Source organism: Paraburkholderia sp. EG287B, assembly GCF_040965595.1.
Taxonomy (GTDB): Bacteria; Pseudomonadota; Gammaproteobacteria; order Burkholderiales; family Burkholderiaceae; genus Paraburkholderia.
The window spans coordinates 513,437-608,376 of record NZ_JBFRCG010000001.1 but is presented as its reverse complement, the minus strand read 5'-3'; the positions used below and the strand labels follow the sequence as shown (position 1 = coordinate 608,376).

The window sequence follows — 94,940 nt, the reverse complement described above, 5'->3', positions numbered from 1 at the left end:
AACAGGTGTGTTTCGCGATGATCGTTAGTGCTTCAGCACTTACGAGCATCCTGCTCCCGAAGGGAGTGACGCACGGTTGAGATCACGTGTTGTGCCTGAAACAACACAACCCCAATTCAGCAACACCCTCTTTACGCTTCTTCCCGATTGGCTGTGGCGCCAGGTTCACCAGAACCCGCGCGACGCAGCAACCCGTCATGCCTGATGACCATAGCGAGCTGGTCCCACCCCTTCCCATCCCGAACAGGACCGTGAAACAGCTCCACGCCGATGATAGTGCGGATTGCCCGTGTGAAAGTAGGTAATCGTCAGGCTCCTTATGCAGTACGTCCAGAACCCCGGTGGCTCCGAAAGAGCACCGGGGTTCTGGCGTTTGGGCGCTGGAAAATAAAAGGCTAGCTGCTCGTTCAATGAACGACGCAGCAAAACCACCTCACGGCCAGCTCGACTGGCCGTGGTGAGATTCAGGCAAGGGGCGCGCCGACGCGGTCCCGGCGCTGGGTTCAGTGCCTGCGGCGAACCCGGTCGAGCACGTGATGCTCGGCCAGCCAGTGATGCATCATGCCTTCGCCGTCGTGCTCTTTCCGGTAGGCGCGCGATTCGAAGATCGATAGCCCAAGCAGAACCAGCAGACCCACAGCAAGACCGATCAGACCCGCAATAGTTTCGGCATCCATGGCAGCCTCCTGTCGATTGCAGCCATGTTCGTATCTTAGAACAGTGTCGCTACGGAAAAAATAGCGACTTCAGCCGCTTCGCCAGCCGGCTGGAGCGCCGCTCGGATCACCATTCAGAAAGGATTTCAGGCGATGTACCGTGTTTATCTGGCCCTTGCAATGGCCGTATTGCTTTCGGCGTGTGCCGACAACGCAACGACTCACCGCCACGGCACCCCGCCGCAGGATCCACCCGACTACCATGGTGTGCCGACCGACGACCGGCCGCCGATGATGATCGACAACCCGCCGCCTGCAAAGTAAGAGCGCCGACGCCGGGCGCGAGCGCTGTCAGCGCAGCTGCACAGACACAGGTACGATCGCGCCGCTGATGCGCGGCAGCAAGGGCGAGAGCGTCAGGCCGCGCGCGGCCATGAAGACGAGCAGGGCGATCCACAACCCGTGATTGCCGAGCGGCCCGACCAGCGCCCATGACGCGCACAGAAACACAGCCAGCGACACCGCCATGGCTTGCATGAGTTCGCGCGTGCGCGTCGCGCCGATGAATACGCCGTCCAGCAAAAAGCCCCAAACGGAGATGAGCGGCGAAAGCGCGGCCCATGGGAGGAATGCCTGAGCGGCGGCACGCACCGACGGCTGGTCGGTTAGCTGCCTGATGATCCACGGTCCGCAGGCCCAATAAACCAGAGAAAAACTGAAGGCTCCCAGCGCTGCCCAGAACAGGTTGAACTTCACGGCCTGGCGAAACGCATTGCGATTACCTGCGCCGATCGCCGCGCCTACAAGCGCCTCGGCTGCATGGGCGAACCCGTCGAGACCGTAGGCCATGAAGGTCTGGAAGTTGAGGAGCAGGGCGTTCGCGGCAAGGATCGCGTCGCCTTGCTTCGCGCCCAGATGCGCGAACCATCCAAACGAGCCCAGCAGGCAAAGCGTCCGCAGAAAGATATCGCGATTGATCGCGACGAGTCGTTTGAGCGCCGCCGGTTCGAGCACAGTTTGCAACGCGAGCGGCGCGAGCCCGCGAGGACGAAGCCTCCACAGCACGCAGGCGCCGAAGACAAAACCAAGCGTATCGGCCGTAGCCGTCGCTGCGCCGATCCCGGCGATGCCCCACTGCAGCCCGTACACATAGGCGAGCACCGCAACGACGTTCGTCAGATTGATGAAGATCTGCGAAAGCAGAGCAATGCGCACGCGCTGGGTACCGAGCAGATATCCGAGCACGACGTAGTTCGCCAAAGCGAAAGGCGCAGAGCCGATACGCGCAAGGCAGTAGACCCCGGCGTTGCGCTGCACGTCTGCGCTGCCGCCAATGGCCGCGAGCGTGTAGTGGATCAAGGGCGATTGAATCAGCAGGATCGCGGCGCCGATCGCGAATGCCAGCAGCAGGGCGCGCACGACATTCGCGCGCAATGCGGGGAGGTTGCGGGCGCCGTAGGCCTGTGCGACGAGTCCCGTCGTCCCCATGCGCAGGAAGCCGAAACCCCAAAACACGAAGTTGAAGAACAGGCCGCCTAGTGCGACGCCGCCAAGATCGGCCGCGCTGCCGAGGTGGCCTGCCACAGCCGTATCGACGGCGCCAAGGATGGGCTGCGTGAGATTGGCGAGGACGATGGGAAACGCGAGCGTCAGCACGCGTCGATGCCAGCCTCGCTGCTCGGGCAGAGCCTCCGCGCCGCTCAAGCCCGTTCCTGCACGCACACCCAGGGCGAGACGACGACCGCCCACAACTCCGGCTTGCGCGCAGAGTAATCGGCTGCGGTTTCTGCCGGCATACGGCCGACGAGGCCCGAAGACAGCCATTGCATGACGACCGCACTGTCGTCGTTGGCGATGGCCTCCGCCACGCTGACGAGGTCGAGGTCGCGCGCCACGCTCAGCAACTTGCCTTGCGCGAAGAAACGTTCGAGATCCTGCCAGTCGATCTTGGCGGTTTCGCCGAGCAGCCTGGCGTACGTTGGACTGGGATTGGCGTCTTCGATAGTCATGGTGATTGGATTTTCGTTGCGGCCGATACTATAAACGATAGTCTGCCTGCAGACCGGCGGCCGATGGCGAACGCCGGATCCGCGGTATTAATCACATTAATAAGTCGATATCCAGGCTTGCGGCGCCAAAATACAGACAATAAGCCACATTAAATCAGCAAACATCTGAGCTAAGCACGCTGCGAATTGGTGTTTCAAATTTGTACACCACACCGGATAAATGCAATGTTGCGTGCGCTTGCACACTCAAGCCGGCCGCCTCGAAAATGCGAAAAATACCATGCTTTAAACCGACGATTCTGGCTTGCAAATCCCCTCGACAAAACCATGTTCTTTAGCCTGATCGGCCCGTCCAGCAAGCCTTTGCGCCGATTGATGACTTGTCGATGTGTGTCACTGAAGCGTCCGGTCTTATGGGCCGCAGCAGTTGATTCTGCGTCCTCATTCGTTGCTGAAAAGTGATGCGACACATAATCCGTGCGCCGTAGCACATTTTCGCGCTAATTAAGTGATTGCGCCGCAGGAAGCGCGTTGATAGATTGCGACTCGGCGCATGGTAAACCGGTCCTTTGCCGATATGCGCCAAACCCCCGTTAGCCCGGCGCCATGCCGGGCTTTTTTTCGTCCATTGATTTGGCAGGCCGCAGTGGCCCGTCTCAACGTGCGGGAAGTTCGCGAGTCGGATCGATCGAGCGTCCCTGGTATCGCAGCTCGAAATGCAGCATGACGCGATCGTTGTCGCTGCTGCCCATTTCCGCGATCTTCTGCCCGTGCGCGACGCTCTGGCCTTCCTTCACGAACAACGCCTGATTGTGCGCATAGGCCGTCAGGTAATCGCCGCTGTGCTTGATGATCAGCAAGTTACCGTAGCCGCGCAGACCATTGCCGGCATAGACCACGGTGCCGGGCGCCGCGGCGACGATGGGGGTGCCTGCCGCATTGGCGATGTCGATGCCCTTCGAGTTGCGGCCGTCAAAGTTGCGGATGACCTGGCCGCTGGTCGGCCAGACGAGCGAAATCGACGGGGCAGCCGCCGCCGAAGGTGCGGACGAAGGCGCGGATGCCGTATCGGTTGTGTCGGCGCTCTCGCGCGGGGCAGTCGCTGCGCTACGCGGCGCGGTGCGGGCGCTCGCGGTGCCGGCGGGCGGCTCTACGCGCAGGACCTGGCCGACTTCGATGGCGTCGGGGTTCGACAGATTGTTCCAGCGCACGATGTTCTGCACGGACTGGCGATTGCTGCGTGCGATCTTGTACAGGGTGTCGCCGCGTTCCACGCGATAAAAGCCGGGGCCGACCGGAGCCGATCCGCACGCCGCGAGCAGCGCAACGAGCGCCGCACATGCAATCCGTCTGATTCCTGGTGCCAACATTGAACCTCGCATGACCTTGCCTCGACGGACCACGGTCCGCCGCGCTGGCAAAACGCCTGATTTTAGCGGGTTTGCCAGCGCAACTGGGGTTTTGCCTGATGAATGCCTGACGCGGGCCCCAGCATCCAGACCGGCGCCGGCCCGGCACGGCGCCGGTGCGCGCGATCAGCCGCCGAGCGTCTCGACGCCGATACGCAGCGTCGCCGTCTCCGTTTGACCCGGTGCGAGCCAGCGCAGGCCGAGCCCGTTGTGGATCGCATCGGGCAGACCGAGCCAGGGTTCGACGCAGTAGAAGTCGGAGTCCGCGGCTTCCGTCCACGTCGTGACGGCGTACCAGGGAAGCGAGCCGGGCCGGTTCAGATCGATCGTCACTGCGCGGCCGAGTCCCGGCGCTACGAGGCGCACCGGCGAGGCGGGCGGTGTTGGCTCGAGCACATGGAAGCGGTCGATGATGCTTGCGTCGTCGAGCCTGTATTGCGCTTTGCCGGGTTCGGGCGCACTGATCGAACCGTCCGCGAGTTGATGACGGCGCTGGCTCGCCGGCAGGTCGAGCGTCGCCTGCGCGCGCTGGGCGTGGGGCAAGGCGAAGTAAAAATGATGGCCCGCGTACCAGGGAAGCGGATCCTGGCCGGTATTGGTCGCCGCGAGCGTCACGTCGAGCGTATGCGCGTCGGCCAGCCGGTAGACCGCCTCGAAGCGAAAGGAGAACGGGTAGCCAGCGCGGGTGGCGTCGGAGTCGACGAGCGTCATCTTCAGGCCGTGCCCATCGTCGTCGACCTGCGCCGCGAACGGCAGATCGCGCGCGAAGCCATGCATCGGCAGATCGCGAACCACGCCCTGGGCGTCGCGCCAGCGCCCGATCTGGCCGTCGACGCGATGGCGGCCAAGGAAGGGGAAGAGCAGCGGATTGCCGCCGCGCACGCGTGCCGGCTCGGCCCAGTTCGCATTTTCCGGCCACACGATGACCGGCTGGCCGCCGACGAGCCACGAGAGCAAACGGCCGCCGGCCCACGGCGCGAAGCGCAGCGTCGAGGCACCACGGGTGAGGGTGAGGATGTCCTGTTCTGGATGGGCGTTCATGGGCGGGCCTGGAGTGGGTGGAAGGAGCGTGGCGCGGATGCGCCGGGCAGAGGCGGATTTTGCGCCGCTTTCTCATGCGTGAAAACCCTCGTCGGGAAAGCGTGGGTGTCGTCGACGGAGGAGAGTCAGCATAATCCGCATGACCGTGCGGTAGCGCACAGAGCATTTTCGCAGGAGACCTCCCCATGGACCTCGCAATGGCAATGAGCATGGCTCTGTTCAGCCTCTTTGTCGGTAGCAGCGCGTATTTCTTCTACAAGATGGCGCGCTGATCACGCCACGTTCCGTCCCCCTAGTTTGATTCCCGCGAGCGCGACACGCGCGTTCGCGCCAGGATCCTTGCATTCGCAGCCAATTTTGTTGCGACGCAGTAACTTTTCTGACAAATCCATCTTCAAGCTTGGCGCTGCAATACGGCCCAGGCATAATCGGTGCGCTTTGCCGCACCGGCTCCGCAACGGTCCGGCCCCTTACACCACCATTACGAGGATCCGCGCGTGAGTCTCTGGTTTCTATTCTTCCTGAGCGTGTTGCAAGGCGTCACCGAACTGTTTCCCGTGAGCAGCCTCGGTCATACGCTGCTCGTACCGGCACTGTTCGGCATGCATATCGACAAGCACGCGCCGCAATTGCTGCCGTTCCTCGTCGCATTGCACCTGGGGACCGCAGTTGCGCTGCTCTGGTATTTCCGCGAGCGCTGGGTCGCACTGATCAGCGGCTTCTTTGCCTCGCTGGGCGGTCGCAAGAACGACGACGGGCACATGATGTGGGCGCTCATCATCGGTACGATTCCGACGGGTATCGTTGGCCTTGTGCTCGAAAAGCGCATCGAAGCCATCTTTCACGATCTGCGTATCGTCGCGGCGGCGTTGATGGTCAATGGCGTGCTGCTCTGGTTCGGCGATCGCATCCAGCGCGCGCGTGCACATCGTCCGCCCGAGAAACTCACGTTCCGCCAGGCGTTTCTCGTCGGCCTCGCGCAGATCGGCGCGCTCATTCCCGGCTTTTCGCGCAGCGGGCTCACGATGATCGCCGGCAATGCAGCGGGCCTCACGGCAGAAAAGGCGGCAGAGTTCTCGTTCCTGCTCGGCACGCCGATCATCTTCGCGGCTGGCGTGCTTGAACTGCCCAAGCTGTTTCACGCGCGAGATCAGTTGATGACTGCGGCCGTTGGCGGCGTGCTCACGGGTATTGCGGCCTGGCTGAGCGTGAAGTTCCTGATGAGCTACTTCGAGGGACGCGGGCGCCTCGCGTCGTTCGGTGCGTATTGCCTGATCGCCGGTGCGATTTTCCTCGGCTGGTTCGCGTTGCATCAGCAGCCGGTTTGATTCTGGCGCCAGGCGCCCTGGCAAGTGCGATGAGCGAGGCGCGACCGCGTGAGACGATCGCGGTATAATCCAGCCCCGTCTTGGCGAGGCCCGCTTGCGGCCTTGCCCACGTTCACGCGACAGTAGCTCAGCTGGATAGAGCATCGGCCTTCTAAGCCGAGGGTCGGGGGTTCGAGCCCCTCCTGTCGCGCCAGTAAAATCAAGCGCTTAGCCCGGTTTTTGTGACCGGGCTTTTTGCTATCTGGCGCCCGTGTAACCGCCATGTAACCCGATTTCGTCAACCCGGAGCCGCGCGCTGGACGTTGAGCACGTCCGGAGCCGGATAAACCGTTCCCAATGTGGTCATTACGGTACCATCCGAACCGGCGGGCCCGAGACGTAGTACCCGCCTCCGCCATGGCGAAAACGGGATGGGCTGCCGATGCTGGGTTTCCGGTTTCCCGACACAACAAAACCGGCCAGACACCGTTTCCTTGCTCGTTTTCGATGTGGCCGCAACACGTGTCGAAGTCTTTGCTCTGACCTGGCGTGCCAGAATCCGCGTGATAGAAGATTCGAGCCAAAACCCCTCAGGATAGCCCGCCATCCAGTTCGGCGGGTTCCCGGTCCCTCGCTACTTTGCCGGCCGCTGAGCCGAGGAAAGGATGGTGCTCAACGTGGTCCCGCCGATCGACTCGCACGTCACGGGCTTCGGATCGATCCACTGTACGGCGACTCCGCGCACGACCGGGCGGACCATACGCCACGGCCAAAAGCCAAAGCGTTGACTCCCCGTGTATTCAACGATTGCATCGGCGCCGTTCGACTGAGCGTATGCGGCCAACTTGGGCAGGATGTCTTGCACGCTTCCGTAGGTGCCCTTGCCGATCTTCAGTTTCCTGATGACCTTGTATTTCTGTTCGGAGGGCGGGAGATGCGAGAAGAAGCAGAAGTCGCCCAGGCTGCTAGCACGGTCAGTCGATGGGTTAGCGACTGCGCTCGCAAGATTCAATTCTTCCTCGGACGTGGGATCCGCCGGAGAGTCGGCCGCATACGCGGTACACGTTAGGACTCCCATAGCAATCAGTGCCGCGACTATCGGGCGCTTGAAGTGTTTTGGCCGTTTCATGGATGGTCTTGTCGTTGTATGCGCCGCGGGACCGGCGCGTTTTTATGAATTCGGAGGGTAAGCGAGCGGGGTGCAATTGGCAACTGGCTCTGTGCCTTCGCCATTGCAGCTACCTCTCGATAGTCGCGCTGTGCTCAGAAGCCGTACATCGGCCTTGGCGCCGCGTGCCACGGGCATGCGGCGAGTCACTTCTAAGCCGAGGCCGAGGGTCGGGGGTTCGAGCCCCTCCTGTCGTGTCAGGTCAAACAAAAAGCCCGGCGTTCACCGCCGGGCTTTTTGCTTTTTCCTTCACCACGAATCCACCCCGCCTCAAACCCCTCACGCCACGAGCCGCAACGGCACTGGCTCCTCAGCCGCCTGCGCGAGAAAAACCATGCGGCGAAACTCGTTCGGGTTCGAAATGCCGGGAATCGGCGTAGCGATCAGGCCCCCGCCGCCCACGACGAGCGCGCCATAGTCGAATATCCGGCCGATCAGGCTTTGCTCGATCCGCACGCTCTCGATCTTCGCGAGCGTCAACTCCACCGTGTGACGACGCACGGCACCGAACCTGGCCACCACGCGCTTGTTGGTCACGGCGAATTCCGTCGTCCACCAGGCGAGCAGCGACGCGCCGAACAGTCCCAGCCCTGCGGCAAAAAAACTCACCGCTGCGAGCGGCGAGGTCCCCATGGTGCCGATGAGCACGCCCCAAATCATGAGCAAAAGGCTCAGTGTGATACGCGGACCCATCGCCCAGAAGCAGGGGTGTCCCTCGCAGACGATCCTTTCGCCTGGTAGGAGAGTCGATTCGACGTATTTCACAATGACCTCCGTCAATATTTGTGCAGTAATTAATCTGTAAGGTAGTGCATCTTTCGGCGCAGGATCCGTGGTCAAACGTCGCGGCTCAGGGCTCCGCCGGCGCATGGCGCGTGCAAGGGGCGATGAATCCGCGGCGCAATAAAAAGGGCAGCCCGAGGGCTGCCCGCAAAACCGGATGAGCAACATCCGGCAATCGATGATCCGATGGCTTGTCGCGCGCTTAGAGCTTGACGTCGAGCGCGTTGGTCAGGTCGCCCATCGGCTGGGCGCCGTTGCTCTTGAGCGCGGCGTCGCGGCTCGCGAGTCCCGGCAGCGTGGGCAGCGAGAAGCGGCGCGTGATGAGGCGCAGGATCGAGGTCGTGTCGTACTGCGTGTGGTCGACGTAACCCTTCTTCGCGTACGGCGAGATGACGAGCGCCGGAATGCGCGAGCCCGGACCCCAGCGGTCGCCCTTGGGCGGCGCAACGTGATCCCAGAAGCCGCCGTTTTCGTCGTAGGTGATGACCACGACCATGTTGTTCCACTGCGGGCTCTTCTGCAGATGCGCGATGACGTCAGCGATGTGCTGGTCGCCGCTCGCCACGTCCGTGTAGCCTGCGTGCTCGTTCAGGTTGCCCTGCGGCTTGTAGAACGCCACGGCAGGCAGCGCACCGGCGTCGATCGCCTTGATGAACTCCGTGCCGTCCATGCCGCCGTCGAGCAGGTGCTTCGCGCGCGCGTCGGTGCCCGGCGCGTAGTTCGCGAAGTAGTTGAACGGCTGGTGGTGCGGCTGGAAGTTCGGCGCCGTCATGTTCGCGCCGTAGATCACGCCCGAGGTGCTGTTCTGCGCCGCGCTCACGGCCGCGCCCCAGGCACCGCCGTACCACGCCCACGTCACGCCCGCGTTCGAAAGCAGATCGCCGATGTTCTGGGCCGTTTGCGCGGGCAGCGTGGAGGCGTTCGACGGGTCGGCCAGGTTCGTGTCGCCGCCCGAAGCCGCTGCATTGCCGCTCGGCTGATACGGCGGCTGCATCGTGTTGACCGCGTAGAAGTCCGGCGTCAGGTTGCCCGACTTCACGAATTTCGGAACGCCATCGAGCGCCGACTTCGGCGAGTTCGATGCGAGCGTGAGCGAGACGCCATCGGCGTCCACGGTCGAGATCGTCGGCTTGGCCGGGTTCGTGTCCGCGTTCGCGTAGTACGGCGTGCACGCGCAGATCAGCCACTGGTGATTCAGGAACGAGCCACCGAACGCGCCCATGAAGAAGTTGTCGGCGAGCGTGTATTGCTGGGCGAGCTTCCAGAGCGGCAGCTTTTCGGCACTCGTCGTGTAGTGCCCCATCACGAGACCGCCGGAGTCGCCGTAGGCCGCGAACATGTCGTTCTTGCCGCCGTGGATCTGCATCTGGTTCTCGTAGAAGCGGTGATACAGGTCGCGCGTCGTGACCGAGAGCGGTACGTTGTAACCCTTCGCGTCGTCGATGGCGAACGGCGCATTCGGCATGTTCTCGGTCATCGCCGCGGTCACGACGGGCGTGACGCCCGTTTGCGTGAGACCGTTCCAGACGGTCGGCAGCGTGGCCAGCACGGAGCCGTCGCGATCGAGCTGCTGCGCGCTTTGCGCGCTCACGTTCTGCAGGCCATTGGCGTTCGGGAAGCTGCCGTACAGGTTGTCGAAGCTGCGGTTTTCCGCGTAGATCACGACGATGTTCTTCACCGACGAAAGGCCGGGCTTGCTGCTGTCGTTGCCGCCGCAAGCCGCGACGGCCAATACCGACGCCGCTACCGCGATCGGCGTGGCATAGAACCATTTTCTGTTGATCATTTTTCTCTCTCGCGTTGGGGGCCCGCATGGAGGCCGGCGCGAATGACACCGGTCTTCGGGCGAGGCGCAGTGTCGCAACGGATTTTGACAGCGATATGTAAAAAATTACATTTAGCTTTTCCACAGCCTTTGATTGCATGACATCTGTCTTACGTCATGTCATTGGAGCGTCATATCCCTGACATACGCTTTCGCGACTTCGATGCGCGGCTGAGCGCATCGGCATTCGCACTGCAGCGGCGCGCGGCCACGCGCGCGCCGCGCTCAAGCTTCGGGGACCAGGCATGTTGCGTAGATTGGCGCGTCGTTCGGCGCGAACGGATGGTGAGACGCGGGCTCGATCGCACGGCGGCGCGCGCCGCCACGCGGGGCGCTTCGTGATGGCGGCCGGGCTGTCGTTGCTGCTGGCGGCATGCGACGGCAGCACGTCCGCTTCCGCCGACGCCGATGCGACGACAGGTGCATCCGGCAGCGCCTCGCGCGCGCACGACGCCAATGCGAACGCACGCGCCGTACAGGGCGTGAAGCTCATGAAGATCGCCGCGCCGGCGCAAGGCGGGCAGACGCGTGCCGAGGTCTATGCGCAGGTGCGCCGCATGACGGCGCTCGGCAAGCAGATGTTCTTCGACCCGTCGCTCTCGGGCTCGGGCAAGATGGCATGCGCGTCGTGCCACAGCCCGGACCACGCGTTCACGCCGACGAACTCGCTCGACGTGCAGATCGGCGGCGCCGACATGCGACGCCAGGGCATGCGCGCCGTGCCGACGCTCAAGTATCTGCAGGCAGTGCCGGCGTTCGCCGAGCACTATCACGACTCCGATGACGAAGGCGATGAAAGCGTCGATGCCGGTCCGACCGGCGGCCTCACGTGGGACGGCCGCGTCGATCGGGGCTCGGAGCAGGCGCGCATTCCGTTGCTCTCGACGTTCGAGATGGCGAGTTCGCCGCGCAAGGTCGCCGAAGCCGTGCGCGCGGCGCCCTACGCAGGGGCGTTTCGCGAGGCCTTCGGCGCGCGCGTCCTCGCTGACGACGACGCGACTTTCAAGGCAGTACTGAAGTCACTGGAAACCTTCGAGCAGTCGCCTGAAGTGTTCTATCCGTACACGAGCAAGTACGACGCGTACCTGGCCGGCAGGGCCACGCTCAGCGCCGCCGAACTGCGCGGGCTGCATCTCTTCAACGACGAGAAGAAGGGCAATTGCGCGAGCTGCCATATCAGCCAGCGTGCAAAGGACGGCTCGCCTCCGCAGTTCAGCGATTTCGGTCTGATCGCCGTGGGTGTGCCGCGCAACCGCGCGCTCGCCGTGAATCACGACCGCAAGTTTTTCGATCTCGGCGCATGCGGCCCCGAGCGCACGGACCTCGATCACCGCGCGGAATTTTGCGGGCTCTTCCGTACGCCGACGCTGCGTAACGTTGCGCTCAAGAAGTCGTTCTTCCACAACGGCATCTATCACTCGCTCGAAGACGTGCTGCGTTTCTACGCGCGGCGCGACACGAATCCGGAGGAGTTCTATCCGGTGGTGAAGGGCCGGGTGCAGAAATTCGACGACCTGCCGAGTCGCTACCGGGTGAATCTCAACACGGATCCGCCGTTCGATCGCAAGCCCGGCGACGAGCCGGTGTTCAGCAACGCCGAAATCAAGGATGTGATTGCGTTTCTCGATACGCTTACCGACGGCTGGCAGCCGGGCCCGCATTGAGCATCAACTGAGTGTGAACTGGGCGCGCGGCGTCAGACGCCCGCGATCAGCAGGCAGGCACCGGTGAGTACGAGGAAGGACGCGAGCAAGCCGACCGTGCCGATGCGCACGGTGGCGTCCGGCCAGCGCGGTGGGCGCTCGGGACGGACTACGAAGTTCGGGCCGGGCGCCTGCGGTCGTGGCGCGAGCGTGTAGTGCGCGACGAACGCCATCAAGCCGATGCAGATGAGGGTCAGCAGAACTGCAAAGACCCTCAATGCGATGGCGTAGGTCATGTCAGGGATTGCCGATGGGCTGTAAGTGGGAGAGGGAGCCATCGTAGTGATCGGCCCTCTCCCTCACCATCGGATCAGTCTGAAAAGGACCCGGCGGCCCGCGCGCGTTCGGCCTTGCTGGGCGAGCCGAAAAAAGGGCGCGTGTTATGCTTTTCGTCGATTCGTTCAGTCCGCCGAGGAGAACACACAATGTCCAGCATGCCCCGAACCCGTCACACGCTGAGCGCCCTGGGCGCGGCGCTCCTTGTCGCCGTCGGCATGGGCAGCGCGCACGCCGCCAACCTGGGTTTCCTGAACAACACGCCCATGTCGTTTATGACCCAGGCCGACTACAACTCGCTCCAGAATGCCGTGCGCGATGCGGTCGAGCACAAGGCCGATGGCGAGAGCGCGTCATGGTCGAACGAAGGCTCGCGCAACGGCACGCGCATCACCTCGACCATCACGCCGTCGAATACGCAAAAGGAAGGCGAGAAGACCTGCCGCGATACCGAGGTCGTCATCAACGCGAAGGGCCAGTCGATGACACTGCGTCCGCACTTCTGCCGCACGGGCCAAGGCGCCTGGGTTTTCCAGAAGCAGCACTGAGCGCGCAGTGAACGGCAAGATCGTTTCGTGCGGCATCGTGCTGCTCGATCCTGAAGGCCGCGTGCTGCTCGCGCACGCAACCGGCACGAATCACTGGGACATTCCGAAGGGGCAGGGCGAGCTAGGCGAGAGCGAATCGCAGAGCGCGCGCCGCGAGATGGTCGAGGAGACCGGCATCGATGTCGCGGCGCCGCGCCTCGTCGATCTCGGTCGCTACGTGTACCGGCGCGACAAGGATCTGCATCTCTTTGCCGCGCGTGCGAGCGCCGATGAACTCGACCTCACGCGTTGCGTTTGCGTGTCGTTGTTTCCGCGCCGTGAGGACGGCGTGATGATTCCGGAAATGGACGCCTGGCGCTGGACCTTGCCCGGCGAAGTGGATCGCTACGCGAGCCGCAGTCTCGCGCGGCTCTTTAGCATGTCGCTCTCGCTCGCGGAACTGCATCGCAGACTGTGAGCCGGCGTTTCGATTGAGACGCGCCAGCCGCCAAAATGAAAAAAGCCCGCACGAATCCGTGCGGGCTTTTTGTTGCCGGCAAGCGCGGCGCGAGCCTTACTTGCCCCAGCTGTCGCGCAAACCGACGATGCGGTTGAATACCGGTGCACCCGGCTTCGAATCGTAGCGGTCGGCGACGAAGTAGCCATGGCGCTCGAATTGATAGCGGTCTTCCGGTGCGGCGTCGCGTGCGCCTGGTTCCAGATACGCTTGCACCACGCGCTTCGAATCCGGATTGAGCGCTTCGAGGAAGTCGCGGCCGCCCGCGTCGGGCTGCTCTTCGCGGAACAGGCGATCGTAGAGGCGCACTTCCGCCGGGCACGCATGCGGTGCGCTGACCCAGTGAATGTTGCCCTTGACCTTGTAGTTGTTCGCGCCTTCCGTGCCCGACTTGCTGTCCGGGAAGTAGTTGCAGTGCACGGCGATCACGTTGCCGTTCTCGTCCTTGTCCGCGCCCGTGCATTCGATCACGAAGCCATAGCGCAGACGCACCTTGTTGCCCGGGAACAGGCGGAAATAGCCCTTCGGCGGCGTCTCGTTGAAGTCTTCGCGCTCGATCCACAGCTCGCGCGAGATCGGGAACGTGCGCAGGCCGCGCTCCGGATGATGCGGATGCACGGGGGCCGTGCAGTCCTCGCTCTGGCCTTCGGGATAGTTGTCGATGATGAGCTTGAGCGGGTCGAGCACGGCGGCCGTGCGTGGCGCCTTGTCGTCGAGGTCGTCGCGCAGTGCACCTTCGAACACGCTCATGTCGATCCACGAATCGACCTTCGTCACGCCGATGCGCTCGCAGAAGAGCTGGATCGCTTCGGGCGTGAAGCCGCGGCGGCGCACGCCGACGATGGTCGGCATACGCGGGTCGTCCCAGCCTTCCACGTGGCCTTCGGTCACCAGTTGCAGCAGCTTGCGCTTGCTCGTGATCGCGTAGGTCAGGTTCAGGCGCGAAAACTCGATTTGCTGCGGCAGCGGGCGCGTGAACACGCCGGCGTCGGCCAGTTCGCTGAGCACCCAGTCATACAGCGGGCGATGGTCTTCGAACTCGAGCGTGCACAGCGAATGCGTGATGTTTTCCAGCGCGTCCGAGATGCAGTGCGTGTAGTCGTACATCGGGTACACGCACCACTTGTCGCCGGTGCGGTAGTGATGCGCGAAGCGGATGCGGTAGATCACCGGATCGCGCATGTTGAAGTTCGGCGACGCCATGTCGATCTTCGCGCGCAGCACATGGGCGCCTTCCTCGAATTCGCCCGCCTTCATGCGGCGGAAGAGGTCGAGGTTTTCGTCGACGGAGCGGTCGCGGAACGGCGAGTTCTTGCCGGCTTCGGTGGCCGAGCCGCGGTTCGCGCGCATCTCTTCCGGCGACTGGCTGTCCACGTAGGCCTTGCCGCGCTGGATCAGCAGTTCGGCGAACTCGTAGAGCTTGTCGTAGTAGTCGCTCGCGTAGAAGAGGTATTCCTGATCTTCCTTCTTCCACTCGAAGCCGAGCCATTCGACGGCGTCGATGATCGAGTTGACGTATTCGACATCTTCCTTCTCCGGGTTCGTGTCGTCGAAGCGCAGGTGGCACACGCCGCCGTAGCTTTTCGCGACGCCGAAGTTCAGGCAGATGCTCTTCGCGTGGCCGATGTGAAGGTAGCCATTCGGCTCCGGCGGGAAGCGCGTTTCGACGCGCTGCGCCCACTTGCCCGAGCGGTTGTCGTCGTCGATGATGTTGCGGATGAAATTGGATGCCGCAGGCGCGTCCGTGCGGTCGGCGTCTTTACGTTCGGTATTCATGCGAAAAGGGAGTCGTTCGAGGGCGCCCGTCAAAAGGATAAAAGCGCGTAACCGGGCACCCGATGGTGTCTTCCATTCTACCTGACGCGACCCGCCGTGCCAGTCCCGGTGCCGGATCGTCGCGCGGACCACAACAAGCGAGGGAAAAACGTGACGACGAGCGAAACGGCTGTGCTGGTGCTGCCGGGCTACATGGATTCGGGGCCGGGGCACTGGCAGACGCGCTGGGAAGCCGCGCACGCGGGCTTTGCACGGGTGCAGATGCCCGACTGGATGCACCCGGACTGCGAGGCGTGGTGCGCGACGCTGGAGGCTGCCGTACGACGCGCGCCGGCCGGCGTGCGCTTCGCCGCTCACAGCCTCGGCTGCCTGACCGTGGCGCACTGGGCCGCGCATCACGCGAGCGCGGCGACGCGCGCGAAGGTGGCCGGCGCGCTGCTGGTGGCGCTACCCGATCCGCACGGTCCCGAATTTCCGCGCGACGCGCGGGGCTTCGATCCGGTGCCGCTGGCGGCGCTCCCGTTTGCGAGCGTCGTCGTCGCCAGCAGCGACGATCCGTATGGCGGCGTGGCGTTTTCGCAGCGCTGCGCGCAGGCGTGGGGCAGCCGCTGGATCGAGATCGGCGCGCGCGGGCACATCAATGCCGACAGCGGGCTCGACGACTGGCCGCAGGGGCTGGCGTGGCTGATGTCGATGGAGAAACTGGGCGGCTGAGGCCAAGCGGCCGCCCCGGGGCCTTGCGGTTAGACCACGCCCTTGCTGCGCAACGCCGCCACTTGCTCATCGCCGTAGCCGAGCACTTCGCGCAGTACCGCATCGGTATGCTCGCCGAGCGTGGGCGGATGGCTCGCCACGCGCGGCGGCGTTTCGCTCATGCGGATGGGGTTGCCGACGAGCCGCGCCGTGCCGCCCGAAGGGTGGGGCACGTCCACCTGCAGCCCGCGCGCGATCACCTGCTCGTTCTCGAACACTTCCGCGAGGTTGTTGATCGGCCCGCACGGCACGCCCGCTGCTTCGAGCGCGCCGATCCAGTCGGCTTTCGTGCGCGTGCGGATCAGGTCGGCGACGATCGGCACGAGCGTGTCGCGATGGCGCACGCGCGCCGGATTGGTCGCGAAGCGCTCCTCGTCGGCAAGCCCGGGCTGGCCCGCCACCTCGACGAACTTGCGGAACTGCCCGTCGTTGCCGACGGCGAGGATGATCCAGCTGTCGCTCGTCTGGAACGCCTGATAGGGCACGATGTTGGGATGCGCGTTGCCCCAGCGCGCGGGCGGATTGCCGCTCGCCAGGTAGTTCGAATTCATGTTCGCGAGCATCGCCACCTGCACGTCGAGCAGCGCCATGTCGATGTACTGGCCCACGCCCGTGCGGTCGCGGTGCGCGAGCGCCGTCAGCACGGCAATGGTCGAATACATGCCGGTCATGAGGTCGGCGATCGCGACGCCGGCCTTCTGCGGGCCGCCGCCCGGCAGCGCGTCGCGCTCGCCGGTGATGCTCATGAAGCCGCCCATGCCCTGCACGATGAAGTCGTAGCCCGCGCGCGAGGCGTAGGGCCCGGTCTGGCCGAAGCCGGTGACCGAACAGTAAATGAGGTCGGGCTTTACCTCGCGCAGCGACTCATAGTCGAGGCCGTATCTCTTCAACTGGCCGGCCTTGTAGTTCTCCAGCACGACATCGCTTTGCGCAGCCAGCTCGCGCACGATGCGCTGCCCCTCGGGCGTGGCGATATCCACCGTCACCGAGCGCTTGTTGCGGTTCGCGGCGAGGTAGTAGGCGGCCTCGGCGGTGTCCGCGCCATCGGGCGTCTTCAGGTACGGAGGGCCCCAGTGGCGCGTGTCGTCGCCGGCGCCGGGGCGCTCCACCTTGATCACGTCGGCGCCGAAGTCGGCCAGGGTCTGTGCGCACCACGGTCCGGCGAGGACGCGGGTGAGATCGAGTACGCGGATATGGCTGAGAGCGCCCATGCTGTGTCTTCCAATGTCGTTCCAAGGCGGGCAGCGAGCGCGCGTGGTGCGCCGGCCGATGCCGCCCATGGTAAGCGAAAAGGCGCGGCATGGGCCAATATTCGGCACAAGGTTCCGCAGTGCGGAACAAAGCCACTCGGTCCGCCGTGTCGCCGCGCGCCCTGTCGCGCCCATGCAAACCACGCCGGACGCGCCGCCGCGAGCGCGCGACGATCCCGTATAATCGTTCGATTCAGCACCGGGGTTTTCGTGAGCAACGTGGGCCCCGAGCGCGACCACGACAAAGACTCAGCACCGTACGCCCCAGGAAGGACCCAACGCACGCCATGAAAGCCGCCGACATCCGCGAGAAATTCCTCAAGTTCTTCGAATCGAAGGGCCACACGATCGTGCGCTCGTCGAGCCTCGTGCCGGGCAACGACCCGACACTGCTCTTCACCAACTCGGGCATGGTGCAGTTCAAGGACGTGTTCCTCGGCACCGAAAAGCGTCCGTACTCGCGCGCCACGACCGCGCAGCGCAGCGTGCGCGCAGGCGGCAAGCACAACGACCTCGAGAACGTCGGCTACACGGCGCGTCACCACACGTTCTTCGAGATGCTCGGCAACTTCTCGTTCGGCGACTACTTCAAGCGCGACGCGATCCACTACTGCTGGGAACTGCTGACCAAGGTCTACGCGCTGCCGGCGGACAAGCTCACGGTCACCGTCTACCAGGAAGACGACGAAGCCTTCGACATCTGGGCGAAGGAAATCGGCGTGCCGGTGGAGCGCATTATCCGCATCGGCGACAACAAGGGCGCGCGCTACGCCTCAGACAACTTCTGGCAGATGGCCGACACCGGTCCCTGCGGCCCGTGCTCGGAAGTGTTCTACGACCACGGCCCGGAAATCTGGGGCGGCCCCCCGGGATCGCCTGAAGAAGACGGCGACCGCTTCATCGAGATCTGGAATCTCGTGTTCATGCAGTTCAACCGCGACGCCCAGGGCAACATGACGCCGCTGCCCAAGCAGTGCGTCGATACGGGCATGGGTCTCGAGCGTCTCGCCGCGGTGCTGCAGCACGTGCACAGCAACTACGAGATCGACCTGTTCCAGAACCTCATCAAGGCGGCATCGCGCGAAACGAACACGCCCGACCTCACGAACAACTCGCTGAAGGTCATCGCCGACCATATCCGCGCGTGCTCGTTCCTGATCGTCGACGGCGTGATTCCCGGCAACGAAGGCCGCGGCTACGTGCTGCGCCGTATCGTGCGCCGCGCGATCCGCCACGGCTACAAGCTCGGCCAGAAGAGCGCGTTCTTCCACAAGCTGGTGGCGGATCTCGTCGCGGAAATGGGCGCGGCTTACCCGGAACTCGCCGAAGCGCAGCAGCGCGTGACCGACGTCCTGCGCCAGGAAGAAGAGCGCTTCTTCGAGACCATCGAGCACGGCATGTCGATTCTCGAAGCCGAACTGGCCGACCTCGAAGCCAAGGGCGGCAAGACGCTCTCGGGCGAACTCGCGTTCAAGCTGCACGACACGTACGGCTTCCCGCTCGACCTCACGGCCGACGTTTGCCGCGAACGCAACGTCACGGTCGACGAGCCGGCGTTCGACGAAGCGATGGCGCGTCAGCGCGAGCAGGCACGCGCGGCAGGCAAGTTCAAGATGACGCAGGGCCTCGAATACTCGGGCGCCAAGACGACGTTCCACGGCTACGAGGAAATCGCGTTCGACGACGCGAAGGTCGTCGCGCTCTACGTGGACGGCGCTTCGGTTACCGAAGTGAAGACGGGCCAGGACGCCGTGGTCGTGCTCGACCACACGCCGTTCTACGCGGAATCGGGCGGCCAGGTGGGCGACCAGGGCGTGATCTCGAACGCGAGCATCCGTTTCGCCGTGGCCGACACGCTCAAGGTCCAGGCCGATGTGAGCGGCCACCACGGCACGCTCGAGCAGGGCACGCTCAAGGTGGGCGACGTCGTGAAGGCGGAAATCGACGCCATCCTGCGCGCCCGCACGGCGCGCAACCACTCGGCCACGCACCTGATGCACAAGGCGCTGCGTGAAGTGCTCGGTTCGCACGTGCAGCAGAAGGGCTCGCTCGTCGACGCGGATAAAACCCGCTTCGATTTCGCGCACAACGCGCCGATGACGGACGACGAGATCCGCCGCGTCGAGCAGATCGTCAACGCGGAAGTGCTCGCGAACGCGCCCGGCATCGTGCGCGTGATGTCCTATGACGACGCCGTGAAGGGCGGCGCGATGGCGCTGTTCGGCGAGAAGTACGGCGACGAAGTGCGCGTGCTCGACCTCGGCTTCTCGCGCGAGCTGTGCGGCGGCACGCACGTCACGCGCAGCGGCGACATCGGCTTCTTCAAGATCGTGATGGAAGGCGGCGTGGCCGCGGGCATCCGCCGCGTGGAAGCGATCACGGGCGACAACGCCGTGCGCTTCGTGCAGGAGCTCGATGCGCGCGTGAACGCGGCAGCGGCGGCGCTCAAGGCGCAGCCTTCGGAACTGACGCAGCGTATCGCGCAGGTGCAGGACCAGGTGAAGTCGCTCGAGAAGGAACTGGGCGCGCTCAAGTCGAAGCTCGCTTCGAGCCAGGGCGACGAACTCGTGGGGCAGGCCATCGAAGTGAACGGTGTGCATGTGCTGGCCGCGACGCTCGATGGTGCCGATTCGAAGACGCTGCGCGAGACCGTGGACAAGCTCAAGGACAAGCTCAAGAGCGCGGCGATCGTGCTGGCGGCTGTCGACGGCGGCAAGGTCAGCCTGATCGCGGGCGTGACCGCCGAGGCGAGCAAGAAGGTCAAGGCCGGCGAACTCGTGAACTTCGTCGCCCAGCAGGTCGGCGGCAAGGGCGGCGGCCGTCCCGACATGGCGCAGGCAGGCGGCACCGAGCCGGCCAACCTGCCGGCCGCGCTCGCCGGCGTGAAGGGCTGGGTCGAAGCGAAGCTGTAATACGACGCGTCGCGGCGTGAACGCCGCTTCGCGACGAAGAAGGGCTGTCCGTGAGGGCAGCCCTTTTTGTTTCCCGCGCGCCTTATAAGGCGTGAAGGCCTGCGGGCGTGGCTGCCGCGTCAGCCGCGAATCGCAATGCCGTGCTGCCCGTGCGTTGCGCATCCTCCAGCAGCGCTTCTTTCAACGCGCCGAGCGCAGGCGAATAGTGGCCACGCCGCCAGGCGAGCAGCGTGTCGATCTGACCGAGCTTGCCAAGCGAATGAATCGTGACGTCGTCGGCACTGCGTGGCAGTTCGAGCACCGAGCGCGGCGCGACGGCCACACCCGCGCCCGCCGCCACGCACGCAATGATCGCGTGATACGAGCCCAGTTCCAGCACGCGTGACGGCCGGATGCCATGCTCCACATACCAGCGCTCGACATAGGCGCGATACGCGCAGCTGCGTTCGAACGCGACGAGCGTGGAGAGCGCGATATCGCTGGGCTGTCGGATCGGCCGGTGGCCGCGCGGCGTGATCATCACCAGTTCTTCGCGATAGACCGGCGCGTGCTCGAATACCTCGGGGTCCGGCACCCCGGCGAGCGGCGTGGCGATCAGCGCCGCATCGATTGCGTATTCGCGCAGGCGCTCGATCATCGTGCCGGTCGTGCCCGTTTCCAGTTCGAGCGTGACCTCGGGCCACGTCTGGTGATAGTGCGCGAGCGGGCCGGGCAGACGGCTTGCTGCAGCGCTCTCCATGGTGCCCAGGCGCAGGCGTCCCGCCGGGCGCCCGGCCTTGAGCGCATGGCGCGCTTCGTCGGCGAGCGCGAGCAGACGCTCGGCGTAGGGCAGCAGGGTTTCGCCAGCGGGCGTGAGAATCAGGCGGCGGCCCTCGCGCGTGAAGAGCGGCGTGCCGAGCTGATCTTCGAGCTGCTTGATGCGCGTCGTCACGTTCGACTGCACGCGGTTGAGCTTGGCGGCGGCCCGCGTCACGCCGTTTTCCCGTACGACCGCCCGGAAAATCGCCAGTTCGGCGAGGTCCATAGTTCTCTCCTCGGGATGCATCGATTCATGATAATTCATTTTTAGTGAACGATGGAATCGCCTACGATGGTAGGCAGTTGCTTAATCCGCTGATCTCATGAACGACTACGTCCCCGGCACCGTCCACGTTTCCGAACCCCGCCCGCATGCCGGGCGACGTGCGGCGTTGGCCTGCATGGTGTCCCTTGCCGTTGCGCTGGGCGTCGGGCGCTTCGCCTTTACGCCGCTCCTGCCGCTGATGCTGCACGGCGGCGCGCTCGACCTGCGTCACGGCGGCTGGCTCGCCTCGCTGAACTACGCGGGCTACTTCGTGGGCGCGATCAGCTGCGCCGCGCTGCGCATGGCGCCCGCGAGGATCGTGCGTGCGGGCCTCGTGGTCACCGTGCTCCTCACGCTCGCGATGGGCCTCACGCAGCAGTTCTGGATCTGGGCCGTGGTGCGCTTCGTGGCGGGCGCGGTAAGCGCGTGGACCTTCGTGTTCGCCTCGCAGTGGGGCCTGCGGCGGCTCGCGCAGCTCGGCGCGAACGAGTGGGGCGGCGTGATCTACACCGGTCCCGGCGTCGGCATCATTGCGACCGGACTGTTCGTGAGCGCGGCCGGCGGTCTCGGCGCGCGCACGGGCTGGATCGGCTTCGGGCTGATCAGCGCGCTGCTCGCCGCCGTCGTCTGGTCGACGTTTGGCGAAGACACGCGCGCGCTCGCGCCGCGCCCCGCCGCGCGTGCTGCGGCAAACGCCGCGCACGCGGAGCGCGACGGCCGCCGCGCCGACGCCTTCTGGCTCGTGCTGCTCTACGGCGTGCCGGGTTTCGGCTACATCATCACGGCGACGTTCCTGCCCGTGATCGCACGCCATGCGCTGCCCGGCTCGGCGTGGCCCGACCTGTTCTGGCCGATGCTCGGTGCGGCGCTGATCGCCGGCGCGCTGCTGGCTGCGCGGCTTCCGCTGCATTGGGACAACCGCCTGATGCTGGCGGGCGCCTACGTGCTGCAGGCCGTGGGCATCGCGCTTGGCATCATCTGGCCCAACGCCGCGGGCTTCTCGTTCGGCAGCGTGTTGATCGGCCTGCCGTTCACGGCGATCACGCTCTTCGCGATGCGCGAGGCGCGTCTGCTGCGCGGCGAGCATGCCGCCGCGCTGATGGGCTATGCGACGGCCGCCTATGGCGTCGGGCAGATCGCGGGGCCGCTCGTGGCCGCGCCGCTCGCGGCGTCGACGGGCTCGTTCTCGCCTTCGCTGTGGCTCGCGGCGGGTGCGCTAGTGGCCGGCGCAATCGGGCTCGTCTGGCGGGCCTGGCATACGCGCGAGGCCGCACGCGGACGTTGATAGCACACTAGAATGGACGCTTTCGCGCAAGCCGCGAGCGTGTCCACCGGGCCGCGCGGCTGGTTCCCAGCGCCATCGACCCCTGCCTTTTCCCCCATGAGCGAATACCAGTTTTGCCCGCGCTGCGCCACGCGTCTGACCGAGCGCGCCGATCCCGCCCACGAAGGCGGCCGTGTGCGTCTCGCCTGCCCGGACCACGCCTGTGGCTACGTCCACTGGAACAATCCGCTGCCCGTCGTGGCGGCGATCGTCGAGTACGAGGGCCGCATTTTGCTGGCCCGTAACGCGGCCTGGCCCGAAGGCATGTTCGCGCTCATCACCGGCTTTCTCGAAAACGGCGAAACCCCAGAGGAGGGCATCGCGCGCGAGGTGCACGAGGAAACCGCGCTGCGCGCCGAGAGCGTCGAACTGATTGGTGTGTACGAGTTCATCCGCAAGAACGAACTCATCATCGCGTATCACGTGAAGGCGTCGGGCACGATCGCGCTCTCGCCGGAACTGCTCGAATACCGCCTCGTCGAGCCCGCGAAGCTGCGGCCGTGGCGCGCGGGCACGGGCCAGGCGCTCGGCGAATGGATGCGCCGGCGCGGCCTGCCGTTCGAGTTCGTCGAGCGTCCGGGCCAGTGATGGCCGCGCGCCGAGCGACGCTTTCCCGCTACGCCCTCCCTGGATCTCCTCGATGAACCGACCCGTCACCGTCGCCCGCTCCGGGTATCGTCATTTCCTGCCGATCGGCACGCGCTGGATGGACAACGATGTCTACGGCCACGTGAACAACGTCGTCTACTACAGCTACTTCGACACCGTGGTGAACGAGTATCTGATTCGCGCGGGCGCGCTCGACATCGAGCACGGCATGACCATCGGGCTCGTCGTCGAAACGCAGTGCAACTACTTCGCGCCGCTCGTGTTTCCGGAGCGCGTGGAGGCGGGGCTGCGCGTGGCTCGCCTCGGGTCGTCGAGCGTGCGCTACGAGGTCGGGCTCTTTCGCGAAGGCGAGGACGTGCCCGCGGCGCAGGGTCATTTCGTGCATGTCTACGTCGATCGGGCGACGCGCCGGCCCGTGAGCGCGTTGCCCGATGCGCTGTGCGCGGCGCTCGAGCCGCTCGTCGTCGGCTAGACGCGGTCGGCCAGACGCGGTCGGCCAGACGCGCCTCAGCGCCTCAACGCCTCAACGCGCCACGCTCACGCGTTCGAGCGCCGTCATCGGGCCGAGTTGCGCGAGCGTCTGCAACTGAGCCGCATTGCGCACGAAGAACGAGCCGGCAAAGCCGAGCGAGTTCACCGAAATCCCTTCGACACATTCCGTCGTGCGGGGCACCACCAGCATCCACTGGCGCGTGACGAGCAGGTTGTAGGGCGCGCCCTGATGCGCGACGCCGCCCACGTCGACAGCGGGCACGCCCGCCGCGTCCAGCAGCGCGCGATAGCAGCCGAGTGCGACATGCGCGGCATCTTCCGCCGTGCCGGCCTCGGGGCCGAGATCGAGACGCGCGAATGCATGGCGAAACGCGAGCCCCGGCACGATCGCGATGGGAGGCGCGCCGTGGACCGCCTGCGCACCGCCGAGCAGCGCTTCGAGCGGCGCCGCGTGAGGCGCATCGCCTGCGAGCGGCAGCGGCACCATCTGCAAATGCTTGTGCGGCTGGCTCGCGCCCGCGGCTGCGCCGCCGTTGTAGAACCCGAGTCCGTCGATCTCGCGCAGCACCGCGATCAGTGCGGCGAAGTCCGCCGCGTCGAGCAGCGCCTCCTGCGGCTCGTAGCGGCGCGTCACGATCAGCAGATGCCGGCCGATCACATTGAACTTGTTGAGCAGCGCAACGTGAGTGGGCGAGAGGTCGCCGACGAAAAGATCGGGCTCGTAAGGCAGGAACGGATCGCGCGGGGGCTGCGGAACAGACGCAGTCGAAGTCTGCGGCGTGAGCCGCGCCGCCTCCTTGCGCGCGAGATTCGCGGCCACGCGCACGGAGAAGCGCATGCCGCCATCGTCGATGAAGGTATGCGCCGTCTCGATGGGATGGAGCGCGCCGCAGGCGAGCGCGTGCGCCGTCTGCCGCTCGATTGCCGCGCCCAGCGTTCCCATCGGCGCTCAGGCCTTGTAGCCGATGGCGCGCAACAGGTCCTTGCGCCAGCGTACGTCGTCCTCGGCCTCGACGCCCAGCGGCGGCATGCCGTCCACCACGCCGACGATGCCGCGCCCCTGATCCGTCTCAGCGATCAGCACCTGCGTGGGGTTCGCGGTGGCGCAGAAGATGCGGCAGACCTCGGGCACGGCCTTGATCGTGTTGAGCACGTTGATGGGGAAGAAGCCGTCGCCGAGAAAGACGATGAAGCAGTGACCCGCCGCGATGCGCAACGCGTTTTGCGTCGCCATCTCGATGAGCGCGTCCTGGGTGCCGGAGCGCCGCACGAGCCGCTTGCCCGACGCCTCGCAGAACGCGAGGCCGAACTGGATGCCCGGCACCGTGCCGTAGAGCGCCTCGTGCAGATCCTCGACGGATTTGATGAAGTGGGTCTGGCCGAGGATGAAGTTGGTGGCTTCGGGTTTTTCGATCTCTACCGTGGACAGTTGCATGGCGAACCTCGTGCGCGGGCGTCTCGAAAGCGCCGCCTTGCGCCGGGCCGAAGGGGCTCGCTGGCGGGCCGGAGGCGGCGGCCAACCACAAGCCTAGTACGAAGTCGCGGCGAGGCAAAGCGTGTGCAGGCGCACAACGAAAACGGCCGGAGCCCCGAGGGGCGTCCGGCCGTTTTGCCGAGCGACGCGTGCGCCGCTGCGCTTATGCGGTTTTCTTCGCGCGCTTGCCTTCCACGTCGGGCAGCAGCACGGTGAGGACGCCGATGAGCGGCAGGAACGAGCAGACCTTGTAGACGAAGCCGATGCTGGTCGCGTCCGCCAACTGGCCGAGCACCGCTGCGCCGATGCCGCCGAGGCCGAACGCGAAGCCGAAGAAGAGACCCGCGACCATGCCCACCTTGCCGGGAATCAGCTCCTGCGCGTACACGAGGATGGCCGAGAACGCCGAGGCCAGCACCACGCCGATGATCACCGTGAGCACGCCGGTCCAGAACAGGTTGGCGTAAGGCAGCAGCAGCGTGAACGGCGCCACGCCGAGAATCGAGACCCAGATCACATACTTGCGGCCGATGCGGTCACCCACCGGGCCGCCGATGATCGTGCCGGCGGCAACCGCGGCGAGGAACACGAACAGATGGATCTGCGCGGCCTGCACGGAGAGGTGAAAGCGGTCGATCAGATAGAACGTGAAGTAGCTGTTGATGCTCGCGAGGTAGAAGTACTTCGAGAACACGAGCAGCACGAGCACGCCCATGGCGGTCGCCACCCGCTTGCGCGAGAGCGTGACGTGCGCCACCTCGGCGCGCTTTTTCTTCATCGCCGGATGGGCCTTGTACCAGCGGCCGATCTGCGTGAGCACGACCATGCCGACGAGCGCCGCCGCCGAAAACCACGCAATGCTGCGCTGGCCGTGCGGAATGACGATCACGGCGGCGAGCAGCGGCCCGAGCGACGTGCCCGCGTTGCCGCCCACCTGGAACAGCGACTGCGCGAGGCCGTGACGCCCGCCCGACGCCATGCGGGCCACGCGCGACGACTCGGGATGGAACACCGACGAACCGCAGCCCACCAGGGCGGCCGCCACGAGCAGCACGCCGAAAGTCGGCGCGACCGACATCAGCAGCAGGCCGCACAGCGTGAAACCCATGCCGACGGGCAGCGAGTACGGCAGCGGCCGCTTGTCGGTGAAGAAGCCCACCAGCGGCTGCAGCATCGACGCCGTGATCTGGTAGGTGAGGGTGATGAGGCCGATCTGCGTGAACGACAGCGAGAAGTTGTCCTTGAGCATCGGGTAGATGGCGAGGATCAGCGACTGGATCATGTCGTTGAGCAGGTGCGAGAAGCTGATCGCACCCAGCACCGAGTAGACGGTGCGTTGCACCGCGCCCGCGGCGGGGGCAGAAGCGGCCGCGGACGAACCCGCGGCGGCGCCCGGCAGGGCGCGCTTGTCGAGACTGGTTTCCATGTTGTCGGTAGCAGCAGAGAGTATTCAGCGGGCACCACGCCTGGCGGGCAGCGGCGACGGCATGAAAGGACATGTATAAGAGTTATGAGCGCAGTGTAATGTGTCTTGCTTGAACTGTACGGACAAGATTTGTCGAGAATCGGACATGGGCGACGCACCGTTGCCCTGCGGCCCTATGCCGCAAGGGCGGGAGCCAGTACACAAAATTCATGCGGGATTTTTGGCATCTCATTTTGGCCGTGTATAAACCGCCGATGTGCGCGCCCACGAGGCGTGCATTACGGGGCCGGAATACGAGCCGCAGCCGCGCGCGAAGGCGTTAAAGAATGCGCGGCGGTGTGCCGTAGACCGGGGTTGAGGCGTAGCGCAAATCAAGAACGATGGCGCTGAGCCTGACAACAATGCTGGAGACCAAAATGAAAGCAGTATCGCAAGGCGGCGGCCACGCAGGGTTTGCGCCGCAGGATCCGGCAAGCGGCGCGGCGAACGCGCAGCAACGCAAAACGGGACGGGCTGGCGCGGCGACGCGCAGCTCGCGGCTTTCCGTGAAGGCCACACTGCGCCTCGCCTTCGCGTTGGTGTTGATCGGCACGCTCGCCATCGGCGCGATTTCGCTCGCGCAAATCAGCCGTCTCAACGGCTCGACGCAATCGATCTACGAACAAGGCTACGTGGCGAGCCGTGCGGCCGAGGAAGCGCGCGGCCACGTGCTGCGCGCGAGCCGCGCGCAGAAAATGCTGCTCACCGCGACCACGGCGCGCGAGCGCGACGAACTGGGCCAGGACATCGACAAGGATCTCGGCGCGCTGGAGCGCGGCATGAGCCAGCTGCAGCAATACGCACAGGAGCAGGGCGGCGACGCGCTCGCCCTGCAAAAGAAGCTCGCCGATGCGACCACGGCGTGGAGCGGACACCTGCGCGAGTTTGTGACGCTCGTGAAGCAGCAGCCGCTCGATCTCTCGCAGATGAGCTGGCAGGTGGGCACGCAGGACGTCTCGCTGCTCGTGGAGACCGGCAAGCTCGAAACGCTCGTCAACGACCTCGTCGCGCAGCGCGGCACGGCCGCGAAGGCGACCCTCGCGAAGGCCGAGTTCATCTTCAAGTCGTCGTTCGTGATGATGGCCGTGGCGACGGTGGCCATGTTCGTGCTCGCCTTCTTCGTGAGCGAATGGGTCGTGCGCCGCATTGCGCGGCAACTCGGTGGCGAGCCCGCGCACGCCAAGGCCATCGCGGCACGTATCGCGGCCGGCGATCTCGCCCAGCCCGTCACGGTTCACGCCCGCGACGCGGCGAGCATGCTGGGCGCGCTGCGCGACATGCAGAAGGGTCTCTCGACCACGGTGGCCGAGATTGCGGCCAGCGCCGAGGCGATCGCCTCCGCCTCGGGCGAAATCTCGACCGGCAATCTCGATCTGTCGCGCCGCACCGAAGAACAGGCCATGGCGCTCGAGCGCACGGCGAGCAGCATGGAGCAGCTCACGTCCACGGTGCGCCTGAACGCCGAGAACGCGGAGCAGGCCAGCACGCTGGCGGGCAACGCCTCGGCAATCGCGGAGAAAGGCGGCTCGGTAGTGGGGCGCGTGGTCGCGACGATGCAGGAGATCAACGACAGCGCGAAGAGCATCGCGGACATCATCGGCGTCATCGAGGGCATTGCGTTCCAGACCAACATTCTCGCGCTCAATGCCGCCGTGGAAGCGGCGCGTGCGGGCGAGGACGGGCGCGGCTTCGCCGTGGTGGCGGGCGAGGTGCGCAGCCTCGCGCAGCGCAGCGCGGCGGCGGCCAAGGAGATCAAGGCGCTGATCGGCGCGTCGGTCGAGCGCGTATCGAATGGCTCGACGCTGGCGCAGGACGCGGGCTCGACGATGGACGAAGTCGTGAAGGCCGTGCGGCGCGTGAACGACATCATCGGCGAAATTTCGGCGGCTTCGCGCGAGCAACGCTCGGGCATCGAGGAAATCAGCCGCGCGGTCACGCAGATGGACGCCGGCACGCAGCAGAACGCGGCGCTCGTGGAAGAGGCGACCGCCGCGGCACAATCGCTCGACGATCAGGCGAAGGTGCTCAAGCGGCTGGTGGGGAAATTCCGGCTGGCTTGATGCCGTTGCCGTTCGTCGCTCGCTGCGGACACGATGAAAAGCGCCGCGTGGTTCTACACGCGGCGTTTTTTTATGGGCGCGTCACTTCGCGTCGCGCTCGATGATCCACTCGTGCGCCGGGTCGTTGTGGAAGTGCCATTCGCGCGTGGGGCCCGCCATCACGTTCAGGTAGTACGAGTCGTAGCCATACGGGACGACGACCGGGTGATAGCCGCGCGGCACCATCACGACGTCGTGATTTTCCACGGCCATCGTTTCGTCCAGATCGCGCGCGTCGGTGTACACGCGCTGGAACGCGAAACCCTGCTGCGGATTGAGCCGGTGATAGTAGGTTTCTTCGAGCGCGCTTTCGTGCGGCAAGCGGTCGGCGTCGTGCTTGTGCGGCGGGTAGCTCGACGAATGGCCCGACGGCGTGCGCACCTCGACCACGAGCAGCGATTCCGCGGGCGCGTCTTGCGGCAGGATATCGCAGACGTAGCGCGTATTCGCGCCCTTGCCGCGCGTGGAGCGCTTCATCTGCGCGGGCTCGATGAGGCGAACGGGCAGCGTGCCTTTGGCGGGCGCACTCGCCACGCCCACTTCGGCGTTGCGTCTGGCGTGCACGGTCGCTTTCACGCCGGGCGGCACATAAAGGGCATACGGCGCGGCGTCTTCGAAGACGCTGTCGCGCGAGCCGAGGCTCGACCAGCGCTCGCCGCCTGCCTCGATATCCACCGCTCCCGAAAGCACGACGATACAGCTCTCGCGATCGGGCTCACTCACGTAGACGAGTTCATCCGCTTCGAGCCGGTATGCGGCGAAGCCGACGTAGCGCCAGCCCGCGGTGTCGGGCGTGACGCGCGCGATCGTCTGGCCTTCGCGCGCGGCCTTGACCAGCAGAGTCATGCTGCCTCCTTCGATTGGGTGTCCGTCGCATCGACGAGCGTGCGCAGCTTACGGTAACCCTTTTGCGCATATTCGTACGACGGTGCGATCACCGGGTCCTGCTCGGCTTCGACGACGAGCCAGCCGCGATAGCCGTGACGCTTCAGGCGCGCGATGATCGCGGGAAAATCGACGGCGCCGTCGCCCGGCACGGTGAATGCGCCGGCGAGCACGGCGTCGAGAAAGCTCCAGTTGTGGTTGCGAGCGAGTTTCATGACGGCGGGGCGCACGTCCTTGCAGTGCACGTGGCATACGCGTGCAATGTGCTTGTCGAGTTCGGCGACGGGGTCGCCGCCTGCAAACGTCATATGGCCCGCGTCGAACAGCAGGCCCACGGCGTCGCTCGTGCGTGCCATCAGCTTGTCGACGTCGGCGGGCGTTTCGACATAGGCGCCCATGTGATGGTGGTACGCGAGCCGCACGCCGCGCGAGAGCGTATGGCGCGCGAAGGCGTCCACGCGCGCGGCGTAGTCGTCCCACTGCTTGTCGCTGAAAAAGCGCGGGCGCTGATAGAGCGGTCGCGGCGCGCCCTGGATCGAATCGGCGACTTCGCCGTAGACCATCACGGTCGCGCCGTTCTGCGCGAGCAGGTCCAGATGCTTCTCGACCGCGGCGATCTCTTCCTCGACGCTGCGCCGCGCGAGCATGCCCGAGTACCAGCCGGAGACGAGTGACAGATCGTATTGCGCGAGGAGCGCCTTGAGCGCCTGCGGCTCGCGCGGAAACTTGTTGCCTAGCTCGAAGCCCTCGTAGCCGATCTCGCGTCCCTCGGTCAGCGCCTGCGAGAGCGGTGTCTCGCCGCCGAGCGAGGGCAGGTCGTCGTTCATCCACGACAGCGGGTTGATGCCGATACGTACTTCAAATGCGCTCATGTGCGCTCCTCGATGTCTGTGTCGTCAGAGGCGTTATGCGTTGCCGGGTTCGTCGTCGCCGGCGGGCGCGTCTTCGCCGACTTGCGCGCGTCCGCTGCGCTGCGCGACCTGCTCTTCATAGCGCTCGCGCGCCTCGCGCACGGTGGCGCGCGTGGACACCTCGGGCACGGCGACCTCCCACCACCAGCCGCCTTCCTCCGTCGTGCGCGCGGGGTCGGTGTCGATGGAGACCACGTAAGTGCGCGACGAAGCGCGCGCGCGTTGCATCGCCGCTTCGAGTTCCGCGACGTTCGCCACGTGCTCGGCCTGCGCGCCGAGCGAGCGCGCATGCGAGGCGAAATCGATGCGAGGGGCGCCGAGCGGCCCTTGCGCGCAATCGTTGAACAGGTTGTTGAACGGCGCGCCGCCGCAAGCCTGCTGCAACCGGTTGATGCAGCCGTAGCCGCGGTTGTCGAGCACGACGATGATGAGCTTCGCGCCCAGCATGACCGAGGTGGCGATCTCGCTGTTCATCATCAGATAGCTGCCGTCGCCCACCATGACGATGACCTCGCGATCGGGCCGCGCAAGTTTCGCGCCCAGGCCGCCCGCGATCTCGTAGCCCATGCACGAGTAGCCGTATTCAACGTGATAGGCGCCGGGCTGGCCCGCGCGCCAGAGCTTGTGCAGCTCGGCGGGCAGCGTGCCGGCCGCGCAGACGACGATGTCTTCGGTGTACGAACGACTCGACGAGCGCTGCACGGCGCCGATCACATCGGCGTCGTACGGCAGGCGGTTGCGTTCCTGCGGCGCGTGCGTGAGGCGCTCGATGCTCGCGCGCCAGTCGCCCGCGAGGCGCTGGGCGCGGGCGCTCCAGTTCGCGTCGGCGCGCCAGTTGATCAGTTCGTCGTTGAGCGCAGCGAGCGCCTGGCGCGCGTCGGCCTGCACGGCGAGGCCGTCGTGCTTGAGCGCGTCGAAGCCGTTGGCGTTCACGCCGATCACATGCGCGTTCGCAAAGAGCGAGTTCGAGCCGGTCGTGAAGTCCTGCAAACGCGTGCCCACGGCGAGCACGCAGTCGGCGTCGCGCGCCAGTTCGTTGGCGGCGGGCGAGCCCGTCACGCCGAGCGCACCGACGTTGAGCGGGTCGTCCCACGCGAGCGAGCCTTTGCCCGCCTGCGTTTCGGCCACGGGTATGCCGCGCGAGGCCGCAAGCGTCTGCAAGGCCTGCGAGGCGCGCGAATAGAGCACGCCGCCGCCCGCGACGATGAGCGGGCGCTTCGCGCGATGCAACTGCATAAGCGCCGCATCGATCTCGGTCTGAATAGGCGCTGGGGCGTGGAATGTCACGAGGCGCGGCGTGAAGAAGCTCGCCGGATAGTCCCATGCCATGGCCTGCACGTCCTGCGGCAGCGCGAGCGTGACGGGGCCGCAGAGCGCGGCGTCGGTGAGCACGCGCAGCGCGCGCGGCAGCGCCGTGAGCAGCTGCGCGGGATGCACGATGCGGTCGAAGTAGCGCGAGACGGGGCGCAGCGCGTCGTTAGCGGAGAGGCCGCCGTCGTGCAGGTCCTCGATCTGCTGCAACACCGGATCGGGTTCGCGCGACACGAAAATGTCACCGGGCAACAGCAGCACCGGCAAGCGGTTCACGTGCGCAAGCGCGGCCGCCGTGACGAGATTCGTCGCGCCGGGGCCAATCGAGGTCGTCACCGCCATCATGCGGCGGCGAAAATGCGCCTTGGCATAGGCGATCGCGCTGTGCGCCATGGCCTGCTCGTTGTGCGCGCGCAGCGTGGGCAGTTCGTGCCGATACTGATAAAGCGCTTCCCCGATGCCGGCCACGTTGCCGTGACCGAAGATCGCGAACACGCCGCCGAATAGCGGCTCCGTGCGGCCTGAGCCGTCCTCGCTCGCCACGCGCTGCGCAGCGAGATAGCGCACGAGCGCCTGCGCCGCCGTAAGCCGCACGGTGCTCGTGTGTGCCGCGGGTACTGCGTTCTGCGCGCTTTCCTGCGCGGCGTAGTCGCCAGGAGCAATGCGTTGATTCATGCCGCCTTCTCCTCATGGTTGTCGTGCGCACCTCGAGCGTCGGTGCGCGCGGCGCGCCACGCGCCGATCAGCGTTTCGAAGGCGCGGCGCGCGCGGGCGATCACCTCGTCGTCGCCGATTTCGCCTGCGAGCCAGGCGAGGCTCGGTTCATAGAAGATCGAGCGGCCCACTGTGAAGCCCCGGCAGGTATTCGAGACGGCCGCCGCGCGAAAGCCCTCCACGAGCTGGTCGATCGGCGCGGAGAGTCCGAGCAGCACGACGCCGCGGCAATACGGGTCGCGTTCGGCGATTAGCGCGTCGATCTCGCGCCATTGCGCGGCGCCCGTCGGTTCGAGCTTCCACCACTCCGGATAGAGGCCGATGTTGTAGAGCCGCTTGAGCGCGCGATAGACCGTATCGGGCGCGTTCGGCTTGCCGTTAAGCTTCGGCGGAATCACTTCGAGCAGCAGTTCGTGGCCGCTCGCCTGGGTGGCGTCGTAAAGCGCGCGCAGTTGCGCTTCCTGTTCGAGACGCTGTTCGATGGGCTCGTCGGGGTGGAACTGCACGAGACACTTCACCGTGTGATCAATGGGCCAGGACGCGAGCGTCGTGCCGATCGAGCGGCCATGGTCGAACACGAGCGGCACGGAGCCCGGCAACTCGACCGGGCGGCCGATCCACCAGCCGCGGCCGGTTGCGGCGTTGAGCGCATCCTGGCCGTAGCGGTCATCGATCAGGACACCGATGCGTCCCTGCAAGCCGAGCGTGCGTTCGGTCTGCGCGACCGCTTCGACGAAGAGATTCTTCAGATACGAAATGCGCGCTTCGCTAGCGCCGGTTTGCTGCGCGAGATCGAAGAACTGGTTGCGATGATCGAACGCGAAGCCGAGCACTTCGTCGTGCCGCTTGCGCGCGGGTGTCACGCGATGCAGGCGCGCGAGCGTCGCGTCACGGTCGGGGCGGCGCATGCGTACGGGGTCGGCGGCCGCTTCGCGCAGGAAGTAGTCGAGTTCCACGGGCGTCGGCATGGCGGGCGCGCAGCCGTGCCGCGAGACGACGAGGGCGCCGCACGCGTTGGCCGAGCGCGCGCAGTCTTCGAGCGAGGCGTCGCGCAGCCAGCCCGAAAGAAAGCCGGAGGCGAAAGCGTCACCCGCCCCGAGCACGTTGAGTACTTCGACCTCCACGCCGCGCTGCATGGGCAAATCGTCCATCGAGACGGGCACCGCACCTTCCACGATCTGGCAGCCGAGCGGCCCCCGTTTGACGAGCAGCGTCGCTTCCGTGACTTCGCGCACGCGCTTGAGCGCATCGACGAGCGATTCCTTGCCGCCTGCAATGCGGAACTCTTCCTCGGTGCCGATCACGAGATTGAAATGCGGCAGGATGCGCTGCAAATGCGCGCTCACCCCTTCGCTCGCGACGAAGCGCGTCTCGCCGTCCGCCTTGCCGGTTAGGCCCCAGAGCACGGGACGGTAGTCGATGTCGAGCACGGTGCGCACGTTGTTGCGGCGCGCGTAGTCGAGTGCGGTGAGGCTCGTGCGATTCACCTGTTCGGTCGAGAAGTGCGTGCCGGTAATGAGCAGCGCTTTCGAGGAGGCGATGAAGGCTTCGTCGAAGTCGCCCGCATCGACGGCCATGTCGGCACAGTTCTCGCGGTAGAAAATCAGCGGGAATGTGTCGCGGTCTTTCAGGCCCAGCAGCACGAGCGCCGTGAGGCGTTCATGGTCCACGCGCACATGGCTCGTGTCGCAGCCTTCCTTCGTGAGCGTTTCGACGAGGAAGCGCCCCATATGGTCGTCGCCCACGCGCGTGAGCATGGCCGACTTCAGGCCCAGACGCGCGCAGCCGAAGGCGATGTTCGCCGAGGAGCCGCCCAGATACTTCGCGAAGGTGGAGACGTCTTCGAGCCGCGCGCCCACCTGTTGAGCGTAGAGATCGACGCCCAGGCGTCCGAGGCAGACGATGTCGAGGCTGCGGCCGGCGGCGAAACGGCCTGGGGTGGAACGGGGCGGGGTTGAATGAGTCAGGGCCATGTGTATTCCTGTTGGGAGCTGTGCCGTGCGCTCGTGCTCAGATGGTCGCGCCGTCGAGTTCGGCGATCATCTTCTGCATCTCCGCACCGCCCGCCATCATGTCGAGCACTTCGTTCTTGCTGATCGTGTCCTTCGTGTAGGTCCCGAGCGAGCGACCGCGATTGAGCAGCGTGAACGAGTCGCCGATGGGGTAGGCGTGGTGCACGTTGTGGGTGATGAAGATCACCGAAATGCCCTTTGCGCGTGCGGCGTGAATCAGCTTGAGCACGTTGAAGCTCTGTTTCACGCCGAGCGCGGCGGTCGGCTCGTCGAGAATCAGCACGCGTGCGCCGAAGTGAATGGCGCGTGCGATCGCGAGACACTGCTTCTCGCCGCCCGACATCGTGCCGATGGCCTGATGCGGGTCGCGCACGTTGATGCCCATTCCGGCGAGGCGGTCCTTCGCGATCGCGGCGCTCGAATCGAGATCCATCACGTTGATGAAGCCGAACAGCTTCTTTTGCGGCTCGCGGCCCATGAAGAAGTTGCGCGCGACCGAAAGCAGCGGCACTAGCGCGAGATCCTGGTAGACGGTGGCGATGCCGAGATCGAGCGCGTCTTTCGGCGAATCGAACATCACGGGTTTGCCGTCCACGAAGTACTGGCCGGAGGTCGGCTGGTGCACGCCGGCGAGTGTCTTGATGAGCGTGGACTTGCCCGCGCCGTTGTCGCCGAGCAGGCAGTGCACCTCGCCGCGTTTCAAGCGCAATGTGACGCCGTTCAGTGCGATGACCTTGCCGAAGTACTTGCTGACATTCTCGAGCGCGAGAATCGTGTCGCCGTCTGCGGTGTTTTGCGTGTCGGACATTTGAGCCTCCGGCTTACGATTGCGCGACGCGGCGGCGCACATAGTGATTGAAGAGCACGGCAATGAGCAGCATCACGCCGAGGAACACGCGGAACCAGTCCGAATCGATGTTCGTGTAAGTGATGCCGATCTGCACGACGCCGAAGATGAGTGCGCCGAATGCCGCGCCGATCACCGAGCCGTAGCCGCCCGTGAGCAGCGTGCCGCCGATCACCGCGGCGATGATCGCTTCGAATTCTTTCTGCAGCCCGCGGTCGGCAGCGGCCGAACCGATGTCGCACACCTGCAGCACGGCGAACAGGCACGAGCAGAACGCGGTGAGCATGAAGAGCGAAATCTTCACGCGCTTCACGGGCACGCCCACGTTCTTCGCGGCGTTGGCGTCGCCGCCCACGGCGAGAATCCAGTTGCCGTAGCGCGTCTTGGCGAGCACGAATGCGCCGATCGCCACGAGCGCGAACCACCAGAGAATCACCTTGGGCACGCCGGGCACGAGCGGCTGACCGTTTTCGAGCATCCTGCCGATGCCGATATGCGCAAGCGCGACGAACAGGCCCTTGAACGCCGTGCCATGAAAAAGCAGGTTGGTCACGAAGTCGGCTTTGGCCACGTCGCCCACGCCCGAGACGATCGTGCGGTCCGCGAACATGATCGAGAGCGCAAGCGTCAGGCCGCGCAGGATGAAGAGGAACGCGAGCGTGACGATGAACGAAGGCAGCCGCGTGCGCATTACGAGGTAGCCGTTGAGCGCGCCGAGCGCGGTGCAGCCCACGAACGCGAACAGAATGGAAAGCGCGATGGGCCAGTGGAAGTACATCGTGGGGATCGCCACCATCATGCCGGCGAAGCCGATCATCGAGCCGATGGAGAGGTCGAACTCGCCGGCGATCATCAGCAGGCACGCGCCGACGCTCAGGATACCGAGGTAGGCGGCGACCTGGGACCAGTTCATCACGCCGTCGAGATCGAACATGCCCGAGCCGCCCGCGCCGATCGCGAAGACGGCGAAGACCAGCACGGTGCCGGAAATCGCGGCGAATTCGGGGCGGCCGAGCAGATGGCCGAACCACGATTCGCGGCGCACGCGTTCGTCGCTGGCGCCTGGCTGCGGCGCGGGCGCGTCTTGCGCGCCGTCTTCCTGAGCGTGCGAGGGGAAGTGTTTGCCGGCTACACCCATGATGTCTCCTGTATCGACCAGAGTTGGTGCTTTAGCGCCTTACGCTGGTCTCGTGCAAGGCGATCGGCCGTGGCAGGCGCATTCGCGTCTGCGTTGGCTCAAATACCCGAGCGCATTCCCCACAAGCGACTGCCTTGCAGTAGAAGCAACACGGTGAATGGCGCGCGGCGAGGCTGGCGAGAGGCGATGGGCATCGGAAGATGCTAGCCACCGCCGCGCGTGGCTGACAAAAAATGCTTAGCGATACTGACCTGCGTACTTCACGACCTTGTCGAGATTCTCCTTGGTGATGAAGCCCGGACCCGAGCGGATGTTCTTCGGACCGTACGAGGGCTGCAGGCCATAGGTTTCGAGGCGCTGCTTGAACTTCGGATTCGCTTCGAGGATCTGGCGGATCTTCTGCGGGTCCGTGGTGTGCTCCTTCTTCACGATCGCGAGCACGGCCACGGGGATGTAGCCCTGCAGGTACGGCTGCTGGTCGATCGCGAACTGGATGGTGCCTGCGCGGATCGCCTTGGCAATGTCATCCGAGAAGTCGAACGTGCAGAAGTAGACCTTGCCCGCGAGGCCCATCTGGTCGATCGCCTTGAGCGTGGCGGCCGCCGGCACCGGGCCGAGCGTGAGGATCGCGCCCGTGTTCGGATGGTTGCGCAGATACGCGCTCACCTTCGACTGGATTTCCGTCGGGTCCTGGCCGGAGTCGATTGTCGAGCTCTTGTAGTCCACGCCGAGCGCATCGGCAAATCCGCGGCAGCGTTCGAACGACACGGCGTTGGTCGCGAAGTGATTCACGCACAGGAACGACTTCACGCCCGCGGCCTTGGCCTTTTCGCCGGCTGCGTGGCCCGCCACGTATTCGGGCTGACCCACGTGCATGATCGCGCCGAGCTTCTCGCTCTGTTCCTCGGTGCCCGAGTTGATCGTCACGAGCGGAATCTTCTTTTGCGTGACCTTGCCGATCGAGCTCTTGAGCACGTCGTAGTCGGCGATGGTCACGATCACGCCGTCGTAGTTACGCGCGGCGGCCTGTTCGATCAGGCGCGACATGTCGGCGATGTCGCCGTTGGGTGGATTGCGGTAGTCGGTCTCGACGTTCCAGTCTTCGTCGGCCTGCTTGATGGCGTTCTTGATCGTGTTCCACCACGAGTCGGAATCGGGCGCGTGGCTGATCAGCACGAAATGGCCGTCGGCGGCTTGCGCCGTTTGCGCGCTGAGCACGCTCGCACCTGTGACGCCCGCTGCCAGCGCGAGCACTGCGGCCAACCTCCGGAGCATGGTCTTGCCCTTGCGTTGAGTCATTGTCTCCACCTTTCTCGGTCTGTCGTTCGTTCTTGGGGTGAATGCCGCAGCCGCGCTTTTGACATGCCGCTTGTTACCTGCACCAGCTGCCGCGCTCATCGACAAGAGTAGGACATCGCCTCGCGACTTGCAACGAAAATTTCATTGCAAATAAAAATGGAAAATCTGTTCCATTCGTGTGACGCGCTGCCTATAATCGGCTCCGTCGGCATGCCGTGGAATCGAAGCCTGGTAAGGCTTTGCGGCAGTGCGGCAACCAGCCGAGGAAAACAATCATGGCGGATGACACAACCGACGCCGTAACAGGCGTAGACGAATTGATGCAGCGCATCGCCCACGATTACGAGGCGCTGCCGCGTCAGCTGAAAAGCATCGCGACCTACATCGAGCAGCACCGCGCGAGCGTGATGATGGACCGTACGAGCGACATTGCCGCGAGCTGCGGCGTGCATCCTTCGGCGGTGGTGCGCTTTGCGCAGCGCTTCGGCTTCTCGGGCTTCTCCGACCTCCAGGCCGTGTTCCGTCAGGCCTATGCGGGGCAAGGCGCCTCGGCCACGAGCTATCAGCAGCGCATTCGTCAACTGATCGACGCCAAGGAAGGCGAGGCGAGCCCGGACATGGGCGGCGCCGTGGCACGCGAGTTCATCGGCGCATGCCGCAGCGGGCTCGACGAACTCGAAGCCGGCCTGGACGGCGCGCAGTTCGACGAAGCCGTGAAGATGCTCGAGCAGGCGGACAACATCTACGTGATCGGCGTGCGCCGCTCGTTTCCGGTGGCGAGCTACATCGTCTATGCCTTGCAGCACACGCGCAAGCGCGTGCACCTCGTCTCGGGGCTCGGCGGCATGTACCACGAACAGATTCGCGGCGTGAAGAAGGGCGACGTGGTGATCGCCATCAGCTTCGCACCCTACGGCAAAGAAACGCAGTACTGCCTGCGCGTGGCGCAGCAGCACCACGCCAGGACGCTCGTCATCACCGACAGCCAGCTTTCGCCGCTCGCGCGCCACGCGAACGCGCAGCTCTATGTGAAGGAAGGGAGCGCGTTCGCGTTCCGCTCGCTCACCAGCACCTTCTGCCTGTGCCAGGCGCTCTTCATTGCGCTTGCGTACCGGCTCGAACTCAACGTGGAAGAATCGACCGACACCGGAGGATACGATGACTAGTGCAGCAAGCGGCGCAGCGACAACGCTGGATGTGGCGGTATTCGGCGCGGGGCGCATTGGCCGCATTCATGCGGGCAATCTCGCGCGCCAGCCGGGCGTGCGTCTGAAGTACGTGATCGATGTCAATCGCGAAGCCGCCGCCGCGCTCGCCGCACAGCACGGCGCGCAGGTCGTGGATGTGGACGCCGCGTTCGGCGACGCTTCGATCGGCGCCACGGTAATTTGCTCGAGCACCGATACGCACTCCGAACTGATCCTCAAGTCGGCGGCAGCGGGCAAACATATCTTCTGCGAAAAGCCCGTCGATCTGACCATCGAGCGCGCGCGCGCCTGCGCAGAAGCCGTTCAGCGCGCGGGCGTCGTGGCCATGATCGGCTTCCAGCGCCGCTACGATCCCACGTTCGCCGCGCTCAAGACGCGCCTCGATGCAGGCGAGATCGGCACGCCGGAAATGCTGATCGTCACGAGCCGCGACCCGGGCGCGCCGCCGGTCGAGTACATCAAGCACTCGGGCGGCATCTTCAAGGACATGCTGATCCACGACTTCGACATCTTCCGCTGGATCCTCGACGACGAGGCGGTGAGCGTGCATGCCACAGGCAGCTGCCTGTCCGACCCGGCGATTGCCGACGCGGGCGACATCGATTCGACGGCGGTGACGATTCGCACGAAGCGCGGGCGTCTTTGCCAGATCAACACGGCGCGGCGCGCGGCCTATGGTTACGACCAGCGCTTCGAGGTGCTCGGCAGCGAGGGCATGCTGCAGGCGGGCAACATGAAGCCGACCGAGGTGGTCGCGTGGTCGAAGACCGCTGTCGCGCAGGACGTGCCCGAGGCGTTCTTCCTCGAACGCTATCGCGCGGCCTATGCGCGCGAAATGGCGCACTTTCACGAAGCCGTGACGCAGGGCGTGCCGGTGCGCACCTCGGTCGCCGACGGCCTGAAAGCGCTGGAGTTGGCCGAAGCTGCCTCGCTGTCGTGGCGCGAGGGCCGTGTCGTGACGCTGGGCGATTGAAGCGAGCGCAGATCAAGCGAGGAGAGCAAGGATGCAGGCAATCGATCGTGCCCAGCCGTTGCGCGTGGGCGTGGCGGGACTTGGGCGGTTGGGGCGGCGGCACGCGCAGAACCTGGCGTATCGCGTGCCGGGTGCAACGCTCGCGGCCGCGTGCAGTCCGCTGGAAGCGGATCTCGCTTGGGCGCGCGAGGCGCTGCCCGCCGCGCGGCTGTATGGCGAGTACGCCGATTTGCTGGCCGATCAAGCGGTCGATGCGGTGTGGCTCGTCACGCCTTCGGCATTGCACGCCGAGCAGATCGTGCAGGCGCTCGAAGCGGGCAAGCACGTGTTCTGCGAGAAGCCGCTCTCGCTCGACGTGGCCGAATGCGAGCGGGTGGTGAACGTGTCGCGTCGTCATGCCGACCGGCAGGTGACCATCGGCTTCATGCGCCGCTTCGATCCAAGTTATCAGGATGCCTACGCAAGCGTGCAGGCGGGGGCGATCGGCAAGCCTTTTCTGGTGCGCTCGCAGACCTGCGATCTGAACGATCCCGAAGGCTTTTTCGTGCGCTTCGCGCCGACTTCGGGCGGCATTTTCCTCGACTGCACGGTTCACGACATCGACGTTGCGCGCTGGCTGCTCGGCAAGCCGCGCGCCACACGCGTGTACGCCGCAGGCGCAATCGCGCTGCACGAAGGGCTGCGCGAATCGGGCGACGTGGACAACGGCGTGGCGATCTGCGAGTTCGAGGGCGGCCGTCTCGCGATGTTTTACGCCTCGCGCACGATGGCGCACGGCAACGACACGTCGAGCGAGGTGATCGGCACGGCGGGGGCGCTCGCGATCGGCCGCATCCCGCGCGCGAATCGCGTCGATGTCTACGATGCGACTGGCGTGCGCAGCGTTTGCACGCCCACCTTCTTCGACCGTTTCGAAGAGGCGTTCCTGATCGAAGCGCAGGCGTTCGTCGCCGAAGTCGCGGCACGCAAGGCGGGGCGGACGCAGGCGGGGAGCCTTGGCGCGACGCTCGAAGACGCGCTGGAAGCCACCCGCATCGGCCAGGCGCTGCGCGAATCGCTGCATACGGGGGCGGCGGTCACCCTGTGAGCCGTGCCGTGATCGGGACGCAAGCGGCGGCTGGCGTGGCTGCGGTAAAATCGACGCTATTGCCAGCGCCGTCTCACGCCGTGACGGTGCGCCACCGAAGGATCCAACCCCGATGCAGATTCAGGTTCACAAGGAAGTGGATGCGCGCGGGCTGAACTGCCCGCTACCGATCCTGCGCGCCAAGAAGGCGCTCGCCGACATGGAAAGCGGCCAGATCCTCAAGGTTCTCGCGACCGATCCCGGCTCGCAGCGCGATTTCGCCGCCTTCGCGAAGCAAACCGGCAACGAGATCGTGGAAAGCTCGCAGCAGGACAAGACGTTCGTGTTCCTGATGCGCCGGCGCTAAACGCATCGGCAGATAAGAAATGGCCCGCATGAGAATGCGGGCCATTTTCATTTGCGCACAGCGGAAGGTCTCAACCGGGGGCGCCTTAGCCTTCCAGCACCGGCTTGCGCGTACGCAGATACTCGTCGAAATCCGCGCCGACTTCCGGATGACGCAGCGCGAACTCCACCGTCGCCTTCAGGTAGCCGAGCTTGCTGCCGCAGTCGAAGCGCGTGCCGTGGTACTTGTAGGCGAGCACCTGTTCGTCGGCGAGCAGCGACTGGATCGCGTCGGTGAGCTGCAGCTCGCCGCCCGCGCCCGGCTTGATCGACTTCAGATGCTCGAAAATGCGCGGCTTGAGCACGTAGCGGCCGACCACGCCGAGGTTCGACGGTGCGACTTCCGGCGCCGGCTTCTCGACGATGCCCGAGAGCTTGACGATCGAGTCTTCCCACTCCTTGCCGTCGACAATGCCGTACGAGCGCGTTTCCGAGGGCGGGATCTCTTCCACGCCGAGTACCGAGCTATGGTAGTGGTCGAACACCTCGACCATCTGCTGCATGACGGGCGGCGTGCCGTAGAGCAAGTCGTCCGCGAGAATCACGGCGAACGGGTTGTCGCCCACGAGCTTTTCCGCGCACAGCACGGCGTGGCCAAGGCCGAGCGCCTCGGGCTGACGCACGTAGAAGCAGTCGACGTTGTTCGGCTTGATGTTGCGCACCAGTTCGAGCAGCTTGGCTTTGCCGCGCGCTTCGAGTTCGGCCTCGATCTCATACGACTTGTCGAAATGGTCCTCGATCGCGCGCTTGCTGCGCCCGGTCACGAAGATCATCTCGGTGATGCCCGCAGCCACGGCTTCTTCGACCGCGTACTGGATGAGCGGCTTGTCGACCACGGGCAGCATCTCCTTCGGGCTGGCTTTCGTGGCCGGAAGGAAGCGCGTGCCGAGGCCCGCTACCGGGAATACCGCTTTTGTCACTTTCAGCATGTCTTTTGTCCCTGTCCTGGTGCTCGTGTGACGCCGCGGGTGCGGCGCGACGCGTTACAGCCTTTGGCCGATATGGCGCTCAGGCCGGCAACCGCGTGAGTTGTGCGGTCAGCTTGTCCAGCGTTGCCTGGTATTCTGCCAGTCTTTTCTGCTCCTGCTCAACGACTGCGGGCGGTGCTTTTGCTACGAAACTCTCGTTTCCTAGCTTGGCCTTGCACTTCGTTACCTCATTGCCGAGGCGGGCGATTTCCTTCGACAGGCGTTCGCGTTCGGCGGCTACGTCGATCTCCACCTTCAGCACGAGCTTGTCCGTCCCTACGATAGCAACTGGCGCGCCTGCTGAGGCCGCGTCGAGCGTCGCTTCGTCGGCGATGATCTGGACCTCCGAAAGCTTTGCAAGCGCCTGCGCATAGGGCGCGAACGTCGCGAGGCGCTCGGCGTTGCCCGTGGCGAGCAGCGGCACCTTCGTGGCGGGCGAGAGGCCCATTTCGCCACGCAGGTTGCGGCACGCGTCGATCACGGCCTTCAGGTCGGCGGCCCACTGTTCCGCGGCTTCGTCGATCTTTTTGGCTTCCGCGACCGGGTAACGCTGCACCATGATCGATGCTGCGCCTTCGGCGGCACCCTCGGGGTACGCGTCGGTGAGCGGCGCCACCTTCTGCCACAGCGCTTCGGTGATGAACGGAATCACCGGGTGCGCGAGGCGCAGCACCGTTTCCAGCACGCGCAGCAGCGTGCGGCGCGTGGCGCGCTGCTGCTCGGGCGTACCCGTCTGGATCTGCACCTTGGCCAGTTCCAGGTACCAGTCACAGTATTCGTCCCAGACGAACTTGTATATGGCGTTGGCCACGTTGTCGAAACGATAATCCGCGAAGCCCTTCGCGACTTCGGCTTCCACGCGTTGCAGGAGCGAGACGATCCAGCGGTCGGCCTGCGAGAAGTCCGTGTAGCCGCCGGGGCCGCAATCGCCCGGCTGGCATGCGCCCGGCTTGCTGAAGCCGCAGTCGTGGCCTTCGCAGTTCATCAGCACGAAGCGCGTGGCGTTCCAGAGCTTGTTGCAGAAGTTGCGATAGCCTTCGCAGCGCGCGAGGTCGAAGTTCACGTTGCGGCCGAGCGTGGCCATGGAAGCCATCGTGAAGCGCAGCGCGTCGGTGCCGAACGCGGGAATGCCCTCCGGGAACTCCTTGCGCGTCTTCTTTTCGATGGTCGCGGCCTGCTTGGGATTCATGAGGCCGGTGGTGCGCTTGGCGACCAGCGCTTCGAGGTCGATGCCGTCGACGATATCGATCGGGTCGAGCGTGTTGCCCTTGCTCTTCGACATCTTCTGGCCTTCGGCGTCGCGCACGAGGCCGTGCACGTACACCGTGTCGAACGGCACCTTGCCGGTGAAGTGCGTGGTCATCATGACCATGCGCGCCACCCAGAAGAAGATGATGTCGAAGCCCGTGACCAGCACGGAAGAGGGCAGGAAGGCCTTCAGTTCGGGCGTCTCTGCAGGCCAGCCGAGCGACGAGAACGGCACGAGCGCCGACGAGAACCACGTGTCGAGCACGTCTTCGTCGCGCTTCAGTGCGCCCGTGTAGCCCTTGGCTTCGGCCTGCGCGCGTGCTTCTTCCTCGCTCTTCGCGACGAAGATCTCGCCGTTCTCGCCGTACCACGCCGGGATCTGGTGGCCCCACCAGAGCTGGCGCGAGATGCACCAGTCCTGGATGTTCTCGAGCCACTGGTAGTAGGTCGTGGTCCAGTTTTCCGGCACGAACCTGATCTGGCCGCTGCGCACCACGTCGAGCGAGGTTTCGGTGATCGACTTGCCGGGGTTGAAGGTGCCTTCGGGCGCGGGCTTCGTCATCGCGACGAACCACTGGTCCGTGAGCATCGGCTCGATCACGACGCCCGTGCGGTCGCCGCGCGGCACCATGAGCTTGTGCGGCTGCACCGAGTCGAGCAGGCCGAGTGCTTCAAAGTCGGCCACGACCTGCTTGCGCGCCTCGAAGCGGTCGAGGCCGCGGTATTTGGCGGGGGCGTTGTCGTTGACCTTCGCGTCGAGCGTGAGGATCTCGATCATCGGCAGGCCGTGGCGCAGGCCCACCTGGTAGTCGTTGAAGTCGTGCGCGGGCGTGACCTTCACGACGCCCGTGCCGAACTCGCGGTCCACGTATTCGTCGGCGATGATGGGGATCTCGCGGTCCGCGAGCGGCAGCTTCACGGTCTTGCCGATCAGGTGCGCGTAGCGCTCGTCTTCCGGGTGGACCATCACGGCCGTGTCGCCGAGCATGGTTTCCGGGCGCGTGGTCGCGACCGTGAGGTGGCCCGAGCCGTCCGTGAGCGGATAGCGCAGGTGCCACAGGTTGCCGTTTTCCTCTTCGCTCACGACTTCGAGATCCGAAACGGCGGTGCCCAGCACCGGGTCCCAGTTCACGAGGCGCTTGCCGCGGTAGATCAGGCCCTGTTCATAGAGGCGCACGAACACGTCGCGCACGGCGGTCGACATCTTGTCGTCCATCGTGAAGTACTCGCGCGACCAGTCGATCGAGGCGCCCAGACGGCGCACCTGACCCGTGATGGTCGAACCCGACTGCTGCTTCCATTCCCACACGCGCTCGACGAACTTTTCGCGGCCCAGGTCGTGGCGCGAGATCTTCTGCGCGTCGAGCTGGCGTTCGACCACGATCTGCGTGGCGATGCCCGCGTGGTCCGTGCCCGGCACCCACAGCGTGTTGTCGCCGAGCATGCGGTGGTAGCGCGCGAGGCCGTCCATGATCGTCTGGTTGAACGCGTGCCCCATGTGCAGCGTGCCGGTGACGTTGGGCGGCGGCAACTGGATCGAGAAGTTGTTGCGGCCGGGCTCGAAGGTCGCGGCGGCGTAGGCTCGACGCTCCCATTCGGGGCCCCAGTGGGCCTCGATCGTCTGGGGCTCGAAGCTTTTCGCTAGCGTGCTGTCGCTCATGGGTGGAATCTGCCGAAAAAAGGATGCGGAAACGTTCGATTATAAGGGGAAGTCCTGCCGGAGCCGACGCGCCAGCCGAGCTGGTGCGCTGGGCGGGCCATGGTGCGAGCCGTCGTGCGGGCGTTCTGCGCGCGAGGCGTGCCGCTTGGGTCACCCAAGCCGCAGCGTGCGTGCGCACTTATAATGGCGGTCTGCCATTCAACGACGGCGCGCCTGTGCCGCGCGCCACGTCCCCGGGGTCCCGCCCTGGGGTCACGCTCCTTTTCAGCCCATGCCCGAACTGCTCGCGAACCTGAACCCCGAACAACTCGCCGCCGTCACGTTGCCCAACGAACCGGCGCTCATCCTGGCCGGGGCCGGCAGCGGCAAGACGCGCGTGCTGATCACGCGTATTGCGTGGCTGATCCAGCAGGGCATGGCCTCGCCCTCGACCATCCTCGCCGTGACCTTCACGAACAAGGCCGCGCGCGAAATGATGGGGCGCCTCCAGGCGCTCCTGCCCATCGACACGCGCGGCATGTGGATCGGCACGTTCCACGGCCTGTGCAACCGCATGCTGCGCGCGCATTTCCGCGACGCCGGCCTGCCGCAAACCTTCCAGATCCTCGACACCGCGGACCAGCTCTCGGCCATCAAGCGTCTGATGAAGGGCCTGAACGTCGACGACGAGAAGTACCCGCCCAAGAACCTGCAGTACTTCATCAACAACGCGAAGGAGCAGGGCCTGCGTCCGAAGGACGTCGACGTGAGCGACGACTTCAACCGCAAGTTCGTCGAACTCTACGAAGCGTACGACCAGCAGTGCCAGCGCGAAGGCGTGGTCGATTTCGCGGAGCTGCTGCTGCGCTGCTACGAGCTGCTCGCGTACAACCCGCCGCTGCGCGCGCACTATCAGGGGCGCTTTCGCGACATTCTGGTGGACGAGTTCCAGGACACCAACAAGCTCCAGTACGCGTGGCTCAAGCTGCTCGCGGGGCCGGGCAACGCGATCTTCGCGGTGGGCGACGACGACCAGTCGATCTACGCGTTCCGCGGCGCGAACGTCGGCAACATGCGCGACTTCGAGAACGAGTTCCGCGTGAAGCACATGATCAAGCTGGAGCAGAACTACCGTTCGCACGGCCATATTCTCGATGCGGCCAACTACCTGATCGCGCACAACTCGCGGCGTCTGGGCAAGAACCTGCGCACCGATGCGGGCCACGGCGAGCCGGTGCGCGTGTACGAAGCGGCCACCGACTCGCAGGAAGCGGGCTGGATCGTCGAGGAGATTCGCGCGCTCATCAACCAGGGGCTGGCGCGCAACGAGATCGCCATCCTCTATCGCAGCAACGCGCAGTCGCGCACGATCGAGCACACGCTCGTGAACGCGGGCGTACCGTACAAGGTGTATGGCGGCTTGCGCTTCTTCGAGCGTCAGGAAGTGAAGCATGCGCTCGCGTATCTGCGTCTGATCGACAATCCGAACGACGACACGGCGTTCGCGCGCGTCGTGAATTTCCCCACGCGCGGCATCGGCGCGCGTTCGATCGAGCAGCTGGCGGATGCCGCGCGCCTCTACAACTGCTCAATGGCCGCGGCCATTCCGTACGTCACGGGCAAGGCGGGCTCGAGCCTGGGTTCGTTCGCCAGTCTGGTCGCGAAGATGCGCGCCGAGACCGCGCAGATGAGCCTGCCGGAAACGGTCGAATACACCGTGCGCATGAGCGGTCTCGCCGAGTTCTATCAGAACGAGCGTGAAGGCCAGGACCGCCTCGAGAACTTGCAGGAACTCGTGACCGCGGCCACGGCGTTCGTGAGCGAAGAGGGCTATGGCCTCGACACGCCCGCGCGCTCGATCCCGCTGCGCCCGGGCGCGAGCGCGGTGCCCGAGATCGTCTCGCAGGACGGCGAGATCGAAGTGCTCGACGCGCCCACGATCACCGACCCAGCGCAGAACCCCGACGTCATGACGCCGCTCGCGGGCTTCCTCTCGCATGCGTCGCTCGAAGCCGGCGACAACCAGGCGCAGGCAGGCCAGGACGCCGTGCAGCTGATGACGGTGCACGCGGCGAAGGGCCTCGAATTCACGGCGGTCTTCATCACCGGTCTCGAAGAGGGCTTGTTCCCGCACGAGAACAGCGCGATGGAGGCCGACGGCCTCGAAGAAGAGCGCCGCCTGATGTACGTGGCGATCACGCGTGCGAAGGAGCGGCTCTATATCTCGTTCGCGCAGAGCCGCTTGCTGCACGGCCAGACGCGCTACAACGTGCGCTCGCGCTTTTTCGACGAACTGCCGCAGGAATCGCTCAAGTGGCTCACGCCCAAGGTCGAGGCGGGCGCGCGCTGGGGCGGGCGTTCCGACAACGCCGGCTGGGGCCGCGACTGGTTCGCGCGTCCGGGCGGCGGCAGTGGCGGCAGCGAAGGCGGCCGTCGCGAGCGCGACGCCTATATCGCCGACAAGAGCCCGGCACCCGCGTTCGCCAACGAGCAGCGCGCCGCCGAGACGGGCTTCCGGGTGGGCCAGGGCGTGTTCCACACGAAGTTCGGCGAAGGCACGATCACGGCGCTCGAAGGCAGCGGCACCGACGCCAAGGCGCAGGTGCGCTTCAAGCGGCACGGCGAGAAATGGCTCGCGCTGGCGGTGGCCAAGCTGCAGCCGGTGGAGTGAGCACGAGTCAGCCTCAAACGACCCAGACGGAAATCATTCGAAGATGAACCTCTCGACCCAAGCGAGCGGCAGTGCCGCCCGCCCGCTCGGCGTGCTCGCCGCGCTGCCCCAGGAACTCGGCGATCTGATCGCGGCCATGCAGGCCGAATCGGGTGTCGTGACGCGCACGTTCGGCCGGCGTGACTATCACCTCGGCACCGTGCACGGCGCGCCGTGCGTGGTGACGCTCGCGCGCGTCGGCAAGGTGGCGGCCGCCGCCACCGCGAGCGCGCTGATCCATGCGTTCGATGTGGAAGCGATCGTCTTCACGGGCGTCGCCGGCGGCGTGGGCTCGGGCGTCCACGTGGGCGACGTGGTGGTGGGCGAAACGCTGCTCCAGCACGACATGAACGCCGAGCCGCTGTTCCCGCGCCACGAGATTCCGCTGCTCGCGCGCTCGCGCTTCGATGCCGATCATGCGCTGGCGCAGGCGCTCGCCGCCGCGTGCGAGCGTTTCATCGCGGAGGAGGGGCCGGAGTTGACCGCGCGCTTCAAGGCCGCGCTGCCGCGCTTCGAGACCGCGTTTCCGCAGGTGCATCGCGGGCTCGTGATCAGCGGCGATCAGTTCGTGGCGAGCGCGGCGGCCGTGGACGCGCTGCGCGCGCTGTTGCCCGACGCGCTCGCCGTCGAGATGGAAGGCGCCGCGATCGCCCAGGTCTGCCACGAGTACGACGTGCCGTGCGCGATCGTGCGCACGATCTCCGATACCGCCGACGAGCACGCGAGCACCTCGTTCTCGAGCTTCCTCACCGATATCGCGGGCACGTACTCGACGGGCATCCTCAAGCGCTTCCTGGCCGCCTACCGCCCGCTCGCACGCTGAGCGGGCGTACGCGCAGGCCTCAGCTGTCGCCTGCGCTGACCGCCTCGCGAATCGACTGCAGCGCCGAGGCATCCTCGATGGTCGGCAGGTCGCCCGGGTCGCGCCCTTCGGCGAGCGCCGCAATCGCGCGGCGCAGCAGCTTGCCGGAGCGCGTCTTGGGCAGCATCGGCACGAAGTGCACGCGCGCGGGCCGGCCGATCGCGCCGAGCTGGCGGTCCACCGTCGCGGTGAGCGAAGCCGCGAGCTTTTGTGCATCGGCGGGACTGGCGGCCGTATTCGCGTCGCGCAGCACGACGAACGCCAGCGCCGCCTGACCCTTCACCGCGTCGTTCACACCCACCACGGCCACTTCCGCGACTGCCGCATGCGACGAGATCGCCTCTTCGATCTCTCGCGTGCCGAGACGATGGCCGGCCACGTTGATCACGTCGTCGGTGCGGCCGAGGATCGTCACGTAGCCGTCGCTGTCCTGCACGCCCCAGTCGAAGGTCGAATACACCTGCTGGCCGGGCACGCTGTCCCAGTACGTTTTCACGAAGCGCGCGTCGTCGCCCCACACGGTCTGCATGCAGCCGGGCGGCAACGGGTAGCTGAGCGTGATCACGCCTTTCTCGCCCTGCGCGCAGGGCTCGCCCGTATGTTCGTTGCGCAGCACGAGGTCGTAGCCGTAGCAGGGCACGCCCGGCGAGCCGAGCTTTTGCGGCAGCGGATCGACGCCGCGCTGGATCGCCAGCAGCGGCCAGCCGGTCTCGGTCTGCCAGTAGTTGTCGACGACGGGTTTGCCGAGTGCATCGGAGATCCATGCGGCCGTGGGCTCGTCGAGCGGTTCGCCCGCGAGAAAGAGCGTGCGCAGGCTCGACAGATCGGCGCAGTGCAGCAGCGCCGGGTCCTGCTTCTTGAGCACGCGTATGGCCGTCGGCGCCGTGAACATCAGGTTGATGCGGTGCTGCTCGACGAGGCGCCACCAGATGCCGCCGTCGGGGCGCACCGGCGTGCCTTCGTACATCACCGTGGTCATGCCCGCGAGCAGCGGCGCATAGATGATGTAGCTGTGACCCACCACCCAGCCGATGTCCGACGCCGTGAACATGGTGTCGCCGGCGCGTCCCTCGAAGATGTATTCCATCGATGCCGCGAGCGCCACCGCGTAGCCGCCTACGTCGCGCTGCACGCCCTTGGGTTTGCCCGTTGTGCCCGAGGTGTAGAGGATGTACGAAGGCTCGTTCGATTCGAGCCATTCGCAGGGAATCTGCACGTCGTAATGCTGCTCGCGCAGCGGCTCGTAGTCGACGAGATACGGCGCGTTCAGCCGCTCGGGCGCGAGCTGGCGGTCGATCAGCAGCACCTTGGGCGGCGCGTATTCGGCGCGCGCCATGGCTTCGTCCACGAGCGGCGTGTAGTCGATCACCTTGCCGCCACGCGCGCCGGCGTCGGCGGTCACGAGCAGCACGGGCTTCGCGTCGTCGATGCGCGCGGCGAGGCTCGGCGCGGCGAATCCGCCGAACACCACCGAGTGGATCGCGCCGAGGCGCGCGCAGGCGAGCATGGCGAACACGGCTTCGGGAATCATCGGCAGATAGATCAGCACGCGCTCGCCGCGCGCGACGCCGAGCGTGCGCATCACGGCGGCCATGCGGTTCACTTCGGCGTGCAGGTCGGCATAGGTGTAGCGGCGCTCGATGCCGGTCTCGGTCGAGACGTAGACGAGCGCGTTCTGCTGCGCGCGCGACGGGAGGTGACGGTCCACGGCGTTGAAGCACAGGTTCGTGCGGCCGCCGCGGAACCAGCGCGCGAACGGCGGGTTCGAGCGGTCGAGCACCTGGTCGAACGGCGTCTCCCAATGGATGCGCCCGGCCTCGCGGCGCCAGAAGTCGTCGGGGTTCACCACCGACTCGCGGTGAAAATCGCGGTAACGCATGACTACCTTCCTCCCGTGCTGATGGTGCAGCCGTTGGCCGGATCTGGCGCAGTTTTTCAGGATAGTGCAGTGCAATGCGGGCGGGCAACGCGGGTTCTCCCGCGGATTTCCTCGCCGACTTCCTCATACGGGCGCATGCGGCGCGCCCGCCGGGCGCGTGGAAGGCCCGCGCAACCCCTGCGCGCGTTCAGCCGCCGATTTCGGGATGCTCGAGACGCGGCAGCGGTGCGACGCGCCAGCGGCGCATCCAGAGCCGGGCGGCATCGACAGTCGCATCGAGCTGCGCGCGCACCGTGCTCGACAAGCCCGCGCCGTAACAGTCGCTGCCTTGTGGCTGCACGCCGATCAGCACGATCTCGCGCGGCGAGCGGCCGCTCAGTTGCGCGCAGGCGAGCGCGGCGGCGAAGCCCATGCCGGGCCGGCTCGGACGGCGCGTGTAGAGGTGTTCGGCGGCCGCATCGCCGGTGAGTACGCGCAGCGCGCCCGGCTCGAGGCCGAAATCGATGGCGCTGAATACGAGCAAACGCTGCGTGGATTCGACGACGGGCAGGAGTGCGCGGCCGCGCGTGCCGCCTTCCACGAGCTCGACCTGCGCGGGGCATTGCCAGGTCGCCTTCAGGCGCTCGAGCGCGAGCACGCCTACGCCCGCATCGCCCCATTGAACATTGCCGAGGCCGAGCACGACCACCCGCTGCGGCGCGAGGGCCTGGCGCTTCGCGAGCCCGGCCAGTGCGCGGCGCGCGAAGGCCCGCACCGCGCCGTCGTCGCGCGTCGTCCGCGGGATGGCGCCGATTTCGTGAGGACGATGGAGGCGAAGGATCACGTTGATGGCTAATTGGAAGAGTGGGGAATAGGAATAATCCGAGTAATCCGACCAACTTCCGTTGATGTGTATCAATCGAGATAGGCTTTAACGTGATAAAGGCAATGTTTTGCAATGCTCATCGATTCGCTGTCGGCGCACTGTGCGGGCATCGCTAACACTCCGTGTGCGCACAGCAACAAAAAAAGGGAACGCCAAACTGGCGTTCCCTGTTCGCGTGCGCTTTTGCGTAGCCCGGCTGGCAGTACGCGCCGTCACGGCTCCATCACGTGCCCGGTTTGACGACCACTGTGCAGGTCGTGCCCGCGGCGAGGACCATGTCGTCCGGCACCTTGTCGATGTGGATGCGTACCGGTACGCGCTGCGCGAGACGCACCCAGTTGAAGGTCGGGTTGACGTCGGCGAGCAGTTCGCGGCTTTGCGGATTGTCGCGGTCGTAGATGCCGCGCGAGATGCTCTCGACGTGGCCCTGGAGCGTGCCGCCGCTCATCAGCTTGATGTCGGCCTTGTTGCCCACCTTCACGTGCGGCAGCTTGGTTTCCTCGAAGTAGCCGTAGACCCAGAACGAATGACTGTCCACCACGGCAAGCTTGGCCTGGCCCGAGATCGCATAGTCGCCCTGGAACACCTGCAGGTTCGTGATGTAGCCGTCCACCGGCGAGACCACGCGCGTGCGCTCGAGGTTGAGCTTGGCGGCGTCGAGCGCGGCGATTGCCTGCTGGTACTGCGCCTGTGCCGAGTTCGCCGTATGCGAGGCGTTTTCGCGGTTTTCGGCCGAGACCACTTCGCTGTCCATGTCGGCGCGGCGGCGCGCGTCGTCCTGGCGCATCGTCAGCTCGGCCTTGCGCGCGGCGACGGCCGCCTCGGCCTGCTCCACGGCGATCTGATAGTGTGACGGATCGATCTGCATGAGCAGGTCGCCCTTGTGCACGAACTGGTTGTCCTTCACGGGCAGTTCGACCACGGCGCCCGAGACGTCGGGGGCGATGTTCACCACTTCGGCGCGCACGCGGCCGTCGCGGGTCCACGGCTCGTCCATGTAGTGAACCCACAGGACGCGCCCGACCAGAATGGCGACGACGAAGATGATGGCCGTCGCGATAAAGCCAATGAGGTTGCGGATTGTCATGATTCGGTTGATTCGTTCATCGATGCATGCAGCGACGCATTTAGTGATAGACCGCGAGACCGAGCAGGCAGCACACGACCACGAGCAGGCTCACGCGAAAGAGGGACGGGTGCCACACGACCCGGTAGAGGCCGGTTCGGGCCAGTACGGAATCGAGCACCCAGGTGATCGCCGCGCCCAGAATGAAGAGCAGCACGATCGCCGGGATATAGGCGTCGAGAAACGCGACGTCACGAGGCATGGTTGGCTCCTTGGCTCGCGCCAGGATTCGCGCCTTCGTTGCCCGCGTATGCCGCGAGCGGCGATTGCGGGTCGATGAGCGCGGTGCGGATGAAGTGCAGATGGCTCTGAATGCGCTGCAACTGGTGGCGCTCTTCGCGCGGCGGCATGTCGCCACGCTCGGCTGCGCTCGTTGCAGCGGGCTTCCACATGCCCTGCAGCACGGTCTGGCTTGCGTCGATGGCACGCGCCGTTGCCGCGAGCGCGTCGCGGTAGCGCGCCTCGCCCGGGCGATCGAAGAGCGCGCTCACGGCTTTGAGTGTCGCGTCGATCGCCACGCGCCACGCCGTTCGCCGCGCGTACTGCGGATGCGCGGGCAGCGCGGCCAGCTCGTGGCGCAGATCGAGCGCGGCGTTGCCCACTTCGAGCGTCGAGAAGAGCCAGCGCATCGTGTCGCGGCGTTGCGCGTCGTCGTTGCCCGCGATCGCCGAGAGCTGGAACATCAGGTCGCGCGCGCCGCTCTCGAAGCGGTTGCGCAATCCCTTCAGGCGCGCGCGGCACGCGTGCACGGCGCCGCCGCGCAGGTCGGCGAGCAGACGCCGGCGCAGCCACGGCGTGGAAGGCGGCAGGAGCACGGCGAACGCCAGCGCCGAAACCGCCATCGACGCGATCAGCGCGAGCGCGTCGTTCATATAGCTGCTCGGGTTGTACTGCACGACGTTGTCCGGCCCCGCGAGAAAGCACAGGAAGATGCAGTAGCCCACGCCGCAGCCCGCGTACTTCGGACGCGTCGTGAGGAACACGCCGAACGCGAGCGCGGGGGCGAGCGCGACGCACAGCATGACGAAGCCGTCGATATGCGGAAACACGCCGAACGTGAGAATCATGCCGACGATCGACGCGAGCACGGTGCCGAGCGCCATCTGCGTCGCCATACGCGAGGGCTGCGGCGCGGACGAGGCGAGCGCGCAGGTCGCGGCGGCATTGAGCACGAGGTTCGTGCCACTCGGCCATGCGGTGGCGATCCAGAACGCGCCGAGCAGCGACATCACGATGGCCGCGCGCAGGCCCGCCACGCCCGCCGCGATCAGGTTCGTCTTCGGCACGTAGCGCGAAATCCATTTCTCGCGCGCGTGCGTATCGACGGCGAGCGAGGCGTAGGTGGCCGTGTACTCGGTCATCTCGTGCACGAAGCGGTAGAACAGTTCCGTGGCGGTGTCGAAGTCGAGCAGGCGCGCATCGCCTTGTGCTTCGAGTTCGGCGCGCGTGGCGCGCACGCGCTTTGGCAGCGCCGAGCGGTAGTCGTCGAGCTGCTTCGAGACGTGCGTCGCGTCGGCGGCCGTGAGCACCGGCTCGCCCGCTTTGGCGAACAGCGGCGCGATTTCGCGGAAGTACGGTTCGAGCGCAGCGACGGTGGCCGCGGAGCCATCGGCGCGCAGGCGGTTCATCAACTGATGCAGTGCGTGAAAGCGCGTGGAGACCGTCATGAACTCGGTGTTCAGACGCGCGAGGCGCCCCGAGCGCATGCGTGCGTCGGGCGACTCGAACACGGCCGTGCTGCGGCTCGCTTCGAAGCCGACGACGTCGGCGACGAAGCGCGCATGGCTCGCTTCGATGTGCGAACGATCGATACGTCCGGCCAGCGCCGCCGAAACGTAGTCGACGAACGACGAGAAACGGCGCCGCACGCTCGAGCGCAGCAGCTCGCCCGTAAACTGCGGAAACACCACGGCGCTGACGAAGCCCGAGCAAAGGATGCCGATCGAGATCTCGCCCACGCGCGTCATCGCCGACATGAACGCGCCGTCGGGATGCTGCGAGGCCGGAATGCCGATCAGCGCCGCCGTATAGCCCGCGAGCACGAAGCCGTACGAACGGAAGTTGCGGTTGCGCGCGGCGCCCGCGGTGCACAGGCCGACCCATAGCGCCGTCGAGACGATAAAGAGCTCCGGCTGCTGTGCGAACAGGCCGATCAGCGCGAGCATCACGACGAGGCCCACGAGCGTGCCGCACAACCGGTAGAAGCTCTTGGCGAACACGGGACCGCTTTGCGGCTGCATCACGATGAACACAGTGGTCATGGCCGTGCGCGGCTGCGGCAGATCGAGCTTCATGGCGACGCCGAGCGCAAGCAGCGCAGCGGCGATTGCCTTGAGGAGATAGATCCAGACGAGGCCGTCGGTCCGCGCCCAGTCGGCGAGCGCGGCGTAGAGGCTTTGGCCGCCCGGCTGCGAGGGTGAGGAGGTGGACGCTTGCATCGTCGGCTGCCTCAGTGCGCCGCGCCGGTTGCGCCGGCGTTGCCCGATGCGCTCGCATCGGCGGCGTCGGGTCCGGACGACGCATGCGAGCCGCGCGGCGCGAGCAGCGCCGCGGGCATGAGCGGCACGTCGCGCGTCTTCTTGCCATGCGCCGGGAGTTGCTCGGCGTCTGTCGGGGCCTTCGCGGCGGCATCGCTCGATGCGTCGATCATGCCGCCGCCCAGCGCCGCAACGAGCGTGGCGTGCGCGGCGAGCCGCTCGGCCTGGATGTGCGCGACGCCTTCCTGCGCGCGCAGCAGCTGCGTTTGCGCAATCAGCACGTTCACATAGTCGGTCAGGCCGCGGCGGAAGCCTTCCTGCGCGAGATCGTAGTTGCGCTGCGCGGCCGTGACAGAGCGGTGCGCGTCGTCTTCCTGCGTCGCGAGCGAGCGCATGCGCACCACCTGATCGGCGATTTCCTTGAGCGCGGTGACGATCGTCTGGTTGTACTGATCGACCGCGATGTCGTATGCGGCGGACTGCGCGCCGAGCTGCGCGCGCAGGCGTCCGCCGTCGAAGATCGGCAGCGAGAACGCGGGGCCTGCCGCATAGCTGCCGCTCATCGACTTGAGGAACTGGAACAGCGGGCCGGCCGCCGCGTAGCCGCCCATCGAGACGAGCAGGTTCACGTTCGGATAGAAGTCGGCCTTCGCGACGTCGATGCCGCGCGCCTGCGCGGCGACGAGCCAGCGCGCCGCGACCACGTCGGGGCGATAGCCGATCAACTGGGCGGGCAACGCCGAGGGCAGGCCCGCGGGCGCGGCGAGCGAAAGCGCAGGGCGCTCGATCGCTTCACCGGCACCCGGGCCCTTGCCCGCGAGCGCTGCGAGCTGGTTCTTGCCGAGTGCGATGGATTCTTCGAGAGCGTCGATCTGGCGCTCGTACTCGGGCAGCGGCGTTTGCGCCTGGCTCACTTCGAGCTGGGTGCCGATGCCGCCCGCCAGGCGCTTTTGCGCGAGCGTGAGAATGCGCTGCTGCTGGGCGAGCGTTTGCTTCGCAATGTCGAGCAGCGCGTAGTTCATCGACATCTCGATGTAGGTGCGCGTGACGTTGACTTCGAGTTCGAGCTGCGCCGCGCGCGCGTCGGCGGCGGTGGCGTGGGCCACGTCGAGCGCGCGCTCGGCGTTGTTCTTGTCCTGGCCCCAGAGGTCGAGGTGATACGACAGGCCGAGCGTGGCCGTGTTGTTCCACGTGTTCGCGCCCGCGAGCGGGCCCGGCCCGTAGTAGACGTTGTCGGACCATTGCTGGCGCTGGATGGACATGCTGCCGTTGATTTGCGGCAGGAGCCCGGCCTGGGCCACGCCCACCATCGAGCGCGCTTCGCGCACTCGCGCCTGGGCGGCGGCAAGCGAGGGGTTGCCGGCCACGGAGGCTTCGATCCAGGCGTTCAGTTGAGGGTCGTTATAGCCGCGCCACCAGTCGCTGGCGGGCCAGCCGGCGTCGGTGTCGGCTGCGCGGATCGCCGAGCCGACGTCGAGTTGCGCGGCTTCGGCCTGCTTCGCTTGCGGTGCGATGCCCCCGGTACTGGCGCAGCCCGCGATTATCAACGAGAACGTAAGAACCGTGAGTGCGGCTAGTCCTTTCGGTACCGGAGACTGCACGATTTACTCCTTATCTTGACTATGAATCACTGTGCGTCATTATATTTTTTGCGCGATTGATGAATAACCGGTAAGGATGCAAGGCATTTTTACGAAACGTGAGACAATCGATCTTACGAAATATGAAACAATTCGTGTGTCAGATAGAGGATTGGTATGGATACGCTTCAAAACATGCGTGTATTCGTCCGGGTGGTGGAGGCGGGCAGCTTCACGGGCGCGGCGCAATACCTGAACACGACCACGGCTTACGCTTCGCGCGCGGTCTCCGACCTGGAGGCGCACCTGCGCACGCGCCTCCTGAACCGCACGACGCGCCGCATCGCGCTCACCGAGGCGGGCGAGCGCTACCTGCAGCGCTGCGAGCAGATCCTCGCCTACGTCGATCAGGCCGAAGCGGAAGCCGGCGACGCGCATGCGCGCCCCTCGGGCAAGCTCAAGGTCCACGCGATGACGAGCTTCGGCCAGCACTATGTGGTGCCGGCGGTGGGGCAGTATCAGAAGCTCTATCCGGACGTGCACGTGGAACTCACGCTCGCCCAGCGCATGCCGGACCTGCTCGACGAGGGCTATGACGTGGCCCTCGTGGTCGCGACCGATCTGCCGGATTCCGGTTTCGTCTCGCAGCGGCTCGCGAGTGCGTGCAGCATCGCGGTCGCCTCGCCGGCGTATCTGGAAAAGCGCGGCGTGCCGCAAAAGCCCGCCGATCTCGCGAACCACACCTGCCTGCAGATGGTGACGCCCGTGTTCCCGACCTCGCAGTGGCAGTTCACGGGCCCCGCAGGCGAGACCACGATCGACCTCGGCCCGGCGACCTTCCAGGTGAACGTAGCGGAGGCAATGGCGGTGGCCGTGCGCGAGGGCATGGGCGTGGGCCTGCTGCCGATCTATTCAGCGATCAGCGGTCTGCGCAGCGGCGAGCTGCAATGGATCCTGCCGGAGTACAAGTCGCAGGAGATGAACGTCTTTGCGGTGTACCCGTCGCGCCAGTATCTCGACGCGAAGATCCGCACATGGGTCGAACTGCTGCGCGAGAGCATGCCTGCGACGCTTGCGCGGGATCAGAACGAGCTGCGCCAGTTCGCGCGCACCTGAGCCCGTTGCGCTCGCAGCCGATCAACAGGTGCGCGCGGGCGGGCTGTGACAGCCTGTTACAGCTTGCGCAGATGGCAACACTTCCTTACGCCCGGCGGCGCGGCGGCTTGGTAAGGTAGCGGGACTGTTTTATGCAACCCTCTTCTTGCCAATACCGGGAACTCGAATGGATACGCATCTGATGATCGGCATCGCCGTGATGATGGGCCTGATCGGCATCGCGGCATCGCGCGATCTGCTGCGCATGCGCCGCGCTCAGCTGCAGCCCGTGACGCTGCGCGTGCGCCGCGACGACGCACGCCTGCGCTAAAGCTTCGGGCACGTTTGCCTCGCTAGATTTCCACCACCTTGTCCCACGCAAAGGCCGGATTCTCCGGCTGCCCCGTGCGGCGGTCGCGATAGCCGCGCGGATTGCACACCACGCGCGTGCCGTTGACCGTGTAGTCGAAGCACGTATGCGTGTGGCCATGTATCCATAGCGCGACCGGCGCACGCACGAGCGCGTCGAGATCGCTCACGAATCCCGCCGATACCCGATCCTCCGCGTAGCGCGGCGCCAGACTCCCTTTGTGCGGGGCGTGGTGCGTGACGACGATCGTCTCGCCCGCGAAGGGCTTCGCCAGTTCCGCTTCGAGCCATGCGCGCGAACGCGCGTGGAGTGCGAGCGAGTCGGCCGGCGTGAAGTCGCGGGCGAGCGCTTGCGGGCTGTCCGGCCAGGACACCTGGATCAGTCCGCGAAAGTCCAGCATCACGCGCATCGCCGCTGCGATGGAGGCCTCACGCGCGGCGTCGTCGGCGCCGAAGAGGGCGAAGTCCGCCCATAGCGTCGTGCCGAGCACGCGAAAGCGGCCCGCCGGATCGACGTACACGCCGTCGTTGAGAAAGTGCATGTTGTCGAGCGTGGAGGCGGCGTCGCGCATCGCCGTTTCCAGCGCGCCGAGATCGCCGTCGTAGTACTCGTGATTGCCGGGCACGTACACCACCGGCACCTGCGGATCGAACGTTTCCGCCGCCCAGCGCAAGCCCAGCCCGTGATTGTGGATGTCGCCCGCGAGCACGACGAGATCGGCCTGCGCGTGCGGGATCGTGTCGGGCTCGTCGTTTTCCAGATGCAGGTCGGACAGCACGCGGATCTTCAACACGATGTCGGCTCCTTGCGTCCTGCGCGTTCAGCGCAGCACTTTCCCCGGATTCATCAGGTTCAGCGGATCGAGCGCGGTCTTGATCGCGCGCATCAGCGCGAGTTCGACCTCGCTCTTGTAGTGCATGTTCTCGTCGATCTTCAACTGCCCGAGGCCGTGTTCCGCACTGATCGTGCCGCGATGGCGATCCACGCTGTCGTAGACGATGCGGTTCAGCGTCTTCTCGTTGTCGGCGAGGAAGCGCTTCGGGTCGCCGCCTTCGGGCGCCTGCACGTTGTAGTGCAGATTGCCGTCGCCGAGATGGCCGAAGGTGACCATGCGCGCGCCGGGCACCGCGCGGGCGATTTCGGCGTCGGTTTCCTCGATGAAATGACCAATGCGCGAGATCGGCACGCCGATATCGTGCTTGATGTTCAACCCTTCCTGCGCCTGCGCGAGCGGAATGTGCTCGCGGATATTCCAGAAAGCCTGCGACTGCGCGAGGCTTTCCGCGACCACGGCGTCTTCCACGAGACCTTGCTCGAGCGCTTCTTCCATGAGCCGCTCGAAGAGGGCGCGCGCGTGTTCTTCGCTTTCGTTGTCCGACAGTTCGAGCAGCACGACCTGCGCGTGATGCTCCGCGAACGGATAACGCAGTTGCGGGAAATGACGGCCGACGAGCGCCATGCAGAAGTCCGACATCAGCTCGAAGCCCGTGAGCAGCGGCCCGGCGTAGCGCTGCGCGAGCGCGAGGAAGTCAAGCGCCGCATGTGCCGAGCCGAGCGCGGCGAGCGCGGTGACGCGCGCGGACGGCAGCGGATGCAGCTTCATCACGGCGGCGGTGATGATGCCGAGCGTGCCTTCCGCGCCAATGAAGAGGTCGCGCAGATCGTAACCGGTGTTGTCCTTGCGCAGTCCGCGCAGGCCGTCCCAGACCTCGCCTTGCGGCGTGACGACTTCGAGGCCGAGACACAGCTCGCGCGTGTTGCCATAGCGCAGCACACCGGTGCCGCCTGCATTGGTCGAGAGATTGCCGCCGATCGTGCAGCTGCCTTCGGCCGCGAGCGAGAGCGGGAAGAGACGGCCCGCATCTTTTGCGCGCGCCTGCACTTCGGCGAGGATCACACCTGCTTCGACGGTGATCGTGTTGTTGTGCGGATCGATTTCGCGCACGCGGTTCAGGCGGCGCAGGCTCAGCACGGCCTGCTTGCCGCTCGCGTCCGGCGTCGCGCCGCCCGCGAGACCCGTGTTGCCGCCTTGCGGCACGAGCGCCACGCGATGCTCGTGCGCGAGCTTCACGACCGCGGCGACTTCCTGCGCATTGGCCGGGCAGAGCACGGCGCAGGCCGCGCCCTGGTAGCGGCGGCGCCAGTCGGCGAGGTAGGGCGCGGAGTCGTGGGCGTCGGTCAGCACGTATTGCGCGCCGATGGCGGCGGCGCAGGCGTCGAGAAAGGCTTGGCAGGCGGTCGGGGTGGAGTCGGTCATGGTGTCTCGGATATTCGCGCCTGGGCTGGGCCGGCTCGCGGCGCGATTGTCATGAAGTCGCGAGGCTCAAATGGCTAGTTTGACACGGTGATAGCCTTCACGCAGCGTTCGTGGACAAGGCGGTTGCGGCGTGGAGGGAGTCGCTTAGGTGGACTCGGGTTTCGCGGGTTTCGCGGCCTTCGCGGCACGCTTTGCAGCGCGCTTGTACGGCGCGACATAGGCCAGCGCACACGCGAAGAAGCCGAGAGCCAGCGCGACTTCCACCCAGCCGAGCCGGTTGCCGGGCGCGGGGTCGGTCATGCCGCGCACGATGCCTTCCGCGAAGTAGAGCAGCACGAGCATCGCCGCCCATTGCAGCGTGTAGAGCCTGCGTCGCAGGACGCCGGGCAGGGCGATGGCGAGCGGCACGGCCTTGAGCACGAGCGCGCTGCCGCCGGGGCGCAGCGGTGCGAGCCGCCACTCCCACGCGATGCACAGCAGCGTGAGCGCGGCGAGCATCGCAAAAGCGCCGAGCGCGGCGCCGCGACGCTGGACGATGGGCTCGGTGACCTCGTTCACGCGGGTGTTCACAGCCGCTGGCCTTGCTCGGTGCCAGCGAGTGCGAGCGCCGCGCGCGCAAGGCGCACGCCCAGCGCGCTCGCGAGCGTCTTTTCATCGGCGCTCAAACCGTGGCCGCGCGCGTCCTGGCGCGCGTGATGCGAGGCGCCGTAGGGCGAGCCGCCGCCCTGCGTGGTCGTGAGCGCGCTTTCCGTGTAGGGGATGCCCACGAGCAGCATGCCGTGATGGAGCAACGGCAGCATCATCGAGAGCAGCGTGCTCTCCTGGCCGCCGTGCAGGCTACCCGTCGACGTGAACACGCAAGCGGGCTTGCCCGCGAGCGCACCCGACAGCCACTGCGGCGTGGTGCCGTCGAGAAAGTACTTGAGCGGCGCGGCCATGTTGCCGAAGCGCGTGGGCGAGCCGAGCGCGAGACCCGCGCATTCTTCGAGGTCGCGCAACTCGACGTAGGGCGGGCCGTCGGAGGGGATGTCGGGCGCGGTGGCCTCGCAGACCGTCGAGACGGGCGGCACCGTGCGCACGCGCGCTTCGGCGCCGGGAACACTGTCGATACCCTGGGCGATGGCGCGCGCGAGTTCGCGCGTTGCGCCATGCCGGCTGTAATAGAGCACAAGAATCGGTTTCATCGGGCCTCGTCGGTGGACGGGATATTATAGGGGTTGGGTCTGCCGCCGCAGCGGGGCACCGGCGAGCGACGCGCATGTCACGTGCAAATCATCGGCAAATAGGTACACTGCGTGCGCGCGGAATCGGCGGCAAAACGCGGCGTCAAGAGAGCGAAAGCGCGGCAATCAAGGTGTTCACGGTGGCGAGGAAAGCAGGCCAATGGATGTGCTGTCGAGGGTGAAGATCGATCTGGACATCGTGAAGCGGCTCGCGCGCTTCGCGGCGCGGCGCAGCCGCGAAGATCGCATTCCGCAGGTCGCGGGCAGCCTCACGTTCACCACGCTGCTCTCGCTCGTACCGCTCGCCACGGTCGCATTCGCGCTCTTTACCGCGTTCCCGATCTTCGCTTCGTTCCAGAATTCGCTGCAGGCCTTTCTCGCCGACCACCTGATGCCGGCGCAGATCAACAGCCAGATCTTCAAGTACCTGAACCAGTTCGCCTCGAAGGCCAAGGGCCTCACGACGATGGGCATGATCGTGCTCTTCGTCACGTCGGTCATGACGATGATGACCGTGGAGTCGGCCTTCAACCTGATCTGGCGCGTGCGCAAGGCGCGCCCGTTCGCGCAGCGCGTGCTCGTCTACTGGGCCATCCTCACGCTCGGGCCGATCCTGATCGGCGTGAGCCTGTCGATCTCCTCGTACGTGTTCACGCGCTCGGCCGTGATCGCGACCGAGCAGCATGTCTCGGGCATTCTCGACTGGATGCTGATCGGCGCCTCGCTGCCGCTGACGGCGCTCGCGTTCACGATGCTCTATGTGTATCTGCCGAACTGCCGGGTGCAGTGGCGCGACGCTCTGGTGGGCGGCATCACCGCGGCGATCGCATTCGAGGCGGCCAAGCGCGGCTTTGGCTACTACGTGCGGCGCATTCCGACTTATACGGCGGTTTATGGTGCCTTCGCGGCCGCGCCGATGTTCCTGCTGTGGATGTATCTGAGCTGGTTCATCACGCTGGTGGGCGCAATGATCACCTCGGCGCTGCCCGAAATCCGCACCGGGCGCTTCGACAAGCCGCGCTTTCCGGGCAGCGATCTGCTCGACGCGCTCGAACTGCTCGCGGGTCTCGCCGATGCGCGGGAAGCGGGCGAGCCGGGCCGCACGATCGAACAGCTCGCAGTGTTGTTGCGGCGCGACCTGGCCACCGTTACGCGCCTGATCGACGGCCTCGAAGAGGATGAACTCGTGGGGCGTCTCGAGCAGGAGGAACGCGCGAAAACGCTGTTCCTGCTGCTCGGCAATCCCGCGCGCATTTCGGTGACGCGCATCTTCGACCGCTTCGCGATCGATCGCGAGGAACTCGCGTATCAGCTCAAGTCGAGCAGTATCGATGCGCACCTGCTGCTCGGTGCGCTCGACAACGACAAGCTCTCGATTTCACTCGCGTCGCTGCTCGCGACGCGGCGTTTCCCGGCGCTCACGGAGGAGCATCCGCCGGTGCTCCCGCATCCGGCGGCGTGACGATGCGGCGCGCCCATGACAGGCGCGCCCTCGCATCAGATTCGAATCAAAGAGAAATCTTGCCGCGGCAGATATCCGCGAACATGACCCAGTCGCCCATCAAGCTGTAGACGGGGTGACGGAAGGTGGCCGGGCGGTTCTTCTCGAACTTGAAATGGCCGAACCACGCGAAGCCGTAGCCGCACACGATGGCAAGCGGCAGCCAGAGCCAGTTGCCGGTGGCGATCGCCATGCAGACGAAGCCGATCACGCCAAGCGAGCCGATGAAATGCAGCCGCCGCGACATGAGATTGCTGTGCTCGCTCAGGTAGACCGGATAGAACTGCGCGAAGCTCGAAAAATGCTCGGTATGCGTGGTGGGTTGCATCGTCTCCTCCTTTCTGCGCAGGTACGCAGGGGATGGTTGATTCAGCCATTCTCCGGCGTTCCGAACGACCGTGCAACCAGGGTGGTCACAGCCTCAGCCGTTGCCCGCGCGCGGTGTTTGCTGCATTGCAAAATCGTAGAGCGCGTCGAGCGTCGCATCGGGCTGCTCGGTCATCAGCGCGTGGCCGGCGTCCAGCGTGACCGTGTCCACGGGTGTACCCGCTTGCGCGAAGGCCTCGGCGAGGGCGCGCGTGGCGCGCGGGGGCGTCATCGCGTCGCGTTTGCCGAGGATCAGGCGCACCGGGCAGCGGACTTTCGCGGCGCTGGTGAGGCCGTCCGCATAGGCGTTGCACGCCGCGAAATCGGTATGGAACAGCTGCGGCTCGCCGCGCGCGGAGACGCGCTCCATGAGCCGCTGGTTCATGCCGCGCAGCCAGAAGCCCGGCCCGGGGCTCGAGGGCTTGGCGGCGAGCGTCGAGTGCGACCACGCGTTGACGAGCGCGATCGCCTCCGGCTTACGCTCGCGCGCGGCTTCGAGCAGGCTTGGCGCGACCGTCATCGGGAATGCAGTGGCGAGCAGCGCGATGCGCTGTGCGCGCTCCGGATGGCGCGCCGCGAATTCGAGCGCGACGAGCGAGCCCATGCTATGGCCGGCGACGAAGGCCCGCGGGGCGTTCAGCGCGTCGAGCAGGGCGGCGAGCCAGTCGGCGAGCGCGCCGATGCTCGTGAGCGCCGGGCCCGCGCTGCGCAGGTGGCCGGGCAGATCGACGGCCAGCGCGTTGAAGCCGTGGTTGGCGAAATAGCGCGATTGCAGCGCCCAGACGCTGTGGTCGTGCTGCGCGCCGTGGACGAACACCGCGAACGGCAGCGCGGGGTCGATCGCGTGCGAGGCCGTGTAGGCATAGACCGGCTTGCCGGCGACATCGACGATCATGACGCCTCCTTGCCAGTGGCCTTGGCTTTCGCTGCTTCCGTTTTTTGCGACGCCTTCAGCGCGCGCTTGAGGTCGTCTACCAGGTCGGCGGAGTCTTCGAGCCCGATCGAGAGCCGGATCGTGCCCTCCGCAATGCCGGCGGCGGCCAGCGCGGCGGCGTCCATGCGGAAATGCGTGGTCGAGGCGGGGTGGATCACGAGCGAGCGCGCGTCGCCGACGTTGGCCAGATGCGAGAACAGCGTGAGCGCTTCGATGAAGCGCTTGCCCGCCGCGCGGCCGCCGCGCAGGTTGAAGCTGAACACGGCGCCCGCGCCGCGCGGCAGCAGACGCTTCGCAAGCGCGTAGTCGGGATGGCTCGGCAGTTCCGGCCACGCGACCGATTCGACCGCTTCGTGCGCGGCGAGAAATTCGACGATGCGCCGCGCGTTCGCCACATGCCGCTCCATGCGCAGCGGCAGCGTTTCTATGCCTTGCAGCAATTGCCACGCGGCCTGCGGATGCAGGCACGCGCCGAAGTCGCGCAGGCCCTCGCGGCGCGCGCGCAGGAGGAAGGGCGCGACCGTGCTTTCCTCGCTGAACACCATGTCGTGAAAGCCCGCATAGGGCTCGGTGAGTTCGGGAAAGCGACCCGACGCTTCGAAGTCGAACGTGCCGCCATCGACCAGCACGCCGCCAATCGTCGTGCCATGGCCGCCGAGGAACTTGGTGGCCGAGTGATAGACGAGATCCGCGCCGTGCTCGAAGGGGCGCAGCAGGTAAGGCGTGGTGAACGTCGAATCGACGAGGAGCGGCACGCCATGGGAGTGCGCGATCTGCGCGACCGCTTCGATGTCGAGCACGTCGAGGCCCGGGTTGCCGAGCGTTTCGCCGAACAGCAGACGCGTGTTGGGCCGCAGCGCCGCGCGCCAGGCGTCGAGGTCGCCGGGCTTCACGAAAGTCGTCTCGATGCCGAAGCGCTTGAGCGTGTAGTGCAGCAGGTTGTGCGAGCCGCCGTAAAGCGCCGCCGAGGCGACGATGTGCGAGCCCGCGCCCATCAGCGTCGCGATCGCGAGATGCAGCGCCGCCTGGCCGCTCGCGGTGCCGATCGCGCCCGCGCCGGCTTCGAGCGCGGCCACGCGCTCTTCGAACACGGCGACGGTCGGGTTCGAGATGCGCGAGTACACGTGGCCCGCGCGCTCCATGTTGAAGAGCGCGGCGGCGTGGTCGGTGTCGCGAAACGAGAACGAGGTGGTGAGGTAGATCGGCGTCGCGCGGGCGCCGGTGGCGGGGTCGGGCGCCGCGCCCGCATGCAGCGCGAGCGTGTCGAAGCGGCTATCGGGAGTCGATCCAGGATTTGATGACATCGTGGCGGCGCGGCCGGCGCGAACCGGCCTGGGGTCGGGGGTGAAGGGCATCGTAACACCGGCGGCGGGCCGCGGGGACGCCCGGCCGGGCGTTTTTCGGGCCGGATGGAGGGCATCCCGCGTGGCCGGATTCGTGCCGGAAAACCCCTCGCCACGGCTTTCGGCAGACGTTTCGGTAAGCCCCGGAGCGCCCGCCGCGCGGCTTTCCTTTTAACAATCTTTCCGCTAGGATCGAATCAGGTAGGCATCTTTTCAGCATTTCCCCCATTACTAGCGGCATTCCTGGAGACACATCATGCGTGTCAGCGACATCCTCAAGGTGAAGGGCAACACGCTCTACACCGTCACGCCCGACACTGCGCTGAACGAGGCAGTCAACACCATGGCCGAGCACGATATCGGCTCGCTCGTCGTCATGGAATATGGCGATCTGGTCGGCATGCTCACGTTCCGCGAGATCATCCTCACGCTGCGCGCAAACGGCGGCAGCGTCGGCACCACGACGATCCGCAAGGTCATGGACGATCATCCCATCACCTGCACGCCGGAAACCGAGGTCGACGAAGTGCGCCGCATGATGCTCGAGCACCATGTGCGCTACCTGCCGGTCATGGAAAGCCGCTCGCTCATGGGCGTGATCTCGTTCTACGACGTGGCGAAGGCCGTGGTGGAAGCGCAGGGCTTCGAGAACAAGCTGCTCAAGGCGTATATTCGCGACTGGCCCGAAGAGGAGCGTCAGCCGGCGCGCTGAGCGCAGCCCGACTTCGCCCGATTGATCAGTATGGAAAAGCGCGCCTCAGGCGCGCTTTTTCGCGTCTGGGCCCCATGAATTCCGTCAGTGCGATTCCTGCTCGATGAACGATAGACCGATGCCCGCGGCGCAGCGCGACAAGCGCAAAGCGCACCCTGAGGGTGACCACGCTTCGCAGTTCGCGCTGCTGCGCCAGCGCCGTTTTGCCCCGTTTTTCTGGACGCAGTTCCTCGGGGCGATGAACGACAACGTCTTCAAGATCGGCTTCACCTCGCTCGTCACCTATCAGGCCGCGCGCTTTTCGGGCGTCGATCCGAAGACGGTCGCATTCCTCATCTCGGCCATTTTCATCCTGCCGTTCGTGCTGTTTTCCGCGACCTCGGGCCAGGTCGCCGACAAGTACGACAAGGCGATGCTCACGCGCTGGGTCAAGACCTTCGAGATCGCGGTCATGCTGATCGGCGCGGCCGGCTTCTGGATGCACAGCGCGCCGCTGCTGTACGCGTGCACCTTCCTGATGGGCGTGCATTCGACCGTGTTCGGGCCGGTCAAGTACGCGTACCTCCCGCAGCGCCTCGCGCCCGATGAACTGGTTGGCGGCAACGGGCTCGTCGAAATGGGCACGTTCGTCGCCATCCTGCTCGGGACGATCGTCGGGGGCGTGGCCGCGGGTATCGGGGCGATGGATCCCGCGTCGGCGCATGCGGACCTTGGACCGCCGCTGGGCGCGTGGTGGCTCGGCGGCATGTGCATCGTGATCGCGCTCGTGGGGCGCGTGGCGTCGGCCTTCGTGCCGCCGTGCGAGCCGTCGCAGCCGGAGCTGTGCATCAACTGGAATCCGGTGTCCGAGACCTGGCGCAACCTGCGCCTCGCGCACGGCAACCGCACCGTGTTCCTGAGCCTGCTCGGCATCTCGTGGCTCTGGTTCGTGGGCGCGACGTTTCTTGCCTCGTTCTTCAATTTCGCGAAGGACGTGATGTCGGCCGACCCCGACGTCGTGACCGTGCTGCTCGCGATGTTTTCGCTCGGCATCGGCTCGGGTTCGCTGCTCTGCGAGCGGCTCTCGCGGCGGCGCATCGAGGTTGGGCTCGTGCCGCTCGGCTCGATCGGCATGAGCGTGTTCGGCATCGATCTGTTCTTTGCGAGCCACGCGTTGCCTCCCGCGTCCCATCTGCTTTCGGTAGGCGAATTCCTGCGCACCGCCGCGCACTGGCGCGTGCTCGCCGACCTGTTCCTGCTCGCCATGTTCGGCGGCTTCTACAGCGTGCCGCTCTACGCGTTGATCCAGAGCCGCAGCGCGCCCAGCCACCGCGCGCGCATCATCGCCGCGAACAACATCCTCAATTCGCTCTTCATGATCGTCTCGGCGCTCATGGCGATGGCGCTCACGTCCGCGGGCGTCGGCATTCCCGGCATCTTTCTGACCACGGCGCTGCTCAATATCGTCGTGGCGGCCTACATCTACACGCTCGTGCCCGAGTTCCTGCTGCGCTTCGTGGCGTGGGTGCTCGTGCATACGGTCTACCGCGTGCGGCTCGTGCATACCGAACGCATACCGGCCGAGGGCGCCGCCGTGCTCGTCTGCAATCACGTGAGCTATGTCGATGCGATCGTCATCATGGCTGAGAGCCCGCGGCCGATCCGCTTCGTGATGGATCAGCAGATCTTCCGCTCGCCGTTCTTCGGCTGGGTGTTCCGCCACGCCAAGGCCATTCCGATTGCGCCCGCGCACGAAGACCCGGATGCGCTCGCTGCTGCCTACGACGCGTGTGCGGCCGCACTGGCCGAGGGCGACCTCGTCTGCATTTTTCCCGAGGGCAAGCTCACGCGCACCGGGGAGATGAACCCGTTTCGCCACGGCGTGAGCGAAATCTTGAGGCGCTCGCCCGTGACGGTCGTGCCGATGGCGTTGCGCGGGCTGTGGGGCAGTGCGTTCTCGCGTTTTGCGGGGTCCGGCCAGGAGCGGCCGCTGCGACGCGGTCTGACGAGCCGTTTGACGCTCGCGGTGGGCGAGCCGATCGCGGCGGCGGACGCGACGCTTGAGCGCTTGCAGGAGACGGTGGCGGAACTGCGCGGTGCGCGGCGCTGACGCCAGGCCATACGGCGCGTACGCGCCACCCGACACGTCGCCTCCTTTCGCCAGAAGGCCCGACCGCCCGGTCGGGCGTTGCCGCGCGCGGGCTGGCATAATATTGGATTCCCCGATTCACTTTGGACGACCGCCATGTCCGGCAACACGCTCGGTACGCTTTTCACCGTCACCACCTTCGGCGAATCCCACGGCCCGGCCATTGGCTGCGTCATCGACGGCTGCCCGCCCGGCATGGTGCTCACCGAAGCCGACATCCAGATCGACCTGGACCGCCGCCGCCCCGGCACGTCGCGCCACGTGACGCAGCGCCAGGAAGAGGACAAGGTCGAGATTCTCTCGGGCGTGTTCGAAGGGCGCACCACGGGCACGCCGATCGCGCTCCTGATCCGCAATACCGACCAGCGCAGCAAGGACTACGGCAACATCGTCGAGACCTTCCGCCCCGGTCACGCCGACTACACCTACTGGCAGAAGTACGGCATTCGCGACTATCGCGGCGGCGGCCGCTCGTCGGCGCGCCTCACGGCGCCCACGGTCGCGGCGGGCGCGGTGGCGAAGAAGTGGCTGCGCGAGCGCTTCGGTGTGGAAGTGCGCGGCTACATGCGCGCGCTCGGCGAGATCGACGTGCCGTTCGTGAGCTGGGAGCACGTGCACGAGAATCCGTTCTTCGTGCCCAACGCCGACGTCGTGCCGCAGCTCGAGAGCTACATGGACGCGCTGCGCAAGGACGGCGACTCGATCGGCGCGCGCGTGAACGTGGTGGCGAGCGGGGTGCCGGTGGGCTGGGGCGAGCCGCTGTTCGACCGGCTCGACGCCGACATCGCGCACGCCATGATGGGCATCAACGCGGTGAAGGGCGTGGAGATCGGCGCGGGCTTCGCGAGCGTCGCACAGCGCGGCTCGGTGCACGGCGACGAACTCACGCCCAATGGATTCCATGGCAACCACGCTGGCGGCGTGCTCGGCGGCATTTCGACGGGGCAGGACATCACCGTCTCGATCGCCATCAAGCCGACCTCGAGCATCCGCACGCCGCGGCGCTCGATCGACAAGGCGGGCGATCCCGCGACGGTCGAAACCTTCGGCCGCCACGACCCGTGCGTGGGCATTCGCGCGACGCCGATCGCCGAGGCCATGCTCGCGCTCGTGCTGATCGATCACGCGCTGCGCCACCGCGCGCAGAATGCCGACGTCGTCGTGACGACGCCGAAGATCGCGGCCAGCGACGAGTGAAGTCGATCGGTGCGGCGTGAGCCGCACGCGTTGCGCGGGCAACAAAAAAGCCGCTTCAGGCTCACACCTGAAGCGGCTTTTTTTCGCTTACCGGACTTACATGTTCGGGTAGTTCGGCCCGCCGCCACCTTCAGGCGTGACCCACACGATGTTCTGCGTCGGGTCCTTGATGTCGCAGGTCTTGCAGTGCACGCAGTTCTGCGCGTTGATCTGCAGGCGGTCGCTGCCGTCGTCGTTCTTCATGAACTCGTACACCGCGGCCGGGCAGAAGCGCGCTTCGGGACCCGCGTAGGTGCGCAGGTTCACGTTCACGGGCACGCTCGCGTCCTTGAGCGTGAGATGCGCCGGCTGGTTCTCTTCGTGGTTCGTGTTCGAGATGAACACCGAAGACAGACGATCGAACGTGAGCTTGCCGTCGGGTTTCGGATACTCGATCGGCTTGCACTGCGAAGCGGGCTTGAGCATCTCGTGGTCGCGATGCTGGTGATGCAGCGTCCACGGCACGTTGCCGCCCAGCAGCTTCTGCTCGATGCCCACCATGAGCGTGCCCAGGTACAGGCCCTTGCTCATCCACTGCTTGAAGTTGCGCGCCTTGTACAGCTCCGTGTGGAGCCACGACTGCTTGAACGCTTCCGGGTAGGCCGCGAGTTCATCGCTCTGTCGGCCCGCCTGCACGGCTTCGAATGCGGCGTCCGCAGCCAGCATGCCGGTCTTGATCGCCGCGTGGCTGCCCTTGATGCGCGAGGCGTTCAGAAAGCCCGCGTCGTCGCCCACCAGCGCGCCGCCCGGGAACACGAGCTTGGGCAGCGACATCAGGCCGCCCGCCGTGATTGCGCGCGCGCCATACGACACGCGCTTGCCGCCTTCCAGATACTTGCGGATTTCCGGGTGCGTCTTGTAACGCTGGAACTCCTCGAACGGCGAGAGGTACGGATTCTGATACGCAAGACCCACGACAAAGCCCACCATCACCTGGTTGTTGTCGATGTGGTACAGGAACGAGCCGCCATAGGTGTCGCTTTCCAGCGGCCAGCCGGCGGTGTGGATCACGAGGCCGGGCTGGTGCTTCGAGGGATCGATCTCCCACAGTTCCTTGATGCCGATGCCGTAGACCTGCGGATCCGAATCCTTGCCCAGCTTGAACTTCTCGTTCAGCTGACGGCCCAGATGCCCGCGGCAGCCTTCGCAGAACAGCGTGTACTTCGCGTGCAGCTCCATGCCGAGCTGGAAGTTCTCGGTGGGCTCGCCGTCCTTGCCGACCCCCATGTTGCCGGTGGCGACGCCCTTGACCGACCCGTCGTCGTTGTAGAGCACTTCGGCAGCCGGAAAGCCGGGGAAGATTTCCACGCCCAGCGCCTCGGCCTGCTGGCCCAGCCAGCGCGTGACGTTGGCGAGGCTGATGACGTAGTTGCCGTGGTTCTTGAAGTTGTCGGGCAGCGCCCAGTTCGGCACAGCCTTAGCCCCCGTTTCGGAAAGAAAAAGGAACTTGTCCTCGGTCACGGGCACGTTCAGCGGTGCGCCCTGTTCCTTCCAGTCCGGAATCAGCTCGTTCAGGGCGCGCGGATCCATGACCGCGCCCGAGAGGATATGCGCCCCGATTTCCGAGCCTTTCTCCAGCACGCAGACGCCGATTTCAGTGCCTTTTTCCGCGGCTAGCTGCTTCAGGCGGATCGCGGCAGACAACCCGGCGGGGCCGCCACCGACGATCACCACGTCGTATTCCATCGACTCGCGTGGACCGTATTGCTCTAAAAGACTTGCGGGGGTCATCAATGCTCCTCTTGCCATTAGAATGCTTTTTTCGGGTTCGTATTGTCGGGTAACGTTCCCCGTGCCGCAACCCAACAGGCTAACATTAGCACGACCGTTCTATTCTTTGGCGTCAGATTTGGCGGGCCGACCCCGCCGCGTTCTGGCGCTTATTTACTTCTGAACAGGAACCGGAAATGGGCCGTTCGATCAATCTGGAAGGCAAGGTCGCGATGATCACGGGGGCCTCCAGCGGGCTCGGCAAGCGTTTCGCGCAGGTGCTCTCGCAGGCGGGTGCAAAGGTCGTGCTGGCGAGCCGTCGTGTGGAGCGGCTCAAGGAACTGCGCGCCGAAATCGAGGCGAGCGGGGGCGCCGCGCACGTCGTTTCGCTCGACGTGACCGACTACCAGAGCATACGCTCGGCGGTCGCGCACGCGGAAACCGAGGCGGGGACCATCGACATCCTCGTCAACAACTCGGGCGTCTCCACGACGCAAAAGCTCGCGGACGTCACACCCGCCGACTTTGAATACGTGTTCGACACCAACACGCGCGGCGCCTTCTTCGTGGCCCAGGAAGTGGCCAAGCGCATGATCATGCGCGGCAACGGCGGCGGCCCGAAGCCGGCCTACCGCATCATCAATATCGCTTCGGTGGCGGGCCTGCGGGTACTGCCGCAAATCGGCCTGTACGCGATCAGCAAGGCCGCGGTCGTCCATATGACGAAGGCGATGGCGCTCGAGTGGGGCCGCCACGGCATCAACGTGAACGCGATCTGCCCGGGCTACATCGACACGGAGATCAACCACCACCACTGGTCGACCGAGCAGGGACAAAAGCTCGTTTCGATGCTGCCGCGCCACCGCGTCGGCAAACCCGAGGACCTCGACGGCCTGCTGCTGCTGCTCGCGGCCGACGAGTCGTCGTTCATCAACGGTTCGATCATCGCCGCCGACGACGGCTTCGGGCTCACCTGAACCGAGGCGAGTCCGGCCGCCCGCCGGCATCCTGTTTTTCGCAACAACACGAAGTTGAAGTGCAATGAGTGACTACCACCCCGTATTTGAAATGACCATGCCGATCCGTTGGGGCGACATGGATGCGTTCGGCCATGTGAACAACACGGTCTATTTCCGCTACATGGAGCAGGTGCGGATTTCCTGGTTCGAGCATCTGGGCGTGGCCGCGGAGAGCGGCGACGGACAGGGCCCCGTAATCGTCAATGCTTCGATGGAATTCCTCAAGCAGCTGCATTACCCCGGCGACATCGTCTGCACGATGACGGTCGGCCAGCCAGGCCGCAGCAGCTTCGACACCGGCTTCGAACTGCGCCGCGCCGACGAGCCGGACACCCTTTACGCACGCGGAAACGCGCGCTGCGTGTGGATCGACTACGCGGCAGGCAAATCGGTGCCGATTCCCGACATGCTGCGCGCCACCATCGAGCATGCCGGGCTGGTCAAGTCCGACCGGGTAGGCTGAGCGCCCCTATATCGCGCGCTGCCCTGCAGCGCGCGGCCTTGGCGCCCTTACTGGCCGAGCAGCCGCTGCAGCAGCTCGGTGGCGTTGCCGGTGTCGTACTTGCGCATGAGGCGCGCGCGATAGACATCCACGGTGCGCGGGCTGATCTCGAGAATGCGCCCGATCTGTTTGCTGGTCTTGCCGGTTACGAGCTGCGCGGCGATCTCGCGCTCGCGCGGCGTGAGTTCGATGGCCACGCGCCGCGTCGCGCTCAGGTCTTCAAACGTCCAGACGCCCGCCGCGTGCGGCTCGGCACGATCGAGCGAGCGCCCCGTGACGTGACACCAGAAGAGTTCGCCGTTGGCGCGCTTCATGATGCGGTCGTCGGCGTAGCTGCCTTGCGCCGTCATGATCGGCGGGATGCGTGCGCCAATGCGCTCGAACTCGTCCGCTGACGGGTAGAGCACCTGGAACGACTGGCCGATCAGCGCCTCGCGTGCGCAGCCGAAGATGGCGGCGACCTGATCGTTGCAATCGACGATGGTGCGCTCGCGCGCCAGCACGAGGCCGATGGGCGCGAGATGGAACGCGGTCTGGTAGTCGAGAGCGGAGCGTTCGACGGATTGGGTGGGAGCAGCCATGGCGGACGGTGCGGGTATTGCTTTATGTAGTTTTGCGTATTGTGCCGCAACAGGGGGCCAGCGTACGCTTTGCACCCATCGGAGGGGCGGTTTTCCAGGCTCGCGCGGCTCGTTTGGGCCAGTGCGCGCTACCCGGGCGGGCTGCCGGCTTCACGGCAACGCCGCCGGGGCATGACTAGAATTGAACATCCGGACGCGCCAGACGTCCGCGCGACAAACCGGATTGGCGGATTTCCATTCGAGGAAGGGACACACTGATGAACAAGGTCTATAAAAGCGCGGCTGCCGCGCTCGAGGGCATCGTCAAGGACGGCCAGACATTCGCGGTCGGCGGCTTTGGGCTGTGCGGCATTCCCGAAGCCCTGATCGCCGCATTGCGCGATACGGGCGTGAAGGGCATCACCTGCATCAGCAACAACGCGGGCGTGGACGGCTTCGGCCTCGGCCTGCTGCTGGAGACGCGCCAGATCAAGAAAATGATCTCGTCCTACGTGGGCGAGAACAAGGAATTCGAGCGCCAGTATCTGTCGGGCGAACTCGAACTCGAATTCACGCCGCAAGGCACGCTGGCTGAAAAGCTGCGCGCGGGCGGCGCCGGCATCCCGGCGTTCTTCACGAACACGGGCTTCGGCACGCTGATCGCCGAAGGCAAGGAAACGCGCCAGTTCGGCGACAATCACTACGTGCTCGAGCATTCGCTCACGGCAGATGTCGCGCTCGTGAAGGCGTGGAAGGCCGACAAGTCGGGCAACCTGGTCTTCCGCCGCACGGCGCGCAACTTCAACCCGATGTGCGCGATGGCGGGCAAGATCACCGTGGCGGAAGTGGAAGAGATCGTCGAGAACGGCGCACTCGATCCGGACGCCATCCATACGCCGGGCATCTTCGTGCAGCGCATCGTGCTCAACGCGCACCCGGAAAAGCGCATCGAACAACGCACCGTGCGCGCCGCAGCTGGCAAACCCGCGGGCAACTGAGGAAGGAGACCGACCATGGCATGGAATCGTGACGAAATGGCCGCGCGCGCGGCGAAGGAACTGCAGGACGGCTTCTACGTGAACCTCGGCATCGGGCTGCCTACGCTTGTCGCCAACCACGTGCCCGCGGGCATGGAAGTGTGGCTGCAGTCGGAAAACGGCCTGCTCGGCATCGGCCCGTTCCCGACCGAGGACGAAGTGGACGCCGACATGATCAACGCCGGCAAGCAGACCGTGACGACGCTGGCGGGTTCGTCGATTTTCTCGTCCGCGGACTCGTTCGCGATGATTCGCGGCGGCCACATCAACCTGGCGATCCTCGGCGCGATGCAGGTGAGCGAGAAGGGCGACCTGGCCAACTGGATGATCCCCGGCAAGATGATCAAGGGCATGGGCGGCGCGATGGACCTCGTGGCCGGCGTCGGCCGCGTGGTCGTGCTGATGGAGCACGTCGCGAAGGGCGACCAGCACAAGATTCTCGAAGCCTGCACGCTGCCGCTGACGGGCGTGGGCGTGGTCGATCTCATCATCACCGACCTCGGCGTGATGGAAGTGAGCGACGCGGGGCTGAAGGTGACCGAACTCGCACCGGGCGTGACGGTGGACGAGATCATGGCGAAGACCGGCGCGCCGCTCGATGTGAGCGCCGTGGGCTGAACGTCGTAGCGTAAGCACGATTGACGGCGGGCGAGACTTCGGTCTCGCCCGTTTCGTTTTTGCGCACGGCTTGCGCGTGGTTCGCGGGAGGCTCGACCGGCGATGCCGTGCGGCAAAGCCGTCTACAATCGTTCGAAAGCCTTGATGCGCCTTCGAGCGAGGATTCCGCGATGACCGAATCGACCGCAGTGCCGCGCCAGCAATACGTCCAGTGTCTCAGTCCCGCGGGCCTGCACCGCATCGCGTACACCGAGTGGGGCGACCCCGCCAACCCGCGCGTGCTCGTATGCGTGCACGGACTCACGCGCTCGGGGCGCGACTTCGACCGCTTCGCCGCCGCGATGGCCGACCAGTATCGCGTCGTGTGCCCGGACGTGGCCGGACGGGGCCTGTCATCGTGGCTGCTCGACCCGCGCGGCTATGGCGTCGCGCAGTACGTGGCGGACATGGTCACGTTGATCGCGCGCACAGGCGTGGAGAAGGTGGACTGGTTCGGCACCTCGATGGGCGGCCTGATCGGCATGGCGCTCGCGGGGCTGCCGGGCGCGCCCATTGGCCGCATGCTGCTCAACGACGTCGGGCCGCATATCGAACCCGCGTCGCTCACGCGGATCGGCGAGTATGTCGGGCAAGGCGGATCGTTCGCCACGCTCCAGGCAGGCATCGACAATGCGGCGCTTCTCGCGGCCTCGTTCGGCCCGCTGAGCGCCGATGAATGGCGCGAGATCAATACGCCGTTGCTGCATGAAGTCGAAGGCACGTGGCGCTACCGGTACGACCCGCGCATTGCGGAACCCTTCAAGTCGCTCACACCCGAGCAGAACGAGGAGGGCGAGAAGTTCCTGTGGCGCTCGCTCGCCGCGTTCGAAGGGCCTGTGCTCGTCGTGCGCGGCGCGCTTTCGGATCTGCTTTCGCGCGAAACCGTCGCGAAGATGGTCGCGACCGGGCGCCAGGTATCGAGCGTGGAAATCGAGGGCGTCGGGCACGCGCCGGCCTTCCTCGCGCCCGACCAGATCGCGATCGCGCGCCGTTTCTTCGACGGCGAGGCCCTTCGCGCGTCATAATATGAGATTCGTCGGCATATTCTGGCGTGCGCCGATGCGCGCTCGATCGCAACGGCCCGGAAGTCGACCGTTTATCACTTCTCAACAGGAATTTTCATGGCAGTCATTCGTCACCACGTTGGCCCGCGTCTCTCGGAAACCGCCATCCACAACGGCACCGTCTACCTGGCTGGCCAGATCGCCGAAGACACGAAGCAGGACATCGGCGGCCAGATGCGCGAAGTGCTCGGCCACATCGACCGCCTGCTGGGTGAGGCGAACAGCGACAAGTCGCTGCTGCTCTCGGTGCAGATCTATATCGCCGACATGAAGGATTTCCCCGGCATGAACGCCGAGTGGGACAAGTGGGTCGCGCAAGGCGCGACGCCGCCGCGCGCGACGGTCGAAGCGAAGCTCGCGAATCCGGAATGCCTCGTCGAGATCGTCGTGGTGGCTGCGCAGCGCGATTGAGCGCGAGTCGTTCAGTCGGCGCAGCTGGTTTGATCCTTTTCGTTGTCGCCCGTCCGGCAAGCCGGCGGGCATCGCCTCATGAGTAGCGACACCGTTCCTCCCGCCCCCGCCGTTTCCGCCGATACCGGCGCGCTGCCGTCGCTCGACGACGCGCTTGCGTTCGTGCGCGAGCACGCCGGCGACGCACGTCTTTCCACGGGCGAGCCGCTCATCGAACATGCGCAGGGCACGGCATTCATCATGAGCCGGCTCAACGTCGATCCGCCTGCGGTGCTCGCCGCGGCGCTCTTCAATCTCGCGCCGCATCTCGACGATCCGGAAAACGCGCTCGAAGCGCGCTTCGGCGCGGAAGTCGCGAAGCTCGTGTTCGACGTGCGCAAGCTGTTGCGGCTCGGCACCGTGAGCCTGCGCGCCGCGCAGCATGCCGTGCCCGAAGCGGGCCGGGAAAGTCGCGACGCCCAGGCGGCGCGGCGCGCGCAGGTCGAGTCGCTGCGCAAGATGCTGCTGGCGTTCGCGCAGGACATCCGCGTCGTGCTGATCCGGCTCGCGTCGCGTCTGCAGTCGCTGCGCTTTTATGCGGCGGCGAAGATCAAGCCGGCGCCCGGGATCGCGCACGAGACGCTCGAAATCTACGCGCCGCTCGCCAACCGGCTCGGCATCTGGCAACTGAAGTGGGAGCTCGAAGACCTCGCGTTCCGCTTCCAGGAGCCCGACACCTACAAGCGCATCGCGAAGCTGCTCGACGAAAAGCGCGTGGAGCGCGAGAGCTACGTGTCCGAGGCGATCGCGCGGCTGCAGAGCGAGCTTGCGGCGGCGCATATCCAGGCCGAGGTCAGCGGGCGGCCCAAGCACATCTACAGCATCTGGAAGAAGATGCGCGGCAAGGAGATCGACTTCTCCGAGCTCTACGACGTGCGCGCGTTCCGCGTGATCGTGCCCGACATCAAGGATTGCTACACGGTGCTCGGCATCGTGCACAACCTCTGGCAGCCGGTGCCGAGGGAATTCGACGACTATATTTCGCGGCCCAAGCCCAATGGTTATCGGTCGCTGCACACGGTCGTGATCGGCGACGACGGCCGCGCGTTCGAAGTGCAGATCCGCACGCAGGAGATGCATCAGTTTGCCGAATACGGCGTGGCCGCGCACTGGCGCTACAAGGAAGCCGGGGCGAAGGGCTATGGCGGCCAGTTCAGCGCGAGCAGCAGCTACGACGAGAAGATCGCGTGGCTGCGCCAGCTGCTCGCCTGGAAGGACGATGTGTCGGATGGGCGCCAGCCGTGGGAGCAGCTGCGCCAGGCCACGCTCGACGACGACCACATCTACGTCCTCACGCCCCAGGCGCGCGTGATCGCGCTGCCGCAGGGCGCAACGCCGCTCGACTTCGCCTATCACCTGCACAGCGAACTGGGCCATCGTTGCCGCGGCGCGCGCGTGGACGGCGCGATGGTGCCGCTCAACACCCAGCTGCGCAACGGCCAGACGGTCGAGATCGTCTCGGTGAAAGAGGGCGGCCCGTCGCGCGACTGGCTCAATCCGCAGCTCGGTTATCTGCACAGCCCGCGTGCGCGTCAGAAGGTCCGCGCGTGGTTCAACGCGATCGAGGCGCAGGAGAACATCGCTAACGGCCGCGCGATGGTGGAAAAGACGCTGCAGCGCGAGGGCCGCACGTCGGTCAGTCTCGACCAGCTCGCGGCCAAGCTGGGCTTCAAGTCGCCCGACGACCTCTTCAGCGTGGTCGGCAAGGAAGAGTTCAGCCTGCGCAACGTCGAGCATGCGCTGCACGACGCGCCCACGGCCGAGCCCGAAGAGGAGACGCCCGAGCAGCTCACCAAACGCGCGAGCGGCGCGAACGTCGCGCATGGCGGGTCGTCGGGCGTGCTGGTGGTGGGCGTCGACGCGCTTCTTACGCAGCTCGCGCGCTGTTGCCGGCCCGCGCCGCCCGACGTGATCAGTGGTTTCGTCACGCGCGGCAAGGGCATGTCGATCCATCGCAGCGACTGCCCGACCTTCCGGCGCATGGCCAACCGCGCGCCCGAGCGCGTGCTGCACACCACGTGGTCGGCCGACGTCATGGGCGGGCGCGGCCAGTCGGTCTACCCGGTCGACATCTCGATCGAGGCCACCGACCGCCAGGGTTTGCTGCGCGACATCTCCGAAGTGTTCGCGCGCGAGAAGATGAACGTGATCGGCGTGAAGACCCAGTCGCGCCGCAATGCGGCGTATATGCAGTTCACGGTGGAAGTGTCGAATTCGGCGCAGATCCAGCGCGCCTGCGTGCTGCTCGGCGAGGTGGGCGGGGTGCAGCGGGCGTCGCGCAGGGGCTGAAGCGGCCAGACGGGGCAGCCAAAGATTGCCGCGCTGCAAAAAAATGCTTGCCAAGTCTGTGGCCACTTCATATAATCTCTCTTCTTCAGGCTCGTAGCTCAGCTGGTTAGAGCACCACCTTGACATGGTGGGGGTCGTTGGTTCGAGTCCAATCGAGCCTACCAACGAAATCGAGATCCTGGCTTCGCCGGGGCTCAAGGCAGTAAATGCACACAGCGCGCTGCGCCTGCAAAGGAAGCGCCATAAGGCGAATACGGTTATGACACCGCGAACGTTTACCGAAACTACTTCGGAGCGACGCTAGTCGAGGACCTCTTTCGCCTCTGTAGGCAGGTTTGAAAAGTGAATGCGGCCCCTCGAAAGCGGGGCCGCATTTTTTTTCGCTGTGAAGTTTTCCGCAGTCTGTTCCCACGAACAATACGATGTGCCTGCCTGGCACTTCTGGAGAAAAACATGGTTGCGATACGTCTGCCCGACGGTTCGGTTCGACAGTACGATCATCCCGTCACGGTCGCCGAAGTGGCGGCTTCGATTGGCCCCGGCCTCGCCAAGGCGGCGCTCGGCGGCAAGCTCGACGGCGAACTGGTCGATACGTCGACGCTGATCGATCACGACGCATCGCTCGCCATCGTCACGGACAAGGACGCCGACGGCCTCGACATCATTCGTCACTCGACGGCGCACTTGCTCGCCTATGCGGTGAAAGAGCTGTACCCGGAAGCGCAGGTCACGATCGGGCCGGTCATCGACAACGGTTTCTACTACGACTTCGCCTACAACCGTCCCTTCACGCCCGAAGATCTCGAGAAGATCGAAAAGCGCATGCTGGAACTCTCGAAGAAAGACGAGCCGGTGTCGCGCCGCGTCGTCACGCGCGGCGAAGCCGTGGACTACTTCAAGAGCATCGGCGAGAAGTACAAGGCCGAGATCATCGAATCGATTCCGGGCGCCGAGGAAATCAAGCTGTACTCGCACGGCGGCTTCACGGACCTGTGCCGCGGCCCGCACGTGCCGTCCACGGGCAAGCTCAAGGTCTTCAAGCTCATGAAGGTCGCGGGCGCCTACTGGCGCGGCGATTCGAAGAACGAGCAGCTGCAGCGCATCTACGGCACGGCCTGGACGAAGAAGGAAGACCAGGACCAGTACCTCCACATGCTTGAAGAGGCCGAAAAGCGCGATCACCGCAAGCTCGGCAAGCAGCTCGACCTGTTCCACATGCAGGACGAGTCGCCGGGTATGGTGTTCTGGCACCCGAAGGGCTGGACGCTCTGGCAGCAGGTCGAGCAGTACATGCGCGGCCGCCTGCGCCTGGCCGGCTACGACGAAATCAAGACGCCGATGATCATGGACCGCTCGCTCTGGGAAGCGTCGGGTCACTGGCAGAACTATCGTGAAAACATGTTCACGACGGAGTCGGAAAAGCGCGACTACGCGATCAAGCCGATGAACTGCCCGGGCCACGTCCAGGTGTTCAACCACGGCCTGCGCTCGTATCGCGATCTGCCCCTGCGTTTCGCGGAGTTCGGCTCGTGCCACCGCAACGAGGCGTCGGGCGCGCTGCACGGCCTCATGCGCGTGCGCGGCTTCGTCCAGGACGATGCGCACATCTTCTGTACGGAAGACCAGATCATCAGCGAGTCGATCGCCTTCAACACGCTGGCGATGAGCATCTACAAGGATTTCGGGTTCGATCACATCGACATCAAGCTCTCGCTGCGTCCGGATTCGCGCGCGGGGACGGATGAGACGTGGGATCGCGCCGAGCAGGGCCTGCGCGAGGCGCTCACGGCCTGCGGCCTGCAGTGGGAAGAGCTGCCGGGCGAGGGCGCGTTCTACGGTCCGAAGGTCGAGTACCACATCAAGGACGCGCTGGGCCGTTCGTGGCAGTGCGGCACGCTGCAGCTCGACATGGTCCTGCCGGAGCGCCTTGGCGCCGAGTACGTGGCCGAGGACAACAGCCGCCGCCGCCCGATCATGCTGCACCGGGCCATCCTCGGTTCGATGGAGCGTTTCCTCGGAATTCTGATCGAGCACCATGCCGGCGCAATGCCGCCGTGGCTCGCTCCGGTGCAGGCCGTTGTGATGAATATCGCGGAAAGTCAGGCCGAATATGCCGCGAATCTGGTCCAATCGTTGCAAAAACAAGGGCTTAGAGTGGCGGCCGATTTGCGCAACGAGAAAATTAGCTATAAAATACGCGAGCACACGCTTGAGAAGGTCCCGTACCTGCTTGTCGTCGGCGACAAGGAGCGTGAAGCACAAACGGTAGCCGTGCGTGCCCGTGGCGGCGTCGATCTGGGTGTCATGCCCGTCGATGCCTTTACAGCGCGTCTTGCGGAAGACATCAAGACGTTCAGGTAAGCCACTGCGGCAGCGCGGCTCGTTTTTTTAATTTTTAGAGGAAACGTAACATCGCTACGGATAAGTCGCATCGCATCAACGGTGAAATCACTGCACCCGAGGTGCGTCTCGTCGGAATCGAGAACGAGCCGCTCGGCATCGTAAAGCTGGCCGATGCGTTCCGCATGTCGGAACAGCAGGACGTCGATCTGGTTGAAATTGCTCCGCAGGCCGTGCCTCCCGTGTGCCGCCTGATGGATTACGGCAAGTTCAAGTACCAGGAATCGAAGAAGCAGCACGAGGCCAAGCTCAAGCAGAAGGTCATCCAGGTCAAGGAAGTCAAATTCCGCCCGGGTACCGACGATGGCGATTACAACGTCAAGCTGCGTAATCTCATGCGCTTCCTTGACGATGGCGACAAGACGAAGATCACGTTGCGTTTCCGGGGCCGCGAAATGGCCCACCAGGAAATCGGCATGCGCATGCTCGAACGCCTGCGCACCGACCTCGAAGAAGTCGGTCAGGTCGAGCAGATGCCGAAGATGGAAGGGCGCCAGATGATCATGGTGCTCTCTCCGAAGAAGAAGAAGTAATTGGCGCGCCGCGCGGTTCGACCTGCGCGGCGGTCAACATGCAGTTTTCAATGACGTCTTCGGCGCCGTGGTGCGCAGAAGGCGGCAAGCAGGTTCCGGAACGGCGCCCGCGCGCTGCACGTGAAGTGCGGCAAACGGGCGTTTTTCCTGGAAGCGGCGGCGAGCTTGTTTTAAAAAGCCAGCCAGTCGCCAAAACAAGTGGAGTGGGTTTCGAAGGGCGGAGTCCCGGCAAGGTGTGCGAACACCGCGCCAACCGCACACCCATGTCCATCAAATAATGGAGTTGTCTGTCATGCCGAAGATGAAGACCAAGAAGAGCGCTGCAAAGCGCTTCGTGGTTCGTCCGGGCGGTACCGTCAAGCGCGGTCAAGCCTTCAAGCGTCACATCCTGACCAAGAAGACCACCAAGAACAAGCGTCATCTGCGTGGTGCAACGGCCGTTCATGATTCCGATCTGAACTCCGTGCGCGCAATGCTGCCGTTCGCGTAATCCTCAACCGATAACTCATAGGAGCGAAACATGCCTCGAGTCAAACGTGGGGTTACCGCACGGGCCCGCCACAAGAAGATCATCAACCTGGCCAAGGGTTACCGCGGCCGTCGCAATAACGTCTATCGCATCGCCAAGCAGGCGGTCATGCGCGCAGGCCAGTACGCCTATCGCGATCGCCGCAACAAGAAGCGTGTGTTCCGCGCACTGTGGATCACGCGTATCAACGCGGCGGTGCGTCAGCACGACATGACCTACAGCGTGTTCATCAACGGCCTGAAGAAGGCTTCGATCGAACTCGACCGCAAGGTTCTGGCTGACATGGCTGTGTTCGACAAGGCTGCATTTGCTGCGATCGTCAAGCAGGTGAAGGCCGCCGTCGCTGCCTGATAGCAGGTATTGCGCAGGTTCGTTGCAGCAGACATTCCGGTAGTCTCGGTGATGCTGCAACAAAAACGGGGCTCCTCACCGAGCCCCGTTTTTGTTGGTAATTACGCTTCTTGCGCCGCTTCATGGAGTGTCTTCGCACCGTCATTGCCAGGCGTCATCATGGCGTGCCGTGAGCGCGGAGAGGCTCCAAGTCTCAAACTCTGACGCTGAAAAGATGGGATCAATGGATCTGGACCAGATTGTCGCCGACGCGCAAAGCGCGTTCGCTTGCGCCCCCGACGTCAACACGCTTGAAAACGAAAAGGCCCGCTTTCTCGGCAAGTCCGGCGCGCTGACCGAACTGCTCAAGGGTCTCGGCAAGCTCGACGCGGAAACGCGCAAGACCGAAGGCGCACGCATCAACGCCGTCAAGCAGCAAGTGGAAGCTGCGCTCACCGCGCGCCGCCAGGCGCTCGCGGACGCGCTCCTGAACCAGCGTCTCGCCGCCGAGGCGATCGACGTCACGCTGCCGGGCCGCGGCACGGGCACGGGCAGCCTGCACCCCGTGATGCAGACGTGGGAACGCGTCGAGCGCATTTTCGGCTCGATCGGCTTCGACGTGGCCGACGGTCCCGAGATCGAAACCGACTGGTACAACTTCACCTCGCTCAACAGCCCGGAAAACCATCCGGCGCGCTCCATGCAGGACACGTTCTACGTGGACGGCAAGGACGCCGATGGCCGTCAGCTTTTGTTGCGCACGCACACGAGTCCGATGCAGGTGCGCTACGCGCGCACGCACACGCCGCCCATCAAGGTGATCGTGCCGGGCCGCACCTATCGCGTGGACAGCGACGCCACGCATTCGCCGATGTTCAACCAGGTCGAAGGCCTGTGGATCGAAGAGAACATCAGCTTCGCAGACCTGAAGGGTGTCTACACCGACTTCCTCAAGAAGTTCTTCGAGCGCGACGATATCAAGGTGCGCTTCCGTCCGTCGTACTTCCCGTTCACGGAGCCGTCGGCCGAAATCGACATGATGTTCGAGCAAGGCAAGAACGCCGGCAAGTGGCTCGAGATTTCGGGCTCGGGCCAGGTGCATCCGACCGTGATCCGCAACATGGGCCTCGACCCGGAGCGCTACATCGGCTTTGCGTTCGGCAGCGGCCTCGAACGCCTGACGATGCTGCGCTATGGCGTGCAGGACCTGCGCCTGTTCTTCGAAGGCGATCTGCGCTTTTTGCGTCAGTTCGCCTGAGCGAAGCGACGCATTCGCTTGCAGTGCGCGAGGCGGACGCAGCACCTGGAGAAGGTGCGCGAGCACCCGCCTACGCGACGGTCACAATCTGTCTGGAACGTAAACCAAATGCTATTCCCCGAATCCTGGCTGAGAAGCTTTGTCGATCCGAAGCTCACGACCGATGAACTGGCCCACGCGCTCACCATGGCCGGCCTCGAAGTCGAAGGCCTGAGCCCGGCGGCGCCCCCCACCACGAAAATTGTCGTAGGGCGCGTGCTCGAAGTCGTGAAGCACCCGGACGCGGACAAGCTCAACGTCACGCAGGTCGATGCCGGCACCGGCGCGACGCTGCAGATCGTCTGCGGCGCGCCCAACGTCGCGCCCGGCATCAAGGTGCCCGTGGCGCTCGTGGGCGCCGAACTGCCGCCCGCCGAAGAAGGCGGCAAGCCTTTCGCGATCAAGCTCTCGAAGCTGCGTGGCGTGGAAAGCCAGGGCATGCTGTGCTCGGCGCGCGAACTGAAGCTCTCGGAAGACCACAGCGGCCTGATGATCCTGCCGGAAGATACGCCGATCGGTCAGGATATCCGCGAAGCGCTCAATCTCGACGACACCGTCTTCGAAGTCAAGCTCACGCCGAACAAGGCCGATTGCCTCTCGGTGTACGGCATCGCGCGCGAAACCGCTGCGATCACCGGCGCGCCGCTGCAGGCGCCCGTGTATCCGAAGGTCGAAGTGAAGCTCGATGAAAAGCTGCCCGTGAAGATCTCGGCGCCGGACCTATGCGGCCGCTTCTCGGGCCGCGTGATCCGCGGCGTGAACGCGCACGCGAAGACGCCGATGTGGATGGTCGAGCGCCTCGAGCGTTCGGGCCAGCGCAGCATCTCGGCACTCGTCGATATCTCGAACTACGTGATGCTCGAACTCGGCCGCCCGTCGCACGTGTTCGATCTCGACAAGATCCACGGCTCGATGGACGTGCGCTGGGGCAAGAAGGGCGAAACGCTCAAGCTGCTCAACGGCAACACCGTCGAAGTCGATGAAACTGTGGGCGTGATCGCCGACGAGCGCGAGATCGAAAGCCTCGCGGGGATCATGGGCGGCGACAGCACGGCCGTCACGCTCGACACCACCAACATCTATCTCGAAGCTGCATTCTGGTGGCCGGACAGCATCCGTGGCCGCTCGCGCCGCTACAACTTCTCGACCGATGCGGGCCATCGCTTCGAGCGCGGCGTTGACTGGTCGACGACGGTCGAGCACATCGAGCGCATCACGCAGCTGATCCTCGATATCTGCGGCGGCGCTGCCGGCCCGGTCGACGATCAAACCGTGAACGTACCCACGCGCGAAGCGGTGAAGATGCGTGTGGCGCGCGCGAACCGCATCATCGGCGTGAAGATCGGCGCCGACGAGATCGCGCAGATTTTCACGCGCCTCGGTCTCACGTTCACGCGTAGCGTTGACGATGCGGGCGACGAGAGCTTCAGCGTCACGCCGCCGCCGTACCGCTTCGACATCGAGATCGAAGAAGACCTGATCGAAGAAGTTGCGCGGATCTACGGCGTCGAAAAGATTCCGGCGTTGCCGCCGGTGGCGCGCAGCGAAATGCGTGCGACCCACGAAACGCGCCGCTCGATCCACGCGATTCGCCACGCGCTCGCCGCGCGCGACTACGCCGAGACGATCAACTTCAGCTTCGTCGATGCCGAGTGGGAGCAGGACTTCGCCGGCAACGCGAATCCCGTGAAGCTGCTGAATCCGATCGCGAGCCAGCTCTCGGTCATGCGCACGACGCTGTTCGGCAGCCTCATCAACGTGCTGCGCCACAACCTCAACCGCCGCGCCGACCGCGTGCGCGTGTTCGAGGCGGGCCGCGTGTTCCTGCACGATCCGTCGATCAAGGCGAGCGAGATGACGGTGGAAGGCTTCGCACAACCGAAGATGATCGGCGCGCTCGCCTACGGTCCCGCGCTCGAAGAGCAGTGGGGCGCGCAGACGCGCGGCGTGGACTTCTTCGACGTGAAGGGCGATCTCGAAGCGTTGTTCGCATCGCTCGGCGCCGCGAAGACGCCGCGTTTCGTGAAGGCGGAACACCCCGCGCTACACCCGGGACGTAGCGCGCGCATCGAAGTCGATGGCCGTGCCGTGGGCTGGATTGGCGAGCTGCATCCGCGCTGGATGCAGAAGTACGACCTGCCGCACGCACCGATGCTCTTCGAAGTCGAGGCCGACGCACTGATGGCGCGCGAACTGCCGACGCCTGGCGAAGTCTCGAAATTCCCGCCGGTCCGCCGTGACATCGCTCTTGTTGTCGATCAAAGGATCGAGGTGCAAGCGTTGCTCGACGAGTTCCAGAAGGGTATGCAAGACGAGCCTTGCCGGATTGTGCAGAGGGTTGCGCTATTCGATGAATTTCGTGCAAAATCAAATACTTCCGGACTTGGCGCGGACGAGAAAAGCCTTGCCTTCCGGGTGACCCTGCAAGATACTGGCGGAACCCTTCAGGACGAGACGGTCGATACGGCCATCAAGTCCCTGGTGGATCGCCTGGCTCGAGTGTATGGCGCCCGGTTGCGCGGATAAGCTCCTCGGCTCTTCACGTACCGACATCGGCTTCCGGTTTGCGAGGTAGCAAGTGAACCCCGCAACCGGCAGCGCGCCATTGCATAGATAGATGAACGAAATGAACTCGAGTGATTTCGAAGCCCTTCTTGCGGCACAGCGTAGCGCCATGATTCGCGACATTCCTGCCTCGTCGGCAAGCGCCACGAACGACACGCCCACGCTGACGAAAGCCGAACTCGCTGAGCTGCTGTTCGACAACGTCGGTCTCAACAAGCGCGAAGCGAAAGACATGGTCGAAGCCTTCTTCGAAGTGATTCGCGACGCGCTTGAAAGCGGCGACAGCGTGAAGCTGTCGGGCTTCGGCAATTTTCAGTTGCGCGACAAGCCGCAACGACCCGGCCGCAACCCGAAGACGGGCGAGGCGATACCCATCGCGGCGCGTCGCGTGGTGACGTTCCATGCGAGCCAGAAGTTGAAGGCGCTCGTGGAGAGCGGCGCCGAGGCGAGCTTCCCGCGTTGATGCGTTGAGGTTGTTTGCCCGCGCTGGTATGCCCGCGCTGGTATGCCCGCGCCGGTATGCCCGCGCCGGTGGCTATATGGCGGGCGTGAACGTATAAGTAGAAATAGCAGACTTCAAGGACCCAGGCGGCGACGCCTCATTGCGCAACCACCACGACGGCAACCCGGCGATGACATCGACAAGCGAAAAGGTCGTCTTGCCTCCCATCCCCGCCAAGCGCTACTTCACCATTGGCGAGGTGAGCGAATTGTGCGGCGTGAAGCCTCACGTACTGCGGTATTGGGAGCAGGAGTTCACGCAGTTGAAGCCGGTGAAGCGGCGCGGCAATCGTCGCTATTACCAGCATCACGAAGTATTGCTGATCCGTCGCATTCGCGAACTGCTCTACGAGCAGGGGTTCACGATCAACGGCGCGCGCAACCGGCTCGACTCGCACGGGGCGGCGGCCGACGAAGCCGGGCAGTCCGAAGCAGCAGGGGCGCCGGTTGCCGAAGGCACGACCGCCCTCGTGGACGTCGATCAGTTGCGCAAGGAATTGCTGCATGTGCTCGATCTGCTTGGGCGCTGAAACACCTCGCTGAACGCATGCATGTGAGTCGTTCACGAATTACGTGCGAAGCGGTTCTAATTAGAGAAACTCTCTGTTATACTTTCTAGCTCTCGGGGCGTAGCGCAGCCTGGTAGCGTACCTGCATGGGGTGCAGGTGGTCGGAGGTTCAAATCCTCTCGCCCCGACCAGAATAGAGCCCGCGTAATCAAAAGATTACGCGGGCTTTCTCTTTTGTGCGCCGCAAAGCAAATACATAGCAAGCACAAGAAAGCGCAGGAAGCGTAGAACGAGACCGCAAGATCCGGCTGTTAATTTTTCTCACATATCGGTGAGAATCCTTCGTTATACGGCGCGTGCCGCTCGCCTTACGATACGCATACCTTCGCGCCGGTGATTCGTGCAATCGCGCGCCCGCGCGCAAACCCGTGCTCATTCAGCGCCACTTCACATGAACCCGATCGAACTCGCGCAACTGGTCATCCTCGCCGCCCTGTGGGGCGGGTCATTTCTGTTCATCCGCGTCGGCGTGACCGACTTCGGCGTCGCGCCCCTGATGGCGCTGCGTGTCGGCATCGGCGCGCTGTTCCTGCTGCTCGTGCTGTTTTCGCGGCGCCCCGCACGCGAAGCGCTCGGCACGCTGCGCGAACGTGCGTGGCCGCTTTTCATCGTCGGCATCCTCAATTCGGCCGCACCGTTCTGTCTGTTCGCATGGGCCGAGCTCACGCTCTCCGCGGGTGTCACGTCCGTGATCAACGCGACCACGCCGCTGTGGGGCGCGGTCGTCGCGTATGTCTGGCTCAAGGATCGTCTGAGCGGGCTACGGGTGGTCGGGCTCGCGATCGGCTTCGCCGGTGTGCTCGCGCTGGTGTGGGATCAGGTCGTGACGCACGCCGGCGACGGCGCGTCATCCACCAGCGCTGCGCTCGCCGCCCTCGCGGCGCTCGTTGCAGCGGCGCTGTACGGCGTTGCCGCGAGCTACACGAAGCGCCATCTCACGGGCGTCGATCCGCTCACGGTCGCTGCCGGGACGATGACGGGCGCGACGCTCGTGCTCGCGCCGTTCGCCGTGGCAACCTGGCCGGCTACGCCCATCTCGCTGCATGCGTGGGGCGCGGTGCTCTGCCTTGGCGTGGCGTGCACGGGCATCGCGTATCTGTTGTTCTTCCGCCTGATCGCGGCGGTGGGCCCGGCGCGCGCGATCACGGTGACGTTCGTGATCCCGATCTTCGGCATTCTGTGGGGCGCGCTCTTTCTCGGCGAACGCGTGTCGATGGGCATGGTCGAGGCGTGCGCGGCGATTCTCGTGGGCACCGCGCTCGCCACCGGTTTCGTGAAGCGCTTGCCGGGCTTCACCGCGCGCCGCAGCCGGGCAGGCGCGGAACGTTAGCAGGGTAGCGCCCGCACGGCGCGCTCGAAGCGGGTGCTGCGAGCGCGATGCGGGCGAACCGCCACGCACTGCGTTGCGAGCTGCCTCAACGAAATCGCGCGGCGCCCACCGTCGCGCGATTTGCACTCCGAAGCTCGCTCAAACCGCCGCGCGCGGCACGGCTTTCACTTCCTTCTCCCGATTGCTGCGGCCACCGCGCCCGATCGGCAACGTCGCGACGATCACCGCCCCCAGCACGAGCAACACCGCGGAATAGATGAGCCCCGCGGCATAGCTGTGCGTCGCATCCTTGAGCCACCCCACCACGAGTGGATTCGCCGCCGAACTGATATTGCCGATCGCATTGATCACCGCGATACCCACCGCGCGCGCCTGCGGCGTGAACGCCTGATCGGGCGTGGTCCAGAAGATCGACATCGCCGTGTACGACCCCGCCGATGCGAGGCACACGCCGAGCAGCTGCACGAGCGGCGCGCCGCCTTGCGCAGTCAGCACGCAGCCGAGCCCGGAGAGCAGCATGGGCGCGGCAAGGTGCCATTTGCGTTCCTGACGCCGGTCCGAGCGGCGCCCCCACACGATCATCGCGACGATGGTGACGATCTGCGGAATCGTCGCGACGAGGCCCACGGTAACGTTGCTGGCCCCAGCGCTGAAGCCCTTCACGATCAGCGGTGCCCACACGGCGACCATCGCGAGCGTATTGACGAGGCAGAAGTACGCTGCCGCGAAGCGCAGGACCACCGGCGAGCGCAGTTGCTGCCAGAGGCTGCGCTCGCTCGCGGCGTGGGTCGTGGGCGCAGCGAGGGTATCGGCCGGCTCGGCGAGCGCGGCTTCGAGCGTGCGTTTTTCTTGCGCGCTGAGCCAGCGCGCGGCGCGCGGCGTGTCGTCCAGATAGAAGAACGCCACGCAGCCGAGCAGTGCGGCCGGCATGCCTTCGAGCACGAAGAGCCATTGCCAGCCCGCGAGTCCCGCATGGCCGTCGAGCTTGAGGATGAAGCCCGAGACCGCCGAGCCGAGCGCGGCCGTCACGGGCATCGCGATCATGAAGAGGGCGTTGGCCCGGGCGCGCCACGCGCTCGGGAACCAGCAGGTGAGATAGAGCAGCATGCCGGGCAGGAAGCCCGCCTCGGTCACGCCAACCAGCATGCGCAGCCAGTAGAGCGTGGTGGCGTTGGTGGCGAACATCGTCGCGGTGGAGGCGAGGCCCCACGCAATCATGATGAAGCTGATCCAGCGGCGCGCACCGACGCGCGCGAGCATGAGATTACCGGGAATGCCGCACGCGATATAGGCAACGTAGAAGAGGGTGGTGGCGAAGCCGAACTGCGTGCTCGACAGGCCGAGGTCCTTCATCATCGTCAGGCCCGCGAAGCCGATGTTGATGCGGTCGAGGAACGACACGACGAACAGCAGGAACAGGAAGCCGAGCAAATGGCGCGATACCTTGCGCGTGACTTGTTCGGTGGCGGCTGCGCAGTTCGACTGCGCCTGCGCGGACGTTTGCGGCACGCGCGAAGCATGCCCTTGCGGGATTGGGCTCATGTGTCTCCTCCTAAGCACCGGGACGTGAGCGTGGCAAGGGTTATGACGTTGTTGTTTGCCGCGGATCACAATTCACGCGGATTATGCGAGGGGCCCGCGCGCTGTCTGTCCTCAATTTGGGTACAGCTGCGCAGCGCATTCCGCGATGTTCGGGAATACCCGGGTCCAGATGTCACGCCGGCTTTACGCTGAGGATTATCGGGATGGGCAGCTGACCGGAAAATCGCTAATCACAAACGCGAATACCCGGTAAATCGACGGGCGGTAATTGAGACGGATTCGTTAACAAGGTGATTTCCATATTTTGTAAATCCTTCCGTAAATAATCGTTCAGCACCATTTACCCGACTCGATAATCGAAACTGAAAGCTGCCAGTCAGTCTTTATCAAGCCGCAGGCCCTGCACGGGCACGGTCTGTTGGCACGCGAGCGAGCGTGCCCGATTTTTCGACGCTAAACTTCGCTCTCATATGTGCGCCAGTCATTAGTGAATATTGGAGCGTGATGGTATTTGTTCTATCCAGATGACAAGCGCGTAGCGCATTTTGTATGGCATTTGCGCTGGTACCGAATCCGCGCAAACCGTGGGAGTGCCCGATGCATGGCGTCATGCTGAATCGAGCGAATCGGGGAAATATATGAGAGTAAGAAGATTCGTCTGGCGCGCTCATGCAGTGCGTGGGGCGCTCGCCGCGCTTTGCGCCTTCGGCGCGGCTGGCGCGCAGGCGGACAACACGTTCGGCGTGCAACTCGGCGCGGGCGTAGCGGACCACGACGTGAAAAAGCTCGATCTCGGCCTCGTGTGGGATCCGGGCCTGCAGTGGTGGCATCTCGGCGGCTATCACTTCACGCTGGTTGGCGAGGCGCATGTCGCCTACTGGAAGCTGAACGCGCCGGATGCCGTCTACTCGCATATCTGGGAATACGGCGTGACGCCCGTTTTTCGCTTCATCAAGGACAGCGGCTGGTTCAAGCCGTTCATCGAGGCGGGCGTGGGCTTTCACTTTCTCTCGCATGTCCGGCAGACGCCCGATCGCGCGACGTCGACGTCGTTCCAGTTCGTGGACATGATCGGCGTCGGCGCGCAGTTCGGCGAGCACGGCAACTACCAGGCCGGGTTCCGCTTCCAGCATTTGTCGAACGCGGATATCAAGGAGCCGAATCCGGGTACGAACTTCAGTCAGATCTACTTCCAGTACAACTTCTAGGGCGCCAGCGGGCATGCCGGCGCGTATCAGGGCGCGTGCTAGACTTTTTTCATGCCGCCTGTCGCGCGGCGCTTGATGACGCTATTTCCGGCTGCATGGAGGTGCCCGTGCCCGCAGGCAGTCAACTCACGCTCTACACGAGCCGCAAGCACAAGAAGGGCCACAAGTCCGCGGTCGCGTGGATCATCGACGCCGCGCGTGCGCAGGGCGTCTTCGGCATCACCGTGCTGGAAGGCTACGAAGGCCTCGACGCCCACGGAAAGATGCACGCCGCCCACTTCTTCGATCTGGCCGACGAGCCCGCCGTGGTGCTGATCGTCGCCGACGAGCCCTCCATCGATGCGCTCCTCGTCACACTCGAAACGGGCGGCGTCGAGCTCTTCTATACGCGCACGCCAATCGAGTACGGCCGGCTTGGCGGCGCCTGAGCGCCGAGCCCTTCAGGTCGCCGCGCAGGCGCTTTGCCGCAGATTCCCCCGTCACGCGAGTGCCAGTCGATTCGCGCAACCCGTTACACTGTGGGTATTGGTGCGGTGCACCACGGGTTGCGCCGCACGACCGGCATTTTCCATAGCGACACGCCGGGGTCGCAGACAAGGAGTGAGGACGAGGCATGGCAATCGAATCGGTAGGGATCGTGGGCGCAGGCACGATGGGCAACGGCATCGCCCAGGCGGTGGCAGTGGCGGGGCTCAAGGCGGTGATGATCGACGTCACCGACGCGGCGCTCGCCAAGGGTGTCGCCGCGCTCACCCATAGCCTCGAGCGGCTCGTCTCGAAGGGCAAGCTCGAAGCCGGCGCGCGCGACGCCGCGCTCGCACGCATCGAAACGACCACCGACTACCAGCGCCTCGCGAGCGTCGATCTCGTGATCGAAGCCGCAACCGAGAACGCCGAGCTCAAGACGCGCATTCTCAAGCAGATCGAAGCCGCGGCCCGCCCCGACGCGATCGTCGCGTCGAACACCTCGTCGATCTCGATCACGGCGCTCGCCACCACGCTCGCCGACCCGTCGCGCTTCATCGGCATGCACTTCTTCAACCCGGTGCCGATGATGCCGCTCGTCGAGGTGATCCGCGGCCTGCAGACGCGCCCGGAGGTGGCCGAGTCGGTACGCGAAATGGCGCTGCGCCTCGAGAAGACGCCGATCGCCGTGAAAAACGCGCCGGGCTTCGTGGTGAACCGCATTCTGGTGCCGATGATCAACGAAGCGTTTTTCGTGCTCGCGGAGGGCATTGCGAGCGCAGAGGAAATCGACGCCGGCATGAAGCTCGGCGCCAATCATCCGATCGGCCCGCTCGCGCTGGCGGACCTGATCGGACTCGACGTGTGTCTCTCGGTGATGGATGTGTTCCTGAAGGACTTCGGCGACTCGAAGTATCGTGCGTGCCCGCTGCTGCGCGAGATGGTCGCGGCGGGCCAGCTCGGCCGCAAGACCGGCCGCGGCGTGTATCAGTACGACAAGGTGTCGTAAGGCCTGGCGCCCGGCATCAGGCGAGCACGCTCACGCGGTATTGCGTGACCTGCCGATAGGTCTTGCCGGGCTGCAGCACCACCTCTTCGCAGGCGGGCGCTTCCATGTTGATCTGGTTCGGGAAGCCGCCCGCTTCGAGGCACAGCCCCGCATAGCGCGCGCAGGTCGCGCCGCGGCGTCCCGGCTGTCCCTCCAGATAATTTCCCGTATAGAGCTGCAGACCGCGCTGGTCGGTCGCGACGGCAAGCTCGCGTCCGCTGCCCGGCTCGTAGACGCGCGCCACCGGCCGCACGGGCCAGCGACCCGGCGCGGCGTGCAGCGTGCCCGCCGTGCTCTCGGGCGCGCGCAGCACGTAGCAGTGGTCGAAACCGCGTGCGCGCTTGAGTTGCGCGTGCGGCCAGTCGAGCCGAGCACCGAGCGGCGCGCCATGGCGGAAGTCGAAGGCACTGCCCGAGACGTCGGCGATGCGCACGGGAATCAACTGCGGATCGACTTCGAGGAAGGCGTCCGCGTCGATCGTCAGCACGTGGCCGCGAATGTCCGGGCTCGCCTCGCCGGACAGGTTGAAGTAGCCGTGGCTCGTGAGATTCAGCGGCGTAGGCGCGTCGGTCACCCCCTCGTATTCGAGCGTCAGCGTGCCGTCGTCGTCGAGCGTATAGCGCACCTGCACGCTCACGTTGCCCGGAAAGCCGCCGTCGCCTTCGGGCGAGTCGAGCCGCAGCACCAGCGAGCCCCGATCCTCTTCCACCTGCCACATCTGCCGATGAAAACCGTTCGCGCCGCCGTGCAGCAGATTGCCGTTCTCGTTGCGATCGAGCGGATAGTCGATGCCGTCCAGCGTGAAATGCGCACCGGCGATGCGGTTGGCCCAGCGCCCGACCAGGCCGCCCATGTACGTGGTGGCGGCGAGATAGTCCGCGGGCGTGTCGTGGCCGAGCATGATGTCCGCGAGGCGGCCGGCGCGATCGGGCGCGAGCCATGAGACGAGCGTCGCGCCGAGGTCGCTGACTGTCACCTTCATGCCCTGCGCGTTGCGCAGCGTGTAGAGCCGCACGGCGTCGCCGCCGGGCAGGGCACCCCACGGTTCGGAAGTCAGATGGGCAGCAAGAGTGTTCATGAGGTGAAGGGAACGTATGAAGAAAGCGTGATTGTCCGGGGTGGCCGAAGCCGCTTCATCAGGTGGACAGGCGCGGGCCCGAAGCGTTCGCGACACTGTCCTGATATTCGCGCGGCGTGCATCCCAGTTCGCGCCGGAAGACGGCATACATGTACTGCAGCGACGTGAATCCGCAGCGGATCGCCACCTCCGCACTCGAGGCGTCGCGGCTCGCGAGCATCGCCTTGGCGGCGTCGAGCTTGTGGCGCAGGATTTCCTGGTGGACCGTGCACTGCAGTTCGCGCCGGAAGTAGTCTTCCAGCGACGAGCGCGATACGCCCACGTAGTCGGCCACCTGCTCGGTCTTGATGCCTTGGCAGGCGTACTGGCGAATGAAATGGCGTGCGCGCATGACATGCGGACTCGACAGCGGTTCGTGGCGGGTCGATTCGAGCACGTTGATGCCGACGGGCGGAACCAGAATGCGTTGACCCGGAAAACGTGCGCCGCGCAGCATCTGGTGCAGCAGGTGGGCGGCGGTCTTGCCCATTT

At 65.5% G+C, this 94,940-nt stretch carries 84 protein-coding genes, 3 tRNA genes and 1 rRNA gene (1 of these 88 cut by a window edge); 46 read left to right on the top strand and 42 right to left on the bottom strand.

All coding sequences use genetic code 11. From position 1 onward, the window contains the following. The first annotated feature begins 200 nt into the window (after positions 1–200). A 5S ribosomal RNA gene (gene rrf, locus AB4Y40_RS02695) occupies positions 201–314 on the top strand. A 189-nt stretch (positions 315–503) separates the two neighbouring features. Here the strand turns inward: rrf and AB4Y40_RS02690 are convergent. Then, complete coding sequence (locus AB4Y40_RS02690) at positions 504–677, bottom strand: hypothetical protein (RefSeq protein WP_165822956.1); 174 nt, start codon at positions 675–677, stop codon at positions 504–506. 132 nt (positions 678–809) lie between these two features. On the opposite strand from AB4Y40_RS02690, the gene AB4Y40_RS02685 reads away from it, so the two are divergent. Then, positions 810–980, top strand: a complete 171-nt coding sequence (locus AB4Y40_RS02685; protein ID WP_368686329.1) for a hypothetical protein — start codon at positions 810–812, stop codon at positions 978–980. 27 nt (positions 981–1,007) lie between these two features. Here the strand turns inward: AB4Y40_RS02685 and AB4Y40_RS02680 are convergent, their stop codons facing one another. The 4 genes from AB4Y40_RS02680 to AB4Y40_RS02665 form a co-directional block, all read right to left on the bottom strand. After that, positions 1,008–2,360, bottom strand: a complete 1,353-nt coding sequence (locus tag AB4Y40_RS02680) for an MATE family efflux transporter (RefSeq protein ID WP_368686328.1) — start codon at positions 2,358–2,360, stop codon at positions 1,008–1,010. After that, on the bottom strand, positions 2,357–2,665 hold the full coding sequence (locus AB4Y40_RS02675) for a DUF2288 domain-containing protein (protein WP_368686327.1): 309 nt from the start codon (positions 2,663–2,665) through the stop codon (positions 2,357–2,359). The genes AB4Y40_RS02680 and AB4Y40_RS02675 overlap by 4 nt, the downstream gene beginning before the upstream one ends. Positions 2,666–3,321: 656 nt before the next feature. Then, complete coding sequence (locus tag AB4Y40_RS02670; RefSeq protein WP_368686326.1) at positions 3,322–4,035, bottom strand: peptidoglycan DD-metalloendopeptidase family protein; 714 nt, start codon at positions 4,033–4,035, stop codon at positions 3,322–3,324. Between the two features lie 165 nt (positions 4,036–4,200). After that, positions 4,201–5,115, bottom strand: a complete 915-nt coding sequence (locus AB4Y40_RS02665; protein WP_368686325.1) for an aldose epimerase — start codon at positions 5,113–5,115, stop codon at positions 4,201–4,203. 497 nt (positions 5,116–5,612) lie between these two features. On the opposite strand from AB4Y40_RS02665, the gene AB4Y40_RS02660 reads away from it, so the two are divergent. Together AB4Y40_RS02660 and AB4Y40_RS02655 are read left to right on the top strand one after the other, a co-directional pair. Continuing rightward, a complete protein-coding gene (locus AB4Y40_RS02660) occupies positions 5,613–6,443 on the top strand; it encodes an undecaprenyl-diphosphate phosphatase (protein WP_368686324.1) in 831 nt (276 codons plus the stop codon). 116 nt (positions 6,444–6,559) lie between these two features. Next, positions 6,560–6,636 (top strand) — tRNA-Arg (locus tag AB4Y40_RS02655). Positions 6,637–7,056: 420 nt separating this feature from the next. On the opposite strand, the gene AB4Y40_RS02650 is transcribed toward AB4Y40_RS02655, so the two are convergent. The 3 genes from AB4Y40_RS02650 to AB4Y40_RS02640 form a co-directional block, all read right to left on the bottom strand. Further along, positions 7,057–7,551: a hypothetical protein gene (locus AB4Y40_RS02650; RefSeq protein WP_368686323.1), complete on the bottom strand. Its 495-nt coding sequence runs from the start codon at positions 7,549–7,551 to the stop codon at positions 7,057–7,059. A 318-nt stretch (positions 7,552–7,869) separates the two neighbouring features. Beyond that, entirely contained in the window at positions 7,870–8,250 is a 381-nt protein-coding gene (locus AB4Y40_RS02645) for a PH domain-containing protein (protein WP_368686322.1), read from the bottom strand. Between the two features lie 325 nt (positions 8,251–8,575). Next, positions 8,576–10,159, bottom strand: coding sequence for an acid phosphatase (locus AB4Y40_RS02640; protein WP_368686321.1), 1,584 nt, complete (start codon positions 10,157–10,159; stop codon positions 8,576–8,578). 380 nt (positions 10,160–10,539) lie between these two features. Between AB4Y40_RS02640 and AB4Y40_RS02635 the strand changes: the two genes are divergently transcribed. Further along, entirely contained in the window at positions 10,540–11,862 is a 1,323-nt protein-coding gene (locus AB4Y40_RS02635) for a cytochrome-c peroxidase (RefSeq protein ID WP_368686351.1), read from the top strand. Between the two features lie 32 nt (positions 11,863–11,894). Here the strand turns inward: AB4Y40_RS02635 and AB4Y40_RS02630 are convergent, their stop codons facing one another. Then, positions 11,895–12,137, bottom strand: coding sequence for a hypothetical protein (locus AB4Y40_RS02630; protein ID WP_368686320.1), 243 nt, complete (start codon positions 12,135–12,137; stop codon positions 11,895–11,897). Between the two features lie 189 nt (positions 12,138–12,326). Between AB4Y40_RS02630 and AB4Y40_RS02625 the strand changes: the two genes are divergently transcribed. Together AB4Y40_RS02625 and AB4Y40_RS02620 are read left to right on the top strand one after the other, a co-directional pair. Next, positions 12,327–12,725 (top strand): RT0821/Lpp0805 family surface protein, encoded by a 399-nt coding sequence (locus tag AB4Y40_RS02625; RefSeq protein WP_368686319.1) that lies wholly within the window; start codon positions 12,327–12,329, stop codon positions 12,723–12,725. A 7-nt stretch (positions 12,726–12,732) separates the two neighbouring features. After that, complete coding sequence (locus AB4Y40_RS02620) at positions 12,733–13,182, top strand: NUDIX domain-containing protein (protein ID WP_368686318.1); 450 nt, start codon at positions 12,733–12,735, stop codon at positions 13,180–13,182. A 96-nt stretch (positions 13,183–13,278) separates the two neighbouring features. Here the strand turns inward: AB4Y40_RS02620 and AB4Y40_RS02615 are convergent, their stop codons facing one another. Further along, entirely contained in the window at positions 13,279–14,997 is a 1,719-nt protein-coding gene (locus tag AB4Y40_RS02615) for a glutamine--tRNA ligase/YqeY domain fusion protein (protein WP_368686317.1), read from the bottom strand. A gap of 150 nt (positions 14,998–15,147) precedes the next feature. Here AB4Y40_RS02615 and AB4Y40_RS02610 point away from each other — a divergent pair, with 150 nt between their 5' ends. Next, positions 15,148–15,711: an RBBP9/YdeN family alpha/beta hydrolase gene (locus tag AB4Y40_RS02610; RefSeq protein ID WP_368686316.1), complete on the top strand. Its 564-nt coding sequence runs from the start codon at positions 15,148–15,150 to the stop codon at positions 15,709–15,711. A 29-nt stretch (positions 15,712–15,740) separates the two neighbouring features. On the opposite strand, the gene AB4Y40_RS02605 is transcribed toward AB4Y40_RS02610, so the two are convergent. Next, positions 15,741–16,961: a CaiB/BaiF CoA transferase family protein gene (locus tag AB4Y40_RS02605; RefSeq protein WP_368686315.1), complete on the bottom strand. Its 1,221-nt coding sequence runs from the start codon at positions 16,959–16,961 to the stop codon at positions 15,741–15,743. A gap of 326 nt (positions 16,962–17,287) precedes the next feature. Between AB4Y40_RS02605 and alaS the strand changes: the two genes are divergently transcribed. Further along, positions 17,288–19,912 carry an alanine--tRNA ligase gene (gene alaS / locus AB4Y40_RS02600; protein WP_368686314.1) on the top strand — a complete coding sequence of 875 codons (2,625 nt, stop codon included), beginning with the start codon at positions 17,288–17,290 and terminating at the stop codon, positions 19,910–19,912. Between the two features lie 82 nt (positions 19,913–19,994). On the opposite strand, the gene AB4Y40_RS02595 is transcribed toward alaS, so the two are convergent. Further along, complete coding sequence (locus AB4Y40_RS02595; protein WP_368686313.1) at positions 19,995–20,936, bottom strand: LysR family transcriptional regulator; 942 nt, start codon at positions 20,934–20,936, stop codon at positions 19,995–19,997. A gap of 97 nt (positions 20,937–21,033) precedes the next feature. Between AB4Y40_RS02595 and AB4Y40_RS02590 the strand changes: the two genes are divergently transcribed. The 3 genes from AB4Y40_RS02590 to AB4Y40_RS02580 all read left to right on the top strand — a co-directional run bounded on the left by AB4Y40_RS02590 (position 21,034) and on the right by AB4Y40_RS02580 (position 23,380). Further along, on the top strand, positions 21,034–22,260 hold the full coding sequence (locus AB4Y40_RS02590) for a YbfB/YjiJ family MFS transporter (RefSeq protein ID WP_368686312.1): 1,227 nt from the start codon (positions 21,034–21,036) through the stop codon (positions 22,258–22,260). Positions 22,261–22,356: 96 nt separating this feature from the next. Beyond that, positions 22,357–22,887 carry an NUDIX domain-containing protein gene (locus AB4Y40_RS02585; RefSeq protein ID WP_368686311.1) on the top strand — a complete coding sequence of 177 codons (531 nt, stop codon included), beginning with the start codon at positions 22,357–22,359 and terminating at the stop codon, positions 22,885–22,887. Between the two features lie 52 nt (positions 22,888–22,939). Then, the gene (locus tag AB4Y40_RS02580) at positions 22,940–23,380 is read left to right on the top strand and encodes an acyl-CoA thioesterase (RefSeq protein WP_368686310.1); all 441 of its coding nucleotides are present in this window, start codon (positions 22,940–22,942) and stop codon (positions 23,378–23,380) included. A 51-nt stretch (positions 23,381–23,431) separates the two neighbouring features. Here AB4Y40_RS02580 and AB4Y40_RS02575 read toward each other — a convergent pair whose 3' ends face one another. From AB4Y40_RS02575 to AB4Y40_RS02565, 3 genes are all read right to left on the bottom strand, one after another. Then, on the bottom strand, positions 23,432–24,343 hold the full coding sequence (locus AB4Y40_RS02575) for a DUF4922 domain-containing protein (protein ID WP_368686309.1): 912 nt from the start codon (positions 24,341–24,343) through the stop codon (positions 23,432–23,434). A 6-nt stretch (positions 24,344–24,349) separates the two neighbouring features. Then, entirely contained in the window at positions 24,350–24,835 is a 486-nt protein-coding gene (locus AB4Y40_RS02570) for an adenosine-specific kinase (RefSeq protein ID WP_368686308.1), read from the bottom strand. A gap of 202 nt (positions 24,836–25,037) precedes the next feature. Further along, on the bottom strand, positions 25,038–26,300 hold the full coding sequence (locus AB4Y40_RS02565; protein WP_368686307.1) for an MFS transporter: 1,263 nt from the start codon (positions 26,298–26,300) through the stop codon (positions 25,038–25,040). Between the two features lie 416 nt (positions 26,301–26,716). Between AB4Y40_RS02565 and AB4Y40_RS02560 the strand changes: the two genes are divergently transcribed. After that, positions 26,717–28,399, top strand: coding sequence for a methyl-accepting chemotaxis protein (locus tag AB4Y40_RS02560; RefSeq protein ID WP_368686306.1), 1,683 nt, complete (start codon positions 26,717–26,719; stop codon positions 28,397–28,399). Positions 28,400–28,480: 81 nt separating this feature from the next. On the opposite strand, the gene iolB is transcribed toward AB4Y40_RS02560, so the two are convergent. The 7 genes from iolB to AB4Y40_RS02525 form a co-directional block, all read right to left on the bottom strand. After that, positions 28,481–29,284 carry a 5-deoxy-glucuronate isomerase gene (iolB, locus tag AB4Y40_RS02555; RefSeq protein WP_368686305.1) on the bottom strand — a complete coding sequence of 268 codons (804 nt, stop codon included), beginning with the start codon at positions 29,282–29,284 and terminating at the stop codon, positions 28,481–28,483. Continuing rightward, entirely contained in the window at positions 29,281–30,195 is a 915-nt protein-coding gene (gene iolE / locus AB4Y40_RS02550) for a myo-inosose-2 dehydratase (protein ID WP_368686304.1), read from the bottom strand. Before iolE ends, iolB begins: the two co-directional genes overlap by 4 nt. Before the next feature lie 33 nt (positions 30,196–30,228). Continuing rightward, positions 30,229–32,220, bottom strand: a complete 1,992-nt coding sequence (gene iolD / locus AB4Y40_RS02545; RefSeq protein ID WP_368686303.1) for a 3D-(3,5/4)-trihydroxycyclohexane-1,2-dione acylhydrolase (decyclizing) — start codon at positions 32,218–32,220, stop codon at positions 30,229–30,231. Further along, the gene (gene iolC, locus AB4Y40_RS02540; protein WP_141710892.1) at positions 32,217–34,232 is read right to left on the bottom strand and encodes a 5-dehydro-2-deoxygluconokinase; all 2,016 of its coding nucleotides are present in this window, start codon (positions 34,230–34,232) and stop codon (positions 32,217–32,219) included. The genes iolD and iolC overlap by 4 nt, the downstream gene beginning before the upstream one ends. 37 nt (positions 34,233–34,269) lie before the next feature. Next, positions 34,270–35,079 (bottom strand): ATP-binding cassette domain-containing protein, encoded by an 810-nt coding sequence (locus AB4Y40_RS02535; protein WP_069268674.1) that lies wholly within the window; start codon positions 35,077–35,079, stop codon positions 34,270–34,272. Between the two features lie 13 nt (positions 35,080–35,092). Beyond that, entirely contained in the window at positions 35,093–36,256 is a 1,164-nt protein-coding gene (locus AB4Y40_RS02530; RefSeq protein ID WP_342945963.1) for an ABC transporter permease, read from the bottom strand. Between the two features lie 237 nt (positions 36,257–36,493). Further along, positions 36,494–37,555, bottom strand: coding sequence for a sugar ABC transporter substrate-binding protein (locus AB4Y40_RS02525; protein ID WP_368686302.1), 1,062 nt, complete (start codon positions 37,553–37,555; stop codon positions 36,494–36,496). 275 nt (positions 37,556–37,830) lie between these two features. On the opposite strand from AB4Y40_RS02525, the gene AB4Y40_RS02520 reads away from it, so the two are divergent. From AB4Y40_RS02520 to AB4Y40_RS02505, 4 genes are all read left to right on the top strand, one after another. Continuing rightward, entirely contained in the window at positions 37,831–38,721 is an 891-nt protein-coding gene (locus tag AB4Y40_RS02520; protein WP_368682850.1) for a MurR/RpiR family transcriptional regulator, read from the top strand. After that, a complete protein-coding gene (gene iolG, locus AB4Y40_RS02515; RefSeq protein ID WP_342945962.1) occupies positions 38,714–39,736 on the top strand; it encodes an inositol 2-dehydrogenase in 1,023 nt (340 codons plus the stop codon). Before AB4Y40_RS02520 ends, iolG begins: the two co-directional genes overlap by 8 nt. A gap of 31 nt (positions 39,737–39,767) precedes the next feature. Next, on the top strand, positions 39,768–40,823 hold the full coding sequence (locus AB4Y40_RS02510) for a Gfo/Idh/MocA family oxidoreductase (protein ID WP_368686301.1): 1,056 nt from the start codon (positions 39,768–39,770) through the stop codon (positions 40,821–40,823). A gap of 118 nt (positions 40,824–40,941) precedes the next feature. Next, on the top strand, positions 40,942–41,169 hold the full coding sequence (locus AB4Y40_RS02505) for a sulfurtransferase TusA family protein (RefSeq protein WP_028208042.1): 228 nt from the start codon (positions 40,942–40,944) through the stop codon (positions 41,167–41,169). An 85-nt stretch (positions 41,170–41,254) separates the two neighbouring features. Here AB4Y40_RS02505 and galU read toward each other — a convergent pair whose 3' ends face one another. Together galU and AB4Y40_RS02495 are read right to left on the bottom strand one after the other, a co-directional pair. Beyond that, on the bottom strand, positions 41,255–42,136 hold the full coding sequence (gene galU, locus AB4Y40_RS02500) for a UTP--glucose-1-phosphate uridylyltransferase GalU (RefSeq protein WP_028208043.1): 882 nt from the start codon (positions 42,134–42,136) through the stop codon (positions 41,255–41,257). A 79-nt stretch (positions 42,137–42,215) separates the two neighbouring features. Further along, entirely contained in the window at positions 42,216–45,083 is a 2,868-nt protein-coding gene (locus AB4Y40_RS02495; RefSeq protein ID WP_368686300.1) for a valine--tRNA ligase, read from the bottom strand. Positions 45,084–45,354: 271 nt separating this feature from the next. Between AB4Y40_RS02495 and AB4Y40_RS02490 the strand changes: the two genes are divergently transcribed. Together AB4Y40_RS02490 and AB4Y40_RS02485 are read left to right on the top strand one after the other, a co-directional pair. Beyond that, positions 45,355–47,733, top strand: a complete 2,379-nt coding sequence (locus AB4Y40_RS02490; protein ID WP_368686299.1) for a UvrD-helicase domain-containing protein — start codon at positions 45,355–45,357, stop codon at positions 47,731–47,733. Positions 47,734–47,776: 43 nt separating this feature from the next. Then, positions 47,777–48,595 carry a 5'-methylthioadenosine/adenosylhomocysteine nucleosidase gene (locus AB4Y40_RS02485; RefSeq protein ID WP_368686298.1) on the top strand — a complete coding sequence of 273 codons (819 nt, stop codon included), beginning with the start codon at positions 47,777–47,779 and terminating at the stop codon, positions 48,593–48,595. 19 nt (positions 48,596–48,614) lie between these two features. Here AB4Y40_RS02485 and AB4Y40_RS02480 read toward each other — a convergent pair whose 3' ends face one another. The 6 genes from AB4Y40_RS02480 to AB4Y40_RS02455 form a co-directional block, all read right to left on the bottom strand. Continuing rightward, a complete protein-coding gene (locus AB4Y40_RS02480) occupies positions 48,615–50,513 on the bottom strand; it encodes a propionate--CoA ligase (RefSeq protein ID WP_368686297.1) in 1,899 nt (632 codons plus the stop codon). A 187-nt stretch (positions 50,514–50,700) separates the two neighbouring features. Then, on the bottom strand, positions 50,701–51,336 hold the full coding sequence (locus tag AB4Y40_RS02475) for a hydrogenase maturation protease (protein ID WP_368686296.1): 636 nt from the start codon (positions 51,334–51,336) through the stop codon (positions 50,701–50,703). Between the two features lie 265 nt (positions 51,337–51,601). Further along, on the bottom strand, positions 51,602–52,465 hold the full coding sequence (locus tag AB4Y40_RS02470) for an HlyD family secretion protein (RefSeq protein ID WP_069268663.1): 864 nt from the start codon (positions 52,463–52,465) through the stop codon (positions 51,602–51,604). A 40-nt stretch (positions 52,466–52,505) separates the two neighbouring features. Next, positions 52,506–52,706, bottom strand: a complete 201-nt coding sequence (locus AB4Y40_RS02465; RefSeq protein ID WP_042271036.1) for a DUF1656 domain-containing protein — start codon at positions 52,704–52,706, stop codon at positions 52,506–52,508. Continuing rightward, positions 52,696–54,942: an FUSC family protein gene (locus AB4Y40_RS02460; protein ID WP_368686295.1), complete on the bottom strand. Its 2,247-nt coding sequence runs from the start codon at positions 54,940–54,942 to the stop codon at positions 52,696–52,698. Before AB4Y40_RS02460 ends, AB4Y40_RS02465 begins: the two co-directional genes overlap by 11 nt. An 11-nt stretch (positions 54,943–54,953) precedes the next feature. Beyond that, positions 54,954–56,582 (bottom strand): efflux transporter outer membrane subunit, encoded by a 1,629-nt coding sequence (locus AB4Y40_RS02455; protein ID WP_368686294.1) that lies wholly within the window; start codon positions 56,580–56,582, stop codon positions 54,954–54,956. 156 nt (positions 56,583–56,738) lie between these two features. Here AB4Y40_RS02455 and AB4Y40_RS02450 point away from each other — a divergent pair, with 156 nt between their 5' ends. Both AB4Y40_RS02450 and AB4Y40_RS02445 read left to right on the top strand, forming a co-directional pair. After that, positions 56,739–57,677 (top strand): LysR family transcriptional regulator, encoded by a 939-nt coding sequence (locus AB4Y40_RS02450; protein WP_368686293.1) that lies wholly within the window; start codon positions 56,739–56,741, stop codon positions 57,675–57,677. Between the two features lie 166 nt (positions 57,678–57,843). Continuing rightward, a complete protein-coding gene (locus tag AB4Y40_RS02445) occupies positions 57,844–57,987 on the top strand; it encodes a hypothetical protein (protein ID WP_342924566.1) in 144 nt (47 codons plus the stop codon). A 22-nt stretch (positions 57,988–58,009) separates the two neighbouring features. Here AB4Y40_RS02445 and AB4Y40_RS02440 read toward each other — a convergent pair whose 3' ends face one another. From AB4Y40_RS02440 to wrbA, 4 genes are all read right to left on the bottom strand, one after another. Further along, positions 58,010–58,816: a metallophosphoesterase gene (locus tag AB4Y40_RS02440; RefSeq protein ID WP_368686350.1), complete on the bottom strand. Its 807-nt coding sequence runs from the start codon at positions 58,814–58,816 to the stop codon at positions 58,010–58,012. A gap of 30 nt (positions 58,817–58,846) precedes the next feature. Next, on the bottom strand, positions 58,847–60,283 hold the full coding sequence (locus tag AB4Y40_RS02435) for an FAD-binding oxidoreductase (RefSeq protein ID WP_368686292.1): 1,437 nt from the start codon (positions 60,281–60,283) through the stop codon (positions 58,847–58,849). Positions 60,284–60,427: 144 nt separating this feature from the next. Then, entirely contained in the window at positions 60,428–60,781 is a 354-nt protein-coding gene (locus tag AB4Y40_RS02430) for a DUF2069 domain-containing protein (RefSeq protein ID WP_368686349.1), read from the bottom strand. 68 nt (positions 60,782–60,849) lie between these two features. Next, positions 60,850–61,467, bottom strand: a complete 618-nt coding sequence (wrbA, locus tag AB4Y40_RS02425) for an NAD(P)H:quinone oxidoreductase (protein WP_368686291.1) — start codon at positions 61,465–61,467, stop codon at positions 60,850–60,852. A 199-nt stretch (positions 61,468–61,666) separates the two neighbouring features. Between wrbA and AB4Y40_RS02420 the strand changes: the two genes are divergently transcribed. Beyond that, the gene (locus tag AB4Y40_RS02420; RefSeq protein WP_368686290.1) at positions 61,667–62,968 is read left to right on the top strand and encodes a YihY family inner membrane protein; all 1,302 of its coding nucleotides are present in this window, start codon (positions 61,667–61,669) and stop codon (positions 62,966–62,968) included. 46 nt (positions 62,969–63,014) lie between these two features. Here the strand turns inward: AB4Y40_RS02420 and AB4Y40_RS02415 are convergent, their stop codons facing one another. The 3 genes from AB4Y40_RS02415 to AB4Y40_RS02405 all read right to left on the bottom strand — a co-directional run bounded on the left by AB4Y40_RS02415 (position 63,015) and on the right by AB4Y40_RS02405 (position 65,611). Next, positions 63,015–63,335 (bottom strand): Mpo1-like protein, encoded by a 321-nt coding sequence (locus AB4Y40_RS02415; protein ID WP_368686289.1) that lies wholly within the window; start codon positions 63,333–63,335, stop codon positions 63,015–63,017. Positions 63,336–63,428: 93 nt separating this feature from the next. Then, complete coding sequence (locus AB4Y40_RS02410) at positions 63,429–64,268, bottom strand: alpha/beta fold hydrolase (RefSeq protein ID WP_368686288.1); 840 nt, start codon at positions 64,266–64,268, stop codon at positions 63,429–63,431. Then, on the bottom strand, positions 64,265–65,611 hold the full coding sequence (locus AB4Y40_RS02405) for an O-acetylhomoserine aminocarboxypropyltransferase (protein ID WP_368686287.1): 1,347 nt from the start codon (positions 65,609–65,611) through the stop codon (positions 64,265–64,267). Before AB4Y40_RS02405 ends, AB4Y40_RS02410 begins: the two co-directional genes overlap by 4 nt. A gap of 295 nt (positions 65,612–65,906) precedes the next feature. Between AB4Y40_RS02405 and AB4Y40_RS02400 the strand changes: the two genes are divergently transcribed. From AB4Y40_RS02400 to aroC, 3 genes are all read left to right on the top strand, one after another. Further along, positions 65,907–66,362 carry a CBS domain-containing protein gene (locus tag AB4Y40_RS02400; RefSeq protein ID WP_069268653.1) on the top strand — a complete coding sequence of 152 codons (456 nt, stop codon included), beginning with the start codon at positions 65,907–65,909 and terminating at the stop codon, positions 66,360–66,362. A 103-nt stretch (positions 66,363–66,465) separates the two neighbouring features. Next, complete coding sequence (locus AB4Y40_RS02395; RefSeq protein ID WP_368686286.1) at positions 66,466–68,451, top strand: MFS transporter; 1,986 nt, start codon at positions 66,466–66,468, stop codon at positions 68,449–68,451. Between the two features lie 135 nt (positions 68,452–68,586). Next, on the top strand, positions 68,587–69,687 hold the full coding sequence (aroC, locus tag AB4Y40_RS02390) for a chorismate synthase (RefSeq protein ID WP_368686285.1): 1,101 nt from the start codon (positions 68,587–68,589) through the stop codon (positions 69,685–69,687). 96 nt (positions 69,688–69,783) lie between these two features. On the opposite strand, the gene AB4Y40_RS02385 is transcribed toward aroC, so the two are convergent. Further along, complete coding sequence (locus AB4Y40_RS02385; protein WP_368686284.1) at positions 69,784–71,457, bottom strand: electron transfer flavoprotein-ubiquinone oxidoreductase; 1,674 nt, start codon at positions 71,455–71,457, stop codon at positions 69,784–69,786. A 176-nt stretch (positions 71,458–71,633) separates the two neighbouring features. On the opposite strand from AB4Y40_RS02385, the gene AB4Y40_RS02380 reads away from it, so the two are divergent. Further along, positions 71,634–72,413 carry an SDR family oxidoreductase gene (locus tag AB4Y40_RS02380; protein ID WP_368686283.1) on the top strand — a complete coding sequence of 260 codons (780 nt, stop codon included), beginning with the start codon at positions 71,634–71,636 and terminating at the stop codon, positions 72,411–72,413. 64 nt (positions 72,414–72,477) lie between these two features. Continuing rightward, a complete protein-coding gene (locus AB4Y40_RS02375) occupies positions 72,478–72,918 on the top strand; it encodes a thioesterase family protein (protein ID WP_028204259.1) in 441 nt (146 codons plus the stop codon). Positions 72,919–72,965: 47 nt separating this feature from the next. Here AB4Y40_RS02375 and AB4Y40_RS02370 read toward each other — a convergent pair whose 3' ends face one another. Continuing rightward, positions 72,966–73,538, bottom strand: coding sequence for a LuxR C-terminal-related transcriptional regulator (locus tag AB4Y40_RS02370; RefSeq protein WP_110388941.1), 573 nt, complete (start codon positions 73,536–73,538; stop codon positions 72,966–72,968). Between the two features lie 257 nt (positions 73,539–73,795). Here AB4Y40_RS02370 and AB4Y40_RS02365 point away from each other — a divergent pair, with 257 nt between their 5' ends. The 16 genes from AB4Y40_RS02365 to AB4Y40_RS02290 all read left to right on the top strand — a co-directional run bounded on the left by AB4Y40_RS02365 (position 73,796) and on the right by AB4Y40_RS02290 (position 89,068). Beyond that, positions 73,796–74,515 (top strand): CoA transferase subunit A, encoded by a 720-nt coding sequence (locus tag AB4Y40_RS02365; RefSeq protein WP_368686282.1) that lies wholly within the window; start codon positions 73,796–73,798, stop codon positions 74,513–74,515. 15 nt (positions 74,516–74,530) lie between these two features. Further along, a complete protein-coding gene (locus tag AB4Y40_RS02360) occupies positions 74,531–75,172 on the top strand; it encodes a CoA transferase subunit B (RefSeq protein WP_368686281.1) in 642 nt (213 codons plus the stop codon). Positions 75,173–75,342: 170 nt separating this feature from the next. Continuing rightward, positions 75,343–76,236, top strand: coding sequence for an alpha/beta fold hydrolase (locus tag AB4Y40_RS02355; RefSeq protein WP_368686280.1), 894 nt, complete (start codon positions 75,343–75,345; stop codon positions 76,234–76,236). Positions 76,237–76,332: 96 nt separating this feature from the next. After that, positions 76,333–76,686 carry a RidA family protein gene (locus tag AB4Y40_RS02350; RefSeq protein ID WP_028216802.1) on the top strand — a complete coding sequence of 118 codons (354 nt, stop codon included), beginning with the start codon at positions 76,333–76,335 and terminating at the stop codon, positions 76,684–76,686. Positions 76,687–76,764: 78 nt separating this feature from the next. Then, positions 76,765–79,014, top strand: coding sequence for a bifunctional (p)ppGpp synthetase/guanosine-3',5'-bis(diphosphate) 3'-pyrophosphohydrolase (locus tag AB4Y40_RS02345; protein ID WP_368686279.1), 2,250 nt, complete (start codon positions 76,765–76,767; stop codon positions 79,012–79,014). Between the two features lie 87 nt (positions 79,015–79,101). Next, positions 79,102–79,178: transfer RNA gene (locus tag AB4Y40_RS02340), tRNA-Val, on the top strand. A 289-nt stretch (positions 79,179–79,467) separates the two neighbouring features. After that, a complete protein-coding gene (thrS, locus tag AB4Y40_RS02335) occupies positions 79,468–81,375 on the top strand; it encodes a threonine--tRNA ligase (protein WP_368686278.1) in 1,908 nt (635 codons plus the stop codon). A 50-nt stretch (positions 81,376–81,425) separates the two neighbouring features. Continuing rightward, positions 81,426–81,947, top strand: a complete 522-nt coding sequence (gene infC / locus AB4Y40_RS02330) for a translation initiation factor IF-3 (protein WP_342923698.1) — start codon at positions 81,426–81,428, stop codon at positions 81,945–81,947. Between the two features lie 292 nt (positions 81,948–82,239). Further along, the gene (gene rpmI, locus AB4Y40_RS02325; RefSeq protein ID WP_004191477.1) at positions 82,240–82,437 is read left to right on the top strand and encodes a 50S ribosomal protein L35; all 198 of its coding nucleotides are present in this window, start codon (positions 82,240–82,242) and stop codon (positions 82,435–82,437) included. 30 nt (positions 82,438–82,467) lie between these two features. Then, positions 82,468–82,827 (top strand): 50S ribosomal protein L20, encoded by a 360-nt coding sequence (rplT, locus tag AB4Y40_RS02320; protein ID WP_004192938.1) that lies wholly within the window; start codon positions 82,468–82,470, stop codon positions 82,825–82,827. 223 nt (positions 82,828–83,050) lie between these two features. After that, a complete protein-coding gene (gene pheS / locus AB4Y40_RS02315) occupies positions 83,051–84,064 on the top strand; it encodes a phenylalanine--tRNA ligase subunit alpha (protein WP_368686277.1) in 1,014 nt (337 codons plus the stop codon). Between the two features lie 108 nt (positions 84,065–84,172). Continuing rightward, on the top strand, positions 84,173–86,629 hold the full coding sequence (pheT, locus tag AB4Y40_RS02310) for a phenylalanine--tRNA ligase subunit beta (protein WP_368686276.1): 2,457 nt from the start codon (positions 84,173–84,175) through the stop codon (positions 86,627–86,629). Positions 86,630–86,720: 91 nt separating this feature from the next. After that, a complete protein-coding gene (locus tag AB4Y40_RS02305) occupies positions 86,721–87,131 on the top strand; it encodes an integration host factor subunit alpha (protein WP_028204248.1) in 411 nt (136 codons plus the stop codon). A gap of 169 nt (positions 87,132–87,300) precedes the next feature. Continuing rightward, positions 87,301–87,699 carry a MerR family transcriptional regulator gene (locus tag AB4Y40_RS02300; RefSeq protein WP_368686275.1) on the top strand — a complete coding sequence of 133 codons (399 nt, stop codon included), beginning with the start codon at positions 87,301–87,303 and terminating at the stop codon, positions 87,697–87,699. A gap of 93 nt (positions 87,700–87,792) precedes the next feature. After that, a tRNA-Pro gene (locus tag AB4Y40_RS02295) sits at positions 87,793–87,869 on the top strand. Between the two features lie 260 nt (positions 87,870–88,129). Beyond that, positions 88,130–89,068 (top strand): DMT family transporter, encoded by a 939-nt coding sequence (locus AB4Y40_RS02290; RefSeq protein ID WP_368686274.1) that lies wholly within the window; start codon positions 88,130–88,132, stop codon positions 89,066–89,068. Positions 89,069–89,206: 138 nt separating this feature from the next. Here the strand turns inward: AB4Y40_RS02290 and AB4Y40_RS02285 are convergent, their stop codons facing one another. Continuing rightward, positions 89,207–90,610: an MFS transporter gene (locus AB4Y40_RS02285; RefSeq protein WP_368686273.1), complete on the bottom strand. Its 1,404-nt coding sequence runs from the start codon at positions 90,608–90,610 to the stop codon at positions 89,207–89,209. 638 nt (positions 90,611–91,248) lie between these two features. Here AB4Y40_RS02285 and AB4Y40_RS02280 point away from each other — a divergent pair. The 3 genes from AB4Y40_RS02280 to AB4Y40_RS02270 all read left to right on the top strand — a co-directional run bounded on the left by AB4Y40_RS02280 (position 91,249) and on the right by AB4Y40_RS02270 (position 93,292). Next, a complete protein-coding gene (locus tag AB4Y40_RS02280) occupies positions 91,249–91,818 on the top strand; it encodes an acyloxyacyl hydrolase (protein ID WP_368686272.1) in 570 nt (189 codons plus the stop codon). Positions 91,819–91,925: 107 nt separating this feature from the next. Further along, on the top strand, positions 91,926–92,246 hold the full coding sequence (locus AB4Y40_RS02275; RefSeq protein ID WP_368686271.1) for a DUF190 domain-containing protein: 321 nt from the start codon (positions 91,926–91,928) through the stop codon (positions 92,244–92,246). A 185-nt stretch (positions 92,247–92,431) separates the two neighbouring features. After that, positions 92,432–93,292: a 3-hydroxybutyryl-CoA dehydrogenase gene (locus AB4Y40_RS02270; protein ID WP_368686270.1), complete on the top strand. Its 861-nt coding sequence runs from the start codon at positions 92,432–92,434 to the stop codon at positions 93,290–93,292. Positions 93,293–93,308: 16 nt separating this feature from the next. On the opposite strand, the gene AB4Y40_RS02265 is transcribed toward AB4Y40_RS02270, so the two are convergent. Then, positions 93,309–94,409, bottom strand: coding sequence for an aldose epimerase family protein (locus tag AB4Y40_RS02265; protein WP_368686269.1), 1,101 nt, complete (start codon positions 94,407–94,409; stop codon positions 93,309–93,311). 58 nt (positions 94,410–94,467) lie between these two features. After that, positions 94,468–94,940: the 3' portion of a DNA-binding transcriptional regulator gene (locus AB4Y40_RS02260; protein ID WP_069268209.1), read on the bottom strand. Its footprint extends 739 nt past the window's final position; 473 of the gene's 1,212 nt are visible here — the last part of the coding sequence; its start codon lies off the right edge, out of view — the gene reads right to left on this strand; it ends in the stop codon at positions 94,468–94,470.

Bases quoted from the DNA above. Each gene is read 5' to 3' on its own strand.
- AB4Y40_RS02525 (WP_368686302.1), bottom strand. From the start codon at position 37,555: ATGACTCAACGCAAGGGCAAGACCATGCTCCGGAGGTTGGCCGCAGTG.
- AB4Y40_RS02585 (WP_368686311.1), top strand. From the start codon at position 22,357: ATGAGCGAATACCAGTTTTGCCCGCGCTGCGCCACGCGTCTGACCGAG.
- pheT (WP_368686276.1), top strand. From the start codon at position 84,173: ATGCTATTCCCCGAATCCTGGCTGAGAAGCTTTGTCGATCCGAAGCTC.
- AB4Y40_RS02385 (WP_368686284.1), bottom strand. From the start codon at position 71,457: ATGACCCCCGCAAGTCTTTTAGAGCAATACGGTCCACGCGAGTCGATG.
- AB4Y40_RS02465 (WP_042271036.1), bottom strand. From the start codon at position 52,706: ATGCCTCGTGACGTCGCGTTTCTCGACGCCTATATCCCGGCGATCGTG.
- AB4Y40_RS02665 (WP_368686325.1), bottom strand. From the start codon at position 5,115: ATGAACGCCCATCCAGAACAGGACATCCTCACCCTCACCCGTGGTGCC.
- AB4Y40_RS02640 (WP_368686321.1), bottom strand. From the start codon at position 10,159: ATGATCAACAGAAAATGGTTCTATGCCACGCCGATCGCGGTAGCGGCG.
- AB4Y40_RS02415 (WP_368686289.1), bottom strand. From the start codon at position 63,335: ATGCAACCCACCACGCATACCGAGCATTTTTCGAGCTTCGCGCAGTTC.
- AB4Y40_RS02450 (WP_368686293.1), top strand. From the start codon at position 56,739: ATGGATACGCTTCAAAACATGCGTGTATTCGTCCGGGTGGTGGAGGCG.
- AB4Y40_RS02630 (WP_368686320.1), bottom strand. From the start codon at position 12,137: ATGACCTACGCCATCGCATTGAGGGTCTTTGCAGTTCTGCTGACCCTC.
- AB4Y40_RS02360 (WP_368686281.1), top strand. From the start codon at position 74,531: ATGGCATGGAATCGTGACGAAATGGCCGCGCGCGCGGCGAAGGAACTG.
- AB4Y40_RS02675 (WP_368686327.1), bottom strand. From the start codon at position 2,665: ATGACTATCGAAGACGCCAATCCCAGTCCAACGTACGCCAGGCTGCTC.
- thrS (WP_368686278.1), top strand. From the start codon at position 79,468: ATGGTTGCGATACGTCTGCCCGACGGTTCGGTTCGACAGTACGATCAT.
- alaS (WP_368686314.1), top strand. From the start codon at position 17,288: ATGAAAGCCGCCGACATCCGCGAGAAATTCCTCAAGTTCTTCGAATCG.
- AB4Y40_RS02265 (WP_368686269.1), bottom strand. From the start codon at position 94,409: ATGAACACTCTTGCTGCCCATCTGACTTCCGAACCGTGGGGTGCCCTG.
- AB4Y40_RS02650 (WP_368686323.1), bottom strand. From the start codon at position 7,551: ATGAAACGGCCAAAACACTTCAAGCGCCCGATAGTCGCGGCACTGATT.
- AB4Y40_RS02270 (WP_368686270.1), top strand. From the start codon at position 92,432: ATGGCAATCGAATCGGTAGGGATCGTGGGCGCAGGCACGATGGGCAAC.
- AB4Y40_RS02405 (WP_368686287.1), bottom strand. From the start codon at position 65,611: ATGTCATCAAATCCTGGATCGACTCCCGATAGCCGCTTCGACACGCTC.
- AB4Y40_RS02380 (WP_368686283.1), top strand. From the start codon at position 71,634: ATGGGCCGTTCGATCAATCTGGAAGGCAAGGTCGCGATGATCACGGGG.
- iolD (WP_368686303.1), bottom strand. From the start codon at position 32,220: ATGAATCAACGCATTGCTCCTGGCGACTACGCCGCGCAGGAAAGCGCG.
- AB4Y40_RS02370 (WP_110388941.1), bottom strand. From the start codon at position 73,538: ATGGCTGCTCCCACCCAATCCGTCGAACGCTCCGCTCTCGACTACCAG.
- AB4Y40_RS02510 (WP_368686301.1), top strand. From the start codon at position 39,768: ATGCAGGCAATCGATCGTGCCCAGCCGTTGCGCGTGGGCGTGGCGGGA.
- AB4Y40_RS02595 (WP_368686313.1), bottom strand. From the start codon at position 20,936: ATGGACCTCGCCGAACTGGCGATTTTCCGGGCGGTCGTACGGGAAAAC.
- AB4Y40_RS02580 (WP_368686310.1), top strand. From the start codon at position 22,940: ATGAACCGACCCGTCACCGTCGCCCGCTCCGGGTATCGTCATTTCCTG.
- iolE (WP_368686304.1), bottom strand. From the start codon at position 30,195: ATGAGCGCATTTGAAGTACGTATCGGCATCAACCCGCTGTCGTGGATG.
- AB4Y40_RS02635 (WP_368686351.1), top strand. From the start codon at position 10,540: ATGGCGGCCGGGCTGTCGTTGCTGCTGGCGGCATGCGACGGCAGCACG.
- AB4Y40_RS02345 (WP_368686279.1), top strand. From the start codon at position 76,765: ATGAGTAGCGACACCGTTCCTCCCGCCCCCGCCGTTTCCGCCGATACC.
- AB4Y40_RS02480 (WP_368686297.1), bottom strand. From the start codon at position 50,513: ATGCGTTACCGCGATTTTCACCGCGAGTCGGTGGTGAACCCCGACGAC.
- AB4Y40_RS02375 (WP_028204259.1), top strand. From the start codon at position 72,478: ATGAGTGACTACCACCCCGTATTTGAAATGACCATGCCGATCCGTTGG.
- AB4Y40_RS02520 (WP_368682850.1), top strand. From the start codon at position 37,831: ATGGCGGATGACACAACCGACGCCGTAACAGGCGTAGACGAATTGATG.
- AB4Y40_RS02400 (WP_069268653.1), top strand. From the start codon at position 65,907: ATGCGTGTCAGCGACATCCTCAAGGTGAAGGGCAACACGCTCTACACC.
- AB4Y40_RS02645 (WP_368686322.1), bottom strand. From the start codon at position 8,250: ATGATTTGGGGCGTGCTCATCGGCACCATGGGGACCTCGCCGCTCGCA.
- iolG (WP_342945962.1), top strand. From the start codon at position 38,714: ATGACTAGTGCAGCAAGCGGCGCAGCGACAACGCTGGATGTGGCGGTA.
- AB4Y40_RS02280 (WP_368686272.1), top strand. From the start codon at position 91,249: ATGAGAGTAAGAAGATTCGTCTGGCGCGCTCATGCAGTGCGTGGGGCG.
- AB4Y40_RS02300 (WP_368686275.1), top strand. From the start codon at position 87,301: ATGACATCGACAAGCGAAAAGGTCGTCTTGCCTCCCATCCCCGCCAAG.
- galU (WP_028208043.1), bottom strand. From the start codon at position 42,136: ATGCTGAAAGTGACAAAAGCGGTATTCCCGGTAGCGGGCCTCGGCACG.
- AB4Y40_RS02410 (WP_368686288.1), bottom strand. From the start codon at position 64,268: ATGATCGTCGATGTCGCCGGCAAGCCGGTCTATGCCTACACGGCCTCG.
- AB4Y40_RS02305 (WP_028204248.1), top strand. From the start codon at position 86,721: ATGAACGAAATGAACTCGAGTGATTTCGAAGCCCTTCTTGCGGCACAG.
- aroC (WP_368686285.1), top strand. From the start codon at position 68,587: ATGTCCGGCAACACGCTCGGTACGCTTTTCACCGTCACCACCTTCGGC.
- AB4Y40_RS02575 (WP_368686309.1), bottom strand. From the start codon at position 24,343: ATGGGAACGCTGGGCGCGGCAATCGAGCGGCAGACGGCGCACGCGCTC.
- AB4Y40_RS02615 (WP_368686317.1), bottom strand. From the start codon at position 14,997: ATGAATACCGAACGTAAAGACGCCGACCGCACGGACGCGCCTGCGGCA.
- AB4Y40_RS02495 (WP_368686300.1), bottom strand. From the start codon at position 45,083: ATGAGCGACAGCACGCTAGCGAAAAGCTTCGAGCCCCAGACGATCGAG.
- iolC (WP_141710892.1), bottom strand. From the start codon at position 34,232: ATGGCCCTGACTCATTCAACCCCGCCCCGTTCCACCCCAGGCCGTTTC.
- AB4Y40_RS02435 (WP_368686292.1), bottom strand. From the start codon at position 60,283: ATGACCGACTCCACCCCGACCGCCTGCCAAGCCTTTCTCGACGCCTGC.
- AB4Y40_RS02350 (WP_028216802.1), top strand. From the start codon at position 76,333: ATGGCAGTCATTCGTCACCACGTTGGCCCGCGTCTCTCGGAAACCGCC.
- AB4Y40_RS02420 (WP_368686290.1), top strand. From the start codon at position 61,667: ATGGATGTGCTGTCGAGGGTGAAGATCGATCTGGACATCGTGAAGCGG.
- AB4Y40_RS02570 (WP_368686308.1), bottom strand. From the start codon at position 24,835: ATGCAACTGTCCACGGTAGAGATCGAAAAACCCGAAGCCACCAACTTC.
- AB4Y40_RS02670 (WP_368686326.1), bottom strand. From the start codon at position 4,035: ATGTTGGCACCAGGAATCAGACGGATTGCATGTGCGGCGCTCGTTGCG.
- wrbA (WP_368686291.1), bottom strand. From the start codon at position 61,467: ATGAAACCGATTCTTGTGCTCTATTACAGCCGGCATGGCGCAACGCGC.
- AB4Y40_RS02565 (WP_368686307.1), bottom strand. From the start codon at position 26,300: ATGGAAACCAGTCTCGACAAGCGCGCCCTGCCGGGCGCCGCCGCGGGT.
- AB4Y40_RS02290 (WP_368686274.1), top strand. From the start codon at position 88,130: ATGAACCCGATCGAACTCGCGCAACTGGTCATCCTCGCCGCCCTGTGG.
- AB4Y40_RS02560 (WP_368686306.1), top strand. From the start codon at position 26,717: ATGAAAGCAGTATCGCAAGGCGGCGGCCACGCAGGGTTTGCGCCGCAG.
- pheS (WP_368686277.1), top strand. From the start codon at position 83,051: ATGGATCTGGACCAGATTGTCGCCGACGCGCAAAGCGCGTTCGCTTGC.
- AB4Y40_RS02485 (WP_368686298.1), top strand. From the start codon at position 47,777: ATGAACCTCTCGACCCAAGCGAGCGGCAGTGCCGCCCGCCCGCTCGGC.
- AB4Y40_RS02590 (WP_368686312.1), top strand. From the start codon at position 21,034: ATGAACGACTACGTCCCCGGCACCGTCCACGTTTCCGAACCCCGCCCG.
- rplT (WP_004192938.1), top strand. From the start codon at position 82,468: ATGCCTCGAGTCAAACGTGGGGTTACCGCACGGGCCCGCCACAAGAAG.
- AB4Y40_RS02285 (WP_368686273.1), bottom strand. From the start codon at position 90,610: ATGAGCCCAATCCCGCAAGGGCATGCTTCGCGCGTGCCGCAAACGTCC.
- AB4Y40_RS02535 (WP_069268674.1), bottom strand. From the start codon at position 35,079: ATGTCCGACACGCAAAACACCGCAGACGGCGACACGATTCTCGCGCTC.
- AB4Y40_RS02530 (WP_342945963.1), bottom strand. From the start codon at position 36,256: ATGGGTGTAGCCGGCAAACACTTCCCCTCGCACGCTCAGGAAGACGGC.
- rpmI (WP_004191477.1), top strand. From the start codon at position 82,240: ATGCCGAAGATGAAGACCAAGAAGAGCGCTGCAAAGCGCTTCGTGGTT.
- iolB (WP_368686305.1), bottom strand. From the start codon at position 29,284: ATGACTCTGCTGGTCAAGGCCGCGCGCGAAGGCCAGACGATCGCGCGC.
- AB4Y40_RS02685 (WP_368686329.1), top strand. From the start codon at position 810: ATGTACCGTGTTTATCTGGCCCTTGCAATGGCCGTATTGCTTTCGGCG.
- AB4Y40_RS02605 (WP_368686315.1), bottom strand. From the start codon at position 16,961: ATGGGCGCTCTCAGCCATATCCGCGTACTCGATCTCACCCGCGTCCTC.
- AB4Y40_RS02395 (WP_368686286.1), top strand. From the start codon at position 66,466: ATGAACGATAGACCGATGCCCGCGGCGCAGCGCGACAAGCGCAAAGCG.
- AB4Y40_RS02430 (WP_368686349.1), bottom strand. From the start codon at position 60,781: ATGCTCGCCGCGCTCACGCTGCTGTGCATCGCGTGGGAGTGGCGGCTC.
- AB4Y40_RS02690 (WP_165822956.1), bottom strand. From the start codon at position 677: ATGGATGCCGAAACTATTGCGGGTCTGATCGGTCTTGCTGTGGGTCTG.
- AB4Y40_RS02490 (WP_368686299.1), top strand. From the start codon at position 45,355: ATGCCCGAACTGCTCGCGAACCTGAACCCCGAACAACTCGCCGCCGTC.
- AB4Y40_RS02625 (WP_368686319.1), top strand. From the start codon at position 12,327: ATGTCCAGCATGCCCCGAACCCGTCACACGCTGAGCGCCCTGGGCGCG.
- AB4Y40_RS02470 (WP_069268663.1), bottom strand. From the start codon at position 52,465: ATGACAATCCGCAACCTCATTGGCTTTATCGCGACGGCCATCATCTTC.
- AB4Y40_RS02355 (WP_368686280.1), top strand. From the start codon at position 75,343: ATGACCGAATCGACCGCAGTGCCGCGCCAGCAATACGTCCAGTGTCTC.
- AB4Y40_RS02445 (WP_342924566.1), top strand. From the start codon at position 57,844: ATGGATACGCATCTGATGATCGGCATCGCCGTGATGATGGGCCTGATC.
- AB4Y40_RS02365 (WP_368686282.1), top strand. From the start codon at position 73,796: ATGAACAAGGTCTATAAAAGCGCGGCTGCCGCGCTCGAGGGCATCGTC.
- AB4Y40_RS02460 (WP_368686295.1), bottom strand. From the start codon at position 54,942: ATGCAAGCGTCCACCTCCTCACCCTCGCAGCCGGGCGGCCAAAGCCTC.